Origin of the sequence: Paenibacillus sp. NPDC057967, assembly GCF_042887015.1 — a bacterium.
GTDB lineage: Bacteria > Bacillota > Bacilli > Paenibacillales > Paenibacillaceae > Pristimantibacillus.
On the sequence record NZ_JBHVQB010000009.1, the window covers coordinates 1 to 115,343 of the forward strand.

Below are 115,343 nucleotides of genomic sequence, written 5' to 3' on the forward strand. Positions count from 1 at the left end.
AAGACCCCTTGAAGACGACGAGGTTGATAGGTTCGGGGTGGAAGCACAGCAATGTGTGGAGCTGACGAATACTAATCGGTCGAGGGCTTATCCTACGGCTAAGGATGATTCAAAAGTTACTTTCGTATCCAGTTTTCAGGGCGCAATTCTTTTCTCAGGATGGACAAGCTTCATCCAAAGGATAAAAGTTACACATGGCATATGGCTATGTCATTTCCTGACCTTGTAAGCGACCCCGAGCGCTGCAAGCGACATTTTCGGGGACATGTGGCGGTGTAGCTCAGCTGGCTAGAGCGTACGGTTCATACCCGTGAGGTCGGGGGTTCGATCCCCTTCGCCGCTACCATATGGAGGATTAGCTCAGCTGGGAGAGCATCTGCCTTACAAGCAGAGGGTCGGCGGTTCGATCCCGTCATCCTCCACCATATTAATCCTGGAGCTGTGGTGTAGAGGCCTAACATGCCTGCCTGTCACGCAGGAGACCGCGGGTTCGAATCCCGTCAGCTCCGCCATTTTTTCAATAAAGTAAGGCTCGGTAGCTCAGTCGGTAGAGCAGAGGACTGAAAATCCTCGTGTCGGCGGTTCGATTCCGTCCCGAGCCACCACTTTTTCTAAGCAACATGGAGGATTAGCGAAGTGGCCAAACGCGGGAGACTGTAAATCTCTTCCTTCGGGTTCGGTGGTTCAAATCCATCATCCTCCACCACTTTCTTCTTGAGAGCCATTAGCTCAGTTGGTAGAGCACCTGACTTTTAATCAGGGTGTCGTAGGTTCGAGTCCTACATGGCTCACCAGTTTTTTTACGAAAACTGAACAAGTAATCACAGAGAGATGAATCTCTCTTTTTTTTGTGTTTAAGGCCCCTCTAGCAGGGGCCTTTTTATTTGCCAACCGATTATACTTGAAAGTTGTGGAGCGAAAGTCTATTATTATTTTATAAAGTGGAATATTTCTTCAATTTGAGGAGTGTATGCAATGTCCAAGCTTAAAGGTTTCTCCGAAGGTGCCAATACCTTATTAGTGATATCCAGCATCTACGAATCGCTGACCAAAACAGAGAAGAAAATTGCGGACGTCATTCGGAAGGATCCGGAAGCGGTCGTTTATGTGACATTAACAGACTTAGCCGAGATGGCTGGAGTGGGGGAAACCTCGGTGTTACGCTTATGCCGCAAGATCGGTTTTAAGGGCTATCAAGAATTCAAGCTGGCGTTGGCTCAAGATTTGGTCGTTCCGATCAAAAACGTGCACAGTCAAATTGATGAATCCGATAATCTTCATGAAATTGCAGCTAAAATAACGGCGGAAAATACGAAGTCTATCGAAAACACGCTTAATCTTCTCGACATGGAACAAATGGAGAAGGCCATCGATGCGATCGGGCAGTCGAAGAAGCTGTACTTCTTCGGTGTCGGATCATCAGCTAATACCGCTATGGACGGCAAGTACCGTTTCATGAGATTGGGGTATAATACCGAGGTTGTGACCGATCCTCATATCATGGCAATGAACGCTATTCTGATGGAGGAAGGCGATGTTCTTTTTGCCGTATCGACCTCTGGCAGTACAAAGGATATCGTGGACGCTGTCAAGATTGCGAAGCAAAAGTCGGTTTTCTTTATTTGTCTGACCAGCCATCTGCGTTCGCCTCTGACACAATATGCAGATGTGGTGCTGCTCTCCAAATCGAGGGAAACTCCGCTGCAAGGCGGCGCCTTCTCGTCTAAGCTATCTCAGATTCATGTCCTGGATATTCTGACCACAGCAACGGCAATTCGCTATCGGACCAAGGCTTACGATGCGTTGGAGAAAACCTCCATGGCTGTTGTCCATAAAATTTATTAAAAGGATTGAAATGGAGCAATTCTCCGTATTATAATATTAATATGAAGTAATTATCCATGCGTACCTTTGGTCGTATGGATTTTTTATTAACGAACAGGAGTGAGCGCATCTTATGAACAAGATCGTATATGTACCACTGGATGAAAGGCCATGCAATTATGACTATCCGCTATACTTGGCAGGCATGACGGATCTCCATATGGCTGTGCCAGGGCGAGATATTCTCGGGGATAAGAAAAAGCCAGCGAACACCGAAGCCGTAGCTCATTGGCTGCGCAAGGAGTCCGCTGACGCAGATTACGCCTTAATCAGTATGGATATGATGCTGTATGGGGGGATCGTACCTTCCAGGCTTCATCAGCTCGATCTGGCAGAACTGGAACGAAGAATAAACGTATTGCGAGAAATAAAAGCAGGGAATCCATCCTTAAAACTGTATGCCTTCCACCTCATTACAAGAGCCCCTGCCTATTCGAGCAGCGAGGAAGAACCCGATTATTATGCCGATTACGGCCGGGAGCTGTATGAATTCGGGTGGCTGACGGATAAGCGCAAGCGAGACGGACTGAGCCAAGTTGAAGAGGAACGGCTGGCACAAATCGAAGGAACGGTACCGATTACTATTTTTGATGATTTTTTGGGCAGACGAGCAGTGAACAAGCAGTTGAATCAACGCTCTGTATCACTAGTGGACGAGGGAATCATCGATTATCTGGTTGTTCCACTGGATGACAACTCTTTATACGGATATACCTCTTCCGAGCAGCGGAATCTCGTGCATCTCATTCAGGAGTGCAATTTACTTGACCGGATAGCCGTATACCCAGGTGCGGATGAAATCGGATGTACAATGTTCAGTCGTATCTTCTGCGAGATTCATCAGTACGAACCTTTGATTCACATCAGATACTCTTCAACGCTCGGTCCAGCCATCGTACCCAAATATGAGGATCGCAGCTTGAACGAAAGCATGAAGCATCACATTACGGCATCGGGAGCCTACGTAGCGGATGGATTTGAGGCGCCAGATATCTTCTTGATGGTTCATTCCCCTGCTACTAGCGGAGTAACTGTAGCCGAGACGACAGATCGCTATGATGCGCGTCATCACTCTTACTTCTCCGAAGTGAATATGCGTGAATTCGCAAGCGCAATAGACCGATATGCGCGTCAAGGAAAAGTAACGGTGCTGGGTGACGTAGCTCTATGCAATGGCGGGGATGACATTCTGATGAAGCTGCTTGCGAAAAAAGGCTTGTTAGAGAAGCTGGATGGTTATGCGGCATGGAATACGTCTGGCAATGCGCTCGGTACGGTGATCTCCCATGCGATCATTACGGCCTATAACCGTGCGCAGCCGCAGCTCGATCCGTCTAAGGATGCGGCAAGCCGCATGTATTATTACTACCGGCTTATCGAGGACTGGGGCTATCAGTCTGTCGTACGTCAGCATATTACCGACAAGCTTCTGCCGGAGCTGCAGGCCTCTTATTTCCACATCGAGCATGTACAGGAGGAAGTGGCGGGTCTGATTGAGGAACATTTGCAGCAATTCATGAATGATTATATCCCTTATGATGGAACGCTAACGATATCGAAGGTATCCACGCCATGGAAGCGGATGTTCGAAATCGGATTCTTGCTGGAGAGCCAGCAGAGCTAATGGAGTTATGCTTCTACCAAAATGACATTCCTCTATTCAATTTTGGAGTATTCCTCCTAAATTAAAAAATAAAAAGGAAATATCCTTTACAATCTGACTCGCCCGGGGGTATAATAGCTCCAGGAACTTCATCATTACTTCATACTTAGGGGGATTGAACGAATTATGTTGAAGAGAAAATGGGTCACGACGACGCTTGCCTTAATTCTGACCGCTGCGCTTGTTGCTTGCGGGAATGGCAATAATAGCGGCAGCCCTTCCAGCACGGACAAAGGCAGCAACGGCTCATCGGGCAAAAAGACAGAGGTTAGCTTCTGGTATCTATGGGGCGGCGTTGAAGGAGAGTATGTAGAGCAACTAATCTCCGAGTTCAATGCAAGCCAAGAGCAATACGAAGTGAAAGGCTTGTCCGTACCGGATATGCAGAAGATTATCGTAGCGATCTCCAGCGGAGAGGGACCGGATGTAACGGATAACTTCAGCAATAACACGGCTTCCTATGTGGAGAAGGGCATGCTGGAATCGCTTGACGAATATATCGAGCGAGACAACTACGATATCTCTGACTTCGTGCCAGCGGCGCTGGATTCCGGCCGTTACGACGGCAAGTTGTATGCGCTTCCGATTAACGTCAACTTCAATATGATGTTCTACAACAAAGCGCTGCTGGCGGCAGCCGGTTATGACGGACCGCCTCAAACGGAAGAAGAATTGCTGGAATATGCGATCAAGCTGACGGAGACCAATGCCGACGGCACGATCAAAGTAATGGGCTTCCCGGACTTCCCGAACGTGTATTACACGAACAGCATGGCCTTTGCCATGGGCGGTGACTTCATCTCCGAAGACGGCAAGACTTTGACGCCTGACAACGAGGGCATGAAGAAAGGCATCGAGCTGATGCAGGCTTACCGCAAGCAATTCGGCTCTGATAATATCCTGAAGTTCAACTCGTCCGCCAAGTATCTGGATGCAACGGATCCGTTCATTCAAGGCAATCAAGCCATTCGATTCGATGGACCGTGGTTCGGACATACGGTGAAAAATGTACTGAAGAAGGACATCGATTACGGCGTAGCGCCATATCCTGCACCTGCGGGCAAGCCTGAGCTGTCTGGCGGCGGCGAAGTAAGCGCATCGACCTTCTTTATCCCAAGCAATGCGAAAAACAAAGACGGAGCATGGGCATTCATGAGCTGGCTGATGTCGAAGGACAACATGGTGAAATTCAATGACAAGTTCGCCAATCTGCCTGCCAGAACTTCGGCGTATGACGATCCGGCGCTGCAGGATATTCCAGATTTCCAAGCTTTCGCAGAAGCAGCCAAAAATCCGAATTTGAAGTCATTCCCTACTTTCGGTGAGCAAGGCTCTTACGGCAAAGTCATTACGGATGAATTCGAGCTTGCCGTGAACTTCAAGAAGACTGCAGAAGAAGCGATGAAGACGATGAAAGACAAGTCCGCCAATCTGCTGAAATAAGGAATCGTGAAGTCAGCTACGTGTACCGCTTTGCCGGAAGGTGAAGCGGTACAGAACTTATGATGGGGAAAGTAGACTTCAGGGGGAGCAACCATGAAGAAAAAAACTTGGATCGGGTTAGCATTCGCGAGTCCCTGGCTATTAGGCTTTCTCGCTTTTACGCTGTATCCGTTATTGGCATCATTCTATTACAGCTTTACGAGCTTCAATATTTTTCAGTCTCCCGAATTTGTAGGATTCGATAACTATAAGGAGCTTATGGGAGACGATCTATTCTGGAAAAGCGTGAAGAACACGTTGTACCTGACGGTAGTAAGCACGCCGATCAACTTGTTCTTCTCCTTACTAGTGGCATTATTGCTTAATACGAAAATTAGAGGTTTGTCGATATACCGCACAGTGTATTACATCCCGACGATTGTACCGCTCGCAGCAACATCGTTGCTGTGGATGTGGATTCTGAATCCGCAATACGGCCTGCTCAACGACTTGCTCAGTATGGTCGGACTGCCGGGGCCGAACTGGCTCGCTGATCCGAGCTTAAGCAAATTCTCGCTGGTGATGATGGGACTATGGGCCTCGGGCAACGTGATGATTATCTTCCTGGCTTCCTTGCAGGAGGTTCCGCAATCGCTGTATGAATCGTCACAGATCGACGGAGCGAACAAGTGGCGCCAATTCTGGAGCATAACGATTCCAACCATTTCGCCGATCATTCTGTTCCAGCTGATTATGCAAGTAATCAATAATCTGCAATATTTCACACAAGCATACTTTGTTGTATCGAGCAGCGCACTCAATCTGCCGGGCAGCGGCGGACCTGAGAATTCGCTCTTGATGTATGCGATGTACTTGTACCACAATGCCTTTATTTACTTCAAAATGGGCAAAGCTTCCGCTATGGCATGGATCTTGTTCATCATAGCTGGCATTATTACATGGCTCATCTTCCGTTCTTCGAAAAAATGGGTCACCTACGGAGGCGAATAAGATGAAGTCGATCAAACTTAAAAAGAGCCTACCTGTCCATAGCATTCTGGTCGTGATCGGGATTGCCTTCCTGGCGCCGTTCCTCTGGATGCTGCTGACATCGCTTAAGTCGTTGGAAGAAATATCGACCTTCCCGTTAACTATATGGCCAGAGGTGTTCCAGTGGAGCAACTACAAGGATGTATTCGAGATCATCCCGTTTGCAAAATACTTCTTGAACACGTTGCTGGTTACGCTCGCGAGTGTGGTGGGACAGCTGTTCGCGGCTCCGCTTGTCGCTTATTCCATTACGAAGATTGAATGGAGCGGGCGCAAGTGGATCTTCCCGATTGTGATTGCAACCATGCTGCTCCCATTCCAGGTAACCATGATTCCGATCTATATGATCTTCAAGGATCTTGGACTGACTGGCAGCTACTGGCCGCTCATTATCCCGACTTTCACGGGTGCGCCGCTTTATATTTTCTTGCTAAGACAGTTCTTTATGTCCATCCCGGATACCATTATCCAGGCAGCGCGCATCGACGGCGCATCCGAGTCCCGTATCTATGTCACGATGATTCTTCCGCTATGCCGTCCGGCTCTAGCAGCCGTCGCGATCTTCACGTTTCTGTATACATGGTCTGACTTCATGGGGCCGCTGCTGTATCTGAACAACGCGGATATGTACACGCTGACGCTGGGCTTGCAGGCTTTCCTGGCTGAGCATTACACGGAGTGGGGACTCCTGATGGCGGCTTCGGCCCTGTTCACCCTGCCTCTAATCATTATGTTCTTTTTTGCACAAAAGCAATTTATTGAAGGTATTACTTTGACAGGAATCAAGGGTTGATGTTTCCGTACGTAAGGAGTGTAACAGATATGAAAAAGGACCTAATACAAGCTCTCAGTGGCGGGCTAATCGTCTCCTGTCAGGCGTATGCAGGGGAGCCGTTATTCGGCTCCGACACCATGGCAAAGCTGGCAATCGCAGCCCGGGAGGGCGGAGCTGTCGGCATCCGCGCCAACTCACCGGCGGATATTGCTGCTATTAAGGAATCTCTCGCTCTGCCTATCATTGGGATATGGAAGGAGCGCTATGACGATTCGCAGGTTTATATTACCCCAACCAGCAAAGAGGCGCTTGCCGTTGCCGAGGCGGGGGCTGATGTGATTGCGATTGACGCAACTTCGCGCCGCCGTCCGGGAGAGGAAAGTCTTGCTGACATCGTCGCGCTGCTTCGATCAGAATATCCGCACTGCTTGCTTATGGCGGATGTCTCGACTATCGAGGAAGGGATGCAGGCGGAAGAGATGGGATTTGATATCATTTCTACAACTCTATCAGGATATACGGAATATTCGCCTCAACAGAAGGAGCCGGATTTCAATCTGGTCGAGGAGCTGGCGCGTCGGGTAACAACTCCGGTCTTCGCTGAGGGCAGAATTCAATCGCCGGAGCAAGCATACCAATGTCTGCTGCTTGGCGCTCACGCAGTCGTCATCGGCAGCGCCATCACGCGTCCGGAGGCGATTACGAAGAAATTCGTAGACGGGCTCACCCAAAGCCCTGAGCTTGTCGGAAAGGAATGAAGCCGATGCGTTGCGCATTAGGAATCGATCTCGGAGGCACAAATATCAAATGGGGCATCGTCGCAGAGAACGGCGAAGTGCTGCTGGAGGGACTCACGCCTACCGAGTCGGAACGAGGACCGGATGAACTGCTGAACAAGCTGTCCGCTATTGCAGAGCGGGCGATGCATGCTTCCTCGGACTTGAATCTACAGCTGGAGAGCGTAGGAATCGGCAGCGCAGGCCAGGTTCAGCGCGCCAGCGGTATCGTAATGGGCGCGACCGCAACGCTCCCGGGCTGGGCAGGCATGCCGCTTGGAGAGCGTATCGGCAGAGAGACAGGACTTTCTGTCGTAGTGGACAACGATGTCAACATGATTGCGGTAGGGGAAGCTTGGCTGGGAGCGGGACGCGAATGGGAGGACTTCCTGTGCGTCGCGCTCGGTACTGGCGTAGGCGGCTGCTGGATTAGCGAGCGCCGCGTATATGGCGGCAGAGAGGGCTATGCCGGCGAATTCGGCCATATGGTTATCTCTATGGGCGGCCGCGAGTGCAGCTGCGGCAATCGGGGCTGCTGGGAATCCTATGCTTCGGTGACAGGGCTGAAGAAGCTCGCCTATGAGCAATGGGAAGACGGACCTTGGGAGGAGCCTGAGACGCTGTTCCGCTATGCGAGAGAAGGCAACCCAAGAGCGCTAGCCATCGTGAATCAATATTGCGAGTATGTAGCGGCCGGTCTGACCGGTCTCATCCATATCTACAATCCGCCTGCTATCGTGCTGGGCGGAGCCATTGTGGCCGGGCAAGACGCATTCCTGCTGGAGCGGATTCAGACTTTGTTGAGCAGAGGAGTGATGCCCGTGTATCAGCGGCCTGAACCTGTAGCCCTTGTCGCCGCACAGCTGGGCAGACAAGCTGGAGTCATTGGGGCCGCCCTGGCAGCCTTAAAGCGTTAACCGTTAGCCCGTATTCCATTGTACGGATCTATGCCTGAGAATCAGTGCTGGCTTCATGATAAATACATCCGAATTTTCTAGCTGGATCGAACCATCCTAATTCAAAGGAGAGATCGATTCATGAAGACGGAATTATGGTTGCGAAGTGCAAGAGTCCAGTTGGTCAAAGTATTGTGTTTGACGATGATTGTCGTAGGGTTTAATCCTCTAGGGCTTGAGAGGGCTGACGCAGCCGGCGCGAATCTGATCGCCGGGAAAAGCTACACTTCCAGTATGGCCGCGAATGCCTCCTACCCGGATAGCGGAGGTGCAGAGCTGACGGACGGTATCACAGCAGCGCCGCTGCTTGCTGATGCCGCATGGCAGGGAAGGCTTACGCCAGGCAGCTACTCCTTCACTGTTGACTTGGGTACAGCGCAGACGTTCCAACGGTTTGAAGCCGGATTCTTCAAGTATGCGGGAGGCGGCATTCCTGCTCCCACGAGTGTGGAGTACAGCTACTCCGCAGATAATGCCGTTTATCAGCCGGCATGTTCCGTAGGACAGCAGGGAGCGGGCAACGATATCGTGCGTCTGACCTATTCATGCGATTCCGCAGCGCCTGCAACGGCTCGGTATGTGAAGATGACTGTATCCGGCACACCGGGCAGCTGGTCTTTCGTTGACGAGTGGAAAGTGCTGGAGGAAGTGCCTGCCCCTGCGAATGTGCTGAAATTAAACGGCTCGTTCCTGCAGCCGGAGCTTGGCGACCAGTGGAGCAACACGCAGTGGGAAGATGAATTCCAGTATATGAAGGATGTCGGCATGGATCATCTGATCCTGCAATGGTCGGCGAATACGGAGTTCGGTACAGCCGTCTATCCGACAACTGTATCAGGCCTGACTCAAGAGACATCGCAAGATGTTGTCGCGAAGGCGCTTCAGATGGGCGAGGAATACGGTCTCGATATCTATATCGGTCTTCAGCTTAATCATGAATGGTTCGCCAATTATACGAACAATGTGGCATGGCTGGATGAAGAAGCGGGTATAGCCGGCGAATTGATTGAGGATCTGTGGAATCAATACAGCAGCTATGACTCCTTCAAGGGCTGGTATTTAAGCTTCGAGGTAGACAATTGGAACTTGCCTGATGCAACCTCCTGGCAGCGTATGGCGGACTTCTATAATGATGTCACAACAGTGGCTCACACTGTGTCGCCAGGACTCCCGATTATGATTTCACCGTTCTACAATGTATCCGGCGGGCTGAATCCGTCCGGCTGGCAGACAATGTGGAATTATATTCTGAGCCTCACAGACATCGACATCCTTGCCTTGCAGGATGGCATTGGAGCTGGTCATGCGGCAACGTCCGATCTGGCAAGCTGGTTTGCTGCGACGAAAAACGCCATCACCGCTTCGAGCCCGGGCACGGCGCTATGGGCTGATACGGAGACGTTCAATATGGACTTCAGGCCGATGGATATGAGGCTTATGCTGGACAATATGCTGGCGGTGGAGCCGTATGTCAGTCATTATACGAGCTTCAGCTTCAACCATTACATGAGTCCTCAGACTGTTAATCCGTTATATTATGAGACTTATGCGGATTACGTAGCTACCGGTATCATGGATTCATCCGCACCAACAATCCCGTCGGGATTAACGGCGACCGCAGCGGATTCTATGACGGTTAACTTAAACTGGAGCAGCTCGACAGACAATACCGGTGTCGTAGGCTATCAAATATACCGCAATGGTGAGCTGGTCCATGCCAGCTATATCGCTGCAGTCAACTTTGTCGATAAGCAGCTGACGCCGGGAACCTCGTATACGTATGCCGTGCGTGCCTTTGACGCGGCAGGTAATCTGTCGGCTCTGTCATCGGCTGTATCCGTAGCAACTACGGCAGGAACGACCTATCCGAATATTTGGTCCGCAGGAAAGTCTTATACATCCTCGATGCCTGCGGATGCCGCTTATCCGGATACGGGAGGCACGGAGCTTACGAACGGAGCTTATGGCTCAGCGTCTTATGTAGATGGAGCATGGCAAGGCCGCAATAGCGCAAGTTCTTACAGCTTCGTCATCGATTTGGGGCAAGTGCGCACGATCAGCGAATTGAATGCCAACTTCCTGCAAGTGAAATCCGTCTATGTATTACTGCCTAAGGAAGTGCGCTTCTCCGTTTCCATCGATAATATCAACTTTACGAATGCCGGAACGGTCGAGAAGCCAGCGGTCAGCAGCTCCGATCAGACCAAAACTTATCGTGTGACCGGATTGTCGGGCGTGTCCGGTCGTTATATTAAAGTAGAAGTCGTTCCGGCAAGCAGCGCATGGACATTCATCGATGAGATTCAAGCTCGCAGCTAATCGTTAGATCCTTACCTCGAACAAGATGAGCTATTATTGAAACCTTATTAGATGCTCGCATGAACACGGCCAGATTGGGAGAGTTTCTCAAACTCGCAAAAAAAAGAAGCTGCTCATGAGTCGCAGGGACTCGTTGAGCAGCTTCTTTCATTTCATTTATTGGACAGCGCGGCTGCGCAGAGTCAGCTCTTCGATCAGCTCCTGTGCCGAAGCTTGCAGTCTCTCGGTTAGCTCTTCGTTGATCTCGAACTTGGTTTCGTTGCTGCCGTCCTGAATGCGGCTCACTTGGTTATCCGTAGCATATATGCCTTTGATGAAGTGGCGCGCGCCCATGGATGCCAGTACAGGCTTGAGGGAATAATCGATGGACAGCAGATGCGCGAGCGTACCGCCAATGAACAACGGCAATACGAGCTTGCCCTCCAGTCCCTTCTGAGGCAGCAGATCAATATAAGATTTCAATACGCCTGTATAAGAAGCCTTGTATACCGGGCTGGCAATAATGACAGCCGACGCTTCCTCTACCAGTCTATTGGCCTCTACAATCGCCGGGCTGCCGAAGCGGGAATGGACGAGGTCCTCCGCCGGCAAAGTTACGACCGTAATCATCTTCGACGGGTAGCCCTTAAGATCAAGCTCTCTTCTAATAAAGTCTACAATTCCGTTCAGACGCGATGTTGCGTTCGGGCTTCCGGATATGATTACAATAGAGTTGGACATGAATTTGCATCTCCTTTATAGTAAGCACGTATATACGTAAGAGCAGTCAGATATAGTTGTCTTATCCGATAAGTTTTCTATGTAAAAAAGAGTACCATGAATGGCTGATCCGGTCAAACGCCGGACGAGGCTGAATACAGCAGAATGATATGATAAAATGGACGAAAAAGAGCGCTTAATTTCATGGGAGTGGAACTTAAATGAGCACATATGAATGGGTAAAGCCTCTGGAACGTATTTTGAACAGGCCGTTAACGGTATTGACCATGAAACCGGCGGAATGGAAAGCGGCCGCCGAAGGAGCGGAAGCGGCTTCTGAGCCATTCATTGATGGTGCCATGTCGGCGGGGATTTGGATCGAACATAATGGAAAGCTTTGGGTCGTTGCGGAGACCAGCCAGAAGCAGCTGTCCGTCCTGGAGATGGAAGCACGCAATCTGGAAGCGAAGGATAAGGAGCTGATCAGTTGGTCCTTGCGTCATGCATCCAGCGGATCGAAGGCATATGGAGACACGGGGGCCTCGGAATCTGAAAAGCTGGCGTTCAAGCTGGGGGAATGGCTGCAGAAGCAGCTTGAAGCCGAAGAGCCGGTCTATTCACTGCCTGATCACCTCACCGTAGGCAACCGCTTGTATCACGATATGATTCCGTTTCTGCTCGTAGCGGAGCAATCCAGTGTCAAGCAGGATGTCTATCCGGAGCTGGAGAAGCTGCTGCGCTCCTTTCTCTCTGATGATATCTTGCTAATTCCGCTTAAGAGCCGGGAATGGCTCATATGGGGGCCGATGTCTCTATTGAAGGATGAAGATGCGGAGATGCATGAGCTCGCGGAGGAAGAAACGATGGAAGACAGTCTGGCTTCCATTGCGATCGGTCTGCATGAGATGCTCGCAAGCGAATGGCTGGGCGAATGTCATTTGGCCGTTACGCATCCCGTATCTCCGGCGAAAGGCATGGTTGAGGCCGCCATTACGATGCGGGAGACGATCCATCTGGGCCGCAAATTCCATGTTGGGACCAACATTCATCTTCCATGGATGCTGCAACTGGAGAGACTGCTTAACGCGATCCCGGAGTCGAACCGGTCTAAGTATTTGGAGCAATCGCTGAAGCGCGCGGATTTGTTCGTGGAATCGGAGATGCTCAGCACGCTGGACACCTTCTTCTCCCTCGACTGCAATGTCAGCGAGACGGCCAAGAAGCTGTATATTCATCGCAATACACTCCTCTATCGGCTGGACAAGCTGAAGCAGGAGACAGGACTCGACGTCAGACAGTTTCGGGACGCCGTTCTCGTGAAGATCATTTTGCTATTGTACAAAGTTACGAAAAGGAATTAAATTTTTTGTAAGGTATGTGCATAGTCATCTGTCTCCCTGTGGGATAAGATAGATGCATATCGAAATTCTTTTTTAGGGGGAAATTGATCATGGCAGGCGTACGCTTAGAAGGCATTTACAAAAAATATCCGGGTTCGGACAAAGCATCTGTAACCGATGTAAACCTAGACATCCAGGACAAAGAATTCCTCGTATTGGTCGGACCATCCGGTTGCGGTAAATCGACGACTCTTCGTATGATCGCAGGTCTTGAAGAAATCTCGGAAGGTAAATTGTTCATCGGCGATCGTCTTGTGAACGACGTTGCTCCTAAAGATCGCGACATCGCGATGGTATTCCAATCCTATGCCCTGTATCCGCACATGAACGTGTACCAAAACATGGCATTCGGTCTTAAACTTCGTAAATTCAAAAAAGCAGACATCGACAAACGCGTTCGTGAAGCTGCTAAAATTCTTGATATCGAGCATTTGCTTGACCGTAAGCCAAAAGCACTTTCCGGCGGTCAGCGTCAGCGTGTTGCCTTGGGCCGTGCGATCGTTCGTGAGCCACAAGTATTCTTGATGGACGAACCGCTTTCCAACCTTGATGCTAAACTTCGTGGCCAAATGCGCGCGGAGATCAGCAAACTGACTAAACGTCTGGAAACAACTACAATCTACGTAACGCATGACCAGATCGAAGCCATGACAATGGGCGATCGCATCGTCGTTATGAAAGACGGCTTCATTCAACAAACGGATTCTCCGGAGCAGCTGTACAACAATCCGAAGAACATCTTCGTAGCAGGGTTCATCGGCGCTCCATCCATGAACTTTATTGTAGGCACACTGTCTGAGCAAGGCGGCGCTGTACGTTTCAAAGCGGCTGGCGTAGACGTGTCTGTACCTGAAGGCAAAGCGGCTACGCTTCGCTCCAAAGGCTACATCGGTAAAGAAGTTATCATGGGCGTACGTCCTGAGGACATTCATGAAGAGCCTGTATTCCTGGAAGCATCCCCTAACTCGATCGTGAACGCGAACGTTGAGGTTGCTGAGAACCTTGGTCACGAAATGTATCTGTACCTGAACGGTATCGGTACCGACACGGTTATCGCCCGCGTAGACGGCCGTTCCGCTATCCGTGATGGCGCAAGCGTGAAGCTGGCTCTGGACATGAACAAAGTACATTTGTTCGACAAAGAGACAGAACTGAACATTTTCGAGAACTAATAGCTGAATATAACAAGGAGTCTCCGGTTCATTCCGGGGGCTCTTTTTTAGTTTTTTTCGGAGGAGAAAAACTGTTTGCGGGGTTGAACCGTCTAATGCATACAAAGACGGCAGCAAGGCAGGAGCGGGGGGAAGAGATGGGGCATGATGAGCGCAAGGACGCGGATCTGCGCAAGGACGATGATGCGTTGCTGGAGCGAATAGAGCGGGAGAAGGGCAAAATGTACGGTATTGCCTACGCCTATATGCGCAACGAGACAGATGCGCTAGAGGCCGTGCAAGAGACAGTATGCCGCGTCTGGATGAAGCGACGAAGCATCCGGGAGACGAAATATTTCGCAACATGGATGATACGGATCTTAATCCATGTTTGCATGGATGAGCGCAAGAAGCGAAAGCGGGAGCTACCGTCCCCCAATGAGAGATTGGACTGGACGGCTGAGTCGGACCGGACGATCGAGCGCATCGGGATGGCAGAGCAGATAGCGAAGCTGCCGCCGCGATACCGAATGATTGTCGTGCTGAAATATTATCGGGATATGACTGTAATGGAGATCGCGGAGCTTCTTGAGAAGCCTGATGGCACGATCCGCACATGGCTGCATAAGGCACTGAAGCAATTGAGACAGGATATGGAGCGTGGAAAGGAGGGCATCGGACATGAGCGAGTCGTGGAAGAAGGCTGGGGAAGGCGCTGAGGGGGATGATCGGCCGAATGGGCCGCGCGAGTTACAGAACAGCAGTCATAGCTTGAGAGAGTGTGAAGAGCTGGACCATGACCCGGGGATGGACCAACTGCTAAATAGCCTTAGAAGTGACGTTCAACGAGTGGACAGGGAGATCGCCTTGAATAAGGAATCGGGCTTGGCGGATCGATTGGACCTTGCCCTTCGCAATGGTCATATGAATGGCCGCAGACGCAGCGTCTCGACTCGAAGGAGACGGATTAGTCTCCAGGTGGGCATCGCCGCCATTTGTCTTATGCTTTCGCTGACGGCTTTTGTTCGGATCTCGCCTGCTTTTGCTGCGATCATGAAGGAGATTCCGGGGTTTGGACGGTTTGTGGAATTGGTGTCCTATGATCGCTCCTTAAAGACCGCCCTAGATCATGAATACTTCCAACTTTTGAATCAGTCCGATGAGAGAAATGGCTATAAGTTTACCGTTAATGGCATATTAGCGGATTCACAGCGGATCGTACTTCTGTATACAGCGGAGGGACCGGACATAACGGAAGAGAATATGACTTTTCTGCCGTACAAACTGAAGGATGGGAGCGGGGAAGATCTTCAGGCGATGTCTGCAAGCTCCCATTTCTTCCGGGATGCCACTCAGAAGGAGGGGATCGTTCAGGACTATCTCGTTATTCGCGTATCACCGGGAGAGACGATTCCAAGAGAGCTACACGTCATGATGAAGCTGGGAGAAGAGTGGCTTGAAGTCAAAATCGCGATCGATCACCAGAAGTTTGCCGAGTTGGAAGAAACGTTTGACTTGAATGCGATGATTGAGGTGGCGGGCCAGAAGATTAAGCTGACGAAGGCAAGCATTACGCCGCTTCAGGTTACAGTGGACTTCGAGGGGGATCCCGCTAATCAGAAGCGTCTTGTCGATTTCATCGATTTGCGATTGGTAGATGAACGGGGACGAAGCTACGCGACGCAGGCGGGAATGGGTGATTTAGACAGCTCGCTCCGAAGACACTTCCAGATTGGCGCATTCGAAAAGGTGAAATCTCTCACGCTGGTGGCCAGAGGGTTGATGATGAACGACCGTGACATGAAGGTGGTCATTGATACCGACAAGAAGTTGATGATCAGCGCTCCTGATGAGCGGCTATCCTTGGGGGAGGTCAACATGTGGCATGACGGGATTGATCTTCGGTTCGATATGCGGCTAAGCACGCCCTTAGACGGAGCCAGCTATGGCGGATACAGACTGTTTGAATACGGAGGAACGTTCCGGGATGCGTCAGGCCAGAGCTATCCGATTGAATACGGAGATATACTAAAGCAGAATTATGTATCCATTCGTATAAGTGAGGAAGAAACCGGCCATTATTACTTCCATATTCCGAATGCAGACTACGCTCAGCCGCTGACTCTGGATGTGGATCAATATTATGGTTATGTTCTGCAAGACATCTCGGTCCCAATCAAATAAAGGAGAGGCGCCGCGCGGCGGGAAACGTTGCGTTCGGCGTCTTTTTGCATTACGATGAAGACATTGGAAATATTGATGTACATACGGATAGATCAAGCTTGCGCGCGCAGATGAAGGGGGTCCATACCGTGCCGAAAAAAGTGAAAGTATCAGAGCTCGTCCGGCAGTTCCAGCTGGAGATCGTAGCCGGCGAGGACGGACTTAAACGCAATATTACCGTAGACGACTTATACCGTCCGGGATTGGAGATGGCAGGCTACTTCCATTACTTCCCGAGTGAGCGGGTACAACTGCTGGGACGTACCGAAATTTCATTCCTCAATATGCTGGACAGCGAGGAGAGAAAGAACCGCATGGTGCGTCTGTGCAACGAGGACACACCTTGTATTATTCTGACACGAGGGCTCGAAGCGCCTAAGGAGCTTATTGAACAGTCGAATGCGATGCAAGTGCCAGTGCTGCGCAGCAACACGGCTACGACGATTCTCTCCAGCCGCATAACGGACTTCCTGGAGCATAAGCTGGCGCCGACGGCTACCATTCACGGTGTTCTGGTTGATGTATACGGTGTAGGGATGCTGATTACGGGAGGCAGCGGCATCGGCAAGAGCGAGACGGCTCTGGAGCTGGTGAAGCGAAGCCACCGTCTCGTTGCGGACGATGCCGTCGAGATTCGCCAGACATCCGATGGGCAGCTGCATGGAACGGCTCCGGAGCTTATTCGTCATTTGCTCGAAATCAGGGGGCTGGGTATCATCAACGTCATGACGCTGTTCGGCGCAGGGGCTGTCCGCACGCAGAAGCGGATCGGGCTTGTCATCAAGCTGGAGAACTGGCAGCAGGATAAGCAATACGATCGTCTCGGCCTGGATGAAGAAGTAACACGTATCATTGATACGGATATTCCGCTTGTGACGATCCCGGTGCGTCCAGGGCGGAACTTGGCCGTTATTATCGAAGTGGCCGCTATGAACTTCCGATTGAAGCGGATGGGCTACAATGCCGCTCTGCAATTCACGAACAAACTGACCGAGACGATTGCTGACGATATGGATGATTACGATTGAGCATGCACACAACATCGCACATACGCCAATATATGAAATGAGGGAGTAGATCAAACTAATGGATACGTTCGCGATTAATCCGGTCCTATTCGAGATCGGCGGCTTGTCGATTCGGTGGTACGGACTTATTTTGGGGTTGGGTGCGCTTGCGGGCCTTTTGCTTGCGGTGCGAGAAGGGAAGAGATTCGGCATCAAGCCGGATTTTTTCATGGACTTGCTGTTGCTGGGAGCGCCTTCCGCGATTATTGCGGCGCGCATTTATTACGTAGCGTTCTCATGGGATCAGTATAAAGACCGTCCGCTGGATATGTTTAAAATCTGGGAAGGCGGCATTGCGATCTACGGCGCGATTATCGGGGCGTTTATCTGCGGCATTATCTATGCAAGATATAAAGGTTACCGGTTCCTTAGAATTGCTGACGTTGCAGTACCTTCGATCTTGGTGGGGCAAATGATTGGCCGCTGGGGCAACTTCATGAACCAGGAAGCGTACGGGGGGCCAGTGAGTGAAGAGTTCCTTCGCAATACGCTGCATATCCCGTCCTTTATCGTCAATCATATGTTTATTGTAGATTCAGCTATCCCGGAAGGTGCCTTCCGCCATCCGGCGTTTCTGTATGAGTCGCTCTGGAGCTTGGTGGGACTGGCTATTCTGTTCGTCCTTCGTCGCCAGAAGTTCCTGCGCGTCGGCGAGCTGACTGCCGCCTACTTCATCTGGTACTCCATCGGCAGGTTCTTTATTGAAGCGCTGCGTATCGACAGTCTGGCGTTTATGGGACCAAACTGGTTGGTATCGCTGATCAACGGTCTGTGGTCGCCGATTAGCGGAGTGTTCGACCAAGGCTATCTGGACCCGGCCTATGGCAATATTCGCATCTCGCAATTGCTGGCTCTGCTGCTCATTATCGCAGCGGTCATCTTCATTATTGTACGGCGCGTAACAGGTCAAGCGGATGTGCGTTATTCCGATCCGATCGTGACTACGAAGCCGGAGCGCAACGGCTTAACGGCAGATGGGCAAGATATCGCCACGGCTTCCAAAGCGGGCGAAGACAAGAAGTAATTGTGGACTGAATGTCATCATGGCGGGAAGTCAGTCAGCTTTGTGAATTTAGGAGGCCATACAGCATGAATCAAATTCGCACCATGTTATTCGATCTGGACGGTACGATTCTGGATACGAATGAGCTTATTATCCGTTCTTTCCTGGAGTCGCTGAAGGGCTATGTGCCAGAGGATTTCTGCCGAGATCATATTATCCCGATCATGGGTCTGACGTTGGCCGATCAGATGAAGCTGTTCTCAGGATTGGACGATGTGGAACCTCTTGTGAAGGCGTACCGTGAAGTCAACTTAAGGTTGCATGACGATCTGGTACGAACGTTCGAATACGTCAACGAAGTGCTGGAGAAGCTTCATCGGCAGGGTATACAGATCGGTGTAGTGACGACCAAAATGAGGCTTACGACGGAGAGAGGCCTCAAGTTCGTCGGCATATACGACTATATTGACGCCATTGTAACGATCGATGATGTTACGCATGCCAAGCCGCACCCGGAGCCGGTCCTGAAGGCGATGGGACTGCTTGGAGCCGATCCAGCGACGACTATCATGGTAGGAGACAGCACGGTTGACATCCAGTCTGCAGTCGCCGCCGGAGCGATTGGCGTTGGTGTCGCATGGTCGCTTAAGGGAGGCCAGATTCTGCGGGATGCCGGCGCAACGTATGTCATTGACGATATGCGGGAGCTGTACGCTTTCGCGGGATCGGAGCTGGGGACGCTTGAGAGACGTTGAACGCTATCCCGTTGAAGGACCCAATGCCTTATGGCAGGTCTATTCGACTGTAAGCAGAATAAAGGCGGTACGGAACTTTATCTTTATCCAACTGGCTAGATATTGTCCTGTACTGCCTTGGAAAAATTGGATCTACCGCCGCGTGCTGGGGATGAAGGTCGGTGAGCATACAGCATTTGCTCTGATGGTCATGGTGGACGTCTTCTTCCCGGAACGGATTACGGTCGGAAACAATTCGATTATCGGCTATAATACGACGATACTGACGCATGAGTATTTGATCAAGGAGTATCGTCTCGGCTATGTACATATCGGCGACCATGTCATGATCGGCGCGAACACGACCATTCTTCCCGGTGTTACGATCGGGGACTATGCCGTTGTCGCAGCCGGGTCGGTGGTGCATAAGGATGTGCCCGCCCATGCTTTTGTCGGCGGCAATCCGATGAGGCTAATCGAGCGTCGATTGGACTGAGTGGCTTACGCAAGAGCGTCCTCTAATCAGGAGAGCGAGAACCGGGCTGTCCATAGGTAGTGATGATAGGATTCACAGCAGCGGGGATGTCCTTCATGCAGAGCGAATGGCGCACAGGCGCTTATCGTGTATGCGGGAGGATGTCCTTTTTTATGAGGAAATAAGATGATTCTGCTATTCAGGAGAAGGCGTTCTGCCGATACAAGGAGAAGCTGGGTTGTCAGGCCTGTAATGGGGCTGTGACAGCTTGACGGGAGAGCGTTAATCATGCTACGATAACCACTAATATCTTTATTTTGGTAGCATGGTAACACTTTAAATCACTAAAGTATTTAATGAAGGAGAACGGTTATGTCTAAACCAAAGATGTTCGAGAAGCCGACCGGCGCCAAGGACTATCTGCCGGAAGCGGTTCGCAAGCTGCGTCATATCGAGCGCGAAGTGCTGGCCTGCATGCGCGGCTGGGGCTATGAACAAATCATTACGCCAACGATGGAATATTACGATACGGTGGGGGCGGCGAGCTCCACATCCGACCATAAATTATACAAGCTGCTGAATAACCGCGGCACGACGCTGGTCCTCCGCTCCGATATGACGTCCCCTATTGCGCGGGTCGTCTCTTCGCTGCTTAAGGAATCCGACTTCCCGCTGCGCTTGTCCTATCATTCCAATGTGTTCCGTTCCATTGAAGAGGAAGCGGGACGGGAGGTTGAGTTTTTCCAGACGGGTGTCGAGCTGGTCGGTGATTCGTCTGCGGAAGCGGATGCCGAGGTGGTGGCGCTGGCGATTGCGTCGCTTAAGGCGGCAGGCGTGGAGCGCTTCAAGATCGCGATCGGCCATGTCGGCTTCCTGAACGGTCTGCTTGGCGAAGCGCTGCCGGGCCGTACTGAAGAGCAAGAGCTGCTGAAGTCATGCTTGCTGGGGCGGGATTATGTCGGTTATCGGGATCAGCTGCGGAAGCTGTCGCTGGAAGAGCCGGTGCGCGCTGAGCTGGAAGGAATATTGCGGCTGCGCGGCGGCGGAGAAGTATGCGATCAGGCGCTGGAGCTCTGCACGGACGAGACGGCGCGGGAGTCGATTAGCCATCTGTGCGAGATTTGGGATGCACTCAAGGCATATGGCGTCAGCGAGCATGTTTTGATTGATTTGACCATGATCGGCGACTTCTCCTATTACACGGGCATGACCTTCGAAGGCTACGCTGCCGATCTGGGCTTCCCTGTCGTAAGCGGAGGCCGTTATGACAATCTGCTGGCGCAGTTTGGGCGTCCGGCAGGCGCAACGGGCTTTGCACTGAAGACGACGAGAGTGCTCGAGCTTCTGGGCGCAGAAAGCGACGTTGAAGATGAGCGCACGCTAATCGTCTATGATGCTGCCGGACGCGACGAGGCTCTGGCAGAGGCGCAGCAGCTTCGCGGAGAAGGCGGGCTGGTTGTGACGGTGCGAGCGGATTCACTATCGGATGAGCTGCATAAGGCCGCTCAGTCAGTCAGCTTCCACTATAAAGGGCTTCGCTATACGGCTTTGCAGACGTATATGGCTGGCCAAGGAACGAAAGGAGGCAGCGCAACATGAGCAGCGAGAAGAACATATTGAAGGTTGCGATGCCGAAGGGCAGAATATACAAGCAAGCGCTCAAGCTGTTTCGGGAAGCGGGCATCCCGATTCCGGGCGACTTTGACGATACGCGGAAGCTGATTATTGAACAGCCGGAAGCGAAGATGGAATTTATTATGGCGAAGCCGGTGGATGTACCGACATTCGTCGAATATGGCGTTGCGGATATCGGCATTGTCGGCAAGGACGTACTAATGGAAGAAGACAAGGATGTCTACGAGCTTCTTGATCTGGGCATTGCGAAGTGCCGGATGTCTGTTATCGGGCTGCCAGACTGGAAGCCGACGATCCAGCCGCGCGTAGCGACCAAGTATCCGAGTGTCGCATCCGCATACTTCCGCGAGCAGGGGCAGCAGGTCGAAGTGATCAAGCTGAACGGCTCCATTGAGCTTGCGCCGCTCATCGGGTTGGCGGACCGGATCGTCGATATGGTCGAGACGGGCCAGACGCTGAGAGAGAACGGGCTTATCGAGATGGAGACGATCTTCGGCATTACGAGCAGGCTTATCGCCAATCGGGTGAGCTACCGGATGAAGAATGATAGCATTCAAAGCCTATGCGACCGGCTGCAGGATACGATAGCGACGAAGAACTTCTAGATAGAGCAAGATGCGCGGCAGTAAAGCGCAGGGAGAGGAGTGTTGGATCATGCGCATTATGCGTGCGGAGCAATTTGGATTGAAGCGCGAGGTGGAGTACGGCACGCCGGAGCAGAATGAAAGTGCTTTGCGCATTGTGGCAGACGTGAAGGCAGAAGGCGACGCCGCCTTACTTCGCTACACGGAGCAGCATGACAAGGTGAAGCTGGATGCAGCTTCGCTTCGTGTGACACAGGAGGAGATTGATGCGGCTTATGATCGTGTCGATGCTGCTTTCCTGACGGCATTGCGCGAAGCGGCAGCCAATATTCGAAAGTTCCATGAGAAGCAATTGCGCAATTCATGGATGGATCTTCAGCCTGACGGGACGATGCTGGGACAAATCATGCGTCCCCTAAAGCGTGTAGGCGTATATGTGCCCGGCGGCAAAGCGGCTTACCCTTCGTCCGTACTGATGAATGTCATTCCGGCTCAAGTAGCGGGCGTACCCGAAATCGTAATGGTGACGCCACCGGCTACAGGCGGCAAGGAAGGGATTGATCCCTATATTCTGGTCGCTGCCGCTGAATCGGGCGTGAAGGAGCTGTACCGTGTTGGAGGGGCGCAAGGGATTGCGGCTCTTGCTTACGGTACGGACACGATTGCTCCAGTGGATAAGATTTGCGGTCCAGGGAACATCTACGTGGCGCTGGCGAAGCGTGCGGTATTCGGCGCGGTCGATATCGACAGCATTGCCGGACCGAGCGAAATTGTCGTATTGGCGGATGAGTCTGCCGATCCGGTCTATATCGCAGCGGATCTGCTGTCCCAGGCAGAGCATGATGAGATGGCTTCGTCAATCCTGGTTACGCCTTCTGAGGGGCTGGCTCAAGCCGTCTCAGATGAAGTGGAGCGCCAGCTGTCGACGCTGCCGAGACAAGACATCGCCAGAAGCTCGATTGACCAGTATGGCGCGGTCTTGCTGGTTGATTCCCTCGAAGCGGGCATCAATGTGGTGAATCAGCTTGCTCCCGAGCATCTGGAGGTGCTGACGGAGGAGCCGATGCGACTGCTAGGTCTGATTGAGAACGCAGGAGCGATCTTCCTCGGTCCTTACAGCTCGGAGCCGGTAGGCGACTACTTCGCGGGACCGAATCACATCATTCCGACGAACGGAACGGCTCGATTCTCCTCACCAGTGAATGTGGATGACTTTATGAAGAAATCCAGCTTGATCTACTATAGCAGGGAAGCCTTGATGAAAAACGGTGAAAACATTATGACATTGGCCCGTCATGAAGGGCTCGAAGGCCATGCCAGAGCGATTCAGGTTCGACTGGATAAGGAGAACGGCTCGAAGTAGAGCGGACCACGAGAAACGGGCGCCAGAGTGCGGCTAATCTTTTTGGAAGCAGATAATAAATGAAGGAACTATAGATGGAGGTTGGAGTTACCATGACAGAACAAGCGGTGCGCGAAGCTTCGGTAGCGCGGAAGACGAATGAAACGGATATTTCGCTTAAATTTGCGGTAGACGGAACAGGGCAGGTCAAATTGGAGACGGATGTCCCATTTCTGAACCACATGCTCGACCTGTTCGCCAAGCACGGACAATTCGATCTGACAGTCGATGCGAAGGGGGATATCGATATTGATGATCACCATACGGTAGAGGATATCGGCATTTGCCTTGGCCAGACGCTTCGCGAGGCGCTGGGCGACAAGCGCGGTATCAAGCGTTATGCCAGCGTGTTCGTTCCGATGGACGAAGCGCTTGCGCAAGTTGTTATTGACGTGAGCAACCGTCCGCATTTTGAATACCGCGCGCAATATCCTTCTTCCCAGGTAGGAAGCTTCTCCACGGAGCTGGTTCAAGAGTTCCTGTGGAAGCTGGCGCTGGAGGCGCGCATTACGCTGCATGTTATTGTGCACTACGGCCAAAATACGCATCATATGATCGAAGCCGTATTCAAGGCTCTGGGTAGAGCGCTTGACGAGGCGACCAACATTGATCCTCGCGTGCAAGGAGTTCCATCGACGAAGGGAATGCTGTAAGATGATCGCGATTATCGATTACGGCATGGGCAATCTCCACAGTGTCAGCAAAGCGGTGGAGCGTCTCGGTTATGAGGCGATCGTGACGGCTGATCCGCAGCAAATTATGGAGGCGGACGGCGCGATACTGCCGGGTGTGGGCGCATTTGGCGACGCGATGCAGAACTTGCGCAACACTGGACTGGACGAAGTTGTGAGGTTTTACGCGACATCGGGCAAGCCGATCCTTGGCATCTGTCTTGGCATGCAATTGCTGTTCGGAGAGAGCGAGGAGTACGGCAAGAACGAAGGTCTGGACTTGCTTCCGGGTCAAGTGATCCGATTTAGCGGCGACTTCAAAATCCCGCATATGGGCTGGAACAAGCTGAGCTTCCTGCAAGGGGACTCTCCTTTATTCCAAGGGCTTGAGGAGGGGCATGTCTATTTCGTCCATTCCTTTCACGCGAAGCCGGGCCTGGCGTCCGACTTGCTCGCCACGACGGATTATTATGGACCGGTCACAGCTATCGTAGGCCGCGGCAGTGTATACGGCATGCAGTTCCACCCGGAGAAAAGCGGGGATTTGGGCATGGCGCTGCTAGGCAACTTCCTGACTTTGACGGGAAACGGAAAGCCGCAAACGGCATTGGTCTGATAGGGAGAAGGGAGAGAGAACATGCTGGCAAAACGAATTATTCCTTGTCTGGATGTCAAGGATGGTCGCGTCGTCAAAGGCGTGAACTTCGTGAATTTGCGCGATGCGGGGGATCCCGTGGAGCTTGCGGCAACCTATGACCGCGAGGGAGCGGATGAGCTTGTCTTTTTGGACATTTCGGCATCCGTTGAAGGCAGAGCGACCATGATTGAGGTTGTAAAGCGTACCGCGGGAGAAATTACGATTCCGTTCACAGTAGGCGGGGGCATCTCACATGTCGATGACATGACCAGATTGCTTCGCGCTGGTGCGGACAAGATCGGCATTAATACCGCTGCGATTAAAAATAAATCGCTTGTATCCGATGGCGCGCGCCGCTTCGGTTCGCAGTGCATCGTCGTCGCGATCGACGCCAAGTTCAACCCGGAGTGGGGCGAATGGGAAGTTTATACGCATGGCGGACGCCAAGCGACAGGCATTCGCGCGCTGGAATGGGCTCGCGAGGCGGAGAAGCTGGGCGCGGGCGAGCTGCTGCTGACGAGCATGGACGCAGACGGCACGAAGGACGGCTTTGACGTGAAGCTGACGGCTGCTGTATCGGATTCCGTCGGGATTCCGGTTATTGCATCCGGCGGTGCAGGTCAGATTGGTCACTTCCATGAAGTGTTCGAGAAAGCGCGCGCAGACGCGGCTCTCGCGGCAACGATCTTCCACTACAAGGAAATGACGATACAAGAAGTGAAGGATGATTTGCGCAGGAAGGGAGTCGAGGTCAGATAATGGGAACAGTAGAGATACAGGAGCAGATCAAATGGGATGCGGACGGTCTCGTACCGGCTGTCGTGCAGGACGCGCAGAGCAAGGAAGTGCTCATGCTGGCTTACATGAATCGGGAGTCACTCAAGCTCTCGATTGAGTCGGGCACAACATGGTTCTGGAGCCGCTCGCGCAGCGAGCTGTGGAACAAAGGCGCGACGAGCGGACATACGCAGGGGATTGTCTCCATGGCCTATGACTGTGACGGGGATACCTTGCTCGTCCGTGTGAATCAGCAGGGACCGGCTTGCCATACGGGCAGCTACAGCTGCTTTTACAATTCGATTGCTGTTGAAGGTGAAGGGACTACAGAAGGCGCGGAGCCAGTTGCCGATCGATTCGGTATCCTGGGCCGTCTGGAGGGTGTTATTGCTCAGCGTGATGCGGAGCGTCCATCCGGCACGTATACGACATATCTCTTCGACAAAGGCGTCGACAAAATCCTGAAAAAAGTCGGAGAAGAGTCCGCCGAAGTGATCATTGCAGCGAAGAATAAGGACAACGACGAGCTGCGCAGCGAAGCGGGAGACTTGCTCTTCCATCTCATGGTTCTGCTCCGTGAAAGGGGACTTCCGCTTGACGATATCATGTCCGAGCTGGAGAGCCGCCACGGTAAGCCGACGACGAATAAGATGAGGTAAATGCTGGAAGACATGACTTTGTCGAAAAATAGTAGCAATACTTTTTGAATTATCGGTAAATCAATGTATAATAGGACAAGTAAGAATGATCGAAGGTTTAAATTATTTGGTTGAAACGCTCAGGAGGGTATCATGTTAAGCGACAAGGTGCGTATTTTTTCGGGTTCGTCAAATCCGGTATTGGCTCAGAAAATCAGCAGCGAACTAGGACTGAACTTAGGTGCAATCAAGCTGTCCCGTTTCAAGAGCGGTGAGATCTATGTCCACTACGAAGAAACGATACGGAATTGCGACGTATTTTTGGTTCAGTCGTTCTCGCATCCCATTAACGAGCATTTCGTTGAATTGCTTGTCATGATTGATGCGGCGAAGCGTGCTTCCGCAAGAACGATTAACATCATTATGCCGTACTACGGATACGCACGCCAGGAACGCAAGGCTGCTCCGAGGGAGCCGATCTCGGCGAAAATGCTGGCAGATGTGCTGACGACAGTAGGCGCTACGCGTGTCATTACGATCGATCTGCATGCTCCCGCTATTCAAGGCTTCTTCAATATTCCGGTAGACCACATGACGGCGCTTGATCTGATCAGCGACTATCTGAAGTCGAAGAACATTAAGAACCCGGTTGTCGTATCGCCGGACGCAGGCCGTGCATCCACGGCGGAGAAGCTGGCCAACTATCTGGACACTTCGTTTGCCATTATGATCAAGAAACGTCCAGCTCACAACGAGTCGTCCATTACGCATGTAATCGGTGATGTTGCAGGCCAGACACCAATCATTATTGAAGACCTGATTGATACGGGCAATACGATTGTCAATGTTGTCGAAGGCTTGAAAGAAAGAGGCGCGGAGGATGTATACGTCTGCGCGACGCACCCGCTCTTCTCCGGAACCGCAATTGAGCGTTTGGATCATCCCAATATTAAAGAAGTCATCGTAACCGATTCCATCATGTTGCCGGAGACGACCCCGGACCGCTTCAAAATTCTGTCGGTCGCGCCTCTGCTGGCGGAAGCGACACGCATTATTTTGGACGGCGGCTCGATCAGCACCCTGTTCAAAAACAAAGGTGTATAGCGCTTACAGGCTTCAGTAATTGCATATCGACGAAGAGAGAATCGCGGGCGGCTCATGCTGTCCGCGATCTTTTCGACTTTTGGGATATCCAATAATCTTACGTGTTGAGTTCTGCGGGGCTATGGTATAATCGTAAAAAACGGGAACGGGACAGAGAAGGGCGATTAGAGTCGCCGCTGTTCGCAGACGCACGAAGCAGTGTGTTTTTGCTGTTGAAGCCGAAGGCGTGCGTGATGGTGCGCAAAGGTTTGCGCTATGCTGTGGCGTCTTATGTTTCAATGATTTTGCTATTTTCGGCAGTTTCGTATGATGCAGCGAGGATGCTGAGGATGAGGTACGCACAGGGGCCGGCTGGTTGCAGGTAACTTTTGAGGTCGTCCGATTGCATGCCATGAGCCGAGGAGAGCATATACTTTTCGAGGGATACGCCTGACTGAAAAGGTGATGTGAATTGGTGCAGAATGGTATGGGCAAGGGCATACGGTAGTGGTGGAGCTGGCAGGTTTGAAGTTGCGTTTTGCATGCGTGAAACGTGGTTAGCGCTCGCTGATCGTTGATTGAGCTGCATGATTGGGAAGGGCTGCGCAACGGCGGTTTTGCTCATGCAAAACGTAATTTACGTTTTATTGATGAAGAGTAAAGAGCGGGGAGCGGGCTCGGCGCAGAGCTGTAAACCGAGAAACTCGGCTTGCAAGTCGGGAAGAAGCTCCGCGGAGTGCTGTAAGCCGAGAAACTCGGCTTGCAAGGCGGGAAGAAGCTCGGCAGTGTGCTCTAAGCCGAGAAACTCGGCTTGCAAGGCGGGAATGAACTCGGCGGAGTGTTGTAAGCCGAGAAACTCGGCTTGAAAGGCGAGAATGAGCTCCGCGGTGTGCTCTAAGCCCAGAAACTCGGCTTGCAAGGCGGGAATGAACTCGGCGGAGTGTTGTAAGCCGAGAAACTCGGCTTGCAGGGCGGAAATGAGCTCGGCAGAGTGCTCTAAGCCGAGAAACTCGGCTTGCAGGGCGGAAGTGAGCTCGGCGGAGTGCTCTAAGCCGAGAAATTCGGCTTGCAAGGCGAGAATGAGCTCCGCGGGTAGCTGTAAGCGGAGAAACTCGGCTTGCAAGGCGGGAATGAACTCGGCGGAGTGTTGTAAGCCGAGAAACTCGGCTTGCAAGGCGGAGTGAGACGATCCGAATGATGAACGAGCATATAAATGATGAGATATAGCATACAAAGTTGTTTTGTTAGCGCAAAACTGCTAAAAATGTACGAAGATTGTTTTGCTGATGCGAACCATGCTGTGATGTACGAATGGCAGGTAGGCAGGAGCAAAACATACAGGGAGGTGCCTTGCGAATGAAGGGAAAGAAACGTATGGCTGTCAATGAAGGAGCAGGAACCAAAATTATACCTATACAATGGGACGCTACGTTCTTTTTCGAGCGCGCGGTCCGTTCGCTGGACCGGTATCATTATGATAAGGCACTGAAGTACTTCCGCAGAGCCGTTGAATATGAGCCGGACAATCCCGTGAACCATTGCAATATGGCGGGCATTATGTCCGAAATGGGTAACTATAAGGAATCCAATGAAGTATTAAGCTGGATTCTAGAAGAGCTGGACCCCGAGATGACAGAATGCCACTTCTATATGGCCAATAACTTTGCCAATATGGAGATGTACGAATCGGCAGAGCAGTCGCTTGTCCAGTATCTGCAAGAGGATGCGGAAGGTCATTATTTGGATGAAGCCGAAGAAATGATGGAGCTGCTCCATTATGAACTGGAGAGGCCAGCGCCGCTCAAAAATATTAAGTCCCGCCAAGGCATGGTAGAGCATGACCAGGCACGGGCGTTGCTGGAGGAAGGGAAGTTTACAGAGGCTGTGCGCATTCTGGAAGAGATTGCGGAGCAGCAGCCCGACTTCCTCGCGGCACGCAACAATCTGGCTTTGGCCTACTACTATATGGGGTTATTCGATAAAGCCAAGGCTTGCATCCAGGGCGTGCTGGAGCATGAGCCGGGCAATCTTCATGCGTTATGCAATCTGGCTATCTTCTATCAGCATGAAGAAAATATGGAAAGCCTGAAAGAACTGGTTGAGCTGCTGGCGAAAACAGTGCCGTTCCATCAGGAGCATGCATTCAAGCTGGCGACGACAATGGGAATACTAGGCGAGCATGGCGTCGCCCGCCGTCACTTCATGAGGCTGATTAAGGATGGAGAGGCACAGCAGGATCCTTGTCTGCATCATTATGCAGCTGTTGCTGCCTATAACTCTGGACGGCTGAACGACGCGGAGCGTTTGTGGAAAGGCACGATGAAGCTTGATCCGGCATCGGGCGTAGCTTCTTATTATCTGGATCAGCTTCAGCTCATTCAGAGGGGTGAGGCTGCTCCGCAGATCAGCTACCATTACCATCTGCCGTTCGAGGAGCAATTCAAGCTATGGGAGAAGTCATCGGATGGGATGCCGGATCATTTGAAGCGCGATCCGCTCGTTCGCTCGTCCTTCTTCTGGGCGCTGCGGCATGGGGATCAGCATACGAAGCTGCAGGTGATTCAGGCATTCGGCATGATTGCCGATAATGAAGTGAAGGATGTGCTGCGCGCCTTCCTGATGGAGCCGGAGGAAGACGATTATTTGAAAAAAATAGCCGTATTCGTGCTCCGTACAATGGGCGTTCAAGAGCCGCTTCAGGTGATGCTGGAAGGCAAGGAGTCGATTATCGAGCCGAACCGCGTACCTTCGAGACTGCCGGAATGGGATGATAAGTGGGAAGCGGTGGCGCAGGCGGCCATCAGTCGCATGAGCAAGCATTATGATCTTGTGCAGCAGCATGATATGATGACATTATGGGTTGAATTTCTAACCAGGGTCTATCCCAACGTTCCGAAGCTCACGAAGCCGGAGGGCTGGGCGGCGGCACTGGAATATTTGACAGCGAAGATGCATCGCCGCGCGATATCGTACCATGAGGTGTCGCTTCGATACGGCACTTCTATTGCAACGGTGAGCAAGCATGTGAAGCTAATCGATGAGGCTTGCGGCATCAAGGAGAAGATGAAGTCAATCAACTCCGTATTTTTTGCGCAGCAGCCAACAGAAGACTAATTTGATCATGAGGTGAAGCAGATGTACAAATCCATTATTATCGGTACGGGTCCTGCCGGACTGACGGCTGCGATCTATCTGGCACGCGCCAACATGAACCCGCTTATTATTGAAGGACCTGAGCCGGGCGGCCAGTTGACGACCACGACGGATGTGGAAAATTTCCCAGGCTTCCCTGAAGGCATTATGGGACCGGAGCTAATGGACAATATGCGCAAGCAAGCGGAGCGCTTCGGTGCGAAGTTTATAACGGGCTGGGTGAACAGCGTCGATATGTCACAGCGTCCGTTCAAGCTTCAAGTAGAAGGTCAAGGCGAGATCGTCGGCGAAAGCTTGATCATCTCCACAGGCGCCTCTGCCAAGTATCTCGGCATCCCTGGCGAGAAGGACAATGTGGGCAAAGGTGTCAGCACTTGCGCGACATGCGATGGATTCTTTTTCCGGGGGAAAAAGATTATCGTGGTGGGCGGCGGCGACTCCGCGATGGAGGAAGCGAGCTTCCTGACTCGCTTCGCAACGAATGTCGAGCTGGTGAATCGCCGTACGGAGCTGCGTGCGTCGAAGATCATGCAAGATCGTGCGCGTGAGAACGAGAAAATCAGCTGGAGCCTCAACCGCACGCCGGTGGAAGTTGTGGCGAACGGTATGGGCGTTACAGGGCTGAAGGTCAAGAACAATGAGACGGGCGAGGAAGAAGTCATCGAGACGAACGGGATCTTCATCGCAATCGGCCATACGCCGAACACGAAGTTCCTCGGCGGCCAGATCGATACGGATGAGCAAGGCTACATTAAAGTGAAGCCGGGTTCATCCGAGACGAACGTACCGGGTGTATTTGCTTGCGGCGACGTTCAAGACAACAAATATCGCCAAGCGATTACGGCTGCGGGCAGCGGCTGTATGGCGGCACTGGACTGCGAGCGGTTCCTGGAGGGACATATCACGCAGGATTGGAGCCAATCGCTTTAAGCAATTGGAGCAAGCGGAAAGGACTGCGGGGTTGATTCCAATCCTGCAGTCCTTTTCATATGCAGCTGTCGTGTAAGTGGTATAGCGGTAATGCTAGAAGGCTGGGCGATCATCACGATCTGAGGTAGGAACTAACCTCGTACCATTTGCAGAAACATCCCTCCCTAGGTTTATCCTTGGAATGGATCGCCTATCGATCAGGTGATTAAGGGGATACAAGAGATGAAGGAATCATAATGCCAGCAGGGTGGCGTCTTCGTCTCTAGCTATGAGGCTATGAGAGCTCCTTGGAATCGCCTTCACGGACGCTTCTACGAGGCACTTACGTATGGCAAAATGTCAGCAGTGATGCGGCAAATGGGCACTTTTTGCGCGTGCTGGGGGTGGTGGATTGCGCTTGACCGAAGCGGTTACAACGCTTATAGTTGGAACAGAGAACGTTAACTTTATGGATGAGGTGGCTTTGTCATGTCTGAGAAGATTTACATTGGAGTCGATGTCGGTGGTACTACGATCAAGGTAGGCATCTGCGATGCGGAGGGACATTTGCTCCACACGTTTGAAGGGCCGACGGGAACAGGTAAAGGAACGGACGTCATCCTTCATAATATTGCGGATTATGCACGGGAGATTGTGAAAGAGTCGCCTTTCGAATGGGAACAGGTTGAGGGTGTGGGCGTAGGAATCGCCGGCTTCCTTGATATTCCAAGAGGCTTTGTGAAGTTTTCTGCGAATCTATATATTGAAAATACCGATCTGAAAGGCTTCCTGGAGCAAGAATTGCAGAAGCCGATTAAGGTTAACAATGATGCGAATGTGGCGGCGCTGGGCGAAGCATGGGCTGGCGCGGGCAAAGGCATCGACAACTGCGTATGCTACACGCTTGGCACGGGCGTAGGCGGCGGCATCATTATCGGGGGCCGTATTGTGGAAGGCTTCGCAAGTATGGCGGGCGAGCTCGGCCATGCTTCGATCGTCCCTGATCTGGAAGCAATCCAGTGCGGATGCGGCAAGATGGGATGCCTGGAGACGGTATCCTCCGCTACGGGCATTATTCGTATGGCAAAGGATGCGGTAGAGCGCGGAGACCGCACAACTTTGACGGGTCTCGAGGAGATTACGGCGAAGGATGTCGTTGATGCGGCGAAAACCGGTGACGAAGTGGCGGCGCGTATTGTGAGCCGCGCAGCATTCTACCTGGGCAAATCCATGTCCACGCTGGCTATATTGCTGAACCCGCAATATTTCATTATCGGCGGTGGCGTCTCCAAAGCGGGCGACTTCCTGTTCGATCAGATTCGCGAAGTGTTCGAGAAGTATACGCTTGACCAGGCGAAGGAAGGCGTGAAAATCGTTCCGGCTACGCTGGGCAACAATGCGGGTATCGTCGGAGCGGCAGGACTTATTCTAAGAGGATAGTAGGTGTCTCTCATGGAAACGACAGCGACATTGGCGAAGCTTGTCATAATTACCGGTATGTCGGGTGCGGGCAAAACAATTGCTGTCCAGAGCCTTGAGGATCTCGGATTTTTTTGCGTCGATAATCTGCCTCCGGTACTTATTCCGAAGTTCGCGGAATTAATCGAGCAGTCGAATGGTAAGATAGGAAAAGTAGCACTTGTCATCGATCTCCGCGGCAGGGAGTTTTTCACTGCGCTTGCGGAGTCGTTAGCGTATATCAAAGAGCATCATACAATCAGCTGCGAGATTCTGTTCCTGGATGCTACCGACGAGGTGCTGGTGCAGCGCTATAAGGAAAGCCGTCGCCGTCACCCGCTTGCTCCTCAAGGATTGCCGCTCGACGGCATCCATAGCGAGCGGCGCATGCTGGAGGACCTCAAGGGTTCCGCATCGCAGGTTATTGATACGAGTAACTTAAAGCCGCTTAAATTGAAAGAGCGGATTATAAATCATTTTACTCATTTGGAGCAAAATAGCTTGTCGGTTAATGTGACGTCATTTGGCTTCAAATACGGCATTCCGATCGACGCCGACTTGATCTATGATGTGCGTTTCCTGCCGAATCCGCATTATGTGGAGCATCTGCGTCCCAACACGGGGCAAAATCCGGATGTCTATGAATATGTGATGAAGTGGCCGGAAACCCAGCAGTTTCTAACGAAGCTCCTTGATATGCTGCAATTTCTCATACCGCTCTACCGCAAGGAAGGCAAGAGCCAAGTGGTTATCGGGATTGGTTGTACAGGCGGGAAGCATCGCTCTGTCGCGATCGCGGAGTATTTGGGCCGCATGCTTGGCAGCAGCGATACGGAGCGGGTGCGTGTCAGCCACCGCGATTCCGAGCGAGATAAGCACTGACACGGGGTGAGAGCATGCAGACCATACAGAAAATAGTCAGACGTCCCAAAATCGTCGTCATTGGCGGCGGTACGGGACTGTCTGTCATGCTGCGGGGGCTTAAGGAGAAGCCGCTCGACATTACCGCTATCGTCACGGTAGCGGATGACGGCGGCAGCTCCGGCATATTGCGCAACGAGCTGCAAATTCCGCCCCCCGGCGACATTCGGAACGTTCTGACGGCGCTGGCGGACGCGGAGCCGCTGCTGACCGAGGTGCTTAAGTATCGGTTCCCGAACGGCACCGGACTTGCGGGTCACAGTCTAGGCAATCTAATGCTGGCCGCCATGACGGATATCTCCGGCGACTTCGTATCAGGAATCCGACAGCTCAGTAAGGTGCTGGCGGTCAAAGGGCGGGTGCTGCCTGCCGCCGACCGGGCCATCGTACTGAAAGCGGAGATGGCGGACGGTACGATTATTACCGGGGAATCGATGATTCCGAAGGCAGGGCAAGCGATCAAACGGGTGTTCCTGGAGCCGGCCGATGTCGAGCCGCTGGCTGAAGCGGTGGAGGCAATTGAGAGCGCGGATGCGATTCTGATCGGGCCTGGCAGCTTATACACAAGCATCATGCCGAACCTGATCGTACCCAAGCTGGCGCAAGCCATTGTGGAATCAGAAGCAGTAAAGCTGTTCGTCTGCAATGTCATGACGCAGCCGGGCGAGACAGACAATTATTCAGTAAGCAATCATTTGGATGCGATTCATGCGCATATCGGTCATCATTTATTCGATTATGTCATTGTGAATGACGGAGAAATTCCGCCGCAGGTGGAGAGCCAATACGCCGAGCTGGGCGCGAAAGCAGTCCATCTGGATATGGCAGAGGTCGAAAGCAGAGGCTATAAGGTCATTGCCGACCGGCTTGTATTATTTCGAAAGTTTCTGCGTCATGACGCGGAACGGTTAAGCCATCATATTTATAAACTAGTGGAGAACTGGATGTTAAGAAAGAGGTGAGGAAGAATGTCTTTTGCGGCGCAGACCAAGAAGGAACTGACATTAATTGAATCGGACAGCTGCTGTGAGCGTGCCGAGCTATCGGCCCTTATCCGGATGAACGGTTCGGTCAGCCTATCCAGCCGCAAGGTCGTTCTGGACATCTCGACGGAGAATGCGGCCATTGCCAGAAGAATTTATTCGTTGATCAAAAGGCATTTTGAAGTCCATGTGGAGCTGCTCGTTCGCAAGAAGATGCGGCTGAAGAAAAACAACGTTTATATCGTCCGTATGCCTACGAACGTACAGGAAGTGCTGAGCGAGCTGTGCATCGTATCGGAAGGCTTCATGTTCAACGACGGCATCGACAAGGAGATTGTACGCAAGCCTTGCTGCAAGCGTTCGTATTTGCGGGGCGCATTCCTCGCAGGAGGCTCGGTCAACAATCCGGAGGGGTCGTCGTACCATCTGGAGATTTCGTCGATGTATGAGCAGCATTGCGGCGCGCTTGTGGATCTTGCGAATAAGTTCGACCTGAACGCGCGGTGTATCGAGCGCAAGAAGGGCTTTATCTTCTACATCAAAGAAGGCGAAAAAATTATCGAATTGCTGAATATCATCGGCGCACATCAAGCGCTGTTCAAATTCGAGGATGTGCGGATCATGCGCGATATGCGCAATTCCGTCAACCGGATCGTCAACTGCGAGACGGCCAATCTGAACAAAACAATCGGAGCGGCCGTAAGACAAATCGACAATATCAAGCTGCTGCAGAAGGAAGTTGGACTGGAGAGCCTGCCTGAGAAGCTGCGTGAAGTGGCGGAGATCAGGCTTCAGCATCCCGATTTGAACCTGACGGAAGTAGGCGAGATGCTTCGCGGAAAGGTCAGTAAATCCGGCGTCAATCATCGACTTCGCAAAATCGACGAATTAGCCGAAAAAATCCGGGGCGGTTCAACTTTTGCCTAGTGCAACGGCTTGTATGATGATATAATAAGGTGTAATTGGCTTATATTATTCAACATTTCCCACATGATAAAGCTTTTAGTAAAATATAGGGGGTAAGATTTCCATGACCAAGCTTCCGGTTGTCGTTCGTCTGAAGACGGGGCTTCATGCGAGACCAGCAGCGTTATTCGTACAAGAAGCGAACAAATTCTCCTCCGAGGTATTTGTAGAGAAAGACGATAAGAAGGTTAATGCCAAATCCATTATGGGGATTATGAGTCTGGCAATCAGCTCTGGCACAGAAATTTCGATCAGCGCGGACGGGTCGGACGCCGAACAGGCTGTAAACGCTTTAGTCGCTCTTGTCAGCAAAGAGGAATTGGATAACCAATAAGAGGAAAGAAGTGGCTTTGTCGCATGACTTGTTCGCGCGCCAAAGCGGCTTCTTTTTTATTTATGCGTCTGTATTTTTTGATATGCGAAAAGCCTTCCTTCACTCTGAATGATCGGTATCCGGCTGCAAGCCTAAAGCTTGCGGTGGATGCCGTCCAGGAGTAGAAGGAAGGCTTTTTTGTTATGCATGCATGAGATTGAAAGAAAGCGAACTGATGACTTGTCTTATCGACTGCCTATCGAGCTTCAGCCCTCAAGTGTAGCAAGGATATTCTTCAATTTGTCCGCCGATTGGGTGAAGAGATCTTGCTCGAGATCGGTAAGAGTCAGCTCCAGCGTCGAGCGAACGCCGCTGCGGTCGATGATGCATGGAATGCCCAGATAAGCATCCGATACGCCAAGGTAGTTCTCCAGCAGAGTCGAGACGTTCAAGACGGCTCCTTCATCGTCCAGAATCGCTGTGCAGATGCGGTCTAGCGCCAGTGCGATGGCGTAGTAGGTTGCGCCTTTCGCTTGAATGATCTGATATGCGGCGTCGCGAGTATTCAGGAAAATCTCGTCTTTGTCCTCTGCGCTCAGTTGCAGCTCGGTTCCGGCGACGTTCGCGAGGCTCCAGACCGGAAGCTCCGAATCGCCGTGCTCTCCGATGATGTGAGCGTGTACGCTGCGAGGATCGATATGCAGCTTCTGTCCGATCAGATAGCGGAAGCGCGCGCTGTCGAGAAGCGTGCCCGAGCCGATCACGCGATGCGCTGGCAGGCCCGACTTCTTCCACGATCTGTAGCTCATGATGTCGACCGGATTGGATGCGATAAGCAGAATTGCATCTCGCGTATGAAGGAGCACTTGATCAATGATGCTGTCGAAGATCGCGATATTTCTTTTCAAAAGATCGATCCGCGATTCTCCGGGCTTCTGCGCTGCGCCTGCCGTAATGATGATAATATCGGCTGTTTTGCAGTCTTCATAAGTGCCTGCCCAAACCTTAGCGCCGCCCAGGTAAGGCATGCCGTGGTTCATATCCAGCGCATCTCCTGCGGCCTTATCAGCATTGGCGTCAATGAGCACCAGCTCATCCATGCGATTGCGAAGCAGCAAAGTATAAGCGGTCGTCGAGCCGACAGCTCCCGTACCGATGATGACGATTCTTGATTTTTTCATAAATGATAGTCTCCTTTATTCCTCGATAAATGGTTTGTTTACGTAGTGGTACATCGCGGCCATTAGCACGCTTCCCCCGATCAGATTGCCGATTGTGACAGGAATCAGGTTATGCAGAATGCCGTCCAGCGATATCGTCCCCGGCTGCTGCAGGACAAGTGCGATCGCGAAGGTGCACATATTCGCAATGCTATGCTCGTAGCCCGAGATAAAGAAGCAGAATACGAAGAGCATCATGGCGAACATTTTGGCACCGTCCCCTTTGAGCCCCATAGGTACGAAGAAGGCCAGGCAGACGAGCCAGTTACATAGTATCGCCCGGAAGAACAGCTCTACCATAGGCGTATGCATCTTTTTGTCCACGACCTCAAGCAGAAACCCGTTCACATTCGGATCGGCGAATAGTCCGGTCAGCCAGATCAGGAGTGCAAACACCGCAGCGCCAAGGATGTTGCCGCCATAGCTCAAAATCCATAGCTTGGTGGTATCGCTCCAGCGCATTTTTTTGCGCAGGGCGGCGTAGCTGTAGTAGAAGGTGTTGCCGGTGAACAGGTCGCCTCCGCCATAACTAATCAGAATAATGGCTGTGCCAAACGTGAGGGCGGCCATGGGATAGGTGAGCGGAGAATGCTCGACATAAAAGAAGCTGCCTGTCTTGAATGCGACGATAACGCCGAAACCGATAAACATGCTTGCCAGCATGGAACGTGACAGGTACCGCCACAGGCTTTGCCGGAAAATGCGCAGCTTCTTCAACGCAAGCTGCTCCACCTTGAGCAGCGCTTCAATCTCCATAGGTACTCCTCCTGACTATCTCTCTGTTGCATTTGTCTGTTGTCGTTGTGATGCCAATATAGCATGAGCAGGAATTGGAAAGATGTGATAAAAGTCACTATGGACCAGAAAAAAATGGGAGGAGCGAGGCGGGGGGCTTCTGGAATGGGAATGGGGCAACGTTAATCGTGCGAAAGTGACTGGAACGGAGAATTAGTGTTGTAGGGAAACGTTAATCGTGGGAAAGTGGCTGGAATGGGGAAATAGTGTTGTGAGGAAACGTTAATCGTGGGAAAGTGGCTGCGATGGGGAAATAGTGTTGTGAGGAAATGTTAATTGTGGGAAAGTGGCTGGAATGGGGAAATAGTGTTGTGAGAAACAGTTATTCGCGGAAAGCCTGCTGGCACAGCGAAATGGCAACAGCTAATCTACATTACACGTTAGAAAAAGCTCTAATCGACATAACATTTGCAACTTAGCGGTGATGAAGGGTGTCTTGTTAGTAAGAGAAGGTAGCTTGCGTGAGCCATGCCATCCATACTCATTAAATGAAAAGGGCTGGGTTAGTTGAAAAATGTTATGATTTTGATCGTCTGTTACATGTTGATAACCGGATGTGCAGCCGAACCAATGGAAGTTATGAAAGTTGCGGATTTGAACGCCAATCCCACGTCTTTTGGCCAGATAAAGCAGCAGCAAACGATTAAGAGAATCGACGATATTGTGCGACCACTACAATGGCAGGACAGAGAGTTGCCGACCAACGGTGATCCAGACTATTCCTTTTGGCTAGAGCGCAAAGGTGAAAGCTTGCGGGTGAGGAATTATGAGCTGTGGCTGAATGAACCCTATTCCGTCATTATTGATCATGTTAAGTTGAAGTATGCTTTTATCAGCGGGGAGCCGCTGCGAGAGCTGGTTGATTATTTGAAGTGAGGGTTTCGCGATTAAGCAGAGACAGACTTTGGGGCATAAACGTAGCGTCCGCAAATTAAAAAACCTCCCCTCCACAAAAGTGGAAGGGAGGTTTCTCTGCGTTATGAATGATTAGACCTTCTCGATGACTTTGTCTACGAGGCCATAAGTGTGAGCTTCGGCTGCGCTCATGAAGTAGTCGCGGTCGGTGTCCTGCTCGATGCGGCTGAGCGGCTGGCCGGAACGTTCCGCCAGAATGTGGTTCAGCTTATCGCGCATCTTCAGGATGCGGCGAGCGCGGATCTCGATGTCGCTGGCTTGGCCTTCAGCGCCGCCAAGCGGCTGATGGATCATGACTTCGCTGTTAGGAAGCGCGTAACGCTTACCCTTAGCACCTGCTGTCAGCAGGAACGCGCCCATGGACGCGGCCATACCTACGCAGATCGTCGATACATCCGGCTTGATGTATTGCATCGTATCATAAATGGCCATACCGGCTGTAATGGAACCGCCAGGGCTGTTGATGTATAGGGAAATATCCTTATCCGGGTCTTCCGCCGCCAGGAACAGCATTTGCGCGATGATGGAGTTGGCTACCACGTCATTCACGCCAGAGCCTAGAAATATGATGCGATCCTTCAACAGGCGGGAATAGATGTCGTATGAACGTTCCCCCCGATTGCTTTGCTCAATAACCATAGGCACAAAATTCATTTCGAACCAGTCCTCCTTCGTCTACGTAAAAGCATGAATCAAAAATTCGTATTCCTATCATAACGGATTAAAATCAAAAAGTCAAAGATGGTCAAAGAAATTGATTTTTCAGGCCAAACCCTACAATTACGCTTCTGTCCGCTCCGTAAAGTAGAGCCCGTTTTGCAGGTCATTGACGAAGCGCTGCAGCCATTCATAATAGCTGACGGCATGTTTCAGCTTGTGCAAATCCTCCAGACATAGCTTCCGTTCTTTCTCGTCTGTGCCCTGTTCAAGGATGATTTCGCTGAGCTGCGGGATAACCGCTTGGATCGCCCCCAGCATGACATCGATCTCCCGCTGAAGTTTGAAGGTGAAGAAAGATTGGAACGCTTTGAAGAAATCTGCTTTTTCTTCAATAATGCAATAAATCGCAAGAGATCGGCGCAAGTTATGGACGAGGTGATGGTATGCATCGTTTCCGAGCAGGGATAGGGTCACTGGGGATTATTGTGTTGATCTGTTGTATAGGGGGGTTCTTCCTATCGAGGCCCGCCGCAGCAACCAGGTCGGATCTGGATGGCTGCTGCGCAACAGTGGAGAAGCTGGAACGGCGGCTCGATAAATTGGAGCCCAAGAAGCCAATGACGATTCCTGAATCCGAAGAGAGGCTGGAAGCAGCTAAGCTCTATCCTGAGCACACGCTCCCTACTAACGAAGTGCGGGCGGCTGGAACCCAAATTCCGTTCAGAACGATTAAGGAAGATCCCAGCTATAAAAGGCCGATCTACCACGAGCATTGGCATAGCACCTATTGGGGCGGCAGGTGGAGCAATATCGCATCGCATGTGGACACTGCCCTTCATCGGTTGTTTGCTACATACGATATTGGTCTCTCCGGGGAGATGACGTTTAAGGAGCAGGTGGGAGTTGATTTCCCGATGTTCCAGAATCCAACGGACCTCGATCTGTATCTCGTCGTCTTCCAGACTGCCGTGATCGATGTCTATACGAAAGGCAATCAGATCGTTGTAATCGGCAGGCCGCAGCGTCTCGGTGTGCAAGTCATTACGATCAAGACGAGCGATCTTCGTCCGGTTGAACCGGATAAATTGTTGCTAGTCCAATTGGCGACGCCTGAGGGTGATGAACTGGATTATACGCTGATTAGCTATGAACCGCCGGATTTTTGGCAGAAACAAGAGAAGCGATCAAAAGCGGGAACAGGAGGATAGTATGTCGCAGCCTTCATTTATGTACCGATATACGAGGGAAAATGTGAAGGGCTTATCTGCTCGTATCGAGAGGATCATATTGGACGAAGACAGGCATAGCGTTAGGGTACATCATTAAATGGATGCTTTCGATGCGGTTTTTGAACGAAACGATATATTGGCCGAAATGAGTTTCATATTCCACGTCGGTGAATGAGAGATTCTTCCCGGCGTAATGAGAGTTTACATATAGGGTTGCTGCAATAGATGCTAAGGCTTTTGGCACGGCCTTTGATTGAAGAACAACAATGGCTAGTACGAGTACAAAAGCTGCCAGCAGCAAACGCTTGTTTTTCCGCTTCATAACTTCCTCCAAATATCGACAGACATGGGTTGTTTTATATTTGTTCATATAAACGTTATTGTACTTAGATTTGTTGCAGGACGGAGGCAGCTTATCATGTACAGGTTAGTTGCAGTATGCAAAAAAGCCGCTCAGCATGAGGCTGAACGGCTTAAGTCTATTCGAATAGTGGCGCGCCCGCTAGGAATCGAACCTAGATCTCAGGCTCCGGAGGCCTACGTCATATCCATTGGACCACGGGCGCACGTCTTCAAAAAACAGTAGCAGAGATGATTATATGATATTCACGCCGTTAAAGCAAGAAGGCTGGGAAAATTAAATTTGTGAAAAAGATGTCGGAAATCGTTTTCAAACGCGATTCGACTCTTGCAGGCTGCGCTTATTTTCGTTAAAATAGAGGTGGGACTTAAAATGAACATGCGGGACGGATTCAGTCCCAACAATTCTTTGAATCCCATTATGCTAATGACCGATGGAGTGAAGGATAAGAGATGCGACAGCTCATTGAACTGCAGCAGCAGCTTGTGCCTGAGCTTCTGGAAGTCATGCGGAAGAGGTACATGATCCTGCATCAGGTAATGCTATCGGACACGATCGGCCGCCGTACACTGGCGAATGCGCTGGATATGACGGAGAGAATGCTTCGGGCAGAGACCGATTTCCTAAAGGAGCAAGGCCTGCTGGAGATTCATACGGCGGGCATGCGGATCAGCGAGCAAGGCCGCAGCGCACTCGAACAGCTGGAGCCTCTGTACAAGTCGATGTTCGGCTTGTCCGAACTGGAGGAGAAGCTGCGCAGGGCATACGGGCTATCGCAGGTCATCATTGTGCAAGGCGATTCCGAGACGTCGATTCAGACGAAGCGCGAGCTCGGAAGGGTAGCGTGCCAAGTGCTTCGCACCGCGCTGAAGCCGAGAGATGTCGTAGCGGTAACCGGGGGCACGACGATTGCCCAGGTAGCCAATCAGCTTACGACAACAACAGCTATGAAGGATATCTGGTTCGTACCGGCAAGAGGCGGACTTGGCGAAAGCTTGGATTATCAAGCGAATACGCTGGCCTCGACCATGGCGAAGCGGACAGGCGGACATTATCGGCTGCTGCATGTACCAGATCATCTGGGTGAAGAGGCATTCGCTTCCTTGATGCAAGAGCCCAACATTCGGGAGATCGTTGACGTGATCCGAAGTGCGCGAATTGTCGTACACGGGATCGGGGACGCCATGATCATGGCGAGAAGACGGAAGCTGGACAGCGAAGTTGTAGCGGAGATCGAAGCGGAGGGCGCACTGGCCGAGGCATTCGGATTTTATTTTGACCGAAGCGGAGCCGTTGTTCACCAAATGCAGACCGTAGGGTTACGGCTCGAGGATATCGTTAACACTGAATTAGTGATTGGCGTCGCCGGGGGCAAGAACAAAGGCGAAGCGATTGCGGCAGTGATGCGATTCGGCCATAACGACGTGCTCGTCACCGACGAAGCTGCGGCGCTGGAGATGGCCAGTTTACTAGAAGAGAACTAGATAATAAGGCATCATGACGAGGAACGGCCTGCATTAGCAGCCCCCGGGACACGTCTTGAAATATATTTTTTTATAGCAATCCAAAAACGCTTAGGAGGAACAAACAATGGTTAAAGTTGGTATTAATGGTTTTGGACGTATCGGCCGTAACGTATTCCGTGCTGCGCTGAACAATTCTGAGGTGGAAATCGTAGCAGTCAATGACCTGACAGATGTTAACACGCTGGCTCACCTGTTGAAATACGATACAACGCATGGCGTTCTGGACGCTACTGTTGAAGCAAAAGAAGGCGCTTTGGTTGTAAACGGCAAAGAAATCAAAGTATTCGCTGAGCGCAACCCTGCTGATCTGCCTTGGGGTTCCGTAGGCGCTGAGATCGTAGTTGAGTCCACTGGTATCTTCACAGCAAAAGAAAAAGCTGAGCTTCACCTGCAAGGCGGCGCTAAAAAAGTTATCATCTCCGCTCCTGCAACGAACGAAGACATCACTGTGGTTATCGGCGTTAACGAAGACCAATACGACGCAGCTGCACACACCATTATCTCCAATGCTTCTTGCACAACCAACTGTCTTGCTCCATTCGCTAAAGTGTTGAACGATAAATTCGGTATCGTTAAAGGTATGATGACAACGATTCACTCGTACACAAACGACCAATCCGTACTTGACGTACCACACAAAGACCTGCGCCGTGCTCGCGCTGCTGCAGAGAACATCATTCCTTCCTCCACAGGCGCTGCGAAAGCTGTTTCGCTGGTACTGCCTGAGCTGAAAGGCAAGCTGAACGGTATGGCTATGCGTGTTCCTACGCCTAACGTATCCGTAACTGACCTGGTTGCTGAGCTGAAAGTTAACGTAACGGTTGAAGAAGTTAACGCAGCGTTCAAAGAAGCTTCCGAAGGCGCTTTGAAAGGCATTCTGAACTACAACGAATTGCCGCTGGTATCCAGCGACTACAACGGCGACCCAGCTTCCTCCACAATCGACGCTCTGTCGACTATGGTAGTTGAAGGCAACATGGTTAAAGTTATTTCCTGGTATGACAACGAGTGGGGCTATTCCAACCGCGTAGTTGATCTTGCTGCTTATATCGCAAGCAAAGGTCTGTAAGGAAAGAAAGCTGATGGGCCGCGGCTCCTTACGTAAGAGCTTCGGCCCTTGGTTTGCGCCCTCGCAGGGCCGGACTATGGGCGTTCCTTCCTTTTAGGGTGAAGGGGCGCCTTTTGCTTTATAGAGATAGATATGGCCGATAAGCCGGCAGAAACCACTATTGGGGAGGATTTCAACCATGAACAAGAAGAGTGTGCGTGACGTAGCAGAATTGGCAGGCAAGCGTGTATTCGTCCGCGTGGACTTCAACGTGCCGCTCGAAGACGGCAAAATTACGGATGATAAGCGTATTCGCGAGACGCTGCCAACGATTAACTTTTTGATCGAAAAAGGTGCAAAAGTGATTCTGGCGAGCCACCTGGGCCGTCCGAACGGACAAGTCGTCGAAGAGCTTCGTCACACAGCTTCCGCTGTACGTCTGTCGGAACTGCTGGGCAAGCCGGTAACGAAAGCGAACGAAGCGATCGGCGAAGCCGTAGAAGCACAAGTTGCTGCAATGGAGAACGGCGACGTTCTTTTACTTGAAAACGTACGTTTCTACCCGGGCGAAGAGAGTAACGATCCGGAGCTTGCGAAGGCTTTTGCCAAGCTGGCTGACCTGTTCGTTAATGACGCTTTCGGCGCTGCTCACCGCGCTCACGCTTCCACAGAAGGCATCGCTCACATCCTGCCAGCCGTATCCGGCCTGCTGATGGAGAGAGAGCTTGAAGTACTAGGCAAAGCGCTGAACAACCCTGAGCGCCCGTTCACGGCAATCGTAGGCGGTTCCAAGGTAAAGGACAAAATCGCGGTTATCGACAAAATGCTGGAGATCGCTGACAACATCATCATCGGCGGCGGCTTATCTTATACATTCTTCAAAGCGCAAGGCCATGAAATCGGCAAATCCCTGGTGGACAACAGCAAGCTGGATCTGGCGCTTGAGTTCATCGAAAAAGCGAAAAAATTGGGCAAAAACTTCTACATCCCGGTTGATATCGTAGTAACAGACGATTTCAGCGCTGATGCGAACACGCAAATCGTAGACGTTGACGGCATTCCGGCTGAATGGGAAGGCATCGACATCGGTCCTAAGACGCGTGAGCTTTATGCAGATGTGATCAAAAACTCCAAGCTGGTTGTATGGAACGGACCAATGGGCGTATTCGAAATCGAGCCATTCTCTCATGGCACGCGTGAAGTAGCAAAAGCAACAGCTGAGACTTCGGCTTACACGGTCATCGGCGGCGGCGACTCTGCTGCGGCAGCTGAGAAGTTCGGTCTTGCTGACCAAATGGACTTCATCTCCACTGGCGGCGGCGCTTCCCTGGAATTCATGGAAGGCAAAGTGCTTCCAGGTGTAGTCGCTCTTAACGACAAGTAAATCTTGAGAAGATAGAAACAGGAGGTCATCCTATGAGCAGAACACCGATTATCGCAGGCAACTGGAAAATGTTCAAAACGGTATCCGAAGCGACGGCATTCTTCGCTGAAGTGAAAGGCAAAGCGGAAGTCGCTGGCGTAGAGAGCGTTATCTGTGCGCCTTTCACAGCGCTTCCTGCACTGGTAGAAGCGGCTAAAGGCACGACAATCGCTATCGGCGCGCAAAACGTTCACTTCGAGGACAATGGCGCTTTCACAGGTGAAATCAGCGGCTTGATGCTGAAGGATCTGGGCGTGAAGTACGTTATCATCGGTCACTCCGAGCGCCGCGCTTACTTCGCGGAGAGCGACGAAATCGTGAACAAGAAGACGGTTGCGGCATTCAAGCATGGCTTGACGCCAATCGTATGCGTAGGCGAGAAGCTGGAAGAGCGCGAATCCGGCGCGACGAAAGAAGTATGCAAAGTGCAGACAGAAGCTGCATTCCAAGGCCTGTCGGCTGAGCAAGCGGCTGAAGTAGTTGTTGCTTACGAGCCAATCTGGGCGATCGGCACTGGCAAATCCTCCACGTCTGAAGATGCACAAGACGTCATCGGCTACATCCGCGGCGTGATCGCAGGACTGTATGACGAAGCGGTTGCAGCGAAAGTTCGCATTCAATACGGCGGCAGCGTGAAGCCGAATAACGTATCGGAGTACCTGGGTCAAGCGGACATCGACGGCGCGCTGGTAGGCGGAGCAAGCCTTGAGCCTGCTTCCTACATCGCTTTGATCGAGGGGGCCAAGTAATATGGCCTCTCGCAAACCGGTAGCACTGATTATTTTGGACGGATTCGGCCTTCGCGACGACGTGACGGGTAATGCGGTCGCACAAGCGAACAAGCCGAATTACGACCGTTACATGGCGCAATACCCGAATACGACATTGACAGCAAGCGGTGAAGCCGTGGGCTTGCCGGAAGGTCAGATGGGCAACTCCGAAGTGGGCCATCTGAACATCGGCGCAGGCCGCATCGTGTATCAGGATCTGACTCGTATCAGCAAGTCAATCCGCGACGGTGAGTTCTTCGATAACGAGACATTGCTCGCTGCTGTGAATCACGTGAAGTCGAGAGGCAAGAAGCTCCATCTGTACGGGCTGTTGTCCGATGGCGGCGTTCACAGCCATATCGCTCACTTGTTCGCGCTGCTGGAACTGGCGAAGAAGGAAGGCTTGACGGATGTATACATCCACGCTTTCCTGGACGGCCGCGACGTATCACCGGATAGCGCGAAGGGCTATGTCGAGCAGCTTCAAGCGAAGATCGAGGAGCTTGGCGTAGGCCGCATCGCAACGGTCCAAGGCCGCTACTATGCTATGGACCGCGACAAGCGCTGGGAGCGTACGGAGAAGTCCTACCGCGCTATGGTTTATGGTGAAGGACCTCAATACGCAGATCCTGTGAAAGCGGTAGTTGAATCGTATGAGAAATCCGTATATGATGAGTTCGTTATGCCGACGGTAATCGTAGGCGGAGACGGCAAGCCGGTAGGACTGGTGGAGTCCGAGGACGCAGTTGTGTTCTTCAACTTCCGTCCGGACCGTGCGATCCAGCTGTCGCAAGTATTCACGAATGACGACTTCCGCGGCTTCGATCGCGGCGCGAATCATCCGGTAGGCTTGCACTTCGTCTGCCTGACGCTGTTCAGCGAGACGGTGGGCGGCTATGTCGCTTACTCGCCGAAGAATCTCGACAATACGCTGGGTGAAGTGCTTGCCCAGAACGGCAAGACGCAGCTTCGCACAGCGGAGACGGAGAAGTACCCGCATGTCACGTTCTTCTTCAGCGGCGGCCGTGACAAGGAACTTCCGGGCGAGACTCGCGTTCTGATCAGCTCACCGAAGGTTGCCACTTATGATCTTCAGCCGGAGATGAGCGCTTACGAGCTGGCGGAGTCTACGGTACGCGAGATTGAAGCGGATAAGCATGATGCGATCATCCTGAACTTCGCCAACCCGGATATGGTTGGTCACTCCGGCATGCTGGAGCCAACGATCAAGGCGGTAGAAGCAACGGATGAATGCTTGGGCAAAGTCGTAGAAGCGGTGCTTGCCAAAGGCGGCGTCTGCATCATTACAGCGGACCATGGCAATGCGGATATGGTATTCGACGAGAATGGCCGTCCGCATACGGCGCATACGACGAATCCGGTGCCTTTGATCGTAACAAGAGAAGGCGCTGCGCTGCGCGATGGCGGCATCCTGGCAGATATCGCGCCGACGATGCTCGACCTGCTAGGTCTGGCGAAGCCGGCTGAGATGACAGGCTCGACATTGCTTGGCCAATAATAGTAGACTAGTGGAATGAAGCAATATTGATTATGCGAACTATAGAAAAGGAGTGTTCATTCAAATGTCCATTATCGTTGATGTATATGCACGCGAAGTGCTGGATTCCCGCGGGAATCCAACTGTAGAAGTAGAAGTAGCTCTTGAGTCCGGCGGCAAAGGCCGCGCTATCGTTCCATCCGGTGCGTCCACTGGCGCATACGAGGCGGTAGAGCTTCGTGACGGCGACAAATCCCGTTACCTGGGCAAAGGCGTTGTTAAAGCAGTAGAAAACGTAAACACGATTATCGCTCCTGAGATCATCGGTCTTGACGCGCTTGATCAAGTAGCAATCGACCGCAAAATGATTCAGCTTGACGGCACGCCTAACAAAGCGAAGCTGGGCGCTAACGCGATTCTGGCTGTATCCATGGCTGTTGCCCGCGCAGCGGCTGACGCTCTGGATGTTCCTTTGTACACATACCTGGGCGGCTTCAACGCTAAAACTCTGCCAGTGCCAATGATGAACATCATCAACGGCGGCGAGCATGCCGACAACAACATCGACGTACAAGAGTTCATGGTATTGCCAGTTGGCGCTTCCGACTTCAAAGAAGCTCTTCGCATCGGCGCAGAGATCTTCCACAACCTGAAAGCGGTACTGCATGACAAAGGCCTGAACACAGCTGTTGGCGACGAAGGCGGCTTCGCTCCGAACCTTGGCTCCAACGAAGAAGCGATTACGACAATCATCTCGGCAATCGAGCGCGCAGGCTACAAGCCAGGCGTTGACGTATTCCTGGGTATGGACGTTGCTTCCACTGAGTTCTTCAAAGACGGCAAATACGTACTGGCTGGCGAAGGCAAATCCTTCACGCCTGCTGAGTTCGTTGACCTGCTTGCTTCGTGGGTTGAGAAGTATCCGATCGTTTCGATCGAAGACGGCTGCTCCGAAGATGACTGGGATGGCTGGAAGCTTCTTACTGAGAAGCTGGGCAGCAAAGTACAACTCGTTGGCGACGATCTGTTCGTAACAAACACAGAGCGTCTGTACGACGGTATCGAGAAAGGCGTAGGCAACTCCATTCTGGTTAAAGTTAACCAAATCGGTACGCTTACTGAAACATTCGACGCGATCGAGATGGCGAAACGCGCTGGTTACACAGCAGTTATCTCCCACCGTTCCGGCGAGAGCGAAGACAGCACAATTGCTGACATCGCAGTTGCAACAAACGCTGGCCAAATCAAAACAGGCGCACCTTCCCGTACGGACCGCGTAGCGAAGTACAACCAATTGCTTCGTATCGAGGACCAACTGGGCTCGACAGCTCAATACGGCGGCAAAGCTGCATTCTACAACCTGAAAAACTTCAAATAAGAACAGGCAGCTCCGCTGCTTGTGAAATAAGGAGAGAGCATGTCCCTCAGGGGATATGCTCTCTTTTTGCATTATTCGGTTTTTACCGGGATTGGGTACATTCCTGGCTGCCGATGCGATTCATGGTTGCGCGAGCTGTTCTTCTTCGGCCAAGGCCTCCAGTGGAGCGGTCCGGTAATAACATTGGCTGGCATCGGCGTAGTCAGCTTGATGGTGCTGCTGCTGTCCGTGTTCAAACCGTCGAAAACATAATATTGGCTACCCGAGGAAGACCCCCGGGTCTTCCTTTTTGCTTCTTAATGAGGTAGGCTCGAATAGATTAGATGAAGCGCCATCATGTGGCAATCGAGTATAACGCCTGTCGCTGGTATAAATGGATTAAGGTTGTCGAGAGGAGTGGATTGAACATGCTGATTGAAGTGATCGCCATTCGGACAGAGGATGTCGAAGCTGCTGCCGAGGGAGGAGCGGACCGGATCGAGCTGGTAACCGGGATCGCGGAAGGCGGATTAACACCAAGTCTTGGATTAGTGGAAGGGGCAGTGAATGCTTCTACGCTGCCTGTTCAAGTGATGGTTAGACCACATAGTCAGTCCTTCTGCTATAGCGAATCGGATATAGGGATTATGCTGCGAGATATCGAAGCGATTAAGGAGACGGGAGCCGCGGGTATTGTAATCGGGCTGCTGACACCCTCCGGCGAATTGGATAGAGGCTCGCTGGAGCGGATGCTTCGTGCAGCGGAAGGTCTTGATGTGACGTTCCACCGCGCATTCGACGAAATCGAGGATCAGCTGGCGGCATTGCGGCAGCTTGCCGAGTATTCATCTATTAGCCGCGTCCTAACAGCAGGCGGATTAAAGCCTGCTCCACAGTCTGCGGATCGAATTCGGACTCTCCGGGAGGAGGGCGACCGGCTGGGCATTTCGATACTGGGCGGCTACGGACTCCATGCGGGCAATATTGAAGAGTTCGTCGACAAGACGAGAGTCCACGAGATTCACATTGGATCAGGAGCAAGGCGGAACGGCAGCTTTATGGAGGCCATTGTTCCATCAAGCATAACGGAGATTCGGCGATTGCTGCATGACATTCTTGATTCATAGGCACCAATGGAGTATTCCTGCTGCCCTCGCTGCGCATAATGTACGAGAGTATGAACTCGGAGTGCACATGTCGGACTTAGGGGGCAACAAGACAGATGGGCAAGCCAATTGCGGGAATACAGATGTATTCGTTACGAGATGAGGCGGAGCGCGATATTCTGGGAACGCTGGAGAAGATCGCCGAGATGGGCTATAAAGCGATTGAGTCGATCGGGTACTTCAACGCGCCTCCAGAGCAATTGAAGAAGAGGGCCGATGAGCTCGAATTAGCTATCCCTTCCATGCTCGTATCGCTTAATTTTAAGACGCTGGCGAAGCTGGATCGGGATTTCCACAATGATATTGAATTTGCCGCCGGGATCGGCGTTTCTTACATCATCGTACCGTGGGTGCCTATGCACGAGCAGCCGACGATCGAGGATATGCACTTTTTGGCGGATGTGCTCATTCGATGCGGGGAACAGGCGAGGGCGGCGGGCATGAAGCTGGCTCTGCATAATCATGATTATGAATGGAAGCTGGTAGACGGCAGACCTGCATTCGATCGTATATTGGAGCTGGTGCCCGAGGAATTGTTGGTTGCGGAGCTGGATCTGGGCTGGATATATATGGCGGGTTATGACCCGGTGGAATATTTGAAGAAGCATAAGGCCCGGACGCCTTTGGTGCATATCCGTGATTTCAAAATGGGGCGCAAGGATACCGAGCTTGGAAAAGGTATTGTCGGGATTGAAAGGCTGCTGCAAGAGATTGAGAAGAGCGATGTCGAGTATATGTTCGTGGAGCAGGAGGACTTCCTGACCAGTTCAGTGGATAGCGCGAAGGCGAATATTCTCTATTTGAAAAAAATGGGCTACGCTTAGCGACTCTTGTAAAGGCTCGTACTATTGTCAATCCTGTGCAGCTATGGTACAATAACCTTATGTGTTTTACGAGCGGCTACGCTGGAGGTGGATGGAATGGAAATTACATTGAAGATCCTGCTTGTATTATTCTCTATCGGATTGATTGCAGTCGTATTGTTGCAGAAAGGTAAGAGCGCTGGTTTGTCTGGTGCGATTAGCGGCGGCGCAGAGCATTTGTTCGGTAAGCAGAAGGCCCGTGGCTTGGACCTGTTCCTGCAGCGTCTGACAGTAGCATTGGCAATTGGATTCTTCTTATTGTCCCTGATTGTATCTTATTTCGTACAAAAATAATGATGAGCTAACAAAAGGCGAGGAGCTTAATCCTCGTCTTTTTTTGATGTTTTTTCTGATACCAGAAACAGGGGGATTTCGTAGAATAGAGGAAGAGGTGCGATTCGGTGTAGAGAGTGAGGAGGTTGCTTAAGTGAATCAGGAGTGGAGTGTTGGAGAGAAAGAGACAAGCTATGTGCTGAAAGCGGCTATTCAAAAAGCGGGATATGAAGCGGATAAGGCGATCATTCGGGATATTAACCTACAGGTTGGCCCCGGTGAACTGGTAGGCTTGATCGGTCCTAACGGTGCGGGGAAAAGCACGACGGTGAAGACGATTATGGGCCTTATGCCCAGCGTAACGGGGAAGGTGGAGATTGGGGGCCGACATAAGCGCTATGCGTATGTGCCGGAGCAACCGGTTTATTATGAATATTTTACGCTATGGGAGCATCTGAGATTGGCCGCGTCGGTATTCGGCATTACGGAAGCTCAATTCGAGGCCAAAGCGGATCGCTTGCTTCAGCAATTCCGGCTGACGGAACAGAAGCATCATTATCCGATGTCGTTCTCCAAAGGGATGCAGCAGAAGCTGATGCTAATTATCGCATTCCTGCTGGAGCCGGATATTTATATTGTGGATGAGCCGTTCGTGGGACTGGACCCACGGGCGACGAGCGATTTCCTGACCCTGTTGCAGAGCGAGCTGGCAAGGGGCGCAGGCGTCCTGATGTCTACGCATGTACTGGACACGGCTGAAAAAATCTGCCAAAGCTTCGTTCTTATTAATCAAGGTTCGATTGTTGCACAGGGAACGTTGGATCAGGTCAGACGGGATGCGGGATGCGCGGAGGATGCGGCGTTGTCGGATTGCTTCCTGGCGCTGACTTAAGGAGGAAAAAGCGATGATGACACCGTCACAGCTGTTCTTCTACCGGTTGAAGCGCAATGTGAAAGAACAGGCAAAAGCATGGAACAGCGTTTTCGATTGGACCGTTTGGGTGTATTTACTTGTACCAGGCATTCTCATCTTCGGCGGATTATATCGTGAGATCTGGCTGGAGACGCCGGAGTGGGCTGCCGGGGTTCCCTGGTTGCTGCTGCTATCGATTGTGTTATTTCTTATCCTTGCATTCGGAGGACGCATTCGAGTCTTTGTCGATGAGGCGGACCGATTGTTTCTGCTCCAACAGCCTCGTTGGCTGAAGCAGCTAAAGCGTTATGGCATGGCCTATTCGTTCATCATGCAGGCGCTGAGACTCGTATTGCCGTTTCTTGTGGTGCTGCCCTTTCTTTTGCGAGTGGAACAGATGGGGCTTAAGGAAGTTGGAGCTGCCTTTCTGTATTCCTTCCTGTTCGCGATGCTGATGTCGATGACGATTCATATGCTGACTGGAAGGCTCCGCAAGTGGCGACAGGTGGTATTGGAAGCGATCGTTCTGCTGATCGGCGTCGTGGCATACTTATATCCGATGCTGTCGCTGACGCAAGAGGGAAGTATCTTCGGAGCTGCGCTGGCGGGAGCTGCTGTACTGCTTCTTGTCGTACTGATTGTGTGTCTACACAAGCCGATTCATTTTGAGACGGAAGTGAAAAATGAACGCTCAGCGCGGTTGTCCTCCACAGAGCTTCTGATGAGCCAAGTGATCGAACGGAAGCCGGTTATGAAGCTAAAAAAGCCATTGTTCATGCGCCAGTCCCGGCGTTTGTTCAAGAAGACCGATACGGGTACGATTCTCGCCGAGCTGCGCATCATTACCTTTGTGCGGTCGCTGTCCATGCTGCGGATCGGAATGGGCTTTTTGTCGGTAACGACAGGGGCAATGCTGATTGTGCCCCCATCCGCTACGTACGCCATTATGGGGGGATTTCTATTTCTCATTGTACCTTGGCTGCGTACGCAGTGGGAGCAGTGGAGAAGCGAGGAGTTTGTTTCGCAATTCCCATGGAATACGGCCGATCTATTCGCGGGACTGCGGTTATCACGTTTTTGGCTGCTGCTTCCGAATATTATGGTTTGGTCGGCGGTTGCTGGATTTCGTCTCTTGGGATTGTGGGGAGTACTGCCCTCGATGATGGTATGTGTACTGGTTTGGTGGGGGGTTCATGCCAGGGAATGGAGAAGACCGGTTCATAAGACAGAGGATTCTCCAATCAGCGGAAGCTGATGATTAAGGCGGTATTTCGTTTTTTTCGCAAATGGGGATGTGCCGCTGGCATTTCGTGTATACTACATGGTATATGATAATCTATCAACCGCTACAAGAGCTCTAGCCCTTAGGCGGTTCATGAGGAGAAGGGCCATTCATGATGGAACGCGAGCAAGAATTGCTAGATTTTATGAGAGAAACGGCGTATAAGCCGATGACGTACCAAGAGCTGGAGGGACACTTCGGTATCGAGGGAGCAGCGGGATTCAAGGAATTTCTCCAACTGCTTAATAAACTGGAAGAAGAGGGCAAGATCATTCGTACGCGCAACGAGCGCTACGGTGTACCGGAGCGAATGAACTTGCTGCGCGGGAAGCTTCAAGCACATGCGAAAGGCTTCGCTTTCCTGCTGCCGGATGAGAAGGATCATCCCGATGTGTATATTCACGCGAATGATCTGAAGAGCGCGATGAACGGCGATATTGTCCTAGTACGCATTACGTCCAAAAGCGAAGGCGGCGGACGTATGGAAGGCGAGGTTGTCCGTATTGTCCAGCGTGCAGTGACACAGATCGTCGGCACGTTCGAGAATCACGAGGTATACGGCTTCGTTATGCCCGATGATAAGCGGATTAACCGGGATATCTTTATTCCGAAGGGCGGATTCCAAGGCGCGGTGACCGGACAGAAGGTCGTTGTCCGTATTGTGTCTTATCCGGAGGGCCGCAGCGCGGCTGAAGGCGAGATTCTGGAGATTCTGGGTCACAAAAATGATCCTGGCGTCGACATCCTGTCCATCATCCGCAAGCATCAGCTGCCGGAGAGCTTTCCCGATGAGGTTATGGCCGAAGCGGAAGCTGCGCCGGATACGATCACCGAAGCGGAGATCAAGGAGCAAGGGCGCCGTGATCTAAGAGATGAGATCATCGTCACGATTGATGGCGAAGATGCCAAGGACCTCGACGATGCGGTGCATGTGAAGCTGCTGGAGAACGGCAATTTCCTGCTTGGCGTTCATATCGCGGACGTAGGCTATTATGTACGGGAGAAATCTGCACTGGATCAGGAAGCATTCCGTCGGGGCTGTAGCGTTTATTTGACCGATCGCGTCATTCCAATGCTGCCTCACCGCTTGTCGAATGGTATATGTTCGCTTAACCCGCAAGTTGACCGGCTGACGCTTTCTTGTGAGATGGAATTCGATGCGAAGACGCTGAAGCGTGTGAAGCATAATGTCTTCACGAGTGTCATTCGCACGAAGGAGAGAATGACCTACACGAATGTGAAGCGTATTCTGACCGCTAATGAAGAGGAGCCAGAGACCGAACTGAAGGAGCGTTATGCCGACCTGCTGCCGATGTTCGCCCTGATGGAGAAGCTGGCGATGCGCCTGCGCTCCAAGCGGATGAAGCGCGGCGCGATTGACTTTGACTTCCAGGAGTCAAAAATTATCGTCGATGAGAACGGCAAGGCTGTTGATATTGTCAAACGTGAGCGGTCCGTTGCGGAGCAGATCATTGAAGAGTTCATGCTGGTGGCAAACGAGACGGTTGCGGAGCACTTCCACTGGCTGCGTGTGCCATTCCTGTACCGGATTCACGAGGACCCGGATCAGGAGAAGCTGCTGACATTCATGCAGTTCGCGGCAAACTTCGGCTACGTCGTGAAGGGTGGCAAAGGCAACAATTCCGTTCATCCGCGTGCGCTGCAGACGCTCTTGGAGGAAATTCAAGGGACGAAGGAATCGACCGTTATTTCCACCATGATGCTGCGATCGATGAAGCAGGCGAAGTACGATGCAGAGAGTCTGGGCCACTTCGGCTTGGCTGCCGAATTCTACTCCCACTTCACATCGCCGATTCGCCGATACCCCGATTTGGTGATCCACCGGGTCATTCGCGAGGTTCTTGAGGGCGGCGGAGCACTTAGCGAAGCGCGTCATGAAGCTCTGACGGCTCGTATGCCGGATATTGCCCAGCATTCCTCTGAACGGGAGCGGGCAGCGGTCGATGCTGAGAGGGATACGGATAAGCTGAAGAAATGCGAATACATGCTGGATAAGGTTGGCGAGGAATTCGACGGCATTATCAGCAGTGTAACCAGCTTCGGCATGTTCATCGAATTAGAGAATACGGTCGAAGGTTTGATTCGTCTTAGTGATATGACGGATGACTACTACCACTTCCACGAACTCCATATGGTGCTCATTGGCGAGCGTACGTCGAAGGTATACCGCATCGGCGATGAAGTGAAGATTCGCGTAGCGCGCGTCGATATGGATGAATATAATATTGACTTCGAGATGGTCGACATGAAGCCGCGCGGCAGCTACAAAGGCGTTGCGGATGCCGGTTTCGGGGCAGGCCGCAAGCGCGGAGGCTATGGCAAGCGTGAGGGCGGCGGTCGTCCCGGCAGCCGTGATGCTTCCGGCGGAGGTCGCGGCGCATTCGCTGGCGCCAAGGGCGGCCGAGGCAAAGGCGGCGCCGGGCGCGATGGCAGCAAGCCAGCCGCGAGTGGTGGTAAAGAACGATCAGGTGCAGCTGATCAAGCGGCTAAAGGCCGATTCAAACGCGGCGGCAAGGACGCGGCTGCGCCGACTGGGAATGGCGCCAACCCTTGGGGTAAGGATAGCGTGCCGGATAATGGCGACTGGATAGATAAGAGAGCCGCAGAGCTTGAAGCTGAAGGTAAAAGCACTCGCACGGATATGTGGGGACTGCCGATTCGTGAAGGCGGTGATGCCCGCAAGGATACCCGCGGCAAGGATGGCCGCCCGGGCAAGGGCGCTGGCGCATCCGGTGACAAAGCCAAGAAAAAGGGCAAAGGCGGGAACGGGCGCCGGAAGAACGCGACGACTAGCGGCGTATTCAATGGCAGTGAAGCGGGAGCAGTAGCAGCCTCGCCAGCAGACGAAGCCAAGAAAAAGAAGCGCAAGAAAAAAGGAGAGCTAAGCAACTCCACGGCAGCTTTTGTAAGAAAGAAACGGAAATAGGTCTGAATTTACTAAAAATAGGATTAGATGGGTTTATGTAGTTGATATACTCTCATCCTAGAGTCAGATGGCGGCATGGTTTTTCCTTAGTTGGGAATGTAAGTGCCGCCAACTGGACATAATGGGAAAATATATTTAAGCTTGTCGCTTGCTTTTCAGCGGCTGGGATAGTATACTCAAAGCAATCGGATGAGATGAACCTGAATTCACATATTGAAAAGGGTGTCATTAGAGTCGTCATGAAACCCTTTTCAATGTGTGAATATTTTTTTTCAAAGAACAAATAGGCGCATATTAATTTAATTTTTTGGAGGTAATTCCACATGCAACAAGGTACAGTTAAATGGTTCAACGCTGAGAAAGGTTTCGGCTTCATCGAAGTTGAAGGCGGAAACGACGTATTCGTACATTTCTCCGCAATCGTTGGCGACGGCTTCAAAACTCTTGAAGAAGGCCAACGCGTTGAGTTCAACGTTGTTCAAGGCAACCGCGGACCACAAGCTGAAAACGTAGTTAAGCTGTAATAGCTTAATATCGGAGAGACCGCTTCGACCTCGAGTCGAGCGGTCTTTTGCTTCACATAGATTGTTTTGGAGGGTCCAGCACTCGGTTAAATGGTTCAGTAGGTGAAGATCAGTTTAAAGGAAAGAGTACCCTTCCTGATTATTGATTTTGGCTGGCAAAGTTGCTACAATGAACCAACAGAGACGCTGGTCTTGAAGAAGAAACGAGGTGAATTAGCATGGGCGCCAAGAAGAACGACGGCAAGCAGCTCGCCCAGAACAAGAAGGCCTCCCATGACTATTTCATTGAGGAGACCTTCGAGGCGGGCATGGTCTTGATGGGAACGGAGATTAAGTCGCTGCGTAATGGCAGAGCGAATATCGGCGATGCGTTCGCAACGATTCGCAATGGCGAGATCTTCATTCACAACATGCACATCAGCCCTTTCGAGCAGGGCAACATCCATAACCCGACTGATCCGACGCGCGCAAGGAAGTTGCTGCTGCATAAGGCGCAGATTCACAAGCTGCTGGGATTATCGAAGCAAGAAGGCTACGCCATCGTGCCGCTGAAGATCTACGTGCGCAACGGCTACGCCAAACTGCTGATCGGGCTGGGCAAAGGTAAGAAGCAATACGATAAGCGCGATACCGCCGCCAAGCGGGATGCGCAGCGCGATATCCAGCGCGCGCTTCGGGAGAAGCAGAAGGTGGCTAGATAATCCGTTCTTCCCATGGATGAATCGGCCAACGCTGCCAGCAATATTCCCGGGCAAATGCCGGATGTTCGTGGTATACTAGGTATACGGCAACGGTGGGTTGCCAGGTCGGTTAGAGAGCAAGCAAGACTCAGCCGAATTTCAGATGTACATGACTTGTGCGATTCAGTCATACATCACCTCAATCCAGAGGTCCCGTCTAGCTAGACGTTGATGCTCGGCAAGAGCATAAGCAGCGTCTATGCCCATTCGGGGGCGTTTATGGATTCGACGGGGATTGGACGAGCGCGAGCCAGCGGGTAGCAGGGAGTCGTCTGCTTCATCAACGCTAAAGCCTATTAAATGGCAAACAACAAACAAACTACGCTGTAGCAGCTTAATAACCTGCTCGCGTGCTCTCGCTCTGTATCGCCCATGTACCGGGATGAGGGCCCAACTTTAGTGGGATACGCTGTCACATCTCCGCCTGGGGTGTGCTGAAGAAGACAATCAGGCTGACCTATAGAGTACCGTGTTGCAGGGGGACTCCGTAGGTGACATCAAAACTGCAGCTACACCCGTAGAAAGCCGTGTGGCGTGATCTTCGGACAGGGGTTCAAATCCCCTCGCCTCCACTTAAATACAGAATATTTTCATTCTGTCGTTAAGTGGATGCAAGGGCGGACTCTCTGGCTTGAAAGATGAAAAGAGCTCTCTTAGAAATTCTAAGAGAGCTCTTTTTATTGTACGCCCAGCATGGGCGTCATCTCTAGGGTGAAAGTCCCGAACGGGGGCTGGCGAACGCCTACTGTTATCCAAGAGCAAGGGTGTCCACCGTGAGGTGGAATCTGAAGGAAGCTGGAGGCAAATGCACGAGCCAAGGTACACGAATTGGATTTGAGGCAAGGATAGCCGGATGAGTCACCAACACATGACGAAATCCGAAGTCGCCAAGGGCTATTCTTGTAAACTCGAATGGTTGCGGGCAGAAAGATGACGTTCTTATCTGGGGAGGCCTGTGGAATACGCGAAATTATTTCGTAACCGCGGCTGAGAGGCTGCGCTGAATCCGCAGGAGTCAGCAGAAGCCATAGTACGGGAGTACGGGACGCCGGAAACCGGAAGGGCTGAACCGAAAGGAGAGAGGAAACCGATGCGTTCGCATGAAGAGCAAAGACAGCAGAAAATCTCGCAAGAGAGCTCGCGGCAAAGAGAAGCGGTGAAGCCATCAGGGTATGCCGGAGCGCCGAGTTCTTCGTCGGCACAAGTCGTACCTTCCTCTCGCGAAGCCAATAACGATTTGTTGGAGCGAATGCTCGGAGGAGATAACCTACGGCTCGCTTACAAGCGAGTGATCCAGAACGGAGGAGCACCTGGCGTGGACAGTGTAACGGTAGCGCATCTACAAGCTTACCTGAAAACACACTGGGAAACGGTGAAAACCGAACTTCTCGCGGGAATGTACAGACCCATGCCTGTCAAACGGGTGGAAATCCCCAAACCCGGAGGCGGCGTGCGGCTGCTCGGCATCCCGACCGTGATGGACCGCTTTCTCCAACAAGCCCTTTTACAAGTGATGAACCCGATCTTTGATGCAGACTTCTCGAGGTACAGCTATGGCTTTCGCTCCGGGAAGCGAGCGCATGACGCGGTGAAGCAAGCCCAGCGCTACATTCAGGAAGGCTTTCGATGGGTGGTAGATATGGACCTGGCGAAGTTCTTTGACCGAGTAAACCACGACATGCTTATGGCAAGGGTAGCACGGAAGGTGACGGACAAGCGTGTCTTGAAGCTCATCCGTGCATATCTCAACGCAGGGGTCATGGCGAATGGTAGGTTCGAGCAAACAGGAGAAGGTACGCCGCAAGGCGGACCGCTAAGCCCGCTCTTAGCGAACATGTTGCTGGACGACTTGGACAAAGAGCTACGCTTCGTCCGCTATGCGGACGACTGCAACATCTTTGAGGCGAGCAAACGTGCAGGGCAGCGCGTCATGGAGTCGGTCACACGCTTCGTGGAAGGAAGGCTAAAACTGAAAGTGAATCGAGAAAAGAGCGCAGTAGACCGGCCTTGGAACCGAAAGTTCCTTGGATTCAGCTTCCTGAGAGACAAGAAAGCGACGATTCGATTAGCTCCACAAACCATTTCGCGATTCAAAGAGAAGGTGCGAGAGCTAACGAACCGAACGCGGTCGATGTCTATGGAAAACCGGATTGCACAGCTTAACCGATACCTCATAGGTTGGATTGGCTATTTCCGGCTAGCCTCGGCAAAGGTACATTGCGAGACCTTCGACCAGTGGATTCGCCGTAGGCTACGCATGTGTTTATGGAAGCAGTGGAAACGGGTACGTGCTCGAATTCGCGAGCTCCGAGCACTCGGTGTCCCGGAATGGGCTTGCTTTGTCATGGCTAATGCCAGACGAGGAGCATGCAGCATGGGAAATGTCTCGGAACACAAACAATGCCCTTCCAACTTCCTACTGGGAAGCGAAAGGGCAGAGAGGTTTGCTTTCTCGTTATTTAGAGCTTCGTTAACCTTTTGGAACCGCCGTATGCGGACCCGCATGTACGGTGGTGTGAGAGGACGGTGACTAGGCGCCTCCTCCTACTCGATTTCAATACATGATAGGGTCTTTTATGAATAACCGTGTGGCCCGATACAGAGACTGTTAGCAAACCCTGTGGAAAGAGTCGCCGGGACATTGAAGCTTTTACGGTCTAATCGATGTTAACAGCTACATTCATCCCACGTGATATAACGGCTGCTGTCTATTCTGATCGGCAAAAGCAAATAGTCCAAACTTGCTTGTAGCGCAGTCATAAGATCGAGTACATTAGCTTTTGGAGTGGATATATCAACGACATCGACACTGTGACCGGCTAATTTATTCTCAATCGCTTTTTCCAATGAAGAGCGATATTCATCCTGGTACTCAGATGGGTTAAAAGGTTGATCAATTAACATTTGTGCGATCTGAAGTTCCTTCTTATCTACAATAACATGCTCAGGCGAATTAGGAACATTCAGAACGGCGCGGATCTCATCAGGAGAGTGCATTGTCTCCATACATAAGCAGTTTTCTCTATTTCAAAAAATTAACTCGTCATCATACTCAGTTATTGTTTTTATAAATGAGCTCGCCACTGTCAGAATACCCTTGAATCTCAATTGGTGTATCAATTCTTTCTAACGTGTAGAACAGGCGGTAATTATCATAATTAAATATTTTTATACTTTGTCCACTAATGTTGTTTATAGCTAAAGATTCGATTTGATCATTTAGAATTATCCCAGTCATAAAAGAAAATTCATCAGGCTTGTAGTATTGAGACCAAAGTATATCGCTTCCTTCGTTACCTACTATAACTTCATTAATACTTGAAATTACTCCTGATGTAACTAATTTTCTTCCTTTTAAAATGAAATAATTTATATCTCCTAGAGTATTTTTTACGTAATAAACCCTCATTGAATGATCTAATTCTTCCATATGACGATTGGACAGATGTAGTTCTTCATCATTAACAGTATTTTCTTTAATTAAACGAATATCGCTTGGTAAAAAAAAGTAATAAACAATAAAAACTATAAATAACAGTAGGATACCGCCTGATATATACAACAACAGTTTTCTCAAGACAGAACCACCCCATAATCAAGATGAAATTGTATGTCGTTATCATATTATCTTATTTGATGAAGAGGGAACGGGCGAGAAATGATCTCTCCCGTTCCTTATTTCTAGAATGTAAATGCCTTTGATTGGCCTTTATCCCAACGATTACTGTTGGTTGACCATCCAAATCCTGCTGGGTAGGAAATCGAGTTAATTGTTGTTGATGCCCACGTATGTCCAAAAGATGCACTAAAACTAGCGTTTCCGGAAGGTTTTCCACCAACAAAATCAAAGAAATACCATCCTAATTGCCTCCAGTTATTATAATCCGCCCAGTCAGTCATCCATATAGGCCAGTTTTGATAACCTTTATCTTGATACTTCCAAGCATAGCCTCTAGCATCAGGATAAGTTGATGCCGTTGAAGTCCAATCGGTGTATTGAGTGTGATCCGCGTGGTGTATTGTTTGAAAATTAGGATTATATATATTAATATTATAATGAAGAGAATACACAGAATATCCATCGTAACCACCAAAATCTCTCCATCCCGTCATGTATGGATCAGTTTCTCTGTCTTTCTTCCAATTGGTAGATGTGAAATTTCCAGCTGTATGAGCAAGATACTTACTTTGAGTAGAGTCCCAAAAAATTTGAATTTCAGTAATAGCATAATCAGCTGCGGAAGAGAGAGCACTCACATTTCCACTTTCTTTTGCAGTTTGAATTTTTTCCAGTCCTACTGGTAATTTCTCTTTAAGCTCCTCAACCCTTAAAGCTGCAACTTCGATTTTTTTATCTATCTCGACTAAAGAAGCTCTAGGACCAACGTTTTCACTTTGAGCTTCTTTGAGTTTATCTAGTTCTGCTTTAGCCATTTCGACATTCAAAAAATACTCCTTAAGAATAATAGTACGCTCATCTAATTTTTTTTGTTCTTCTGAAGTTAATGTAGCATCAGAATTGGATGATGGTACGTTGTTGTTAAGACTTGTTTGAGCACTTACTACAGGTACTGCTAACAAGATTGCGAAGAGCACTAGAAGACTAGAAATCATTTTTTTCTTCACTTTACTGCACCTCTTTTTTTTTTTTTTTTTGACTTGTTTTTCCACTTATCCTCCTCTCCCGTTATTCATGTCAATTTCCCATCCCTCAATATATAAACACCTAGAGGAGTCACTTTGTCGCACATCATTGTGGGAATTTTAAAAATAATTTCCAATTATGATATTTCTCGCAATTGTATCTTGCGTCGGACGTCAGACAGAAACCTCAATAATCAGCTTCTATAATGTTGAGAGTGAGAAAAGTGGCCGTGAAGATGCAGCAAGCGAGAACATATATAACACATTAGCTGTAACTCACGTCAATGCATATATGCGACTGAAAAACAAAACAAACGCCTGATAACCACAATAGCTGGAGCAGATTGGTCGGCAACTGTGGGATTATCTGAAGCGTTGTAGTATTATAAGGATAAGGATGTTTGATCTACGCGAGCAGTTGCGAGGCGGTATTGATACAGACGATGAAGTATCAAATATCATGTTCTCGATTACCAACGAACTACAATCAACATACCAGCAAAATGTTAGTGTAGACTTCATAGATGATACACTGACAGATGTCATTGAGGAATACGATCAAACGCTTCGAAAACTTAAAGACTGACTGATGACATCCATTTCTCTGAATAAATGCAGTGCAATCGGGGATTTTCTGTATATAGTGGGAAGCGAGACCCCTCGCCTCCAATAACAAAAACCCGACCGGATCTGGTCAAGACCCCATTTAGTGGACATTTAGAAAAAGCCCTATCCCATAAGCTGTTTCCGGTATTGTGTCGGAGACAGCTTATTTAATTTTCTCTGCGGGCGATGGTTGTTGTAAAAATGAATATAATCATCAATTCTGCTTTGTGCTTCCTCGATCGATCGGATATCATAAGGATAGAGTGCTTCCGTCTTCAAATGGGAGAAGAAGCTCTCCATTGAGGCATTGTCGTAACAATTGCCTCGGCGAGACATGCTGATTTGGGCGCCAACCTTTGGCAGCATGTCGTGGTAGTCGTAGGACGTGTACTGGGATCCCTGATCGCTGTGAACGATTAACCCAGCCACGTCCTTTTCCTTTTTAAACGCTTTGGAAAACGTTTGGAGTACAAGTTCCTTATCATTACGTAAGCTCATGTTGTAGGCGACAATCTCATTTTGACACAAGTCTTTAATCGTAGAGAGGTACAACCAGGTATCTTTCACGCGGTATTGGGTGACGTCTGTGACCCATTTCTGATTGGGTGCATGTGCTTCAAAATGGCGATCCAGCACATTTCTCACAACCCGATCTCCTAAACTCCATGCGCGATGATGACGGAATTTGCGGCGTATTTTTGCTTGCAGTCCCATTTCCTGCATGAGGCGCAGGATCTTCTTGTGGTTCATCCATACCTGATGAGCTTGATACATAAACAGTTGAATTTGCCTGTAGCCATAAATGCCTTTATAGCGTTCATAGGTAGCACGAATGACCTCTTTGGATGGTTTGTCATTATCTACTGTTTTTCGTTTAAGATAGGCATAGAATCCGCTCTTAGAGAGTCCGACTTCTTTGCAAAGCTCTGTAACGGTGAAATGCTCTCTGAGCTCTTCAACGAGCCTACACTTCTCTGGTACACCTCCGCCTTCGTAATGGCCAACCACTTTTTTAGGACGGCATTCGCCATTTCGAGCCGTTTCACATAACGGTTCTCATCGACATATTCTTTACGCTTTCCTCGGGTGTCTGTTAATCCGAACTCACCCATCTGTTTGTAGCGACGCATCCAGACCTTTACTCGTCCCACATCAACGATCCCCAGTTCCTCTGCAATTTTCTCTGCTGTCATCCCTTGTAGACGCATCTCAATTGCTTTCCTCTTCGTTTCCATGCTGTACGTTAGAAATTTTTGTCCCTTCTTCGCCATAACGAAAAGCACCCCCTATAGCTTCATCGGTTTAAACACTAGGGTGTTTTTCCAATGTCCACTATAAAGGGTGCACTTCAAAGTCCTAGGGGATTTTCTGTATATAATGGAGGGCGACACCCCTCGCCTCCGCGAAGAAAGCCCAGACCGCATAAGGTCTGGGCTTTCTTGTGGCTGAAAAATGACAGACGAATAGTTGACATGAGATTTTAGTATGATTCAACTACTAGTTATTGACGAACTGCTTGTTCAATTCATCAAAACGGACGTTCTCGGTAGAGATTCGGGCCATTTTCGCCGCTTGCGGATCCATGTATTGTTTGGCGCTGTTGACGGCAAGCACAACATCGTTGAATGCTCCGGTAATCAACTTCACTTTCCCTCCGTAGCTTACAAAATCTCCAGCGGCAAATATACCGGGCATTTGCGATTCCATTTTATCGGTGACGGTAAGAATGTCCTTTCCGATACCTAGCCCCCAATCTCTGAGCTTGCCATATTCATAAGTAGCGCCGTGGCTGACGATAAGCACATCTATGTCCAACTGCTCGCGCAGTCCTGTTTCTACGTGACAGATCGTGACCTTATCAATTGCCTGGCCGTCTTCACTATGAAGCTTCTCTATTTGATAGTGAGTGCGAGCGGCAGCAGAAGCTTTCATTCGTGAAATGCTGCGTTCAAGTCCCTTGAACTTATCCGTCCGGTTGACAACTGTCACGCTGGCGGCAATCGGCTCCAATTCATTGGCCCAATCTACAGCCGAATCGCCTCCGCCGGAGATCAAGACTCTTTTCTCCCGGAATTCCTCGAGGTTTTTTACGGTGTAATACAAGTTTGAGCGTTCATAACGCTCCGCCCCTTCGATTTCCAGCTTCCTCACTTTTCGCAGGCCGCCGTATCCAATCGCCATAATAACCGTCTTGGTCCAGTGCCGGTCGCCGGCAGTGGAGGTCAGCATAAAGGTGCCGTCATCGAGGCGCTCTAGTCCTTCAATTTCCTGACTCAATGCAATCGCCGGGTCAAATGTGCGGGCCTGACGAACCAGTTGATCAGTCAACTCCCTGCCCGTAAGAGCGGGTATTCCTCCAACATCCCACACCATCTTATCCAGAAAAAATAACATCGTGCCCCCCAGCTCACTCTGGGCGTCGATTATTTTTGTCTTCATTTCGCGCATTCCGCTGTAAAAAGCGCCATATAACCCCGCAGGGCCGCCGCCAATAAAAGTTACATCATAAAGTTCCAGGTTCTCCGTCATTAGGTACTCACCTCATTATAATAATCGATCTTGAATTTGCGGCTTCTAAGATTGCATCAGCGTAGTAGTGTATGTATTGACTTCGACAATAATAATCATTATCAATAAATTATGAGGATAATCATAACTGCCGGCTGGATGCCCTACACTTATTAAACAAATGTATATATTTAGTATGATAAGTTATTTCCCAATTGTCAATACACGAATTCTTTCGATTAAATAATCGCTATCGGCTATATGTCAATCTTCATCTGCGCTGTAATCCCAAAGGAAAGTAAACTGGACAGAGTTCCGCTAATTGTCTATATTTAATTGAGAATAATTATCACTTTCTTTTAGTTTAGGATCGGTCTCTGGAGGTTTTGTTATGAATCCTATCTTTTATCAATTGCATCAAGCGCAAATAGCAGCCGACGGAGGGATGTTAGGTCCGATTCGATTGGCTGTCGACTCTCTCGCAATTCCTAGTTTCAACGGGTCACATGAAATCAATGAGGAAGCCGGGCTCCATGCCGGCTTCCTCTACTATTCCGGTTTCTCGGTGGTAGCATGGTAGAAGTTAGCTTCGCCATCGCAGGAAGCGATCATGCGTGGATTTTGGAGAATTGCTGTTTGCAAACCCACGCTTCGCCCCCGCCAAATGTAAAATCCACAACCGCGTAAGGGTGTGGATTTTTGCCTTTATTACGAGATGACTATAGCTTGAATTTCGATACCGCTTCTTCCAGGCCGGTTGTCCTGGTCTCGAGCTGCTTGCTCGTATCGGCTATACGTTTCGTAGCTTTTAGCTGATTGGCTGACATCGATTGGACGGCGACCGCGTTTTCCGCAGCTGTTATGGAGATTTGCGAGATTTGCTCAACCGATGCGGCGATTTCCTCAGAGCCGGCGGATATCTCTTGGGCAGCGGCTGAAATATCCTGAATTTGTTCGTTCACGATCAAAAACCGATCAGCGGTATGGTTGAACAGCAATTCCACTTGGTTGAACAGCTTTGTGCTTTTCGCCATTTCATCGCTTTCTTTCAGCATCCACGATCCGATCTGCGAGGATTCCTGCTGGATTTGCTGCAACAGCGAGGTAATATGCGCTGCGGAGACCGAGGAGGATTCCGCTAGCTTGCGCACTTCACCGGCAACGACAGCAAAGCCTGAGCCATGCTCGCCTGCTCGCGCAGCTTCAATAGAAGCATTAAGCGCAAGCAGCTTGGTGAGATCGGCAATGCTGGAAATCGAATGAAGAACAGGCTCAATTTCCACCATGTAAGTATTCAGCACTTGTACGGAGGTTGTTGTCTGGTTGACAACTTGAGACATTAAAGCAACTTGCTCCTTCAATCCGTTGATGGAGCTGCGTCCGTCTTCGACCGTTTCCAATGCTTCACCGGAAGCGTTGGATACATCGGCGGAGGCTTCGGACACTCGCTGGATGGCAACAATAATTTCCTCCATGGATTTTGCACTCTCTTCGGCTGCTATACGTTGATGCTGCGCTCCGTCCGCCAGTTCTGTAATGGAATGCTCGAGCTGCTGATTCAAGGAGACCAGTTGGTTTACCTCCAAGCTGAATCGCTCGGTAGAATGGACGAGATCATCTGTCGTTACAGCAATATTGCCAAGGACATCGCCGAGGGTGGCTCCCAGCCGCTCCAGCATTTTGTTCATTGCGGAATGCGCCTGTCCGATTTCATCGCTGGACTTCACACTTGTGCTGAGCAGAATCGCCTTCGCTTCCGCGAGATCGCCTTGAGCAATGGCTTCTGCACCGCCTACGATAAGACGCAGCGGTCGCAGAGCTCTGAACATGAACCACGCAATCAGAACAAAAATCAGCAAGGTTAAACATCCCATCAAAATAAATAACGGGTTGCTGTTTTTCATGATCTCCCGATGAATCGTGGCTGCAACGGACACATTGGTATCGATGCCTAACACTCCGATCATCGTTCCGTCCGTATCGTGAAGAGGCGCATATGAAGATATATAATCTCCGTACACGAGGTTGCGGATCACGTCGCTCTTCGACGATTCCCCGTTCAGCAACGCGCTAATAGATGATTCGGGCACGTCGGTGATTTCCCCAATTGGTGAGGCGGAATCCGATTCCTTAGGTTGTCCGTCAATAAGCAGGATAGGCTGTCTTTTGTCGTCAATCGTAAACGTATATACATACTGTGCGCCTATCTGGGAGCGGAATTGATCCATCTCTTCGCGGATGCTCCAATACAAATCGTTTTCTTGCGGATCATTCAAAAATTGTTTGTAGGCATCCAAGTCGAATCGTTGCGCGTATGCTTCGGCTATGTGAATACTGAAGCTGCCGATCGTTTCGTTGCTAGCCTTCTTAATGTTGTGGATTTGCATGTAGATGAGAGTGGCTGACAAAATGATGAGCAGCGCCAGAATACTGATGGATAATTTTACAGCCAGACGATTCTTAAGTTTTAACATGAAGCCGTTCCTCTCCCTTGGTCCTGGTGTGATGAATGTCAATGAATAAAATATCCCAATCTCATAAGTTGTTCGACAATTTTTTCTCTTATCCTGCCATATCCTTCGTTATTTTAGGGATGAGCTTTATCTAGCGGGGGCTTGTAGGGAATAGAGCTTGAGATGGCTATATTGAAGCTTGAGAAGTTATGTTTTTATTCTAGTGTGACAATCTTCACATCCATGTCTTCGTCCGTCCGTTAATATGACGTTAGAGTCCCATAGTGGAGGCGAATGAACGTGACGAATCGCGAAAAAAAGAAAAAACTAGTTCTCATCGGGAACGGAATGGCCGGCATTGGCACGTTAGAACAAATACTAAAGCTAACAAGAGCATTTGATATTACGGTCTACGGGTCAGAACCTTATCCCAACTATAACCGCATTCAATTGTCCTATGTACTAGAAGGCAGTAAATCGGTAAACGACATCATTATGAACGATCTCAGCTGGTATGAAGAAAACGGAATCACGCTGCATACAGGCAAGAAAATTGTTCGAATCGATTCTGTTGCCAAACGCGTGTACACGGATGCAGGAGAGTGGGCCGAGTATGAGGTTTTAATATTGGCTACCGGTTCCTTACCGTTCGTACTGCCCGTTCCGGGTGCGGATAAGGAAGGAGTCATCGGTTTCAGAGATATTGCCGACTGCCACACCATGATCGATGCGTCGAAGCTATTCAAGAGAGCAACCGTAATCGGCGGCGGTTTACTTGGCCTGGAAGCGGCCAAGGGGCTGGTGCAGCTCGGAATGGATACGACGGTCGTTCATTTGTTCGATACTTTGATGGAGCGTCAGTTGGATCCCGCATCGTCTGCCATGCTCAAGACGGAGCTGGAACGGCAAGGGATCAAGTTCGCGATGGGCAAGAAAACGGTAGAACTAACAGGTGATTCCCGGGTTACCGGTCTTAAGTTCGAGGGCGGCACCGAGCTGGCGGCCGATTTGGTGGTGATGGCGGCCGGCATCGTACCGAACACTGAACTGGCGAGGGCTAGCGGTATCGAGGTTGCGCGCGGCATCAAAGTGGACGATTACATGCAAACCAGCATCCCGGATGTTTATGCGGTCGGGGAATGCTGCGAGCATCGCGGCGTCTGTTACGGTCTTGTGGCCCCGTTGTATGAGCAGGGAACGATACTTGCGAAAAAGTTGGCTGAGGCTGAAACGGCTCCATATATAGGCTCTTCAGTCTCGACAAAGCTGAAGATTTCAGGTGTGGACGTCTTTTCGGCAGGTGTATATGCAGAGACGGAGACACATCGCGTTTTACGCATTCACGACGACTGGAAAGGCATCTATAAAAAGGTGCTGCTCGAAGGCAATAAAATCGTTGGTGCCGTTCTTTACGGCGATGTGAACGACTCCGCCATTCTAACCCGCTGCATCCGGGAAGGCAAGGAGATGACGGATGACCTATACAAGCAACTGTTCGGCGGTGGAGAATGCTGCGGAGGGACAGCGAAAGCTTCAGCCGTTGAAACGATGGCGGACGAAGAAATCGTATGTGGCTGCAACGGTGTGACGAAAGGGGTTATCGTTCGAGGGATCCGGGAAGAAGGCTGGGATTCGGTGGAACAGATCAAAGTATGTACCGGAGCGACCCGATCTTGCGGAGGCTGCAGGCCGCTAGTAGAACAATTGTTGCAATACGCTCTTGGAGATGGATACGACAAGTCGGCCGCCAAGAAGCCCGGCATCTGCGGATGCACACCGCTTACACGCGACGAAATTGTTGCATCTATTCGAGAGAAGCATTTGACGCATGTCCGTGAAGTCATGATCGTCTTGGGATGGAATGAACCGGAAGGCTGTTCGAAGTGCCGTCCCGCGCTGAACTATTACCTTGGCATGATTTGGCCAGAAGAACATGAAGACGAGAAGGATTCGCGTTTCGTGAATGAGCGTCTGCATGGCAATATCCAGAAGGACGGCACGTTCAGCGTCATTCCGCGAATGTATGGCGGCGTGACTTCGCCTGACGAACTGCGAAAGATCGCCAACGTGGCGGACAAATACGATGTGAAAATGGTGAAGGTGACGGGTGGACAGCGCTTGGACCTGCTTGGCGTAAAGAAAGAGGATTTGCCTGCTATCTGGGCTGATCTTGGCATGCCCTCTGGATACGGCTACGCCAAATCGCTTCGTACCGTCAAAACCTGTGTGGGATCTCAATTTTGCCGCTTCGGAACCCAAGATTCGATCGGCCTCGGAATCGAACTCGAACATCGTTATGAACGCCTATGGATGCCAGCAAAATTCAAAATGGCCGTAAACGGGTGTCCGCGGAACTGTGCCGAGTCGGGGACGAAAGACATTGGGATCGTAGGCAACGACGGAGGCTGGGAGATCTTCGTAGGAGGTAACGGTGGTATCAAATTAAGAGCTGCGGATCCTTTTTGCAAGGTAAAATCGGATGAGGAACTAGTCGATATTTGCGACGCGTTCATTCAATACTATCGCGAAAACGCTAATTATGCAGAACGCACTTCAGATTTTGTGGAACGTATCGGCCTGTACAACGTGCGGAGAGCAGTTGTAGAAGATCGGATCGGACGGGTAAGCCTGATTGGCCGGTTGAGCCAAGCGCTTGAAGACTTGCGCGATCCTTGGCAGGAAGTGCTCGAGAATGAAGAGCTCCGCCAAAAGCTTTATCATCCGATTCAACCACAGTTATAAGAGGAGGAGATACCATGCTTGGAACCGACAAGGCGACATTCGCTCCCATAGGTCCGATTGAAGACTTTCCAGTCGGCTTGGGTCAGGAAGTGCAAATGGGCAATGGTCAGATTGCCGTATTTCGAACGACGGACGGGAATCTTTACGCGCTTGAGAATCGAACGCCGCATTCCAAAGGCGGGACTCTGGCTGAAGCGATCGTGAGCGGACATTATATTTATTGTCCGCTCCGGGACCTCAAAATCTCTCTCGAAACTGGACTTGTCCAAGCGCCAGACACGGGCCAAGTTCTGAAATTCGACATCCGATCGGTGGATGGCATCGTCGAAATCGCGCTAAATGGTACTCCTGAATGCACGGTTACTGAATGAAGGGGATTATCCCGAACAGCCCAGTCCTCATATGGACTGGGCTGTTCTATGCCTAAATTCACTCATTTACTTCCGATCACGACTGTCATCCTCGTAGTAGTCATCATCGTCATCAAAGTCGTCATCGTCATCGTCATCATGATCGTCATCATCATAGCGGTCATAATCAATTGAAAGGACTTTGCCAGTCGCCGCATGAAGCTCTACTTCGGCTGTGCCTTCGCTTGTTCTAAGCTTCACTTCATACTTCTGAATGCCGTCATCCCGTTCTTTCTCCACTTTAATCACTTCGCCCTTAACCGCTTGTTGGGCCAGCTCGATTGCCCGTTCTTTTGTGATCACTTTTGCGCCAGCAGCAGTATTCTTTGCACTTCCGCTCGCATTTGCATTCGCTTCCGGCTTCGCAGTTACGGACGGCTTCTTGCGATCGTCATCACGATCATCATGGACAGCCAGCACTTTTCCTGAAGTGGCATCGATGTATACATCCGTATCCTCGCGGCTGTCTTTCTTTTGCACTTCAACCTCATAATAGGCCTTGCCATTCTTATGCTCCAAATCAAGCTCAGTAACGGTACCAGGCACTTCTTTCAGCGCTGCTTTTGCAGCTTTATCCTTCCCAATGTAAGGTACGGCTCCCGATGCGAAGGCAGCGCTGGTGCCTCCAATGACTGCAAAAGCGACGATGGCCACAATTAATCCTTTTTTCTTCATTCTTATCATCCTTTCGTAATGGCTTGCTCATCTCACACTTATTACTTTACACATGCTTTCTAAGAGTGAAATTACAGCCACATTAGAATTTGATGATAAACTAATCCGAATCGTCCTCATCATCGTCGTCATCCCATGTTACCGATTGGACCTTGCCGGAACCGGCGTGCAATTGCACGGTTGCTTCACGTCCGTCTTGTGTCTCAAGCTCTACAAAGTAATACCATTTGCCGCCTTCTTGCTCCAGCTCTACTTCTTTCAGCGTGCCGCTAACTTTCTCCAGCGCAATGTTGATGGCGTCGGCTTCTTCTAGCAATACGGACGGATTTGGCGATTTCTCCGGCGGCGGTGACTGGCTTGGCTTGGCCGTCTCCGATGGCACCGGTGTCTCCGCAGGCTTGCCGGGAGTCTCCGTGAACTGCTCAATCTGGCGGATAGCTTCAATAGCGGCAGTGGCTCTGTCTATCGTCAGCTCATATAGGCCTTTGTCTGACCGCAATTGCACAACATAGGCATGCCCCTCTACGGTTGTATGAACGATATTGCCATCATACTGCTCGAGTATTGTTTTCTCTGCTTCCTCTTGGGACAACAGCTTATCGCCGCTTGATCGCGAATTCGCAAAAAGGAGTATACCCCCTAATATAATCAACGCGAGTGCAAGGAGCGCAATCACCGTTCTTACGGTCCGTTTTCCCATCATCATCCCTCACTTCCGCATCTGCCTTACCTACAATAACCGCTGTTCATTACAATTTCATGAGAATCGTTACTCTTGCTGGGGCAGGGGCAAAAGAAGGGTAGCCGTCGTCCCTTTGCCTTCTTCACTGGTCAGCACAATGTCCGCTCCGATCGCCCGGCTGATTTCTTGGGCCAGGGACAAGCCCAGGCCCGTTCCGCCCTCGGAATCCTGATCTCTGCTGCGCGACGGGTCCACCCGATAAAATCGTTCGAACACATGCGGCAATTCTGCGGCTGGAATGCCGATCCCGCGGTCTTTTATCCGAATGAGGCTATGGGGGCTGTCTCGTTCAAGCTCAATATCAATTCGATCCTTACTATATTTCCTGGCATTATCGAGCAAAATAAACAGGAGCTGCTTCAACTGATCGGCATTCGTATAAGCATATACCGGTTCAGCAGAGGCTTGAACGTCAATGTCTCTTTTGTATGCGCGCCGAAATCCGGCGGCTGCTTGTTCAACCTCCGGCAGCAATTCGATCACACTTCGTTCATGCTCCTGATGACGGTTCGGGGTGGCAAGCAACAGCAGCTGCTCGGTCATTCCTTTCATTCGCACCGCTTCCGACCGGATGGCTTCGACGGATTCTTCGAATAACTCCGGCCTATCCAGCCCCCTTCGCTGCAGCAGACGGGCATAGCTTTCGATAATGGTCAGCGGCGTCTTCAGTTCATGAGAAGCATTCGATACGAATTGCTCTTGCTTGTGAAAGCTGTTCTCCAGCAAACCGATCATTTCATTGAATGTCTCGCCCATTTGCGCAAGCTCATCCTTGGACTTCACATGCTGCTCTAGACGAACGAATTTGCCGCTACGGGCAATCTCCTTCATCGTTCGGGTCATGGCGCCAATCGGACGCATAATTAACCGGCTTAGCAAGCCGCTGGATAGAAGAACAATAATAATAACAGCTATGGATACAACAAGGAGCACCAGCCGCAGCATAGCAAGTAACGAAGTCAACTCAGCCATGCTTTTCGTTATTTGTACATTTGCAACCGCGCCGTCTGCAGCAATAATGGGGATGGAGGCGTAACCGTAGTCCCTCTGGCCAATCTGGACCTTCTCTACGATTCGCTGAGGAGAATAAGCTGATGGTTGCTTGCTTAGCGCCGTTTCGGATGAAGAAGTCACGAGCAATCCGGCTCCGCCGCTAGGCATTTCTTGCGCAAGTCTGATCATGCCCGACACTGGTACATAAGCCCGAAGAAGCTCCTCTGTCGCGAGCGGGTTATTAGAAGCTCGGATGGCTTCCGCCGCTTGTTCCGTTTCGGCCGCTAAGGCATGCAGCTCCTGCTTAATCGTTAGCGAATAAAAAACAAAGTAAACCGTTATATTGGCCGCCAGAAGCAGTGAGGCGAACAGGACAGAGGAGTATAAATGAATTTTGCTGCTCAGCTTCATGGCGTTTCCTTCAGGACATAGCCGATTCCTCTGACGGTATGAATAAGCTCTTTCCCGTAGCCCTCGTCTACTTTTTTGCGGACATACCGGATATAGACATCCACGACGTTCGTATTCCCGGCGTAATCATATCCCCACACTTCAGCTAAAATCTGATCGCGGTTCAGCACAAGCCGCTTATTGCGAAGCAAATACGCAAGCAGATCAAATTCCCGTTGCGTAAGGTCCAGCTCTTTTCCGCCTCGCATGACTTCCCTCGATTGTAAATTAACCTTTAAATCGTCAGCCGTCAGCCACTCTTCGGGAGGCGACTGCTGTTCCGTACGCGCAGCCAGACGCAAAGCGGTGCGAATGCGCGCGAACAGCTCTTCGATTTCGAAGGGCTTCGTGATGTAATCGTTTGCTCCAAGATCGAGGCCGGATACCTTGTCTTCGACTGCGCTCTTGGCCGTCAGCAGCAGGACAGGCGTGTCGGCATCAGCGGAGCGAATGCGCCGCAACAGCTCGATCCCGCTAATGCCGGGAAGCATAACGTCCAGCAAGATCAGATCAATGCCCCCTTCGAGGAATGCCGTCCAGCCCGCTGTTCCGTCCAATGCTACTCGAACCTGGTAGCCTTCGCTTTCCAGCTCGATTTGCAGCAGCCTTGCAATTTTTCGCTCATCCTCTACCACTAACAGGGTCTCTGCCATGATTGCTCCTCCTATACGGAACATCGTTATCCGTCATCATCATTTATTATTGAAACACATTCGTTTGGTTAAACGTAATTCGACTACCCCATGTGGTTGTGAATTCTTATAGTTGTGGGTTGCCGACTGTCCTTAGTTCTTTTATCATAAACAACACCATGATACTAATACAACAACGGGTATGAAACGATTATCTCAACCGCTCTGTCAAACCATTATTCTCAACTGCAACTACAGCAGAAGCATTAGAAAAACATCCCATTTGAAAAAACTTTGTTATAATAAATGAAGTAAGTCCCTTGAAGGGCAAGGCCCATACGCTTTTTGTGCAATATAAATTACGTGTCTATAGGCTGGTGAAGCTGAGTGAGTGAAAAGTTCTGGCTAGTCGTGCAGTACCCTCTGAAAAGTGCCAAAGGCAGCGAGCGTGACCATTGGTTAAAAGATAAAGTCATGGAATATTTGGAGGCCTCTCTGGCGGATGCTGAGTTAGGCTCTGTCGATGGCTTCGATATGGGGAAGTGCATGTCCGACCCGAAAAAGTATGTGCTTAATCTATTTTGTATCGTGACGGAAGAAGAGCGGAGCATAGCCTTAATCAAAAGAGTGTTAAGAGAGAGCAGGCTTGATTATACGCGGATAAAAATAGCTGCGTTGCCATACGGAATAGAAGATGGAACTTATACGTTGAAATATGCCTCTAAAAAGGGCGTTACTGATTTTTCGCTATGAGAAGCCCAGCAGCTAATATAGCTGCTGGGCTTTTTATTAACAATGAAGAAGCTGCTTCCTCATACTATCTGTACCATCATTTATCGTCATGCATATACGGCTGTCCAGTCGAACGTCTCCACTTTTTCAAGCGAGGGCATACCGGCTTGGGCGCCGAATTTGGTGACCGCTAGAGCGGAAGCCTTGGTTGCAAAGCGAACGGCGCTATCCAGGTTACCTCCTGCGGCTAATGCGTAAGCCAATCCGCCATTGAAGCAATCCCCTGCTCCGGTCGTATCGATGACGGGAACCCGGTATGCCGGGATGGCCGTTATCTGCATATCCGGGTTCATATAGCCCGAACCTTGCGAACCTAATGTAGTGATAATATGACGTGGACCCATTTCCAACAAACGTTTCGTTGCTTCTTTCCACTGCTCCCCCGATGTATCCATTCCTGTTAACAAGCCGAGCTCCGAACGATTCGGGGTGATGTAGTCCGTGTTCTTCAATAGCTCTTCCGGCAAGTCCCTGGCTGGGCCTGGATTTAAAATAACCGTTCGGCCATGTTGCTTGGCGACTTCTGCCGCGGCAATTACTGTCTTCAGAGGGATCTCTAATTGCAGAAGCACCACATCGGCTTTTGCAAGGAGAGCTTCATGCTGGTACACGTCTGCTGGGAGACAGTAGGCATTCGCACCTGGGACGACCACAATCTGATTATCTCCTTGCGCGAGAAGTATTGTGGCAATGCCAGTCGAAATGCCTTCCGCCGTTTTGATCCCGACAACGTCGACTCCGCTTTTCTCCAGAGAATTCCGAAGCTCTGCTCCAAAGCTGTCACTGCCCACCGCACCGATCATTGTGGTGCGAGCGCCAAGCCTGGCAGCGGCCACGGCTTGATTGGCGCCTTTCCCGCCTGGAATGAAATGGACGCCATTTCCCATAAGCGTCTCTCCCATAAGCGGGGCACGCTCCGCCTCAACTGCGATATCCATATTTAAACTGCCAACAACAACTATGTTAGGTCTTTTCATGGTTTCAACTCCTACAGATTCAGCGTGCTTACAAGGAGCCACTGTGGGCAGATCCGTGTAAGCACGCTCTTGAATTGCTCTATCTATTTTCTTGATGATTAGATTTAATAGGTTTTAAGTGCGTCAATCATTAGTTTCCAGAAACCGTCTACATCAAGCTCCAGGCCAAACTTCGCATTCACTTCTCTGCCCGTAACCCCATGCAGATCAACTAATGTTGTTCCTGCTGTGTATTCACCTTTTGTTTCCACGACAATATTCACATCTTTCATTTTGAACAATTCTGGTGCAACAAGATAGGCTACAGTCAATACATCGTGTACCGGCGCTCCGTCAAAATCGAACATTTCCTTGTATGTGGAGGCGAAAAATACTAATAGCTCGCCGACGATTTTAGCAACACGGTTATCGATTCCATTGACTTCTTCAATCACTTCTTTGGTTGCTAGAGCTTGATGCGTAATATCCAGACCCATCACTACAGTTGGAATACCGCTTTCAAAAACTTTTCTTGCGGCCTCTGGATCAGCCCAAATGTTAAATTCAGCTGTTGGTGTCCAGTTGCCGAAAGTACCGCCGCCCATAAGGACAATCTCTTCAATATTGCTTTTAATTTCCGGAGCTTTCGTTAAAGCTAAGGCAATATTGGTTAATGGTCCTGTCGGAAGCAGGGTTACAGGCTCTGCGGACTCTTTCACAAGTCTGATAATGGTGTCGACGCCATGTTCCTCGCTCCAGCTGCGGGAAGGTTCAGGCAGCTCAGGACCGTCCAAGCCGGAATCTCCATGAATGCCGGGCGCCGTTTCGCGTAACCGAACCATTGGCTCGCTTGCCCCTTTCGAGACAATGACCTTATTTAATGAAATCAAATCACAAACCTTCAGCGCATTTTGAGTTGTCTTATCGATTTCTGCATTTCCGGAAACCGTTGTAATGGCTAATATCTCCAACTGCGGCTGAGCAGCAGCTAAAATAATTGCAATGGCGTCATCATGTCCGGGGTCACAATCCAAAATAATTTTTCTTGATGTCATTATCTTTCACCTCTAAGTTTTATTTACATGACTAGACCTATCATGGTGCCTGAAATAACAGAAGCCAACGTTGAGCCCAGCAGCAATTTAAGAGCAAACTTCGCAACATGATCTCCTTGCTTGTCGCTAATCGCTTTGATGGAGCCGGAAATAATGCCGAGCGTTCCGAAGTTAGCGAAGCTAACCAGATAGACAGATACAATAGCAACCGTCCTGGATGAGAATTCACCTGTCATATTGCCAAAACTCAACATCGCTACAAATTCATTCGTAATCAGCTTGGTCGCCATAATGCCGCCAGCTTGTACCGCTTCTGACCATGGAACACCCATCAGGAAAGCGATTGGCGCGAAGATATAACCAATAACCGTATCGAATGAGATGTGCAATGTGCTTTGGAAAATCACATTCACCATTTCCATTAGGGAGATAAATCCTAGCAGCATGGCGCCAACAATAATGGCGATTTTAAAACCATCCGTGACGCTCTCTCCGACCATTCGGAAGAAAGGAAGCCGTTCTTTTTCCTCAACTTCAACCAAGTCCTCATTCTCATCCAGATCATAGGGGTTAATAATATTGGCCACGATAAGAGCGCTGAAAATATTCAAGACAACAGCCGTTACAACAAATTTAGGCTCCAGCATATTGGCGTATGCGCCAACCATCGCCATGCTTATTGCGCTCATTGCGGATGTACAAATGGTATAGAGTCTTTCTTTGGACAGAAGCGGGATTTGCTTGAGAATGGTCAAGAAGACTTCCGGCTGTCCAAGCGCAGATGTAGATATGGCAAAATAGCTTTCAAGTCTGCCCATACCGGTAATTTTGCTAAGGAACAGGCCTAAATATTTGATGATGAAAGGCAAAACCTTGATGTAATTCAGAATTCCGATTAGTACAGACATGAAAACAAGCGGCATTAACACGCCAAGGAAAAACGGAGTTTGACCCTCATTTGCCATGCCTCCAAATACAAATTGGATGCCGGCATTGGCAATGCTCATCAGCTTTTCAAAAAGCAAGCCCACTTTTGTAATCGCAGTGATTCCTATGCTCGTGTTCATCATGAAGTACACCAAAAGGATTTGTACGGCTAACATGATCAGAACACGTTTGTATTTTATTTTTTTGCGATTGTTGCTTACTAAGAAACCAATAATAAAAACAAGAAGAAGGCCAGTTAGCAAGAAAATAAAATTCATGTATATCTCCTCCATGTTAATGCCAATGTCTCATGCAAGATTGACTTGTCCTCACCATAACTAACAGCCAATTTACACCCCCTAAATTCGAACAAACAAAAGTTTATATTGAAAACATATGTTTAGTATACGCTTTCATGTTGAGATGTCAATATGCAAAATTTGATCAGGTTCATGAATATGCCTGACAAGCCATACATCATGCTAAATTTCGCATGCCACAGCTGCATGAATTTATTCTGGAGGTAGATTTAGTTGTATAATAAAGATAGGGAACATACACGAGGTTGGTACTTAAGGATGACAAGTAGAAATGGGGTTGCTTCGTGGATAAAGAACAGCAAATTTTGGACTATATAAGAATGAATCCTTTTATATCACAGCAAGAGTTATCCGCTAAGGTTGGTTTATCCCGTCCGACGGTTGCCAATTATATTGCCAGCTTGACCAGACGCGGTGAAATTAAAGGACGGGCCTATATTTTACGGGAGGAATCGTCAATTGTTTGTATCGGAGGGGCTAACATTGACAAGATTGCGCGCTCGAATCAGACGGTCAGTTTTTCTTCCTCCAATCCGGTCAAAATCAACGAATCTTGCGGCGGAGCGGCACGCAACGTTGTAGAAAATTTAAGCCGGCTCCGCTGTAATACGTCCATTATGACCTGTGTTGGAGACGACAAAGAGGGCAACTGGATCCTGAATGAAATCAAAAGCCAAGGTGTTGATGTCAGCCAAGTTTGGGTGATGCCGACTGAGCGAACGGGGATTTTCATCACTCTACTGGACCCAACGGGAGAGAGTGTAGTCTCGATGGATGATATGCACATATACGAAAAAATGACCGTATCCATGTTCGAGGAGAAATGGTCCCATATTATTTCCGCTCAAGCTGTTTTTTTGGATACGAATATTCCCAAGGACTGTATAAGCTATATCATCAAACGCTGTGCCGATGAACATATTCCTTTGTACATAGACCCTGCATCTGTAGCCAAGACACATAAGCTTCCTTATCGGCTTGACGGAGTAGAGCTGCTGCTCCCGAACCGGGTTGAAGCAGAGGTGCTTGCCGACATGAAGATCGACTCCATCGAGGATTGTGGAATCGCATGTGAAAAGATTAGAGCGCGCGGCGTTAAAAATGTGATTATCACACTGGGCGATCAGGGGGCCTATTATTCCTCTTCGGAGGAATCAGGGCACTTGCCTTCTTTTCTAACGGATATTGTAGATATCACAGGGGTTGGCGACGCTTTTGCTTCTTGTGCCATGTATGGCATTATGAACAATGAATCGCTGTATAGCGCATGCCAGCTGGGACTTGCCGGCGCGGCTCTGACTCTTCAAACGGAAGATTCCATTAGCACTTTATTAAGGCCCGAAAAAATGTATGAAGTTGTACAGGAGTATTCACGATAAAGGTTTGCTCGCTATCACCATAAAACCCAGCCGTATATGGCCGGGTTTTTTGTGTGGATTTATGTATATGCACACCCTCAAATTCCCTCATTCCAACCGATATGCCCACAAGTACCCTTTTGACTCCAGCAGGAGCGCATCCGGCTGTTCTATGGGCTCGATTGGCTTCCTGTATGAATTTGGACGGGGTGACAAAGGATTCGGTTATAAAATTCCATTTGCCAGCTAATGATACGAACGGAGAATCAGCCAGCTCGCGTAGGTTCAGCACGCCGTCTACAGCTTGTATCTTCACCCTATAGCTACTATCATACGTGAAAGAACTCTCGAAAAACTACCATTTCGGTTTGAGAGATTTTTGAGTGAGGTTTCGATACGAATCGGCAAGGTTGTGCTTCCGGAAGTGATTATGGATAAGCGGGAGCAGGCTGCCCAACTATTTGTCCAGTTGCCGCTTGAGGCACTTGTTAAGCACATTGTGGCAGACTATAAGCCGTCGGAGCACAAGCAACAGCTGATTCAAGGCTTCAAGCATATTAAGTGACGGGTTCACACTCCTATAGCCAAAGAGATCATGATGAGTCTGGAATCGGATCAATCCGTTAAAAATGGGAAGTTCACGCTCCGATCGCCCATTATCTGGTATGATAATAACAGCTCTACGAAAAATTGGCATATGCTTTATGAAGTCGGGATTACAGGAGGGCTTATGGTACAAGAGGGCTTTAGCAAGTTTTTCTGGGGATTTTTATTTATCATGTTTGACTTCAGAATTCAGGGAATTGATATTATGCCGGATATTATTGGGTATATCCTGTTCACGATGGGTTTTCTAGCGTTCGCGGCACATAGTGATCATTTTACCAAGGGGAAGACGTACAATATGATTATGGTCGTTCTTTCCGTATTTTCGATTTATGAGCGACCTAATCAGGGCGAGAGTTTCTATTTTAATCCGTTAGGCATCATCGTGGGGCTTGTTTCAATTATTCTGCTTCTATTAATCGTTTACCATTTGCTTATGGGGATCAAAGACATGGCAACAAGGCAGAATCAACCTGGCATTACGGAAGAAGCAAATAAGAAATGGACTTATTTTTTAATTTATCAAATCGCCAGCCTGTTCTTATTTGTCCTGATCATCATTCCTCCATTATTTATTGTGGCGGTTATTGCAATGTTTGTGGTAACCATTTTATTAATGGCAACCTTAATGATGTTCATGCGGAGTTGCGGAGAGCAGCTGCGCACATAACGTGAAGAAGTGAGTTGTAAGTCAGTGGTGGATGTGTTATGATTAGTATATTGGAATTTCGACCTGAGAGCACATATTGTAGAGGGTTATGATTTTAATGTGTAACCTTGTACGATGTGTGATTTTTTTTTCAAAATTTTAATGACATTTCAAAATGGAAAATATGGAGGTAATAAGTCATGGAACAAGGTACAGTAAAATGGTTTAACGCAGAAAAAGGATTTGGCTTCATCGAGGTTGAAGGCGGCAACGACGTATTCGTTCACTTCAGCGCAATCACTGGTGACGGCTTCAAATCGCTGGACGAAGGCCAACGCGTTGAATTTAACGTGGTACAAGGCAATCGTGGCCCACAAGCCGAAAACGTTGTAAAACTGTAGAATTACAAAATAATTACAGTGCCCCAGACCTAGTGATGGGGCTTTTTTTTCGTCAATGATACCAGGATAAAAGGGGGATGCGGCTTGTATTATTCACGGAAAAGACCAATGGATGATCTTCCAGTGGAATTAACAGCTATTTGGTCATGCACCAATAAAGAGTGCAACGGATGGACGAGGGATAACTTTGTTTTTAAGGCACAACCGGTGTGTGTTCAATGCAATTCTCTTATGGAGAAAGGCGAGAAAATGCTTGCGATCTTGGAGAACACGAGTTTTAATCAGTCTAAGCAGTGACAGCATCCGTACAATTCGATGTGGTGTTGTCCTCAGACAGAGTTGAAATCTGATCGTCTTCTTCACCATGAAAAGCCCGACCTCACGCGGTCGGGCTTTTCATTTGTTTTAAAAACGGAACATGAATGGGGATGCGATGAATATCGTATCCCTTTTTTCGCATTTGTACTACTTTGGTAGGACTCTTTATTATTCCGAACTCCTTATAATATGGCCTGTGGCGTAAGCCAAAGCAGCATTACTTAATCGGTAAGAGCGTTAGGTAATTGGAAGGAGAAGAGTGGTGTGAGTAAAGTTTTTATAACCGGAGGCACGGGATATGTCGGCAGCCGTCTGATTCATGAAGTGATAAAAGAGGGGAAAGAAGCGATCGTCCTGACCCGTTCTGCTGAGAAAGCCAGAGAACTGAAAGCGAAAGGCGTAGAAGCGATAGTCGGCGACCTTCAATCAGACGGAGTCTGGCAGGCTGCTGCTCGGCAGGCTGAATATATCATTCATCTTGCAGCGCCTCCTACTTGGGGGGAGAAAGTTACGAAGAAGGTCGCAACGACTTTTGGCAAGGGTCATTATGAGATGACGGTACGGCTCCTGAACCATGTAAACCCGGCAACGATCAAAAAAATCGTCTATGTTGCGGGGACAAGCTTCTATGGCGATACGGGTTCGGAAGTGCCAAGAGACAGCAACTATAATGGTGAGCCAAAAGGCTGGGGTCCATATATCGCTGGGTCGGTTCATGTTCTGGACCGGTATTTGGAGCGTGGGCTGCCGATTGTAACAGCCTTCCCGGCACAAATATACGGACCTGACTCCTGGATGCCGCAGCTGTTCATCAAGCCGCTATATGAGAAGAAACCTGTTTATTCGCTGAAAGGGTATGAACCTTATTTTTCGCCTATTCACGTGGAGGATACCGCGCGTGCCTGTCTATTTTTAACCGAACAAGGTATAGCAGGTGAACGATATATCTTATGTGATGACATGCCCATGTCTTCCAAGGCATTCAAGCGCTTGATCGAGCAGGAGCTGCAAGTAACAGGGAAGGTTCGAGAAATTCCAAGATGGCTGTGTCAATTGATTCTGGGGCCGGTGTTAACGGAATATGCAACCGCTCACACCTATTTCACCAACCAAAGATTGAAGGAAATCGGGTTTCAATTCCGTTATCCAACAGCTGTAGACGGTGTGCCGGGTGTCGTGCAGCAATGGGTTGCGAATCAAGCTCAAACGGAGGGGCGAGGACAATGAAGAAATCAATGATGTATCTGCTAATAGCCGTATTGGTGCTGGCAGCAGTTCCGCATGTTTCGGCGGAAGGCAATGAAACGATCGATTCATTGGGATTTATTAGTGGGCAAGAAGTTCTGACAAGCGTATCGGTCTTTGCCGGCAATGGTGATTTTGATGATTGGGATGGAGCGGCGCTTATGGCATCTTTCCGTATGCCCCAAGGAATTACGGTGTTGAAGGACGGCTCTGTGCTCGTCGCAGAGGGCAAAAACCATCTTGTCCGTCAAATTGCGAATGGGCAGGTTTCTACATATGCGGGTGCGATGCTGGGTACGGAGGCAGGCGGAATCCCAAGCGGAGGCTGGAATGACGGGGCCAGACAATCCGCTGTATTCAACAGTCCTTCTGGAATAGATACGGACTCGGAAGGCAACGTCTATATCGCGGATGCAGAAAATCATGTTGTCCGAAAAATATCAAAAGACGGAATCGTATCTACCGTTGCGGGAGACGGCATTCTCGGACTTGTTGACGGAGCAGGCTCAGCAGCGAGATTCTATCGTCCGCAGGATGTTGCCGTTGCTGCGGATGGAACGATGTATGTTGCAGATACCTTGAATCATTCCATTCGCCGTATAATGCCTGATGGACAGGTGACCACTTTGAATGCTCCTTCTGATCGTGTCATTGAGGTTACGGCTGGCTATGCGGTTCCTGCAGGAGACTATGCAGACGGCAAGTTGTCAGAATCCAAGTTTAATGAGCCTACGAGCATTGCCATAGACGACAAAGGTAACTTATATGTCAGCGATACAGGAAATCATGTCATTCGATATATCGATTTGACTGAAGGTACAGTTGCGACGGCTGCAGGCTTGTCCCAAGGAGAACTGCCCGTATACGAAAAGGGGGCTCTGTATGCTGCAGGCGGCTATGCCGATGGTATCAGCTCAGAAGCGCGCTTCTATTCTCCTAGAGGTATTGCCGTAACGGAAGAGCAAGGACTGATTATTGCAGACAGCTTGAACCATACCATTCGTTATCTTGTTAATGGACAAGTGAGCACAATTGCCGGTGTGCCTGCACAATTCGGCCAAGTGGACGGGATTAACGGTCATAACTTGCTTCACCATCCGACAGATGTAGCCCTATTGCCGAGTGGCAACTTGATCATTGCGGACAGCTATAACAACCAAATTCGTGAGCTTGAATGGTACAAGCTTCCGGGAGATTTACCGAAAAACGACCGAGTGAAGGTTGTATTCGAAAATCAGATGATTCCGTTTGACGTGCAGCCTGAGATTGTACAGGGACGTACGATGGTTCCCGTCAGAGCGTTAAGTGAGCATATGGGCTACGAGGTTGGATTCAATGACAACGAGCGTACTATTGAATTAACTAAGGGAGACCTAAGTGTTCATTTGCAGGTCGGGAGTCGTGTAATTGCGACTGGGAATGCTGCAACGGATGTGCAAGAACAGTGGGAGATGGAGGCAGCCCCTTATATCAAAGCCGCCCGCACCTATGTCCCGCTAAGGTTTTTCAGTGAGGCCTTTGGGACAGATGTTGCATGGAACCCGAATGCGAGAACGGTGATTTTGAGAGAAATAGCAGAAGCCGTCAATCAACTTCCTCCAGCGGATCGCCATTCGAGGACGGCGACACTTGACCAGATTAAAGGAACGGTATGGATAAGCCAGGCAGGCGGTTCATTAACCTATAGAGCCTATAATGGCGTTACCCTTCATCACGGTGATCGAATCATGACTGAATTCAAATCAAGCGCAATCCTAAAGACGGCTGACCGCAAGGATGAGCTTGCGATTAACGAAAGCTCGGAGCTGTATATTTCGAATTTAAGCAGCGCGTCGCAAGTAAAGCACACGAGCCTTGTTCTATGGAGCGGAATGATTGGAGCTAGCGTAACACCGCTGGTTGACTCCAAGGATACCTTCAAAATCATAACCGCTACGGCTCAGACTGATGTTCGCGGAACGAATTTCTTTGTGGGGGTCGATCCGGTTACGGGAGCTTCGAGGCTAATTGTAAGCAGCGGCCTTGTTCAGGGAAGCGGCAGCGGAACCAATCAGAATCCCGTTTTCATATATCCGACTCAGCAGTTGACGGTGGCAGATGCTGAAGTGACCGATCAACCAGTTGTACTAGTAGATCTAGCTGATTTCGTTCAGCAAGCTTCACCTTCTATCATTGAAGCGATATTAAGGAGTAAACAACTAATCGATCAAGAGAATGCAGAGATGCTGGCACAATTGAATAGTGGGGCAGCAGGTTCTAGCCCTGGCGACAATCCTTACAATCAGTCTCCTTACGAGCTTGAACAATTCCAGAGAAATTTAGAGAACTTGCTCGCGAATTTTGCCAAGCTAGCCCTCGATCAAGGGAAGCTTGATAAAGAAAGGCTTCAGGAAATAATCGACGAGGTCAATAAAAACTCGGATAACAAAATAGATCTGGACAATGTCCCTCCGATGCAAGTAACGGAGCAGCAACGGCAGCAGCAGGAAAAACTGAAGCAATTGGAGGAGCAAAGAAAAAAACAGCAGGAGGAGCAAAGTAAGCAGCGTGAGCAGCAGGCGAAATTGGATGCCTTGAAGAATAAGCTATTGGCTGAAAAAGAGCGGCTGGAGCAGGAGAACAAGAAGCGGCAAGAAGAAGTAGCCAAAAGAGCGGCGGAGTTGCTTAAGCAACAGCTTGCGGACGCCGAAAGACTGAAATTCGAACAGCAACAGCAGGCTTTGGAGCAACAAAGACAGCAGCAGGAGGCAGCGCAGCGTCCGCAGGTGCCGACACCGGCGGAGCCTGGGCCATCCGTTCCGGCTGTGCCAGGAGCAGCAATGCCAGTGGCGAGTGTCGAGAGCGGAAGCGTAGAGCCTGGTACAGAGATCAAGCTGACGACTGCGACAGCGGGGGCCGCGATATATTATACAACGGATGGAAGCGCGCCTTCAGCAAGCAACGGAACGCTTTATGAGGGGCCAATTCTGATCGAGCAAAATACAACGATCAAAGCTGTAGCTGTGAAAACGGGGTATACGAGCAGCCCGATCCTTACCGTTAGCTACACGGTGAACATTCCGCAGTCTGAAGCAGCAATGCCAGTGGCGAGTGTTGAGAGTGGAAGCGTGGAGCCTGGTACAGAGATCAAGCTGACGACCGCAACAGCGGGGGCCGTGATTTATTATACAACGGATGGAAGCGCGCCTTCAGCAAGCAACGGCACGCTTTATACAGAACCATTGGTTATCGGTGAGGATACAACGATTAAGGCAATTGCCGTGAAATCGGGATATACAAGCAGCCAAATTCTAACTCTCAGCTATACCATTATCGTTCCTGAAGAGGAACGGCCTGAATTTGCTAATGGTTATCCTAAAACGTATGCCGACACTATAGATGAAACTACGCGCATTAACGTTCTTGTGCAGACGAATCAATCAGGCATGGTATTTATTGTTGTCGTGCCGCAGGGCGCGGCTGTTCCTACAACAGAGCAGATTTTGGCGGGCTTCGAAAGCCTGAATCCAGACTGGCTAGCTTTTTATTATGCGGATATTGCAGCTGATCAGGAGTTTCATTATGAAGTTGCAATTGAGGAGCAGGTTGCGGAATACGACGTTTATGTTGTAACTGTAATAGGCTTTGACGGTGCGGTAAGTAAGGTGCGTAAAGCGACAGGCATAACTCCACCGGCAATCGATTAGCCTAAAGAGGAATTTCAGCCGTATTTAAACTGAAAGTGGGAACAAAAAATGCCATCCATATGGATGGCATTTTTTGTGCGAATCGTTTGCGCGAAAAAATTATGATTTTGCCTTATGCAGCAGTTCCTTTATTTCACGAAGCTGTCTTTCCGTCATGTGTTGGGATTGCTCGATGGCAGTCAGCTTTTTCTCTACTTGTTCTAAGCGAAGCTGAGTATTGATTTGAATATGCTGGGCTTCCCTTTGCGTTTTGGAGTTGTCTATGACCACCAGAATGGTAAGCCCTGCGCTGGCAATCGTCAATCCTCTGGCCATTTGGTTTAAATCCAGTTCATTCAAGGAGAACAGGCAATCCGCAATTCCTGCCCCCATTAATATGCCGCCAATCGTGACAATTCCGTTTCTTTTCCACTTGTCTGAGATGATGTTCTTGGTCTGTTTCATCGAGAAAGCTCCTTCAGTACGATAGTTTCACTTGCTATAGATCTATTCATCATAAACCATGCTACCCAATGAATAGAAGCGGTTGGACTTGACAGTGTGATACGGCATTCGTTATCGTTAAGCTCAAATGATATTGATAATCATGATCAATAAAGGTTGATTTAAAATATAGTGCTGGAAGGGGCAGGCGGCGGCCAAGGGAATAAAGCCCGCTGCGCAACGAATATGAGCATGATCGAGCAAATTCATTTATGGAATCAAGTCATCGTCAGGGTGTTGGATATTCGCTTGAGACGAATAGGCGAGAGCGACGAAATTCGCAACTATGTTGCGCCGGCAAGCATGTTTATATTTTCGGCCAATGGACATGCCGAGCTGTGGGCCGATGAACATGTGTGGCTGTCGGAACGGTTCCATTTGCTGCATGTGGGCAAAGGCACGAAAATAACGGTCCAGTCCGGCGGATCGCTTGACGTCTATATGGTCTTATATAAAGCTTCGTTGCCGGATACGGCTTTGCGGGAGTTTCATATGATGCTGCAAACCGACAATCCTTTTATGGAATGCTGGGGACTGGCGCCTTCCGAGCCGCTTGTATTGCTCGGGATGCTCGAAACGATGCTAGCTGAGTGGCAAAGGAAGGATAGCGCTAACGACTCACAGCTCGGCACAGCAATAGCAAAAAGCACCGGGAAAAGCGAGGGCTTGAGAAGGCTAATGGCGAAAGGTGAATTCATCCGATTCACGCATGCGGTATTGCTGGAGCGGACGGAGCATACGGGCGCCCCATCGTTGGCCGAGCAGGTCATCCGTTATTTGGCGAGGAATTATCGCGAGACGATCTCTTTGGAACAGTTGGCTCAGCACATGAATTATACGCCGCAGTATGTATCGCGAAGATTCAAGGAACAGATGGGATGCAGTCCGCTTGATTACATCATCCGGCTGCGGATGGACGCGGCGCGAAGATTGCTGAGCGAGACCGCAGCGACGCTACAGGAAGCAGCCGCTTATGTCGGATACCCGGACACTATATATTTCAGCCGCATGTTCAAGAAGCAAACCGGGATTACGCCGGGGCAATACCGCAAGCAATTTCGCAATGCAGTTTCAAAAAGTGCAATGAAGTGGTCAGATTTGTCCGTTGTGGCGCCTCATCCGGCAATGTATCATGTTAATAATAATGATATTCATTATCAATTAGAGTTGGATGGGGGAACTGGAATGGCAATGAGCAAAAAAAAATGGTTGGCGATGGCGTTATTATGTCTGACCTTGGCAGCGTCAGCTTGCCAAGCATCGTCGGTCAACACAGGAGGAAATAATGGCACAGCGCTTCAAAGCACGAACGGCACCGCAACGGATGCTGCGAATACGGGGCTGACATCGGCAAGCGTTGAAACGCGGACCATCAAGGCGACGAATGGCGATGTGGAAGTGCCTGCGCTTGCGCAGCGTGTGGCTGCGCCATCATACTTGGGAACTTTGCTGGCGCTTGGCGTTAAGCCGATTGCGTCCGAATCGCTTCTGATGGAAAGCCCATATTTGGAAGGAATGCTGAGCGGCATAACCGTTATGGGAGAATCGTTGGAAGTGCTGCTTGATCTGGAGCCGGATTTAATTGTTACGCATTCGGCTCAGGCGGAAACAGTGGACAGGTTTTCGTTAATTGCACCGACGGTAGCCATGCCTTACAACAGTTTTGCGTCCATTCAGGAGGAAATGCGTTATTTTGGCGATTTGCTGGGAAAACAGGAGACTGCTGAACAGTGGATTGAACGATTTGAGAGCCAGACTGGTGAATTACGCGATGCGGTGCAAGCGGTGCTTGATGAAGGAGAGACCGTGTCTGTGATGCAGGAATATGATGGCACGGCGTTTTTATTCGGACCGAAGGCCGGACGCGGCGGGCGGATCATGTACGAGATATTGGGAGCGAATCCGCCTTCCAATATTCCCGATTATATGTTGGATGGTTCCTATTTTGAGTTCTCGCTGGAAATGCTGCCCGAATACACCGGAGACTATTTGATTCTGACGACATATTCGACGTTGGAGGAGTTGCAAGCTGATCCGATTTGGGGCAATCTGCCTGCAGTCCGGAATGGAAAAGTGTACATTTGGAATGAAAATCAGTCCTGGTACCGTGATCCGATTGCGGTCGAAGGGCAAATAAACAGTCTGGCCGCCTGGATCAAAGAAGCCGCCAAAAAATAGCGAATACCGGAAACCTACACAGAGCAAATGCCAAGGATCGCAGGAGGTGATCTAAGGTATTTGCTTTTGTTTTTGTGAGCAAAATGAGCAGGTAATGATCCGAACAGCCGCTATTGCCACATAAGTTTCACAAGTTGCTCATTGTGCAAGTTTGCTCATTGGGCAATAATAAGAAGGAGCAATCATTTATACACTTGTTTCTATGATCTTGAAAAGGAGTGTACACATAATCGGAATATGATGAACAAACCTGGTCTGCGCCATATGAAAAGGGAAGCTACCGCAAGTGCGCTTGCCGATGCTGCTTTTGCGCTTGCGCTGGAGAAAGGGCCGGATGGCTTCGTCGTGGAGGAGATCGTCCAGCGAGCGGGCTACTCGAGAAGAACCTTCGCCAACTATTACTCTTGCAAAGAGGAAGCGGTCGCGGCAGCGGCTGTCAACTTCAACGGAGCGGAAGAAGTCATTGAATGGATCGATGCACTCGACAAGGAGATGTCTCCGCTTGATAGTCTGTACCAATTGTTAAGAATGCAAATGACAACGGAGCACTTCCACAAATTGCGTCAGCTCGTGCAACTATCCAAGCAGCACCCGACGCTTGAGCCGTATATACTCAGTGCTCTCCATGGCTTGCAGAGAAGCGCTCAGGAGATGCTAACCGAGCTGTCCCGCGGACGTCACCCGGAAGGCTACACCCATCTTCTCACAGGGGCTGTTTACGGAGCGATCTTGCCGTTACTGGACGGCAGCCTGAATGTAAAGCTCCCGGATCACTCCTCCTCCGATACGGAGGGCGCCGTTACGTTCGAGCAGTATTTGGATACCATGTTTAGCTACTTGCGCCAAGGATTCTAGTCTATCGTTACTTGTGATTACAGAATGAAAAGGAGCAACATTATCTCATGTCTACTTTCTTGTACAAATTAGGCAAGTCGGCTTACAGCAAGCCTTGGGCTTTCATTATTAGCTGGATTGTCATCCTCGGGGTTGTACTCGCTCTACTCGGGGTGAACGGTATACATGTCACGTCCGACATGAAAATCGAAGGCACAGAATCTCAGAAGGTGCTGGACAAGCTGTCAGAGGAGCTGCCGGAGGCTTCCGGCGGACAAGCAAGCATTCTGTTCAAGGCGCCTCAAGGCGAGCGCTTGGATACGGAGGAGCGTCTAGCCTCTATTATCGAAGCCGTGAATAAGGTATACAACGTGGAATACGTCATTAATCCGATTGAACTGGCTGAGAAAGCCGGTGTTGCGGCAGGCGACGCCGCTGCCCTGGCAGGAGCAGCACAAGGAGCGGCGGGCGGCAGTGATGCTGCCGGAGCGGGTGCAGCACAGGGGAGCGACGCAGCTCAGAATCAGGAGGCGGCCGCTGGCGAATTGCCTCCGTTCGGCCCGCTCATGGTGAACGGGATGCCGGTGCCAGGCGTCATGCTCGCAACTGATGGCAGCGTAGCTCTGTTCCAGTTCCAGTTCACGGTTCAGCAGATGTCGCTGCCGGATTCGGTGCCGGATTCCGTCATCGAAGCGGCTAAAGCTGCCGAGAGCACGGGCATCCTGGCACTGCCAAGCGATTCGCTGATGGGCAAGCCTGCTATTGGCTCGACAGAAGCCATCGGCATTGCTGTTGCGGCAGTCGTATTGTTCATGACGCTTGGTTCTGTGGTTGCAGCGGGATTGCCGTTGCTGACGGCACTTATGGGTGTTGGCATTAGTGTAGGAGGAGCGTTTGCTTTCTCTAAAATTTTCCATATGACCGATCTCACGCCAGTTCTGGCGCTCATGGTAGGCCTCGCTGTCGGAATCGACTACTCGCTCTTTATCGTAAACCGCCAGCGCCGCATGATTCTGGAGCAGGGACTTAGCGCTAGAGAAGCTGCAAGCCGTGCGGTTGGCACCGCTGGCAGCGCCGTCTTTTTTGCCGGATTAACCGTTATTATTGCCCTGTGCGGTATGCTCGTCATCGGCATTGGCTTCTTGTCCGCGATGGCGCTTGTGGCGGCTGTGGCGGTTCTTGTCAATGTGCTTGTTGCCTTAACCTTGCTGCCGGCGTTGCTTGCCCTGGTGGGAGAGCGGATCTGTTCGGAAAAGGCCCGCGCGAAGAGCAGGGAAGCGGCAAAACACCCTCGCAATGGAACAGCACAGCGCTGGGTCAAGTCGGTGGTGAAAGGCCGCTGGGTCATTATTATTGGCGTCATCGTGATCTTGGGAGCCGCTGCGCTTCCGGTAGCGAAGATGGAGATGGGTATTCCTTCAGGCGCAACCGCGAATCTGGACACAGCCGCAAGACAAAGCTACGATGCGATTTCAGACGGGTTTGGCGAAGGCTTTAATGGCCCGCTGCTGCTGGTCGCCGAGCCTCAAGGGCCTTCTGACACGCTCGCTCCTGAGACGCTTGGAATGTTGGTTCAAGAGCTTCAGCAGCATGAGAATGTGTCGATGGTTACGCCAATGGGCTTGAACCAAACGGGCGATATGGCGATTATTAGCCTGATTCCGAAGACGGGGCCGACGGATGCGGAGACGAAAAACCTGGTGCAGGAGCTTCGCGATACGGATTCCGAGATGGTGAAGACCCATGCTATCAAGCTTGGCGTTACCGGATTTACCGCGATCAACATTGATATGTCGTCGAGATTGTCTGAGGTGTTCCCGCTTTACGTGGGCATTATCGTCATTCTCTCGCTCATTATCTTGTTGCTCGTCTTCCGCTCCATCATCGTACCGATCAAAGCGACTGTCGGATTCCTTCTCAGTGTTCTTGCCACATTCGGGGTGACGACGGCTGTGTTCCAATGGGGCTGGCTGCATTCGCTCTTCGGTTTTGACACGGGCGGTCCGCTGCTGAGCTTTATGCCGATCATGGTTACCGGTATTCTATACGGCCTTGCTATGGATTATCAGGTGTTCCTGGTCAGCTCCATGCGCGAGTCCTATGTACACGGGCATCACGGCAAGGAAAGCGTCATTGACGGTTACGATCAGGCGAGCCGTGTGGTCGTAGCGGCAGCCGTTATCATGGTATCGGTATTTGCAGGCTTTATCTTCGCGCATGATATTATGATCAAACAAATCGGCTTTGCGCTGGCAATCGGCATTCTGATCGATGCGTTTATTATCCGTATGGCGCTCGTTCCTGCAGTTATGGCAGTATTCGGCGACAAAGCCTGGTGGCTGCCGAAGTGGCTGGACCGTATGCTGCCTAACCTGGACGTCGAAGGCGATAAGCTGATCGCTCAACTGAAGACAGAGGAAGAAGGCTTGGCCAAGGTGGCTTCGGTGCCGAAGCGATCTCGCTAAGCCAAAGAGACAATGATCAATCCTACTATTAAGCTATGAAAAACACCTTCAAGTGTTGAACGCCTGTCACGAGACAGGGATTCAATCTTGAAGGTGTTTCTATTTGGAGGCTGATGAGGATGGTCAGTCTAATGACCGATTATTTTCTGCCGAAATCGGCTTTGATCTCGCCCCAGATCTCCGTCTTCCACTTCATCACTTTATTGTCATACGTGTTGGACTCTAGCCATCTTATCGCTCGATCTGCCAGCTCCCATATTTCCTTGGTCGAAGCGTCCCGGACGAGACTGGAGCTGATACTTTTCTTTTTGAGCCAGCTAAGCGCGGTTTTGGAATCGGTGTACACGGTTTGCTTGCTTCCCTTTTGCTTCAGATAGGCCAGTCCGTGCACAATCGCAATGAACTCCCCGATATTATTCGTTCCTTTGGCGATAGGGCCATGATAGAAGAGAATTTCGCCTGTTTGAGTACTTACTCCCTTGTACTCGACAATCCCTGGATTGCCGCTGCAGCCAACATCGACACTGATGCTGTCCCAATCAATGTCTTCGATTGCATCCTGTGTGATTAAAGCAGGCTTCTTCTGGGCGGGCTTGTCTGTGCTCTTCTGTCCCCAGTGCAGCCGCCATCCATCCTTGTAGGCTTGTTCAGCCTCCTCACGAGAGCCAAATGATTTATATTTCGCATCTGTGTAATGATTCGTCTGCTCCTGACATTCTGCCCAAGTCGTATAGATTCCCGGCTTATGGCCTGCCCATACGACATAAACCTTTTGTTTTGCCACTTTCATCACCTTCTTGATTCATAATCCGAAAGCTATAACATTCGATAAAAGCCTGCTTAGTTCCTTTTATTATTTTGAAACGTAAGGGAGGCCGTCATTCCTCCAGCATGTTGATTTAGATTCTTGTCCGGCTGGTTTGGATTTAATTGAAGGTCGCTCTTTATTTACTGGAATAGGTCTATGTCGTCAATAATGCGGCTAACTGACTATTTTTTTATAAAAATGAAGCGATTTTTTTATTGTGATGTTACTTAATATCTGTTAACCTTAAATTAAGTAACATTAAGCGGAGGGGTTCTCTGTGCAATTTGTAAATCCAATTCGGGACTTGAAAACCATTCAAGCGATGAAAGAAGAGTTGAGAAAACACTCTATAAGGGACCTGTTACTTTTTGTACTGGGAATTAACACGGGGATTAGTCTCCTTGATTTACTGAATCTTCAGGTACAGGACGTTTGGGATGGCCAGAATGCGAGACCGTTTCTTTATATTAAGGATGAAAAGACGGGAGAAGATAAGGCTCATTTCTTAAACAGCAAGATCGATGAGATACTAACGGAGCATTTATCTAACATCGATTGGAAACCTGAGGATTATTTGTTTAAATCCAAAAAGGATTGTCGTCCCATTACCCGTCAGCAGGCGTATCGAATTATTAACCACTCGGCAAGGGAGATAGGAATTTGTGAGAAAATCGGGACACATACGCTGAGAAAGACTTTTGGTTACCATGCTTATTATAGGGGAGTAGCGATCTCTATCTTAAGGTCGATATTTCATCATCATTCCACGGCAGAAACACTGAAGTATTTGGGAATCGACAGAGCGGAGAAGAAACCCATTCAAGTGGATGTCAATTTGTAAATGATCCTGTTTTGAAGGGATAAAAAAACTCTCCGCATACATGCGGAGAGGGGGAGTTTCTTTTATTCGCTTTTAGTCGGCCGAGTCGTCTAGACCCATCGCTGTAGAAATATCTACGTTTTTAAATTCAGTGACGATCCCGTCACTAACGAGCACGTTTAAAGTTGCGGCATCCTTCATAAAACGGAAAATCCCGTTATCGAAATCTGTATCGACTTCTTTGAAGAAAATGCCCTCAAATTCGGTTTGCTTTTCGTGATTGAAGCTTAGCTTATAATGGTTCCCATCTTTGACCAAATAAGCACGAACTCCCTTTTCATATATACCTTCTTCATCCCGAATATAACGGGCAACGGAAACAATATGCAGATCGACAAATGGGATCTCGCGTACTAAGGCATTAATGATAGATCCCTTCGTAATTTGTTCCCATCGGCTGTGCGCCGTCTGACCAAGAATGATCTGTGTAATGTTGTTATCTCTGGCTACTTCTGCAATGACCTTAGAGACAGGGCGGCTTTCATTGTCCTTCATAATAAATTGGGCTGTTGCATGAGAGTGGGCATATTCTTTCCATTGTTCGATATAGAATAATTTTTCGGCATCCAGCTCGTCGAATGGCTTGGGATCAATGGTCAATATATATAGCGGAGATTTCATCAAATTAGCGATTGCACAACCGCGTTTGATTAGTCTCGCGCCATTGGGACCATAATAAACGCAAACAAGAATGCTCTCATTAAACACGTTGTTCATTTTAAATATTTCACCTCTAGGTCTCGATTATTATGTAAGACTATAGTTGAAGTTACGACAAGAGTCAAGGAAGCAGAAGACATGAATAGGAGGAGTGCACTTGAGTATATTCTTTATATTTATTTTTCTCCCGTTGATCAGTGCAGTGCTTGTACCCCTACTTTATAAGTATTTCAATCGCCTGGTACATACGGGATGGTTCGTTTTACTTGTACCACTATCTATTTTTATCTACTTGATACAGTATATACCTGGTGTTGCGTCTGGGAACACCTATAAATACACATTATCCTGGATTCCATCCCTCGATTTGAATTTTATCTCCTACGTAGATGGGCTTAGCCTGTTATTCGGTCTGCTTATTAGCGGTATCGGTACCTTGGTCATTATTTATTCTATTTTTTACATGTCCAAGGTTCGTGAGGCTCTCCATAGCTTCTATGTCTACCTGCTCATGTTCATGGGCGCGATGCTGGGGGTCGTATTCTCGGATCACCTCTTGGTTCTGTACGGGTTCTGGGAGTTAACCAGTGTCTCTTCCTTCTTATTAATAGCCTATTGGTACGAGCGCAAGAGTTCTCGCCAAGGCGCCTTAAAGGCGATGCTCATTACTGTCCTTGGCGGATTCGGCATGTTAGCCGGATTTATTATGCTGATCATGATGGCGGATACGTACAGCATTCGGGAAATGATCGCTAACCTGGACGTTATCCAAAGCCATGCGTTGTTTATTCCTGCCATGCTATGCATTTTGCTTGGCGCATTTACGAAATCCGCGCAATTCCCGTTTGGTATTTGGCTGCCGGACGCGATGGAGGCGCCAACCCCGGTCAGCAGCTATCTTCACTCGGCTACGATGGTCAAGGCCGGCATTTATTTGGTGGCTCGCATGACACCGCTTTTCGGGGGCAGCTCCGTGTGGTTCTGGCTTGTGGCCGGCATTGGTCTCGTTACCCTGCTTTATGGTTCTTTGACTGCGCTGAGACAGACAGATCTAAAGGCAATGCTAGCATATTCAACAATTAGCCAATTGGGACTGATCATGTGCCTGCTTGGGGTCGGTTCCTTAGCGATCTATTTTGGACCTGGCGATAGTGGCACTATCTTTACGGTTGCGACATTTGCCGGCCTATTCCATCTGTTTAATCACTCGACCTTCAAAGGCAGTTTGTTTATGGTTGTAGGTATCATTGACCATGAGACAGGCCGGCGTGATATTCGCTACTTAGGCGGTTTGATGCAGGTGATGCCGATCACATTCACGATCGCTGTAATTGGCGGCTTTTCTATGGCGGGGTTGCCGCCGTTTAACGGATTTTTGAGTAAGGAAATGTTTTTTGCGGCGGTGAATGATGTATCCGGGGCCGGCATTTTCGGTTTGAGTAACATCGGTCTCCTGTTCCCGATCATTGCTTGGGTAGCCAGCATATTGACGTTCGTCTACTGCATGATTTTTGTATTCAAAACCTTTGGAGGAAAATATCGCCCTGAAAAACTGACGCGAAAAGTGCATGAAGCGCCTTGGGGAATGCTGTTTTCACCGGCCGTTTTGGGTTTACTCGTCATATTCATCTTTTTCTTCCCGAATGTTCTTGGAAAGTATATTCTCACACCGGCATTAACCGCTATTTTGCCTATGATGCCGACTTCTCCATACGACCTGAAAATTAGCGCATGGCATGGGCTGAACATGGAGCTCGTGATGACGATCGGTGTCATTGTTGTTGGCATCCTGCTCTTCAAAACAAAGGAGCGGTGGATTCAGGCCTTGCGAAATTATACGCAGGGATTCACGTTGAATCATTGGTACAATCAGAGTTTGTCGGGTATGGAGAGGCTCTCAGCATCTCTGACGAATCGGTATATGACAGGCTCGCTCAGACATTATCTGATCTACATTTTTTCTTTCTTTGTCATTGTATTGCTAAGTTCGCTTCTGCTGCTCCACGGTATTCAGTTTGATTTCGCAAGTAATGCAGCTATCAGTATTTTTGATGCGGGGCTTGTGCTTGCGATGGTAATCGCCGCACTGGCTGTCTTATTCGCCGGCAATCGAATCGTAGCTATTGTTGCTCTAGGGGCTTTAGGTTATATGGTTTCCATGTTCTTTGTCATCTTTAGGGCGCCTGACCTGGCTTTGACGCAAATGGTGGTGGAGACGGTGACAACGGTTCTGTTCCTGCTATGCTTCTACCATTTGCCGAAGCTGAAGAAAAGCATTGAGCGTATTCCTTTCAAATTAACGAATCTGGTTATTTCGATCGCGATGGGCTTAACGGTGACCCTGCTCGGATTGTCTGCGAATGGACATAAATTGTTTGAACCGATTTCAACGTTTTTTGAAAATGCCTACGAACTGGCGGGCGCCAAAAATATTGTTAACGCGATACTAGTGGACTTCCGCGGTTTCGATACCATGCTGGAAATATCCGTGCTCGCCATTGCCGGGCTAGGGGTGTATATATTGGTTCATCAACGTTCCAAAAGGAGGGAACAACATGAAACCGAATGATGTGATATTGAAAAGTGTAACTCGAGTGGCTGCCGTGATCATATCGACCTTCTCGATTTATTTGTTCATGAATGGTCACCATCATCCGGGAGGGGGATTCATTGGGGGACTTAGTACCGCGTCAGCTATTGTCCTGTTGTATCTTTCTTTTGGAATCGAGAAGGTAAGAGAAAATATACGAGTCGATTTCAAAAAGCTTGCGGCGATCGGCGTGTTGATTGCGATTGGAACCGGAATGGCAGGCGTGGTATTTGGCCAACCTTTTTTAACCCAGGCCTTTGGTTATTATGACTTGCCTATATTCGGAAATACCGAACTCGCGTCTGCTTTGATTTTTGATACCGGAGTCGCTCTAGCTGTTATAGGCACCGCAGTCAATATTATTCTAAGCATAAGTGAGGACCGCTAATATGGAGACACTCATGGTCATACTTGTCGGTATTTTGGTATCCATTGGAACTTATTTGATTCTATCTAAGCAACTGCTGCGAATTGTCCTCGGTGTATCGATCGTGGGTCACGCAGTCAATCTGTTGATCATAACTTCTGGCGGGCTGAAGACGGGGAGCGCCCCTCTGCTGGGAGAGAAGGCCGCAGGTTTTGCTGATGCGCTTCCTCAAGCATTAGTGTTAACTGCAATTGTCATTAATTTTGCCGTGACAGCGGTAGTACTCGTTTTATGTTACCGCGCCTATCAGAGCTTCGGGACGGATGACATGGAGCAATTAAGGGGAAATGAGCATGAATAATTTGTTGATCGCGCCGATAATCATTCCTCTGTTGACTGGAATGGTCCTCATTATATTCCAAAAAAATATAATGCTGCAGCGGATTCTTAGTTTGGTCGCGTTGTTAGCCACCCTTGTCACTTCGGTTCTATTGATGAATCAGATCAGAGATGGCGGTATTCAAACCTTGCAATTAGGCGGTTGGGAAGCGCCTTACGGCATTAGTTTAGTGGGTGACATGTTCAGCGCTTTGCTGCTGCTCGCTACCTCTATTGTCTCGGCAGGCTGCCTGATCTATGCCTTTTCATCGATTGGGCGAAGGCAAGAAAAACTTTATTTCTATCCTTTATTTTTGTTTTTGATCACAGGTGTCAACGGCTCGTTCTTGACTGGGGATTTGTTTAATTTATATGTCTGTTTTGAAGTGTTTTTGGTTGCTTCCTATGTATTGATTACAGTGGGGGGAGCCAAGAGGCAGCTTCGCGAGTCGCTGAAATACATTTTTACGAATATTATTGCATCGGCGTTCTTTTTGATCGGCGTTGCTTACTTATATTCGATGACGGGCACATTGAACCTCGCCCAGTTATCGATTCGAATCGCAGAGATTGGCCAGGATGGGTTAATAACCACTGTCGCATTATTATTCCTGATCGTGTTCGCCATGAAGGCGGGATTATTGCTTTATTTCTGGCTGCCCGGATCATATAGCGTACCGCCAACGGCAATCGCAGCTATTTTTGCCGCGTTGCTCACTAAGGTAGGGATCTATGCCATTTTCAGAATGTTTACACTCGTTTTTTATCACGAACCACAGATTACCCATCTGTTTATCGGGATATTAGCCGCCATTACGATGATATTAGGCGGACTCGGTGCGAGCGGTTATTCGGATCTGAGAAAAATATTAACCTACAATGTGATCATAAGCGTCGGATTTATTATGGCTGGACTTGTCTCATTGACATCGGCCGGCATAACGGGTTCTATTTATTATTTGATTCATGACATCCTGATTAAGGCGATTGTATTTCTGATAGGGGGAACGATTGTTCATCTCACGGGAACAAGCGATTTGAAAAATATTAGCGGCTTGATCCGGCTTCACCCCCAATTAGGCTGGATGTTCTTCATTGCAGCTTTGTCTATGGTTGGAATTCCTCCGTTAAGCGGTTTTCTTGGCAAAGTATTTACGACGCAAGGCGTCTTTGAAGCAGGGTATTACTGGCTTGGCGTAATCGGTCTGGTGGCCAGCTTGCTCATTCTGTATTCGATGACCAAACTGTTTATGAACGCTTTTTGGGGTGAGACGATTCTGAGTGTAGAAGAGGAGAAGGGGACGACGAAAGGTTTGTTGTTTCCGATCGCTCTATTGACGGTGGCTAGTGTGGCCCTGGGAATCGGCGCTGAGGCGATTACGGGTTATGTGGCTCAAGCTGCGGAGGAATTGCTGAATCCAAATTTATATATTCAAGCCGTGTTTGAATAAAGGGGGAAACAGCCATGCCCGTTCAGGTGCTACTCAACATATTCATTGCTTACTTGTGGATGTTTCTGCAAGAGGAAATGACCATATTAAACTTTATCAGCGGTTACTTAGTCGGTCTGATTATTTTACTGTGTATCCGCCGCTTCTTTAATAAACGGTTTTATCTATTTACGCTAGCTGCAATCGGCAAGCTGTTCATTCTTTTTATCCATGAGCTGAATACGTCTGCGGTGGCGGTTATGAAGCATGTACTCCGTCCTAAAATTGATGTCAAACCAGGCATTTTCAAGGTAGAAACGGATTTGGAGGGGGATTTGGAAATCACGCTCCTATCCTTATTAATTTGCCTAACGCCAGGCTCGGTCGTCATGGAGGTCAGCCCTGATTCCAAGGCGCTGTACATCCACGGTCTGAACATGCCCGAATCGAAGGAATCGGTCTTAAAATCAAAGTCTGTTTTTGAAAAGGCGATAAAGGATGTGACGAGAAAATGATATTTGAGACGGTGTTGATTACTGCATTAGGTATATTAATGCTGGCCATTCTGGCCAATTTGTACCGGGTTATAAAAGGGCCGTCCAGTGCGGACCGGGTTATAGCGCTGGATTCCGTCGGTATAAATCTGATCGCCAGTATTGCCGTGTTCTCCGTGCTGCTGCACACTCATGCCTTTTTTGATCTCATCTTATTGATTGGAATCTTGTCATTTATTGGAACGATTGCCTTTGCCAGATTTATTGAAAGAGGTGTTGTGATTGAGCGGAAGCGGTGAAGTAATCGGGGCGATTCTCATCCTTATTGGCGCTATCTTCAGCTTGATCAGCGCAATAGGGAATGTGCGATTGCCTGATGTGTATACCAGATCTCATGCTGCATCTAAAAGTTCTACGCTTGGCGTGTTGTGCGCGCTCGTTGGAACATTGCTGTATTTTTTAATTACCGACAAGTTCTTCAGCATCCGCCTCATCTTAGGAATCTTCTTTGTATTTCTGACAGCTCCAGTGGCTGCCCATGTGATCTGCCGGGCCGCTTACCGCCACAAGGTGCCGTTAACCGAGCAGAGCGCCCAAGATGAATTGAAGGACTATTATATGGAGAATGAGATCCTTGAGGCAAAAGAAGATGAGGCCAAGCTTGTAATGGATCAAGGGAAATGAAGCAAGCGATCTTCAGAGGGAATGGACAAGAGAGTATCCATATGGATGCTCTCTTTTATGAGAAAACGGTCATATCTTAGGACAATTATCCAAACAGAAAATGAATTACATATTGATTGAACGCCTCCGGCTCCTCGACAAATGGAAGATGGCCGCAGCCTTGCATCACAATTTTGGTTGAATGTGCGATTTTGGCATGAACGGCATTCGCGGTGCGAATGTTGAAGGGATGATCCTGCTCGGGAACGATAATCATAGGATGCTAGAGCAGTCCATTCATGCTACCTAAATCAAACTTCAATGATCGGATGTTCCGTAGTCTTTGATCGTTAATTTCACCTCGCAATGGATGGGAACCTCGCTAAAGGTTTGATCCCAATCACGCTTGACCTTTTCCCACACACGAGGATGTTCGATTCGCAAACGGTTGCCGAATCCGGATACGTCTGCTTGGTACTTATGTTGTATTTTGTTCAGGACATTTTTGATTAAACGCTCAACCTCTTTTTCAGAAGCTTGCTCAGCTCTTTTCAAGTACCCGTTCTCAAATTCCTTCTCCGAGACATCCCAATGCTCAGCAATTCTTCCTTCAGACTCGATTAGGACATCGAATGAAATGCGGTCCCCTTCAACATTAGATTTAATAACGCTTTTCATGGACAGGATTTCGTATACAAGGGGCAGGCCTGTTTCTTCATCAAAACCTCTAACCAAACCGCCTTTTCCTTTGCCGGATATCCACGTTAAGCCCTCTAATTCCTCTTCATTCAAAAAACCGCCCAGTTTGTTGGTCTTTCCTTTAATAACGGCAGCGCCTGTAAATTTGATTTCCCCTTTAATCGAGCTCACGCTTTGCAATAGAAAGCTGGCGCCAGAATTCAGCTTCCCTTGAATTTTGGTAAGAGTCATTGGGGGCAATATTTTTGTCGTTCTGTCATGGCCTTGTGTCATTTCGAGGAGTTGAAAGGCCGGGATATCAATGGGGTTCTTCGATTCCAGTGTAAGGCTTGCCCGGTCTCTGGCAATCAGGATCAGTCCGCTTGGTCTCATCTCTTGTTCCCTGATAAAGAAATCCAGAGTCTGCTGCAGATTCAAGGTACGTGCAAGATTCTCTCCAATAACAAGTACTTTTGAATGCTCAGCAAAAGCACGCTTGTCGATTCTCAAGATCATATTGCGCAAGGTGGGAAGGGCAGCATCTCCCGTCTCCGATATGTTTTTGTATGCTTTTTGATGAGTTTTGCCCTCTTTGGTGCCTGCGCCAACGGTCTCTGAGGTTAGAAATTGATTCGTTATGGTAAGCAGATTTCGGTTATGGTCGGTGGCTGCTGTCTCCAAGTCCAATGAAGTGCCTACAATGAAGCCCAAATTCTCGATTTCTTTGCTGCTCCAGCACCCTGCAAGCGGCAGAGAGATAAGAATGACCAGTGAGCAGAGCAGCAGTCGCATACGCTGATTATTCATGCTTTTCCACCTCTCAGTCTCGATAAGAAAAGCAGAGTCAGAGGCAATACAGCAAATAAAAGCAACGCGACATTGCCGACCATGTCCCCCATGTGAAATAGGTCATTGATGTTTTTTGGAATCATGGCAATCACATAAATAACCGGCAATAATCCATATATAAAGGGCTGGATGTCCTTCTTGAAAAGCTGCGACAGTCCTAGAGCGGCGGCATAGTAGGTGATCGTAAATGTGGTGAAGATTTGCATAATCCATATCACAAGCAAAAAAGATTCGAACCTTTCAAAGATCAAGCCGGGGATCTCAAAGCCTCGCATAAGTTCAAGTGTTGGCCATGTTCTCGTGGTCACTCCATCGATGGATAAGGCTCCAATCACCATGACGACGGTGATGACGTAGAAGACCATAGGGATGGTGACCCCGATCAGAACGACTTTTACAGCCTTCTCCGGTTTTTTCATAAATGCGACAAGAAGCAGCATAATTTCCGCACCGAGAAAGGCGAGAGAGGTCGTTTTTATCCCTTTTAGCACAGGTACAATTCCGAGTCCTAACACGGGGCGCAGATTGTTGAACTCAAATATGCCGAGGCTCAAAAAGGCAACGAGTAAAAAGATGATAATCGTCACAGGGAAGATCATTTCGAACAGTCGGGCGAGCGGAGTTATTCCGCCTATGATGAGATACAGACCTATCCACATAAAGGGCATGATGATCGCCCAGGTGGGGGTGCCTTCCAACAGAAAAAAGCCGGTTACTTCGGCCATGGTTCTGACTTCATAGGCAGATATGGTGAAGAAATAAGCGATAATTAGGATGCTAAGCAGCCCGCCTACCCACTTCCCCACAATTTCTCCGATATATTGATAAAAGGTTTTTTCGGGATACCGTTGGTTTAGTTTCACGATAATGACCCCTGCGATCATGGTGATTAGACCGCCGATAATCACGCTAATCCATACATCTGGTGTTTTTACCTTCTCGACAGAGGTACGGGGCAAAGTGAGGATGCCTGCTGCCAGAATATAGTTGACGAGTATGACGGCTGCTTGCGAATTTGTAATTTGATCCTTTGAATGATCGCTCATAGCTAGTCCATTTCCCTTCGTAATGAGCTATTTTTTGCGTGAGGCGTTTTTCGCAGGTATTCGATTCGTCGCTTTGCGCTTCATCTTCATAAGCGGCATACGAATGACATAGGCTGACCAATTACTTAAGCGATCGGGCATGATCGGACTGACATAAGGTACGCCAAAGCTCTTCAGCTTCACCAAATGACTGCAAAGGAACAGGGCAAACAGAACAACTCCGTATAGTCCAAATACAGCCGCAAAAAACATAGCGGGGAAGCGGAGCAAGCGTAACGATATCCCTGCGCTATATTGAGGGATAGCAAAGGATGAAATAGCGGTTAACGCTACTACAATAACCATAATGGGACTGACGATGCCTGCCTGCACAGCCGCTTCCCCGATGACAAGACCGCCCACAATGCCGATCGTGGGACCAATTGGCTTGGGTAAGCGCAGTCCGGCTTCCCGCAATATTTCGATGGTGATTTCCATAATCAGCGCTTCTATGATGGCAGGAAAGGGAACGCCATCCCTTGTGCCCATAATGGATAAGGCTAGCTTGGTTGGGATCATGCCTTGGTGAAAGGAGACAAAAGAAATATACAAGGAGGGCCCAAATAGCGAAATTGCTGCCGCCAGATAACGCAATAGGCGGAAGAGAAAACTGGGCAGCCAGCGTTCATAGTAATCCTCCGGTGAATGCAGCATCATACTAAAGGTAACCGGTACAATCAAAGCGAAAGGCGTCCCGTCTAATAGAATCGCCACTCGACCCTCCATCAAGGCGTTGAACACACGGTCGGGGCGCTCCGTATTTTGTACTTGTGTGAAAGGACTTAAATAGTTATCTTCGATCAGCTGCTCGACATAGCCTGATTCCGGCACATCATCCACATTTATTTCTTTGATTCTTTTCTTCACTTCTTCGACCAAATCAGGATCGGCAATATCTTGGATATAGGCGATGACCAGTTCTTTTTTGGTGCGTTGCCCTACTTGGAGTTTGATGAAGGACAAGTTGGCATTTTCACCGTGCTGTCGCAATAGGGCAGTGTTATCGCATAACGTTTCCGTGAAGCCAAGCCGTGGACCTCTGACCAAAGCTTCCGATACCGGCTCTTCAATTGGACGAGATTTCTCTTTGGTTGTGCCGAGAATGAGCGCATTCGGAAGGCCACCAACCAGCAATGCGGTTGATCCGGTCAATATCTTGGCGGCCAGATTTTTCGAGATGCGTTCCTCTGTCAACTCGCCAATGGTTAAGACCCGACTGGTAATAAATTCGTTGGACACCGTTCCGTTCGCTATAGGCGCCATTAACGATTTGATAATGTGCTTGTCGATGAGCTCTCGATCCGACAGTCCTTCTACAAAAATAATAGCAGCACAAACATCTGTGCCTCCTATGTAAAACTCTCTAAAGTGCACATCCGAGTTATGACCGATTTCGTTCCTTACAAGTTCGAGATCTATGGTAAAGTCACCAGTAAACGATTCAGGATTCAAGTTTTGTTTCATCTTCGATGTCCGCCATTTCATTTTCTTCCTTTGATGTGTATAGCCACTTGAAAAATCTTGAGAGCATATACGGAATAAAAAAAGCGATGAAGCCCTGCATAAAAACGGTCCATTCCGGAAGGTAGAAAATCGCTTGTTTCCACATTGTCATCACCTGATTATGCCTACAATTCTGTAGTCTTTTATGACTCCATTATGATCTAAGCTACTGCCCTTTAAACTTATCGCACGTTAATTCGAATATGGATATGTGATGGAGGAGATCGGACGGGTTGCCGCGATGAACGGTATTAGTAAGCCGCCGGAAGAAGCGAGTGGCAGCGGAATTTGAGAATCGGAAGATAAACAAGCGAGGCAGTGCAAATTATAATTTGCGCTGCCTCGTTTTTATTTGGTGCTGTTCAGCTCGCTTTGCCACTGTAAAGGTGGCAGGTTCCTTTTTGTATGCACTAACCTGGATTTGAGAAAAAACAAAATATAGGCATTTTAATCAGTAACAAGAGCGGAGATCAAATCATATGTTGTCATGGGTATTAGAAATTGGCGGTTCTTATAGGGCAGCCAGCAAAACGATTTATTACAAATGGAGGTAAGAGTATGAATGAATTCCAAAATGATTTATCGAATCTGAATGTTTCCCCAATTAAGGCGAGTGAGGTGTCTCCTTGGAACACGCAAAATGAGCAAGCAGCTCGTCTATGCTTCTTCAGTTGTTTTAATTGCTTCTTCAGTTGTTTTAATTGCTTCAATTGTCATAACTGCCACAACTGTCATAACTGCCATAACTGCCACAACTGTCAAAACTGCCACAACTGCCACAACTGTCATCACTGTCACGGTGGAGGACGATAAGGCGCTTTTTGACGATAAGACTATATTTGTGCCTACTTAATGAGGAAAGAAAGACCCTTGAATCCATTTAATGTGCACCCCTTATAGTAGACATTGGAAAAACACCCTAGTGTTTAATCAATGATACTATAGGGGGTGCTTTTCGTTATAGCGAAGAAGGGGCAAAAGTTACAACGTTACAGACATGAGGGACAAATAGCTGTACATAAGATTATTTGTGAAGTGTTGGGGCAGATCGAAAACAGCTAACGGAGGAGGAATAGAATGACAAATTTGAACCCTTCCATGCGTCTAAAGGTAAAAAGGGATACATTTTTTCTCGCTGATTCTGGCGGTGTGTATTTTCGAAACAATGTAAGCTCATTCCGCATGGAAGGTGAGGCGATCGATCAGTGGATTGAAAAGCTGATACCAATATTCAATGGGGAGCATAGATTGGGGGATTTGACAGACAGATTACCGGACCAACACCGGAACCAGGTATATGGCATTGCAGAAGTTTTGTATCGCAACGGTTATGTTCGGGATGTAAGCCAAGATGCACCGCATCAATTGCCGAAAGAGGTTCTTGAAAGGTATGCTTCTCAAATTGAGTTTTTGGATCATTTCGGTGATTCGGGTGCGTATCGGTTTCAATCCTATCGTCAGTCCAAGGTATTGGTGGTCGGTTCTGGTCCATTTTTGATCTCGTCGATTTCCGCGCTGCTTGAATCCGGGCTGCCTAAGTTTTATGTTCTGGTCTCGGGCTCGGATTCTACTGACCGGCAACGGATGGCAAAATTGGCGGTACATGCCCGTAAGTCGGATTCCGAGGTGGCTGTTGTGGAGGTTACCTTAGAGAAGGAGGAGAGTTGCTGGCGGGAGATTGTAAGGCCGTTTGATTCAATATTGTTCGTGTCGCGAGAGGACGATATCGAGGGAATTCAAGCTCTTCATGCCGCTTGCAGGGAGGAGAAAAAGATGTTTCTCTCTGCTGTATGCGTGCAACAAGTCGGCATGGCGGGACCGTTAGTGCATCCGGACGCTGAGGGATGCTGGGAGTCGGCATGGCGTCGCATACACCAATCTGCGATTTCTAAAGACTCGCAATTGCACACCTTTTCTTCTACAGCGGGAGCGATGTTGGCGAATGTGATCGTGTTTGAATTATTTAAAAAGTTGACGGGAGCGGACGATTCGGAACAGAATAATCGCTTTTATCTGTTGGATCTGGAGACTTTGGAAGGAAATTGGCATTCGTTCATGCCTCATCCGCTTGTGACCGGACTTCGCAAACCTGAATGGATTCATGATTTCGATCGACAGCTTGAACGGGGATCGAGCAACAGGGTGAACGGATTGATTCCTTACTTCAGCCGATTGACATCGGCAGAATCAGGAATTTTTCATGTTTGGGAGGAGGGGAATTTAAAGCAGCTGCCGCTCTCTCAGTGTCGCGTTCAGGCAATCGACCCGCTATCGGAAGGGCCGGCCGGACTGCTGCCGGACATGATCTGTACCGATCTGACGCATGAGGAGGCGCGGCGGGAAGCGGGGCTGGCTGGAATTGAAGCATATGTGTCGAGAATGGCTGGTCTGCTCGTTTCTCGCCAGGAGTTTATTGGCATAGGAGCAGGGGAAACGGTTGCGGAAGGTATTTGCCGAGGGCTGCAAAGGTGCTTGGACGAAGGCCTGCGCATGCGGCAGGCGCATCAGTTGCCTTTTGTCTCCCGTGTACAGTTAGGTACGGTAGAAGATCAACACTGCCTTTTTTATTTGCAGGCATTGACGACCATAAAGGGAGAGCCGATAATCGCCTTGGGAGAGAAAGTGTTCGGATTTCCTGTGGCGTGGATCGGTACGAGGGATGGCTGGTATGGCCATGCAGGCTTAAATGTGACATTGGCTTTGCGGAAGGCATTACAACAGGCTCTGCTAGCAGCACAAAACCAACCGGATGGCCTCAAATCGCAAGCATTGGCTTTTTCATCCGTGTATCTGGAAGAACAGGTGCCAATAAGGCTCGAGATCCCTGCATGTGAAGCAACGTCACAACCAGAGGTTCTACAGTCCGCCTTGCAGGTTTTGAATCGGAACAGTAAAAGGATCTTGGTCCTCGATCTGGCAGTAGAACCGTTTTTGAAGGAGGAAATAGCAGGGGTGTTTGGTGTGGTGCTGTGTGAGGAGGGTTCCATGTGAGCGCTATCGTAGTGATTGTTGGAGAAGGGGTGTTGGCAGACTGCGTGTATGGGGAACTGTCAGGCCAATTTGAGGTCGTTCGTCAGATCGATTTCGAGGCAGGAGTACCTGAAACGGTGGATTTGGTTCTGGTGTTGGACGATGCTTGGCATCCTATCATTCATCAGAAGGCAGAAGAGGCGCTGCAGCCGGCCGGCATCCCTTGGTTGCGCGGCTTCGTTTCATTTGGTGAAGGCGTGATTGGACCGTTGGTTAGTCCGGGTACACAAGGCTGCTCCCGGTGTGCAGACACGCGGCGCCTCATGGCGGGACGTGAACGCAAAGAGATGCGGGAGCTGCAGCAGAGGCTGGCCACGCATGGGGGGATGCCGCGTGATGCATGGGCGTCACGAACAGGGCTACTCCAGGTCGCTCACTTGCTGGTAGAAGAGACACGAAGGGTGTTACAGGGCAAAACGGTTCAATCGGCAGGGAAGGTGTTTTTGATCAACTTGAAAACGCTGGAGAGCACCCTTCACCTCATTCTCCCTGACCCGTTGTGTCCGGTTTGTAGTCGATTACCTGATGATTCATCGACTGCTGCCCATATTTCGCTGCAGCCAAGCCCTAAGATTAGCGCAGATAGTTACCGCTGCCGCTCCATAGATGAGCTGAGCAAAGTATTGACCAAAGACTATCTGGATTACCGGACCGGCTTTTTGAATTGGAGGATGGTTAACCCTAAGTCATTATTTGCCGATGTGAGTGTGAATCTGCCGTTATTCGGAGAGGATGTGGGAACGGCAGGCCGATCCCATTCCTATGCGGCGAGTGAATTGACCGCTATATTGGAGGGGCTCGAGCGGTACTGCGGGCTGGCACCCCGAAGTAAACGGACGGTAGTCCAAGGCAGCTTCCGCAGCCTGAAAGACCAAGCGCTTGACCCTGTTAAAGTAGGGGTGCATACGGAGGAACAATATGCCCAGCGGGGGGTTCCGCTCACAGCGTTTAATCCTGACCAATCGATCAATTGGGTATGGGGTTATTCGTTTTTGCAAGAGCGTCCCATTCTGGTTCCGGAGCAGCTCGCCTATTACAGCATGAGCTGTAGGCACAACTTTGTGTTTGAAACATCCAACGGGTGCGCGTTAGGCGGAAGTTTGGAGGAGGCTATTTTTTACGGCATATTGGAAGTGGTGGAGCGGGATGCGTTTCTGATGACTTGGTATGCACAGCTGCCTCTCCCGCGCCTTGACCTCAACTCCGCTAATGACCAAGAATTACGATTGATGATCGATCGTTTACAGGCAGTGGCAGGGTTTGATGTGCATTTCTTTAACGCGACGATGGAGAATGGGATTCCAAGTGTATGGGGAGTAGCGAAAAACAGGAAGCAAACAGGAGCGAATCTCATCTGTGCGGCCGGAGCTCATCCGGATCCGGTGCGGGCCGTGAAAAGTGCCGTTCACGAGTTGGCCGGCATGATGCAGTCGCTCAACGAGAAATTGGATACGAACCGGGAGGCGTATGTTCGAATGTTCCATGATTCATCCCTGGTGCAGCAGATGGAGGATCATTCACTGCTTTACGGGTTGCCGCAAGCGCAGGAGCGCCTGCAATTTCTGCTGGATGACAATCGCCCGTTGCGAACGTTTGAAGAGGAATTCGAGCGGGGGGCAAGGCATACTGATTTAACGGATGACCTGAGGGACATTCTTGATGCACTGCGCCGACTCGATCTCGATGTGATCGTGGTAGACGTAACCGCGCCAGAAATTAATCGAAATGGGCTGCATTGCGTGAAAGTGCTGATTCCTGGGATGCTGCCGATGACGTTCGGACACCAGTTTACCCGCTTAGCAGGGCTTAAGCGGGTGCTCCGGGTACCTGCGGAACTCGGGTACGTGAAGGAGCCGCTAGAGCTAGAAGATCTCAATCCCTATCCGCATCCGTTTCCATAGGTATAAAGTCGTGGCGTGGTTGACCACCCTCGTTCATATAAGGAGGGACAAGGATGAGTCTGGAAGCATTTCTCCACAATCTGCATTATGACATTGATAAGACCAAACCGCCGGATCTGGTGGTGGATTGGGAAGACGGACCGCTTGCCTATAAGCTCTATCGCCGTTTGCCCGTGATTCCGTTATCTCCGGAAGTTCCGCTGACGCTCGAAGGCAGTGAAGCGTCGGTGAAGCCCGACCTTCGTCGAATGGGCCATTTTCTCTGGTACGTCTTCGGGCTCACTCAATTGTCTCAGTCAGTCCTTGCCTCGAATTCCATGATGCAATCCATGGGCGTGCTGCAGCTCTATCGGCGGTTTGCTCCCTCCGGTGGAGCGTTATATCCGAATGAATTATACGTTTATCTAAAAATAGAGGATTTGCCTGCGGGGGTATATCATTATGATGTGGCGCATCATCGTTTGGTGTTGCTGCGAGAAGGCGATTTCGATTCCTATTTGGCAAGGTCCCTTGGTAATCACTATGACGTGTCGGCTTGCTTTGGCGCTGTATTTGTATCGAGCATGTTTTGGAAAAACTTTTTTAAATACCATAACTTTTCTTACCGCCTGCAAGGACTTGATGCGGGTACGCTAATCGGGCAGCTCTTGGAAGTGGGCAAACGGTTTGGCTTTTCATCGGGGGTGCATTTCCAGTTTCTTGATCGAGCCGTGAATCATCTTCTCGGGGTATCCGAGCAAGAGGAAAGCGTGTATGCGGTAATTCCGCTGTCGGTGGAGCCCGGAATTTCTTGGTCTGCCAATTGGAATGAGGGAGAGGAGGCCGTCTCCGCTACCGAATTAAGCCGGGAGTTGCCAACGGTTCAGCACGACCATTACGTCCGGTCCCGGAGGGTCAAGGAATTTCCGATGCTAATCAGAATGAACGAGGCATCCCTATTCGAATCACTTCCGTCGATACCGCGCATGAGGGAAGAGAAGAATGTTCACTGTGAGGATTCAGTGATAGCTCTGCCCCGCATGAAGCGGTTGTTATATGATCTGGCGTCAGTGAGCCGAAAGCGCTATTCGCCGGACAGTGATTTTATAATGAGCAAGGTAAGCCAAGAGCAGCTGGCCTTACTGTTGCAGGAGGCCACGGCTTCCTTCAGATATTGGAATGATTTGGATAGAGACCGTGAGAACTCCGTATCTCGCGTCTCACTGTACGTATGTCTGTATAACGTTGACGGTATATCAGAAGGTGCTTACCATTATGACAGCGCTGCTCATGCTTTACGATTGATACGTCAGGGGGATCATCGGCTCCAATTGCAGCAAGGAATGCCTTCCGATAATGTGAACCTGTTCCAAGTACCGCTTTGCTTTCATATAGCAGGGAACAAGGATCACCTTACAACAACGATGGGGTATAGGGGATACCGCATCCAACAGATGGAAGCGGGGATGCTTGTACAGCGTTTGCTGTTAGCAGCTTCAGCTATCGGGTTAGGGGGGCATCCGCTCCTCGGATTTGATGCCCGATTATGTGATGAGATCTACAACATGACTTCGCAAGGGTTAACCAGCCTAATTCAGGTCCCGGTAGGACCCTATCGTCATAGTCCTCGTTTAACGGGAGGGTTGCACGGCTAGAAGGGTATGGTACAGCTTCTGTGAATAAGAGAGTCGTTAAGAGACAGCACATGAGATGCTATTAGAAAACGTCCGGATCAGCATATTGCGGCAAATTGTGGCTTTACCAAGCCACGGCTTGCCTCCACCAAACGATGAAAAAGACACCATGTGGGGTGTCTTTTTGGCATGTCTCTTACGATTCGGTTATGGAGACGCAATGAGCTTGAGTAGTAGAGGACAATTCATCCTGGAACATAGCGCTTACTTGTTCTTGAACGCTTGCTACCTTCATCGTATTAAAGAAATGCCGTCAATTTTGATAGACCCTGCATCAGGCCGATACAAGCCGAGCCAGCATTTGGCCAATGTGCTTTTTCCAGATCAAACAAGAGCCGCCCCATAAGGTCAACGATATGGACCTTACGGGGCGCTCTCATGACTCAAATGCCTATGATCCAATAACCGTCAGCTGCTTCGGATAGGATGTCAGTACCTCCACGCCGTCCGGCATTACAAGCACATCGTCTTCGATTCTGACGCCACCTACTGCCGGCACATAGATGCCCGGCTCGATGGTGAAGACCATGCCTGCGCGCAGGAGGTCTTCGTTCCGGCCATGGATGGACGGGTATTCGTGAATATCCATCCCAAGGCCATGGCCGAGCCGATGATTGAAGTAAGGGCCGTAACCCGACGCTTCGATCGATTCGCGAGCCAAGCGGTCCAGACTGCCGAAAGTGACACCCGGGCGTGTGGCCTCAATTGCCAGGCGATTGGCATTCAGCACGGCGCCGTATATGTTCTTCAACTCATCGGATATCTCGCCGACAGCGAATGTCCGGGTAATGTCCGAGGCATAGCCGTCTGCATATACCCCAAGATCGAACAAGAGAAGCTCCCCTTCGGCTACTTTCGTGTTATCTGGGGTACCGTGCGGCAATGCCGACTTCATACCGGCCAAAACCATCGTATCGAACGAAGGGCCCTGCGCTCCGAGCCTCTTCATTTGGAATTCCAACTCTGCTACCAGCTCAATCTCGGTAACACCTGGTTTTACTTTGGCAACGCCTGCACTCAGCACATCTTCGACGATTCGAATAGCATGCTTCATGCGCGCCACTTCATCCGGCGTCTTAATGGCCCTCATCTCTCTAAGCGGCAATCCGATATCGCTAAAGCTCGTCACGCCGACGGCTTCGCTGATCGCCTCGAAGCGAAGGACGCTTAGATCTTCTTTCTCCACGCCTAGATGGCGGATACCGGAAGGCATAAGCTTACCTAGAATTTCATACGCATTGTCCGTATCGCTATGCGTATGGATGTTCGTTACGGAGGAGGCCGCGTGTGCGGCTTCGTAATCGAGCGCCGGCACGAGCAGGATTGGTTCCGCTCCTTTAGGCAGGAGCAGCCCGAGGAATCTCTCGTGAGGATTCGTAGCGAAGCCGGTCAAATAATAGACATGCCTTGGCGATGTGATCAGCATGGCATCAAGATTGTTTGTATTCATATAGGTTTGAAGCTTGTTTATACGGGAAGAGGTCATGTTGTATCCACCTTTCATTCCTATTGTAAGCACTCTGCTGTGTAGTATCCAGTGAGTGGGCTTATGATACATAACCGTGTTATTCGTCTGGGTTAGGTCCCAAACTCCTTCAGCTAGCGAGATGTGGCAGTTCCTCCGTTGATGAGTAACTGCAAGCCTGGAAACACGGCTTAGAGCGATCAATCCGAGCCGCGAGGCAGTTGCAAGCCTAGAGGTGCCAAAAAACCTGCTTGATTCATCATGTGCTGAAGATCGCAGTTATATATACATTTACCTTCTGTCTGGACGGATTCACCTCTGGCTCCTATGAATACCAGGGTTTCCTAGCTTTTTATTTCAATATTGGAGGATCCGTATGCAGTTCCGCATCAGGTGTAGTCATCACCCAGCGGGTGAAGGCGACCTCTAGTCCCGAGCGGGTAGGGGCGCAGAAGAAAGGTCCGGCTTGCTTGCTTGTAGGGTAAGGGAAGCGGGCTACGCGGACCGTTCGCCAGTCTTCGGAGCCGGAGCGGGCCCGCAGAATAACGGCATCCTTCATACGGGAAGCGCGAATGGTCACTTCTTGTCCTGCCCACTCCGGTACAGGAGCCAGCGACCAGTCCGAATAGCTGTCCGTGACGACGACGGCCAGGTGTGGGACGCCATCGTTCAGCTCGACTCCAGCTTTAATCCAATGCTCCTGGTCATGCCACAGCATCAGACCAGCCTGATCATACAGCTCGGTGAACGAATCGAGCCGAAAAGTTACTTCAATCGCATGGCTGTCCTCCCAGGGAGCAAGCAGCGCATGGCCGTTGCGGTGCTGGAACTCATACAGCGTTTTCTCCCAATAGTCGCTCCCTTTCTCGGCTACAGCTATCAGGCAGCCTGCTTCGACGCTGACGGATACGGGTTTGACCGTCCATGTCCCTTGATTCCACGAGATGTTTTTGGTGTCCATTTCTCTTCACTCCTTCTCCAGATAAGCGAACAAGTTATACCCTCATGCTAGAGCACCCTTCCAGCCGTTGTCAAACCCGTCCATTTCCTGCACAGATGCAATCACAGTGGGCATTTGGTATGCTAGTTATACAGCTTTTTTTTGAGAATGTTAAGCAAAGACACCGTAGAGCAAGGGAACAGATGGAAGGGGAATAACAATGGATACATTCGAACAACAATTAAATAAATATGCTGAGCTGGTCGTAAGAGTTGGCGTGAATATTCAGGCGGGACAGGTGCTGATCGTGCATGCCCCGATTGAGACGGCTGAGCTTACGCGATTGATCGTCGCCAAGGCGTATGAGGCGGGAGCCAAATACGTCATCGTAGAATGGGACGATGATGCCGTTACCCGCGCGCGGTATGAGCACGCATCGGATGACTCCTTCGACTACTACCCGCAGTGGCAGGCGGACAGCATGGTGCACTTTGCCGAAGAGGGCGGAGCCATTCTACATATTAAAGTGCCGAATCCGGAGCTGTTCCAAGGCATCGATTCCTCCAAAGTATCGAGAGCGGTCAAGGCGGCTGCCGTTGCGCGCAAGGAGTACTCGACGTATACGCGCAACAGCAAGATCAGCTGGTCGCTGATCAAAGCGCCTACCCGGGCATGGGCGAACAAAGTATTCGCCGATCTGCCAGAGGATCAGCGTGTGGATGCGATGTGGGAAGCCGTATTCCGCATGGCCCGTGTCAATACAGAGCATCCGGTCGCCGCTTGGCGCGATCATATTGCGCAATTGAAGAAGAGCCAGAACCGTCTGAATGAGAAAAGGTACAAGAGCCTCCATTACCGCGCACCTGGTACAGATATCCGTGTGGAGCTGCCGGAAGGCCATATTTGGCGCGGCGGCGGCGGAGAGAATGAGAAAGGCGTCTATTTCGTCGCCAATATGCCGACTGAAGAAGTATATACCATGCCTCATCGCATGGGCGTGAACGGAACGGTGAAGAGCACGCTGCCGCTTAATTTGAATGGCCGTCTGGTGGATGGGATTACTTTCACGTTCAAGGATGGCAAGGTCGTGGCGTATGATGCTGAGTCGGGTAAAGAGCATTTGACTTCGCTGCTGGAGACGGATGAAGGCGCAGCTTACCTTGGAGAAATTGCCTTAGTGCCACATAATTCCCCGATTTCGAATATGAACCGAGTGTTCTACAACACAGGCATCGATGAGAATGCTTCCTGCCACTTTGCGCTGGGCAGCGCTTATCCGGTCAACCTGGAGGGCGGCACGAAGCTGTCCAATGAACAGCTGGTGGAGCGCGGGGCGAACGTCAGCCTCACGCATGTGGATTTCATGATCGGCTGCGCAGACCTTGATATCGATGGAGAGCTGCCGGACGGCACCATCGAGCCTGTCTTCCGGAAAGGGAATTGGGCTTAATCGCTCGTACAACGCAAAGAAACCGTCAGAACGATGATTGCACCACCGAAAAGGGATGCAGATCATACGACTGACGGTTTCTTCTTTATTTAAGTATTAAATGAAACGTGCATATGTCGTTAAATCAGTAAGCG

General features: G+C 49.8%; 105 protein-coding genes, 7 tRNA genes, 1 rRNA gene, 1 other RNA gene and 4 pseudogenes (1 of these 118 running past the window's edge). 83 read left to right on the plus strand and 35 right to left on the minus strand.

What is annotated here, in order from left to right:
* The 15 genes from ACFVSO_RS22050 to ACFVSO_RS22120 form a co-directional block, all read left to right on the plus strand.
* Positions 1-95 (plus strand): 23S ribosomal RNA (locus ACFVSO_RS22050); the annotation flags it as partial.
* 174 nt (positions 96-269) lie between these two features.
* Positions 270-346, plus strand: a tRNA-Met gene (locus ACFVSO_RS22055).
* Between the two features lie 3 nt (positions 347-349).
* Positions 350-425 (plus strand) — tRNA-Val (locus ACFVSO_RS22060).
* A 10-nt stretch (positions 426-435) separates the two neighbouring features.
* Positions 436-512, plus strand: a tRNA-Asp gene (locus ACFVSO_RS22065).
* Between the two features lie 17 nt (positions 513-529).
* Positions 530-605: transfer RNA gene (locus tag ACFVSO_RS22070), tRNA-Phe, on the plus strand.
* Between the two features lie 17 nt (positions 606-622).
* Positions 623-706: transfer RNA gene (locus ACFVSO_RS22075), tRNA-Tyr, on the plus strand.
* 12 nt (positions 707-718) lie between these two features.
* Positions 719-794: transfer RNA gene (locus tag ACFVSO_RS22080), tRNA-Lys, on the plus strand.
* Positions 795-975: 181 nt separating this feature from the next.
* Complete coding sequence (locus tag ACFVSO_RS22085; protein ID WP_387477619.1) at positions 976-1,845, plus strand: MurR/RpiR family transcriptional regulator; 870 nt, start codon at positions 976-978, stop codon at positions 1,843-1,845.
* Positions 1,846-1,957: 112 nt separating this feature from the next.
* The gene (locus ACFVSO_RS22090) at positions 1,958-3,508 is read left to right on the plus strand and encodes a DUF4127 family protein (protein ID WP_387477622.1); all 1,551 of its coding nucleotides are present in this window, start codon (positions 1,958-1,960) and stop codon (positions 3,506-3,508) included.
* Positions 3,509-3,673: 165 nt separating this feature from the next.
* The gene (locus tag ACFVSO_RS22095) at positions 3,674-4,990 is read left to right on the plus strand and encodes an ABC transporter substrate-binding protein (protein WP_387477625.1); all 1,317 of its coding nucleotides are present in this window, start codon (positions 3,674-3,676) and stop codon (positions 4,988-4,990) included.
* A gap of 93 nt (positions 4,991-5,083) precedes the next feature.
* A complete protein-coding gene (locus ACFVSO_RS22100) occupies positions 5,084-5,980 on the plus strand; it encodes a carbohydrate ABC transporter permease (RefSeq protein WP_119803969.1) in 897 nt (298 codons plus the stop codon).
* A gap of 1 nt (position 5,981) precedes the next feature.
* Positions 5,982-6,812 carry a carbohydrate ABC transporter permease gene (locus tag ACFVSO_RS22105; protein ID WP_387477628.1) on the plus strand — a complete coding sequence of 277 codons (831 nt, stop codon included), beginning with the start codon at positions 5,982-5,984 and terminating at the stop codon, positions 6,810-6,812.
* Positions 6,813-6,841: 29 nt separating this feature from the next.
* A complete protein-coding gene (locus ACFVSO_RS22110) occupies positions 6,842-7,552 on the plus strand; it encodes an N-acetylmannosamine-6-phosphate 2-epimerase (protein WP_387477630.1) in 711 nt (236 codons plus the stop codon).
* Positions 7,553-7,557: 5 nt separating this feature from the next.
* Positions 7,558-8,487, plus strand: a complete 930-nt coding sequence (locus ACFVSO_RS22115; protein ID WP_387477632.1) for an ROK family protein — start codon at positions 7,558-7,560, stop codon at positions 8,485-8,487.
* Between the two features lie 120 nt (positions 8,488-8,607).
* A complete protein-coding gene (locus ACFVSO_RS22120; protein ID WP_387477634.1) occupies positions 8,608-10,845 on the plus strand; it encodes a DUF4434 domain-containing protein in 2,238 nt (745 codons plus the stop codon).
* Positions 10,846-11,001: 156 nt separating this feature from the next.
* On the opposite strand, the gene ssuE is transcribed toward ACFVSO_RS22120, so the two are convergent.
* Positions 11,002-11,565: an NADPH-dependent FMN reductase gene (ssuE, locus tag ACFVSO_RS22125; RefSeq protein WP_387477636.1), complete on the minus strand. Its 564-nt coding sequence runs from the start codon at positions 11,563-11,565 to the stop codon at positions 11,002-11,004.
* Positions 11,566-11,765: 200 nt separating this feature from the next.
* Here ssuE and ACFVSO_RS22130 point away from each other — a divergent pair, with 200 nt between their 5' ends.
* The 16 genes from ACFVSO_RS22130 to ACFVSO_RS22205 all read left to right on the plus strand — a co-directional run bounded on the left by ACFVSO_RS22130 (position 11,766) and on the right by ACFVSO_RS22205 (position 27,045).
* Positions 11,766-12,905 carry a PucR family transcriptional regulator gene (locus ACFVSO_RS22130; protein WP_387477638.1) on the plus strand — a complete coding sequence of 380 codons (1,140 nt, stop codon included), beginning with the start codon at positions 11,766-11,768 and terminating at the stop codon, positions 12,903-12,905.
* Positions 12,906-12,994: 89 nt separating this feature from the next.
* Positions 12,995-14,116, plus strand: coding sequence for an ABC transporter ATP-binding protein (locus tag ACFVSO_RS22135; RefSeq protein ID WP_387477640.1), 1,122 nt, complete (start codon positions 12,995-12,997; stop codon positions 14,114-14,116).
* 95 nt (positions 14,117-14,211) lie between these two features.
* Positions 14,212-14,814 (plus strand): sigma-70 family RNA polymerase sigma factor, encoded by a 603-nt coding sequence (locus tag ACFVSO_RS22140; protein ID WP_387477642.1) that lies wholly within the window; start codon positions 14,212-14,214, stop codon positions 14,812-14,814.
* Entirely contained in the window at positions 14,777-16,279 is a 1,503-nt protein-coding gene (locus ACFVSO_RS22145; protein ID WP_387477645.1) for a DUF4179 domain-containing protein, read from the plus strand. The genes ACFVSO_RS22140 and ACFVSO_RS22145 overlap by 38 nt, the downstream gene beginning before the upstream one ends.
* Before the next feature lie 128 nt (positions 16,280-16,407).
* Positions 16,408-17,346: an HPr(Ser) kinase/phosphatase gene (gene hprK, locus ACFVSO_RS22150; RefSeq protein ID WP_119803948.1), complete on the plus strand. Its 939-nt coding sequence runs from the start codon at positions 16,408-16,410 to the stop codon at positions 17,344-17,346.
* 58 nt (positions 17,347-17,404) lie between these two features.
* Positions 17,405-18,409 carry a prolipoprotein diacylglyceryl transferase gene (lgt, locus tag ACFVSO_RS22155; protein ID WP_387477647.1) on the plus strand — a complete coding sequence of 335 codons (1,005 nt, stop codon included), beginning with the start codon at positions 17,405-17,407 and terminating at the stop codon, positions 18,407-18,409.
* Between the two features lie 65 nt (positions 18,410-18,474).
* Positions 18,475-19,143, plus strand: coding sequence for a pyrophosphatase PpaX (ppaX, locus tag ACFVSO_RS22160; protein ID WP_387477649.1), 669 nt, complete (start codon positions 18,475-18,477; stop codon positions 19,141-19,143).
* Positions 19,130-19,618 carry an acyltransferase gene (locus ACFVSO_RS22165; protein WP_387477652.1) on the plus strand — a complete coding sequence of 163 codons (489 nt, stop codon included), beginning with the start codon at positions 19,130-19,132 and terminating at the stop codon, positions 19,616-19,618. Before ppaX ends, ACFVSO_RS22165 begins: the two co-directional genes overlap by 14 nt.
* A gap of 351 nt (positions 19,619-19,969) precedes the next feature.
* Positions 19,970-21,196: an ATP phosphoribosyltransferase regulatory subunit gene (locus ACFVSO_RS22170; RefSeq protein ID WP_387477655.1), complete on the plus strand. Its 1,227-nt coding sequence runs from the start codon at positions 19,970-19,972 to the stop codon at positions 21,194-21,196.
* Positions 21,193-21,837: an ATP phosphoribosyltransferase gene (hisG, locus tag ACFVSO_RS22175; protein ID WP_387477658.1), complete on the plus strand. Its 645-nt coding sequence runs from the start codon at positions 21,193-21,195 to the stop codon at positions 21,835-21,837. Before ACFVSO_RS22170 ends, hisG begins: the two co-directional genes overlap by 4 nt.
* Before the next feature lie 49 nt (positions 21,838-21,886).
* Positions 21,887-23,179, plus strand: coding sequence for a histidinol dehydrogenase (gene hisD / locus ACFVSO_RS22180; protein WP_387477660.1), 1,293 nt, complete (start codon positions 21,887-21,889; stop codon positions 23,177-23,179).
* A gap of 92 nt (positions 23,180-23,271) precedes the next feature.
* Complete coding sequence (gene hisB, locus ACFVSO_RS22185; RefSeq protein WP_387477662.1) at positions 23,272-23,871, plus strand: imidazoleglycerol-phosphate dehydratase HisB; 600 nt, start codon at positions 23,272-23,274, stop codon at positions 23,869-23,871.
* Between the two features lies 1 nt (position 23,872).
* Complete coding sequence (hisH, locus tag ACFVSO_RS22190; protein WP_387477664.1) at positions 23,873-24,505, plus strand: imidazole glycerol phosphate synthase subunit HisH; 633 nt, start codon at positions 23,873-23,875, stop codon at positions 24,503-24,505.
* 21 nt (positions 24,506-24,526) lie between these two features.
* A complete protein-coding gene (hisF, locus tag ACFVSO_RS22195) occupies positions 24,527-25,285 on the plus strand; it encodes an imidazole glycerol phosphate synthase subunit HisF (RefSeq protein WP_387477666.1) in 759 nt (252 codons plus the stop codon).
* Positions 25,285-25,962, plus strand: a complete 678-nt coding sequence (hisIE, locus tag ACFVSO_RS22200; RefSeq protein ID WP_387477668.1) for a bifunctional phosphoribosyl-AMP cyclohydrolase/phosphoribosyl-ATP diphosphatase HisIE — start codon at positions 25,285-25,287, stop codon at positions 25,960-25,962. The genes hisF and hisIE overlap by 1 nt, the downstream gene beginning before the upstream one ends.
* Positions 25,963-26,094: 132 nt before the next feature.
* Positions 26,095-27,045, plus strand: a complete 951-nt coding sequence (locus tag ACFVSO_RS22205; protein WP_387477670.1) for a ribose-phosphate diphosphokinase — start codon at positions 26,095-26,097, stop codon at positions 27,043-27,045.
* 616 nt (positions 27,046-27,661) lie between these two features.
* Here ACFVSO_RS22205 and ACFVSO_RS22210 read toward each other — a convergent pair.
* The gene (locus ACFVSO_RS22210) at positions 27,662-28,198 is read right to left on the minus strand and encodes a hypothetical protein (RefSeq protein WP_387477673.1); all 537 of its coding nucleotides are present in this window, start codon (positions 28,196-28,198) and stop codon (positions 27,662-27,664) included.
* 182 nt (positions 28,199-28,380) lie between these two features.
* On the opposite strand from ACFVSO_RS22210, the gene ACFVSO_RS22215 reads away from it, so the two are divergent.
* From ACFVSO_RS22215 to ACFVSO_RS22245, 7 genes are all read left to right on the plus strand, one after another.
* The gene (locus ACFVSO_RS22215; protein WP_387477676.1) at positions 28,381-30,138 is read left to right on the plus strand and encodes a tetratricopeptide repeat protein; all 1,758 of its coding nucleotides are present in this window, start codon (positions 28,381-28,383) and stop codon (positions 30,136-30,138) included.
* A 21-nt stretch (positions 30,139-30,159) separates the two neighbouring features.
* Complete coding sequence (gene trxB, locus ACFVSO_RS22220) at positions 30,160-31,107, plus strand: thioredoxin-disulfide reductase (protein WP_387477679.1); 948 nt, start codon at positions 30,160-30,162, stop codon at positions 31,105-31,107.
* A 468-nt stretch (positions 31,108-31,575) separates the two neighbouring features.
* Positions 31,576-32,526: an ROK family glucokinase gene (locus tag ACFVSO_RS22225; protein WP_387477681.1), complete on the plus strand. Its 951-nt coding sequence runs from the start codon at positions 31,576-31,578 to the stop codon at positions 32,524-32,526.
* Positions 32,527-32,538: 12 nt separating this feature from the next.
* Positions 32,539-33,426: an RNase adapter RapZ gene (gene rapZ / locus ACFVSO_RS22230; RefSeq protein ID WP_387478400.1), complete on the plus strand. Its 888-nt coding sequence runs from the start codon at positions 32,539-32,541 to the stop codon at positions 33,424-33,426.
* A 14-nt stretch (positions 33,427-33,440) separates the two neighbouring features.
* On the plus strand, positions 33,441-34,427 hold the full coding sequence (locus tag ACFVSO_RS22235) for a gluconeogenesis factor YvcK family protein (protein WP_387477683.1): 987 nt from the start codon (positions 33,441-33,443) through the stop codon (positions 34,425-34,427).
* A gap of 6 nt (positions 34,428-34,433) precedes the next feature.
* Complete coding sequence (gene whiA, locus ACFVSO_RS22240; RefSeq protein ID WP_387477685.1) at positions 34,434-35,375, plus strand: DNA-binding protein WhiA; 942 nt, start codon at positions 34,434-34,436, stop codon at positions 35,373-35,375.
* 103 nt (positions 35,376-35,478) lie between these two features.
* A complete protein-coding gene (locus ACFVSO_RS22245; RefSeq protein WP_116047300.1) occupies positions 35,479-35,748 on the plus strand; it encodes an HPr family phosphocarrier protein in 270 nt (89 codons plus the stop codon).
* Positions 35,749-35,993: 245 nt separating this feature from the next.
* On the opposite strand, the gene ACFVSO_RS22250 is transcribed toward ACFVSO_RS22245, so the two are convergent.
* Together ACFVSO_RS22250 and ACFVSO_RS22255 are read right to left on the minus strand one after the other, a co-directional pair.
* Positions 35,994-36,908: an L-lactate dehydrogenase gene (locus tag ACFVSO_RS22250; protein ID WP_387477688.1), complete on the minus strand. Its 915-nt coding sequence runs from the start codon at positions 36,906-36,908 to the stop codon at positions 35,994-35,996.
* 15 nt (positions 36,909-36,923) lie between these two features.
* Entirely contained in the window at positions 36,924-37,703 is a 780-nt protein-coding gene (locus ACFVSO_RS22255; protein ID WP_387477690.1) for a formate/nitrite transporter family protein, read from the minus strand.
* Positions 37,704-38,312: 609 nt separating this feature from the next.
* Here ACFVSO_RS22255 and ACFVSO_RS22260 point away from each other — a divergent pair.
* A complete protein-coding gene (locus tag ACFVSO_RS22260; protein WP_387477692.1) occupies positions 38,313-38,618 on the plus strand; it encodes a hypothetical protein in 306 nt (101 codons plus the stop codon).
* Positions 38,619-38,729: 111 nt separating this feature from the next.
* Here ACFVSO_RS22260 and clpP read toward each other — a convergent pair whose 3' ends face one another.
* Both clpP and ACFVSO_RS22270 read right to left on the minus strand, forming a co-directional pair.
* Positions 38,730-39,311, minus strand: a complete 582-nt coding sequence (clpP, locus tag ACFVSO_RS22265) for an ATP-dependent Clp endopeptidase proteolytic subunit ClpP (RefSeq protein ID WP_387477695.1) — start codon at positions 39,309-39,311, stop codon at positions 38,730-38,732.
* 126 nt (positions 39,312-39,437) lie between these two features.
* Positions 39,438-39,635 carry a hypothetical protein gene (locus ACFVSO_RS22270; RefSeq protein ID WP_387477698.1) on the minus strand — a complete coding sequence of 66 codons (198 nt, stop codon included), beginning with the start codon at positions 39,633-39,635 and terminating at the stop codon, positions 39,438-39,440.
* A 125-nt stretch (positions 39,636-39,760) separates the two neighbouring features.
* Between ACFVSO_RS22270 and ACFVSO_RS22275 the strand changes: the two genes are divergently transcribed.
* Positions 39,761-40,525: a hypothetical protein gene (locus ACFVSO_RS22275; protein ID WP_387477701.1), complete on the plus strand. Its 765-nt coding sequence runs from the start codon at positions 39,761-39,763 to the stop codon at positions 40,523-40,525.
* A 52-nt stretch (positions 40,526-40,577) separates the two neighbouring features.
* Here the strand turns inward: ACFVSO_RS22275 and ACFVSO_RS22280 are convergent, their stop codons facing one another.
* Together ACFVSO_RS22280 and ACFVSO_RS22285 are read right to left on the minus strand one after the other, a co-directional pair.
* The gene (locus ACFVSO_RS22280; RefSeq protein WP_387477704.1) at positions 40,578-40,868 is read right to left on the minus strand and encodes a hypothetical protein; all 291 of its coding nucleotides are present in this window, start codon (positions 40,866-40,868) and stop codon (positions 40,578-40,580) included.
* 169 nt (positions 40,869-41,037) lie between these two features.
* Positions 41,038-41,112: transfer RNA gene (locus ACFVSO_RS22285), tRNA-Arg, on the minus strand.
* Between the two features lie 247 nt (positions 41,113-41,359).
* Between ACFVSO_RS22285 and ACFVSO_RS22290 the strand changes: the two genes are divergently transcribed.
* From ACFVSO_RS22290 to ltrA, 17 genes and pseudogenes are all read left to right on the plus strand, one after another.
* Entirely contained in the window at positions 41,360-42,391 is a 1,032-nt protein-coding gene (locus ACFVSO_RS22290) for a sugar-binding transcriptional regulator (protein WP_387477707.1), read from the plus strand.
* Positions 42,392-42,497: 106 nt separating this feature from the next.
* Positions 42,498-43,502, plus strand: a complete 1,005-nt coding sequence (gene gap / locus ACFVSO_RS22295; protein ID WP_119803897.1) for a type I glyceraldehyde-3-phosphate dehydrogenase — start codon at positions 42,498-42,500, stop codon at positions 43,500-43,502.
* A gap of 178 nt (positions 43,503-43,680) precedes the next feature.
* A complete protein-coding gene (locus ACFVSO_RS22300; protein WP_387477711.1) occupies positions 43,681-44,865 on the plus strand; it encodes a phosphoglycerate kinase in 1,185 nt (394 codons plus the stop codon).
* A 32-nt stretch (positions 44,866-44,897) separates the two neighbouring features.
* Positions 44,898-45,653, plus strand: coding sequence for a triose-phosphate isomerase (gene tpiA, locus ACFVSO_RS22305; RefSeq protein WP_120110464.1), 756 nt, complete (start codon positions 44,898-44,900; stop codon positions 45,651-45,653).
* A 1-nt stretch (position 45,654) separates the two neighbouring features.
* Positions 45,655-47,193, plus strand: coding sequence for a 2,3-bisphosphoglycerate-independent phosphoglycerate mutase (gene gpmI / locus ACFVSO_RS22310; protein ID WP_387477714.1), 1,539 nt, complete (start codon positions 45,655-45,657; stop codon positions 47,191-47,193).
* Positions 47,194-47,257: 64 nt separating this feature from the next.
* Positions 47,258-48,550, plus strand: a complete 1,293-nt coding sequence (gene eno / locus ACFVSO_RS22315; protein ID WP_387477717.1) for a phosphopyruvate hydratase — start codon at positions 47,258-47,260, stop codon at positions 48,548-48,550.
* 80 nt (positions 48,551-48,630) lie between these two features.
* A pseudogene (locus ACFVSO_RS22320) lies at positions 48,631-48,802 on the plus strand (YhgE/Pip domain-containing protein); the annotation flags it as partial.
* A gap of 155 nt (positions 48,803-48,957) precedes the next feature.
* Positions 48,958-49,656 (plus strand): copper homeostasis protein CutC, encoded by a 699-nt coding sequence (locus ACFVSO_RS22325; RefSeq protein WP_387477720.1) that lies wholly within the window; start codon positions 48,958-48,960, stop codon positions 49,654-49,656.
* Positions 49,657-49,751: 95 nt separating this feature from the next.
* Positions 49,752-50,519, plus strand: coding sequence for a sugar phosphate isomerase/epimerase family protein (locus ACFVSO_RS22330; RefSeq protein ID WP_387477723.1), 768 nt, complete (start codon positions 49,752-49,754; stop codon positions 50,517-50,519).
* Positions 50,520-50,615: 96 nt separating this feature from the next.
* Complete coding sequence (secG, locus tag ACFVSO_RS22335; RefSeq protein WP_119803882.1) at positions 50,616-50,852, plus strand: preprotein translocase subunit SecG; 237 nt, start codon at positions 50,616-50,618, stop codon at positions 50,850-50,852.
* A gap of 133 nt (positions 50,853-50,985) precedes the next feature.
* Positions 50,986-51,723 carry an ABC transporter ATP-binding protein gene (locus tag ACFVSO_RS22340; RefSeq protein WP_387477727.1) on the plus strand — a complete coding sequence of 246 codons (738 nt, stop codon included), beginning with the start codon at positions 50,986-50,988 and terminating at the stop codon, positions 51,721-51,723.
* Between the two features lie 13 nt (positions 51,724-51,736).
* Positions 51,737-52,999: an ABC transporter permease gene (locus ACFVSO_RS22345; RefSeq protein WP_387477730.1), complete on the plus strand. Its 1,263-nt coding sequence runs from the start codon at positions 51,737-51,739 to the stop codon at positions 52,997-52,999.
* 142 nt (positions 53,000-53,141) lie between these two features.
* On the plus strand, positions 53,142-55,973 hold the full coding sequence (gene rnr / locus ACFVSO_RS22350) for a ribonuclease R (RefSeq protein WP_387478403.1): 2,832 nt from the start codon (positions 53,142-53,144) through the stop codon (positions 55,971-55,973).
* Between the two features lie 323 nt (positions 55,974-56,296).
* Positions 56,297-56,497, plus strand: a complete 201-nt coding sequence (locus ACFVSO_RS22355) for a cold-shock protein (protein ID WP_116047333.1) — start codon at positions 56,297-56,299, stop codon at positions 56,495-56,497.
* Between the two features lie 218 nt (positions 56,498-56,715).
* The gene (gene smpB, locus ACFVSO_RS22360; RefSeq protein WP_387477733.1) at positions 56,716-57,198 is read left to right on the plus strand and encodes an SsrA-binding protein SmpB; all 483 of its coding nucleotides are present in this window, start codon (positions 56,716-56,718) and stop codon (positions 57,196-57,198) included.
* Between the two features lie 248 nt (positions 57,199-57,446).
* Positions 57,447-57,812, plus strand: a transfer-messenger RNA (tmRNA) gene (gene ssrA, locus ACFVSO_RS22365).
* A gap of 515 nt (positions 57,813-58,327) precedes the next feature.
* Positions 58,328-59,711, plus strand: a pseudogene (gene ltrA, locus ACFVSO_RS22370) (group II intron reverse transcriptase/maturase).
* Positions 59,712-59,904: 193 nt separating this feature from the next.
* Here the strand turns inward: ltrA and ACFVSO_RS22375 are convergent.
* From ACFVSO_RS22375 to ACFVSO_RS22400, 6 genes and pseudogenes are all read right to left on the minus strand, one after another.
* On the minus strand, positions 59,905-60,243 hold the full coding sequence (locus ACFVSO_RS22375) for a hypothetical protein (protein WP_387477735.1): 339 nt from the start codon (positions 60,241-60,243) through the stop codon (positions 59,905-59,907).
* A 46-nt stretch (positions 60,244-60,289) separates the two neighbouring features.
* Positions 60,290-60,814: a hypothetical protein gene (locus tag ACFVSO_RS22380; protein ID WP_387477737.1), complete on the minus strand. Its 525-nt coding sequence runs from the start codon at positions 60,812-60,814 to the stop codon at positions 60,290-60,292.
* A 104-nt stretch (positions 60,815-60,918) separates the two neighbouring features.
* Complete coding sequence (locus tag ACFVSO_RS22385; protein WP_387477739.1) at positions 60,919-61,908, minus strand: hypothetical protein; 990 nt, start codon at positions 61,906-61,908, stop codon at positions 60,919-60,921.
* Positions 61,909-62,610: 702 nt separating this feature from the next.
* Entirely contained in the window at positions 62,611-63,495 is an 885-nt protein-coding gene (locus ACFVSO_RS22390; protein ID WP_387477742.1) for an IS3 family transposase, read from the minus strand.
* A gap of 122 nt (positions 63,496-63,617) precedes the next feature.
* A pseudogene (locus ACFVSO_RS22395) lies at positions 63,618-63,758 on the minus strand (helix-turn-helix domain-containing protein); the annotation flags it as partial.
* Between the two features lie 226 nt (positions 63,759-63,984).
* Positions 63,985-65,016, minus strand: coding sequence for an NAD(P)/FAD-dependent oxidoreductase (locus tag ACFVSO_RS22400; RefSeq protein ID WP_387477745.1), 1,032 nt, complete (start codon positions 65,014-65,016; stop codon positions 63,985-63,987).
* A gap of 370 nt (positions 65,017-65,386) precedes the next feature.
* On the opposite strand from ACFVSO_RS22400, the gene ACFVSO_RS22405 reads away from it, so the two are divergent.
* Complete coding sequence (locus tag ACFVSO_RS22405; RefSeq protein WP_387477748.1) at positions 65,387-65,575, plus strand: hypothetical protein; 189 nt, start codon at positions 65,387-65,389, stop codon at positions 65,573-65,575.
* Between the two features lie 139 nt (positions 65,576-65,714).
* On the opposite strand, the gene ACFVSO_RS22410 is transcribed toward ACFVSO_RS22405, so the two are convergent.
* The gene (locus tag ACFVSO_RS22410) at positions 65,715-67,469 is read right to left on the minus strand and encodes a methyl-accepting chemotaxis protein (RefSeq protein ID WP_387477751.1); all 1,755 of its coding nucleotides are present in this window, start codon (positions 67,467-67,469) and stop codon (positions 65,715-65,717) included.
* Between the two features lie 279 nt (positions 67,470-67,748).
* Between ACFVSO_RS22410 and nirB the strand changes: the two genes are divergently transcribed.
* Positions 67,749-70,190, plus strand: a complete 2,442-nt coding sequence (gene nirB, locus ACFVSO_RS22415; RefSeq protein ID WP_387477754.1) for a nitrite reductase large subunit NirB — start codon at positions 67,749-67,751, stop codon at positions 70,188-70,190.
* A gap of 14 nt (positions 70,191-70,204) precedes the next feature.
* Entirely contained in the window at positions 70,205-70,561 is a 357-nt protein-coding gene (nirD, locus tag ACFVSO_RS22420) for a nitrite reductase small subunit NirD (protein WP_387477756.1), read from the plus strand.
* A 66-nt stretch (positions 70,562-70,627) separates the two neighbouring features.
* Here the strand turns inward: nirD and ACFVSO_RS22425 are convergent, their stop codons facing one another.
* The 4 genes from ACFVSO_RS22425 to ACFVSO_RS22440 all read right to left on the minus strand — a co-directional run bounded on the left by ACFVSO_RS22425 (position 70,628) and on the right by ACFVSO_RS22440 (position 74,113).
* Entirely contained in the window at positions 70,628-71,275 is a 648-nt protein-coding gene (locus ACFVSO_RS22425) for a PepSY domain-containing protein (RefSeq protein WP_387477758.1), read from the minus strand.
* A gap of 100 nt (positions 71,276-71,375) precedes the next feature.
* A complete protein-coding gene (locus tag ACFVSO_RS22430; protein ID WP_387477760.1) occupies positions 71,376-71,981 on the minus strand; it encodes a PepSY domain-containing protein in 606 nt (201 codons plus the stop codon).
* A gap of 63 nt (positions 71,982-72,044) precedes the next feature.
* Complete coding sequence (locus tag ACFVSO_RS22435; RefSeq protein WP_387477762.1) at positions 72,045-73,421, minus strand: HAMP domain-containing sensor histidine kinase; 1,377 nt, start codon at positions 73,419-73,421, stop codon at positions 72,045-72,047.
* The gene (locus ACFVSO_RS22440; protein ID WP_387477765.1) at positions 73,418-74,113 is read right to left on the minus strand and encodes a response regulator transcription factor; all 696 of its coding nucleotides are present in this window, start codon (positions 74,111-74,113) and stop codon (positions 73,418-73,420) included. The genes ACFVSO_RS22435 and ACFVSO_RS22440 overlap by 4 nt, the downstream gene beginning before the upstream one ends.
* Before the next feature lie 366 nt (positions 74,114-74,479).
* Between ACFVSO_RS22440 and ACFVSO_RS22445 the strand changes: the two genes are divergently transcribed.
* Positions 74,480-74,845: a hypothetical protein gene (locus ACFVSO_RS22445; RefSeq protein ID WP_387477768.1), complete on the plus strand. Its 366-nt coding sequence runs from the start codon at positions 74,480-74,482 to the stop codon at positions 74,843-74,845.
* Positions 74,846-74,931: 86 nt separating this feature from the next.
* Here the strand turns inward: ACFVSO_RS22445 and rbsK are convergent, their stop codons facing one another.
* The 3 genes from rbsK to ACFVSO_RS22460 form a co-directional block, all read right to left on the minus strand.
* Positions 74,932-75,861: a ribokinase gene (rbsK, locus tag ACFVSO_RS22450; RefSeq protein WP_387477770.1), complete on the minus strand. Its 930-nt coding sequence runs from the start codon at positions 75,859-75,861 to the stop codon at positions 74,932-74,934.
* 104 nt (positions 75,862-75,965) lie between these two features.
* Positions 75,966-76,895, minus strand: a complete 930-nt coding sequence (locus tag ACFVSO_RS22455; RefSeq protein ID WP_387477772.1) for a nucleoside hydrolase — start codon at positions 76,893-76,895, stop codon at positions 75,966-75,968.
* A 23-nt stretch (positions 76,896-76,918) separates the two neighbouring features.
* Positions 76,919-78,100: a NupC/NupG family nucleoside CNT transporter gene (locus ACFVSO_RS22460; protein WP_387477774.1), complete on the minus strand. Its 1,182-nt coding sequence runs from the start codon at positions 78,098-78,100 to the stop codon at positions 76,919-76,921.
* 326 nt (positions 78,101-78,426) lie between these two features.
* Between ACFVSO_RS22460 and ACFVSO_RS22465 the strand changes: the two genes are divergently transcribed.
* The 7 genes from ACFVSO_RS22465 to ACFVSO_RS22495 all read left to right on the plus strand — a co-directional run bounded on the left by ACFVSO_RS22465 (position 78,427) and on the right by ACFVSO_RS22495 (position 86,405).
* Positions 78,427-79,521, plus strand: a complete 1,095-nt coding sequence (locus tag ACFVSO_RS22465; RefSeq protein WP_387477776.1) for a carbohydrate kinase — start codon at positions 78,427-78,429, stop codon at positions 79,519-79,521.
* Between the two features lie 358 nt (positions 79,522-79,879).
* Positions 79,880-80,065 (plus strand): hypothetical protein, encoded by a 186-nt coding sequence (locus ACFVSO_RS22470; RefSeq protein WP_387477778.1) that lies wholly within the window; start codon positions 79,880-79,882, stop codon positions 80,063-80,065.
* 30 nt (positions 80,066-80,095) lie between these two features.
* On the plus strand, positions 80,096-80,776 hold the full coding sequence (locus tag ACFVSO_RS22475) for a hypothetical protein (RefSeq protein ID WP_387477780.1): 681 nt from the start codon (positions 80,096-80,098) through the stop codon (positions 80,774-80,776).
* Between the two features lie 179 nt (positions 80,777-80,955).
* On the plus strand, positions 80,956-81,156 hold the full coding sequence (locus ACFVSO_RS22480; protein ID WP_116047398.1) for a cold-shock protein: 201 nt from the start codon (positions 80,956-80,958) through the stop codon (positions 81,154-81,156).
* 84 nt (positions 81,157-81,240) lie between these two features.
* Complete coding sequence (locus tag ACFVSO_RS22485; protein WP_387477783.1) at positions 81,241-81,453, plus strand: cold-shock protein; 213 nt, start codon at positions 81,241-81,243, stop codon at positions 81,451-81,453.
* Between the two features lie 285 nt (positions 81,454-81,738).
* Positions 81,739-82,701, plus strand: coding sequence for an NAD-dependent epimerase/dehydratase family protein (locus ACFVSO_RS22490; RefSeq protein ID WP_387477786.1), 963 nt, complete (start codon positions 81,739-81,741; stop codon positions 82,699-82,701).
* On the plus strand, positions 82,698-86,405 hold the full coding sequence (locus tag ACFVSO_RS22495) for a chitobiase/beta-hexosaminidase C-terminal domain-containing protein (protein ID WP_387477789.1): 3,708 nt from the start codon (positions 82,698-82,700) through the stop codon (positions 86,403-86,405). Before ACFVSO_RS22490 ends, ACFVSO_RS22495 begins: the two co-directional genes overlap by 4 nt.
* 99 nt (positions 86,406-86,504) lie before the next feature.
* On the opposite strand, the gene ACFVSO_RS22500 is transcribed toward ACFVSO_RS22495, so the two are convergent.
* Complete coding sequence (locus ACFVSO_RS22500) at positions 86,505-86,849, minus strand: hypothetical protein (protein WP_387477792.1); 345 nt, start codon at positions 86,847-86,849, stop codon at positions 86,505-86,507.
* A 171-nt stretch (positions 86,850-87,020) separates the two neighbouring features.
* Here ACFVSO_RS22500 and ACFVSO_RS22505 point away from each other — a divergent pair, with 171 nt between their 5' ends.
* From ACFVSO_RS22505 to ACFVSO_RS22515, 3 genes are all read left to right on the plus strand, one after another.
* Complete coding sequence (locus ACFVSO_RS22505; protein WP_387477795.1) at positions 87,021-89,066, plus strand: AraC family transcriptional regulator; 2,046 nt, start codon at positions 87,021-87,023, stop codon at positions 89,064-89,066.
* Between the two features lie 237 nt (positions 89,067-89,303).
* Positions 89,304-89,921 (plus strand): TetR/AcrR family transcriptional regulator, encoded by a 618-nt coding sequence (locus ACFVSO_RS22510; RefSeq protein ID WP_387477797.1) that lies wholly within the window; start codon positions 89,304-89,306, stop codon positions 89,919-89,921.
* 47 nt (positions 89,922-89,968) lie between these two features.
* Positions 89,969-92,365, plus strand: coding sequence for an MMPL family transporter (locus tag ACFVSO_RS22515; RefSeq protein ID WP_387477799.1), 2,397 nt, complete (start codon positions 89,969-89,971; stop codon positions 92,363-92,365).
* A gap of 139 nt (positions 92,366-92,504) precedes the next feature.
* Here the strand turns inward: ACFVSO_RS22515 and rnhA are convergent, their stop codons facing one another.
* Positions 92,505-93,149 (minus strand): ribonuclease H, encoded by a 645-nt coding sequence (rnhA, locus tag ACFVSO_RS22520; RefSeq protein WP_387477801.1) that lies wholly within the window; start codon positions 93,147-93,149, stop codon positions 92,505-92,507.
* Positions 93,150-93,450: 301 nt separating this feature from the next.
* Here rnhA and ACFVSO_RS22525 point away from each other — a divergent pair, with 301 nt between their 5' ends.
* Positions 93,451-94,014 carry a tyrosine-type recombinase/integrase gene (locus ACFVSO_RS22525; protein ID WP_387477803.1) on the plus strand — a complete coding sequence of 188 codons (564 nt, stop codon included), beginning with the start codon at positions 93,451-93,453 and terminating at the stop codon, positions 94,012-94,014.
* Positions 94,015-94,086: 72 nt separating this feature from the next.
* On the opposite strand, the gene ACFVSO_RS22530 is transcribed toward ACFVSO_RS22525, so the two are convergent.
* Positions 94,087-94,770, minus strand: coding sequence for a universal stress protein (locus tag ACFVSO_RS22530; protein ID WP_387477806.1), 684 nt, complete (start codon positions 94,768-94,770; stop codon positions 94,087-94,089).
* 100 nt (positions 94,771-94,870) lie between these two features.
* Here ACFVSO_RS22530 and ACFVSO_RS22535 point away from each other — a divergent pair, with 100 nt between their 5' ends.
* Genes ACFVSO_RS22535 through ACFVSO_RS22565 form a run of 7 tightly spaced genes read left to right on the plus strand, consistent with a single transcriptional unit; the run spans position 94,871 to position 100,656 of the window.
* Positions 94,871-97,282, plus strand: a complete 2,412-nt coding sequence (locus ACFVSO_RS22535) for a Na+/H+ antiporter subunit A (protein ID WP_387477809.1) — start codon at positions 94,871-94,873, stop codon at positions 97,280-97,282.
* Positions 97,269-97,691 carry a Na(+)/H(+) antiporter subunit B gene (locus ACFVSO_RS22540; protein ID WP_387477812.1) on the plus strand — a complete coding sequence of 141 codons (423 nt, stop codon included), beginning with the start codon at positions 97,269-97,271 and terminating at the stop codon, positions 97,689-97,691. The genes ACFVSO_RS22535 and ACFVSO_RS22540 overlap by 14 nt, the downstream gene beginning before the upstream one ends.
* Position 97,692: 1 nt before the next feature.
* Complete coding sequence (locus ACFVSO_RS22545) at positions 97,693-98,031, plus strand: Na(+)/H(+) antiporter subunit C (RefSeq protein ID WP_387477814.1); 339 nt, start codon at positions 97,693-97,695, stop codon at positions 98,029-98,031.
* The gene (locus ACFVSO_RS22550; RefSeq protein WP_387477817.1) at positions 98,024-99,499 is read left to right on the plus strand and encodes a Na+/H+ antiporter subunit D; all 1,476 of its coding nucleotides are present in this window, start codon (positions 98,024-98,026) and stop codon (positions 99,497-99,499) included. The genes ACFVSO_RS22545 and ACFVSO_RS22550 overlap by 8 nt, the downstream gene beginning before the upstream one ends.
* 14 nt (positions 99,500-99,513) lie before the next feature.
* Positions 99,514-99,993 carry a Na+/H+ antiporter subunit E gene (locus ACFVSO_RS22555; protein ID WP_387477820.1) on the plus strand — a complete coding sequence of 160 codons (480 nt, stop codon included), beginning with the start codon at positions 99,514-99,516 and terminating at the stop codon, positions 99,991-99,993.
* A complete protein-coding gene (locus ACFVSO_RS22560) occupies positions 99,990-100,271 on the plus strand; it encodes a Na(+)/H(+) antiporter subunit F1 (RefSeq protein WP_387477823.1) in 282 nt (93 codons plus the stop codon). The genes ACFVSO_RS22555 and ACFVSO_RS22560 overlap by 4 nt, the downstream gene beginning before the upstream one ends.
* On the plus strand, positions 100,255-100,656 hold the full coding sequence (locus tag ACFVSO_RS22565) for a Na+/H+ antiporter subunit G (RefSeq protein ID WP_387477826.1): 402 nt from the start codon (positions 100,255-100,257) through the stop codon (positions 100,654-100,656). The genes ACFVSO_RS22560 and ACFVSO_RS22565 overlap by 17 nt, the downstream gene beginning before the upstream one ends.
* Positions 100,657-100,741: 85 nt before the next feature.
* Here the strand turns inward: ACFVSO_RS22565 and ACFVSO_RS22570 are convergent, their stop codons facing one another.
* From ACFVSO_RS22570 to ACFVSO_RS22595, 6 genes are all read right to left on the minus strand, one after another.
* Entirely contained in the window at positions 100,742-100,912 is a 171-nt protein-coding gene (locus ACFVSO_RS22570) for an alpha/beta fold hydrolase (protein WP_387477828.1), read from the minus strand.
* A 41-nt stretch (positions 100,913-100,953) separates the two neighbouring features.
* On the minus strand, positions 100,954-102,120 hold the full coding sequence (locus ACFVSO_RS22575; protein ID WP_387477831.1) for a Ger(x)C family spore germination protein: 1,167 nt from the start codon (positions 102,118-102,120) through the stop codon (positions 100,954-100,956).
* A complete protein-coding gene (locus tag ACFVSO_RS22580) occupies positions 102,117-103,208 on the minus strand; it encodes a spore germination protein (protein ID WP_387477833.1) in 1,092 nt (363 codons plus the stop codon). Before ACFVSO_RS22580 ends, ACFVSO_RS22575 begins: the two co-directional genes overlap by 4 nt.
* A 27-nt stretch (positions 103,209-103,235) precedes the next feature.
* Positions 103,236-104,732 carry a spore germination protein gene (locus tag ACFVSO_RS22585; protein ID WP_387477835.1) on the minus strand — a complete coding sequence of 499 codons (1,497 nt, stop codon included), beginning with the start codon at positions 104,730-104,732 and terminating at the stop codon, positions 103,236-103,238.
* Positions 104,689-104,856: a hypothetical protein gene (locus tag ACFVSO_RS22590; RefSeq protein WP_387478438.1), complete on the minus strand. Its 168-nt coding sequence runs from the start codon at positions 104,854-104,856 to the stop codon at positions 104,689-104,691. Before ACFVSO_RS22590 ends, ACFVSO_RS22585 begins: the two co-directional genes overlap by 44 nt.
* A 551-nt stretch (positions 104,857-105,407) precedes the next feature.
* The gene (locus tag ACFVSO_RS22595) at positions 105,408-105,530 is read right to left on the minus strand and encodes a hypothetical protein (protein WP_387477837.1); all 123 of its coding nucleotides are present in this window, start codon (positions 105,528-105,530) and stop codon (positions 105,408-105,410) included.
* Positions 105,531-105,827: 297 nt separating this feature from the next.
* Here ACFVSO_RS22595 and ACFVSO_RS22600 point away from each other — a divergent pair, with 297 nt between their 5' ends.
* From ACFVSO_RS22600 to ACFVSO_RS22610, 3 genes are read left to right on the plus strand one after another with little or no spacing between them, the layout of a single operon-like run.
* A complete protein-coding gene (locus tag ACFVSO_RS22600; RefSeq protein WP_387477839.1) occupies positions 105,828-107,741 on the plus strand; it encodes a putative thiazole-containing bacteriocin maturation protein in 1,914 nt (637 codons plus the stop codon).
* Positions 107,738-109,681 (plus strand): TOMM precursor leader peptide-binding protein, encoded by a 1,944-nt coding sequence (locus ACFVSO_RS22605; protein ID WP_387477841.1) that lies wholly within the window; start codon positions 107,738-107,740, stop codon positions 109,679-109,681. The genes ACFVSO_RS22600 and ACFVSO_RS22605 overlap by 4 nt, the downstream gene beginning before the upstream one ends.
* A gap of 53 nt (positions 109,682-109,734) precedes the next feature.
* Entirely contained in the window at positions 109,735-111,315 is a 1,581-nt protein-coding gene (locus tag ACFVSO_RS22610) for a SagB family peptide dehydrogenase (protein ID WP_387477844.1), read from the plus strand.
* A gap of 270 nt (positions 111,316-111,585) precedes the next feature.
* Here ACFVSO_RS22610 and ACFVSO_RS22615 read toward each other — a convergent pair.
* From ACFVSO_RS22615 to ACFVSO_RS22625, 3 genes and pseudogenes are all read right to left on the minus strand, one after another.
* Positions 111,586-111,666 (minus strand): annotated as a pseudogene (locus ACFVSO_RS22615) (hypothetical protein); the annotation flags it as partial.
* 79 nt (positions 111,667-111,745) lie between these two features.
* Positions 111,746-112,840 (minus strand): M24 family metallopeptidase, encoded by a 1,095-nt coding sequence (locus ACFVSO_RS22620; protein ID WP_387477846.1) that lies wholly within the window; start codon positions 112,838-112,840, stop codon positions 111,746-111,748.
* A 331-nt stretch (positions 112,841-113,171) separates the two neighbouring features.
* Positions 113,172-113,780 (minus strand): DUF1349 domain-containing protein, encoded by a 609-nt coding sequence (locus ACFVSO_RS22625; RefSeq protein WP_387477848.1) that lies wholly within the window; start codon positions 113,778-113,780, stop codon positions 113,172-113,174.
* A gap of 199 nt (positions 113,781-113,979) precedes the next feature.
* On the opposite strand from ACFVSO_RS22625, the gene ACFVSO_RS22630 reads away from it, so the two are divergent.
* Entirely contained in the window at positions 113,980-115,209 is a 1,230-nt protein-coding gene (locus tag ACFVSO_RS22630) for an aminopeptidase (protein WP_387477850.1), read from the plus strand.
* Positions 115,210-115,305: 96 nt separating this feature from the next.
* Here ACFVSO_RS22630 and ACFVSO_RS22635 read toward each other — a convergent pair whose 3' ends face one another.
* Positions 115,306-115,343 carry the final stretch of a hypothetical protein gene (locus ACFVSO_RS22635; protein ID WP_387477852.1) on the minus strand. The gene runs 331 nt beyond the window's last position, so the window shows 38 of its 369 coding nt (coding positions 332-369); its start codon lies off the right edge, out of view; it ends in the stop codon at positions 115,306-115,308.

Bases quoted from the DNA above. Each gene is read 5' to 3' on its own strand.
- ACFVSO_RS22085 (WP_387477619.1), top strand. From the start codon at position 976: ATGTCCAAGCTTAAAGGTTTCTCCGAAGGTGCCAATACCTTATTAGTG.
- ACFVSO_RS22090 (WP_387477622.1), top strand. From the start codon at position 1,958: ATGAACAAGATCGTATATGTACCACTGGATGAAAGGCCATGCAATTAT.
- ACFVSO_RS22095 (WP_387477625.1), top strand. From the start codon at position 3,674: ATGTTGAAGAGAAAATGGGTCACGACGACGCTTGCCTTAATTCTGACC.
- ACFVSO_RS22100 (WP_119803969.1), top strand. From the start codon at position 5,084: ATGAAGAAAAAAACTTGGATCGGGTTAGCATTCGCGAGTCCCTGGCTA.
- ACFVSO_RS22105 (WP_387477628.1), top strand. From the start codon at position 5,982: ATGAAGTCGATCAAACTTAAAAAGAGCCTACCTGTCCATAGCATTCTG.
- ACFVSO_RS22110 (WP_387477630.1), top strand. From the start codon at position 6,842: ATGAAAAAGGACCTAATACAAGCTCTCAGTGGCGGGCTAATCGTCTCC.
- ACFVSO_RS22115 (WP_387477632.1), top strand. From the start codon at position 7,558: ATGCGTTGCGCATTAGGAATCGATCTCGGAGGCACAAATATCAAATGG.
- ACFVSO_RS22120 (WP_387477634.1), top strand. From the start codon at position 8,608: ATGAAGACGGAATTATGGTTGCGAAGTGCAAGAGTCCAGTTGGTCAAA.
- ssuE (WP_387477636.1), bottom strand. From the start codon at position 11,565: ATGTCCAACTCTATTGTAATCATATCCGGAAGCCCGAACGCAACATCG.
- ACFVSO_RS22130 (WP_387477638.1), top strand. From the start codon at position 11,766: ATGAGCACATATGAATGGGTAAAGCCTCTGGAACGTATTTTGAACAGG.
- ACFVSO_RS22135 (WP_387477640.1), top strand. From the start codon at position 12,995: ATGGCAGGCGTACGCTTAGAAGGCATTTACAAAAAATATCCGGGTTCG.
- ACFVSO_RS22140 (WP_387477642.1), top strand. From the start codon at position 14,212: ATGCATACAAAGACGGCAGCAAGGCAGGAGCGGGGGGAAGAGATGGGG.
- ACFVSO_RS22145 (WP_387477645.1), top strand. From the start codon at position 14,777: ATGAGCGAGTCGTGGAAGAAGGCTGGGGAAGGCGCTGAGGGGGATGAT.
- lgt (WP_387477647.1), top strand. From the start codon at position 17,405: ATGGATACGTTCGCGATTAATCCGGTCCTATTCGAGATCGGCGGCTTG.
- ppaX (WP_387477649.1), top strand. From the start codon at position 18,475: ATGAATCAAATTCGCACCATGTTATTCGATCTGGACGGTACGATTCTG.
- ACFVSO_RS22170 (WP_387477655.1), top strand. From the start codon at position 19,970: ATGTCTAAACCAAAGATGTTCGAGAAGCCGACCGGCGCCAAGGACTAT.
- hisG (WP_387477658.1), top strand. From the start codon at position 21,193: ATGAGCAGCGAGAAGAACATATTGAAGGTTGCGATGCCGAAGGGCAGA.
- hisD (WP_387477660.1), top strand. From the start codon at position 21,887: ATGCGCATTATGCGTGCGGAGCAATTTGGATTGAAGCGCGAGGTGGAG.
- hisB (WP_387477662.1), top strand. From the start codon at position 23,272: ATGACAGAACAAGCGGTGCGCGAAGCTTCGGTAGCGCGGAAGACGAAT.
- hisH (WP_387477664.1), top strand. From the start codon at position 23,873: ATGATCGCGATTATCGATTACGGCATGGGCAATCTCCACAGTGTCAGC.
- hisF (WP_387477666.1), top strand. From the start codon at position 24,527: ATGCTGGCAAAACGAATTATTCCTTGTCTGGATGTCAAGGATGGTCGC.
- hisIE (WP_387477668.1), top strand. From the start codon at position 25,285: ATGGGAACAGTAGAGATACAGGAGCAGATCAAATGGGATGCGGACGGT.
- ACFVSO_RS22205 (WP_387477670.1), top strand. From the start codon at position 26,095: ATGTTAAGCGACAAGGTGCGTATTTTTTCGGGTTCGTCAAATCCGGTA.
- ACFVSO_RS22215 (WP_387477676.1), top strand. From the start codon at position 28,381: ATGAAGGGAAAGAAACGTATGGCTGTCAATGAAGGAGCAGGAACCAAA.
- trxB (WP_387477679.1), top strand. From the start codon at position 30,160: ATGTACAAATCCATTATTATCGGTACGGGTCCTGCCGGACTGACGGCT.
- ACFVSO_RS22225 (WP_387477681.1), top strand. From the start codon at position 31,576: ATGTCTGAGAAGATTTACATTGGAGTCGATGTCGGTGGTACTACGATC.
- rapZ (WP_387478400.1), top strand. From the start codon at position 32,539: ATGGAAACGACAGCGACATTGGCGAAGCTTGTCATAATTACCGGTATG.
- ACFVSO_RS22235 (WP_387477683.1), top strand. From the start codon at position 33,441: ATGCAGACCATACAGAAAATAGTCAGACGTCCCAAAATCGTCGTCATT.
- whiA (WP_387477685.1), top strand. From the start codon at position 34,434: ATGTCTTTTGCGGCGCAGACCAAGAAGGAACTGACATTAATTGAATCG.
- ACFVSO_RS22245 (WP_116047300.1), top strand. From the start codon at position 35,479: ATGACCAAGCTTCCGGTTGTCGTTCGTCTGAAGACGGGGCTTCATGCG.
- ACFVSO_RS22250 (WP_387477688.1), bottom strand. From the start codon at position 36,908: ATGAAAAAATCAAGAATCGTCATCATCGGTACGGGAGCTGTCGGCTCG.
- ACFVSO_RS22255 (WP_387477690.1), bottom strand. From the start codon at position 37,703: ATGGAGATTGAAGCGCTGCTCAAGGTGGAGCAGCTTGCGTTGAAGAAG.
- ACFVSO_RS22260 (WP_387477692.1), top strand. From the start codon at position 38,313: ATGGAAGTTATGAAAGTTGCGGATTTGAACGCCAATCCCACGTCTTTT.
- clpP (WP_387477695.1), bottom strand. From the start codon at position 39,311: ATGAATTTTGTGCCTATGGTTATTGAGCAAAGCAATCGGGGGGAACGT.
- ACFVSO_RS22270 (WP_387477698.1), bottom strand. From the start codon at position 39,635: ATGCTGGGGGCGATCCAAGCGGTTATCCCGCAGCTCAGCGAAATCATC.
- ACFVSO_RS22275 (WP_387477701.1), top strand. From the start codon at position 39,761: ATGCATCGTTTCCGAGCAGGGATAGGGTCACTGGGGATTATTGTGTTG.
- ACFVSO_RS22280 (WP_387477704.1), bottom strand. From the start codon at position 40,868: ATGAAGCGGAAAAACAAGCGTTTGCTGCTGGCAGCTTTTGTACTCGTA.
- ACFVSO_RS22290 (WP_387477707.1), top strand. From the start codon at position 41,360: ATGCGACAGCTCATTGAACTGCAGCAGCAGCTTGTGCCTGAGCTTCTG.
- gap (WP_119803897.1), top strand. From the start codon at position 42,498: ATGGTTAAAGTTGGTATTAATGGTTTTGGACGTATCGGCCGTAACGTA.
- ACFVSO_RS22300 (WP_387477711.1), top strand. From the start codon at position 43,681: ATGAACAAGAAGAGTGTGCGTGACGTAGCAGAATTGGCAGGCAAGCGT.
- tpiA (WP_120110464.1), top strand. From the start codon at position 44,898: ATGAGCAGAACACCGATTATCGCAGGCAACTGGAAAATGTTCAAAACG.
- gpmI (WP_387477714.1), top strand. From the start codon at position 45,655: ATGGCCTCTCGCAAACCGGTAGCACTGATTATTTTGGACGGATTCGGC.
- eno (WP_387477717.1), top strand. From the start codon at position 47,258: ATGTCCATTATCGTTGATGTATATGCACGCGAAGTGCTGGATTCCCGC.
- ACFVSO_RS22325 (WP_387477720.1), top strand. From the start codon at position 48,958: ATGCTGATTGAAGTGATCGCCATTCGGACAGAGGATGTCGAAGCTGCT.
- ACFVSO_RS22330 (WP_387477723.1), top strand. From the start codon at position 49,752: ATGGGCAAGCCAATTGCGGGAATACAGATGTATTCGTTACGAGATGAG.
- secG (WP_119803882.1), top strand. From the start codon at position 50,616: ATGGAAATTACATTGAAGATCCTGCTTGTATTATTCTCTATCGGATTG.
- ACFVSO_RS22345 (WP_387477730.1), top strand. From the start codon at position 51,737: ATGATGACACCGTCACAGCTGTTCTTCTACCGGTTGAAGCGCAATGTG.
- rnr (WP_387478403.1), top strand. From the start codon at position 53,142: ATGGAACGCGAGCAAGAATTGCTAGATTTTATGAGAGAAACGGCGTAT.
- ACFVSO_RS22355 (WP_116047333.1), top strand. From the start codon at position 56,297: ATGCAACAAGGTACAGTTAAATGGTTCAACGCTGAGAAAGGTTTCGGC.
- smpB (WP_387477733.1), top strand. From the start codon at position 56,716: ATGGGCGCCAAGAAGAACGACGGCAAGCAGCTCGCCCAGAACAAGAAG.
- ACFVSO_RS22375 (WP_387477735.1), bottom strand. From the start codon at position 60,243: ATGGAGACAATGCACTCTCCTGATGAGATCCGCGCCGTTCTGAATGTT.
- ACFVSO_RS22400 (WP_387477745.1), bottom strand. From the start codon at position 65,016: ATGACGGAGAACCTGGAACTTTATGATGTAACTTTTATTGGCGGCGGC.
- ACFVSO_RS22405 (WP_387477748.1), top strand. From the start codon at position 65,387: ATGAATCCTATCTTTTATCAATTGCATCAAGCGCAAATAGCAGCCGAC.
- ACFVSO_RS22410 (WP_387477751.1), bottom strand. From the start codon at position 67,469: ATGTTAAAACTTAAGAATCGTCTGGCTGTAAAATTATCCATCAGTATT.
- nirD (WP_387477756.1), top strand. From the start codon at position 70,205: ATGCTTGGAACCGACAAGGCGACATTCGCTCCCATAGGTCCGATTGAA.
- ACFVSO_RS22425 (WP_387477758.1), bottom strand. From the start codon at position 71,275: ATGAAGAAAAAAGGATTAATTGTGGCCATCGTCGCTTTTGCAGTCATT.
- ACFVSO_RS22430 (WP_387477760.1), bottom strand. From the start codon at position 71,981: ATGATGATGGGAAAACGGACCGTAAGAACGGTGATTGCGCTCCTTGCA.
- ACFVSO_RS22435 (WP_387477762.1), bottom strand. From the start codon at position 73,421: ATGAAGCTGAGCAGCAAAATTCATTTATACTCCTCTGTCCTGTTCGCC.
- ACFVSO_RS22440 (WP_387477765.1), bottom strand. From the start codon at position 74,113: ATGGCAGAGACCCTGTTAGTGGTAGAGGATGAGCGAAAAATTGCAAGG.
- rbsK (WP_387477770.1), bottom strand. From the start codon at position 75,861: ATGAAAAGACCTAACATAGTTGTTGTTGGCAGTTTAAATATGGATATC.
- ACFVSO_RS22455 (WP_387477772.1), bottom strand. From the start codon at position 76,895: ATGACATCAAGAAAAATTATTTTGGATTGTGACCCCGGACATGATGAC.
- ACFVSO_RS22460 (WP_387477774.1), bottom strand. From the start codon at position 78,100: ATGAATTTTATTTTCTTGCTAACTGGCCTTCTTCTTGTTTTTATTATT.
- ACFVSO_RS22475 (WP_387477780.1), top strand. From the start codon at position 80,096: ATGATGAGTCTGGAATCGGATCAATCCGTTAAAAATGGGAAGTTCACG.
- ACFVSO_RS22480 (WP_116047398.1), top strand. From the start codon at position 80,956: ATGGAACAAGGTACAGTAAAATGGTTTAACGCAGAAAAAGGATTTGGC.
- ACFVSO_RS22495 (WP_387477789.1), top strand. From the start codon at position 82,698: ATGAAGAAATCAATGATGTATCTGCTAATAGCCGTATTGGTGCTGGCA.
- ACFVSO_RS22500 (WP_387477792.1), bottom strand. From the start codon at position 86,849: ATGAAACAGACCAAGAACATCATCTCAGACAAGTGGAAAAGAAACGGA.
- ACFVSO_RS22510 (WP_387477797.1), top strand. From the start codon at position 89,304: ATGATGAACAAACCTGGTCTGCGCCATATGAAAAGGGAAGCTACCGCA.
- ACFVSO_RS22515 (WP_387477799.1), top strand. From the start codon at position 89,969: ATGTCTACTTTCTTGTACAAATTAGGCAAGTCGGCTTACAGCAAGCCT.
- ACFVSO_RS22530 (WP_387477806.1), bottom strand. From the start codon at position 94,770: ATGAACAACGTGTTTAATGAGAGCATTCTTGTTTGCGTTTATTATGGT.
- ACFVSO_RS22540 (WP_387477812.1), top strand. From the start codon at position 97,269: ATGAAACCGAATGATGTGATATTGAAAAGTGTAACTCGAGTGGCTGCC.
- ACFVSO_RS22545 (WP_387477814.1), top strand. From the start codon at position 97,693: ATGGAGACACTCATGGTCATACTTGTCGGTATTTTGGTATCCATTGGA.
- ACFVSO_RS22550 (WP_387477817.1), top strand. From the start codon at position 98,024: ATGAATAATTTGTTGATCGCGCCGATAATCATTCCTCTGTTGACTGGA.
- ACFVSO_RS22555 (WP_387477820.1), top strand. From the start codon at position 99,514: ATGCCCGTTCAGGTGCTACTCAACATATTCATTGCTTACTTGTGGATG.
- ACFVSO_RS22560 (WP_387477823.1), top strand. From the start codon at position 99,990: ATGATATTTGAGACGGTGTTGATTACTGCATTAGGTATATTAATGCTG.
- ACFVSO_RS22570 (WP_387477828.1), bottom strand. From the start codon at position 100,912: ATGATTATCGTTCCCGAGCAGGATCATCCCTTCAACATTCGCACCGCG.
- ACFVSO_RS22575 (WP_387477831.1), bottom strand. From the start codon at position 102,120: ATGAATAATCAGCGTATGCGACTGCTGCTCTGCTCACTGGTCATTCTT.
- ACFVSO_RS22580 (WP_387477833.1), bottom strand. From the start codon at position 103,208: ATGAGCGATCATTCAAAGGATCAAATTACAAATTCGCAAGCAGCCGTC.
- ACFVSO_RS22585 (WP_387477835.1), bottom strand. From the start codon at position 104,732: ATGAAATGGCGGACATCGAAGATGAAACAAAACTTGAATCCTGAATCG.
- ACFVSO_RS22590 (WP_387478438.1), bottom strand. From the start codon at position 104,856: ATGTGGAAACAAGCGATTTTCTACCTTCCGGAATGGACCGTTTTTATG.
- ACFVSO_RS22600 (WP_387477839.1), top strand. From the start codon at position 105,828: ATGACAAATTTGAACCCTTCCATGCGTCTAAAGGTAAAAAGGGATACA.
- ACFVSO_RS22610 (WP_387477844.1), top strand. From the start codon at position 109,735: ATGAGTCTGGAAGCATTTCTCCACAATCTGCATTATGACATTGATAAG.
- ACFVSO_RS22620 (WP_387477846.1), bottom strand. From the start codon at position 112,840: ATGACCTCTTCCCGTATAAACAAGCTTCAAACCTATATGAATACAAAC.
- ACFVSO_RS22625 (WP_387477848.1), bottom strand. From the start codon at position 113,780: ATGGACACCAAAAACATCTCGTGGAATCAAGGGACATGGACGGTCAAA.
- ACFVSO_RS22630 (WP_387477850.1), top strand. From the start codon at position 113,980: ATGGATACATTCGAACAACAATTAAATAAATATGCTGAGCTGGTCGTA.